Origin of the sequence: Streptomyces sp. NPDC050534, assembly GCF_044457745.1 — a bacterium.
Lineage (GTDB): Bacteria > Actinomycetota > Actinomycetes > Streptomycetales > Streptomycetaceae > Streptomyces.
The window spans coordinates 205,376-318,285 of sequence record NZ_JBITHF010000004.1 but is presented as its reverse complement, the minus strand read 5'-3'; the positions used below and the strand labels follow the sequence as shown (position 1 = coordinate 318,285).

General features: G+C 70.7%; 104 protein-coding genes (1 of these 104 cut by a window edge). 41 read left to right on the top strand and 63 right to left on the bottom strand.

Annotated features, from left to right (window positions below; genetic code table 11):
* Window positions 1–14: 14 nt before the first annotated feature.
* Genes ACIBN2_RS15780 through ACIBN2_RS15770 form a run of 3 tightly spaced genes read left to right on the top strand, consistent with a single transcriptional unit; the run spans window position 15 to window position 3,075 of the window.
* Entirely contained in the window at window positions 15–1,316 is a 1,302-nt protein-coding gene (locus tag ACIBN2_RS15780) for a magnesium transporter MgtE N-terminal domain-containing protein (RefSeq protein ID WP_399134920.1), read from the top strand.
* Window positions 1,306–1,899, top strand: a complete 594-nt coding sequence (locus tag ACIBN2_RS15775) for a DUF1003 domain-containing protein (protein ID WP_399134919.1) — start codon at window positions 1,306–1,308, stop codon at window positions 1,897–1,899. The genes ACIBN2_RS15780 and ACIBN2_RS15775 overlap by 11 nt, the downstream gene beginning before the upstream one ends.
* A 42-nt stretch (window positions 1,900–1,941) precedes the next feature.
* On the top strand, window positions 1,942–3,075 hold the full coding sequence (locus ACIBN2_RS15770) for an Mrp/NBP35 family ATP-binding protein (RefSeq protein ID WP_399134917.1): 1,134 nt from the start codon (window positions 1,942–1,944) through the stop codon (window positions 3,073–3,075).
* Between the two features lie 54 nt (window positions 3,076–3,129).
* Here ACIBN2_RS15770 and ACIBN2_RS15765 read toward each other — a convergent pair whose 3' ends face one another.
* The 5 genes from ACIBN2_RS15765 to sigE form a co-directional block, all read right to left on the bottom strand.
* On the bottom strand, window positions 3,130–3,801 hold the full coding sequence (locus ACIBN2_RS15765; RefSeq protein ID WP_399134916.1) for a hypothetical protein: 672 nt from the start codon (window positions 3,799–3,801) through the stop codon (window positions 3,130–3,132).
* Window positions 3,802–4,071: 270 nt separating this feature from the next.
* A complete protein-coding gene (locus tag ACIBN2_RS15760) occupies window positions 4,072–4,518 on the bottom strand; it encodes a sec-independent translocase (RefSeq protein WP_399134915.1) in 447 nt (148 codons plus the stop codon).
* A gap of 182 nt (window positions 4,519–4,700) precedes the next feature.
* Window positions 4,701–6,476, bottom strand: a complete 1,776-nt coding sequence (locus ACIBN2_RS15755) for a trypsin-like peptidase domain-containing protein (protein WP_399134914.1) — start codon at window positions 6,474–6,476, stop codon at window positions 4,701–4,703.
* 138 nt (window positions 6,477–6,614) lie between these two features.
* Window positions 6,615–7,592, bottom strand: a complete 978-nt coding sequence (locus tag ACIBN2_RS15750) for an anti-sigma factor family protein (protein WP_399134913.1) — start codon at window positions 7,590–7,592, stop codon at window positions 6,615–6,617.
* The gene (gene sigE, locus ACIBN2_RS15745; protein WP_384250616.1) at window positions 7,589–8,290 is read right to left on the bottom strand and encodes an RNA polymerase sigma factor SigE; all 702 of its coding nucleotides are present in this window, start codon (window positions 8,288–8,290) and stop codon (window positions 7,589–7,591) included. Before sigE ends, ACIBN2_RS15750 begins: the two co-directional genes overlap by 4 nt.
* A 301-nt stretch (window positions 8,291–8,591) precedes the next feature.
* Here sigE and ACIBN2_RS15740 point away from each other — a divergent pair, with 301 nt between their 5' ends.
* A complete protein-coding gene (locus ACIBN2_RS15740; RefSeq protein WP_399135260.1) occupies window positions 8,592–9,239 on the top strand; it encodes an O-methyltransferase in 648 nt (215 codons plus the stop codon).
* Between the two features lie 93 nt (window positions 9,240–9,332).
* Here ACIBN2_RS15740 and ACIBN2_RS15735 read toward each other — a convergent pair whose 3' ends face one another.
* Window positions 9,333–9,500 carry a DUF3117 domain-containing protein gene (locus tag ACIBN2_RS15735; protein ID WP_003966491.1) on the bottom strand — a complete coding sequence of 56 codons (168 nt, stop codon included), beginning with the start codon at window positions 9,498–9,500 and terminating at the stop codon, window positions 9,333–9,335.
* Between the two features lie 373 nt (window positions 9,501–9,873).
* On the opposite strand from ACIBN2_RS15735, the gene ACIBN2_RS15730 reads away from it, so the two are divergent.
* The gene (locus ACIBN2_RS15730) at window positions 9,874–10,677 is read left to right on the top strand and encodes an enoyl-CoA hydratase/isomerase family protein (RefSeq protein ID WP_399134912.1); all 804 of its coding nucleotides are present in this window, start codon (window positions 9,874–9,876) and stop codon (window positions 10,675–10,677) included.
* 15 nt (window positions 10,678–10,692) lie between these two features.
* On the opposite strand, the gene ACIBN2_RS15725 is transcribed toward ACIBN2_RS15730, so the two are convergent.
* Window positions 10,693–11,274: a DNA-3-methyladenine glycosylase I gene (locus ACIBN2_RS15725; RefSeq protein ID WP_399134911.1), complete on the bottom strand. Its 582-nt coding sequence runs from the start codon at window positions 11,272–11,274 to the stop codon at window positions 10,693–10,695.
* Window positions 11,271–11,627: a DivIVA domain-containing protein gene (locus tag ACIBN2_RS15720; protein WP_399135259.1), complete on the bottom strand. Its 357-nt coding sequence runs from the start codon at window positions 11,625–11,627 to the stop codon at window positions 11,271–11,273. Before ACIBN2_RS15720 ends, ACIBN2_RS15725 begins: the two co-directional genes overlap by 4 nt.
* Window positions 11,628–11,769: 142 nt before the next feature.
* On the opposite strand from ACIBN2_RS15720, the gene folP reads away from it, so the two are divergent.
* Window positions 11,770–12,630, top strand: a complete 861-nt coding sequence (gene folP, locus ACIBN2_RS15715; RefSeq protein ID WP_399134910.1) for a dihydropteroate synthase — start codon at window positions 11,770–11,772, stop codon at window positions 12,628–12,630.
* Window positions 12,631–12,637: 7 nt separating this feature from the next.
* Here folP and ACIBN2_RS15710 read toward each other — a convergent pair whose 3' ends face one another.
* Complete coding sequence (locus ACIBN2_RS15710) at window positions 12,638–13,396, bottom strand: TIGR00730 family Rossman fold protein (RefSeq protein WP_399134909.1); 759 nt, start codon at window positions 13,394–13,396, stop codon at window positions 12,638–12,640.
* Window positions 13,397–13,510: 114 nt separating this feature from the next.
* Window positions 13,511–14,590, bottom strand: a complete 1,080-nt coding sequence (gene dapE / locus ACIBN2_RS15705; RefSeq protein ID WP_399134907.1) for a succinyl-diaminopimelate desuccinylase — start codon at window positions 14,588–14,590, stop codon at window positions 13,511–13,513.
* An 85-nt stretch (window positions 14,591–14,675) separates the two neighbouring features.
* Between dapE and ACIBN2_RS15700 the strand changes: the two genes are divergently transcribed.
* A complete protein-coding gene (locus ACIBN2_RS15700; RefSeq protein WP_399134906.1) occupies window positions 14,676–15,641 on the top strand; it encodes a heavy metal transporter in 966 nt (321 codons plus the stop codon).
* Between the two features lie 279 nt (window positions 15,642–15,920).
* Entirely contained in the window at window positions 15,921–16,385 is a 465-nt protein-coding gene (locus ACIBN2_RS15695; protein WP_399134905.1) for an ATP-binding protein, read from the top strand.
* 82 nt (window positions 16,386–16,467) lie between these two features.
* On the opposite strand, the gene ACIBN2_RS15690 is transcribed toward ACIBN2_RS15695, so the two are convergent.
* Together ACIBN2_RS15690 and fdxA are read right to left on the bottom strand one after the other, a co-directional pair.
* Window positions 16,468–17,559, bottom strand: a complete 1,092-nt coding sequence (locus ACIBN2_RS15690; RefSeq protein ID WP_399134903.1) for a bifunctional succinyldiaminopimelate transaminase/glutamate-prephenate aminotransferase — start codon at window positions 17,557–17,559, stop codon at window positions 16,468–16,470.
* Between the two features lie 122 nt (window positions 17,560–17,681).
* The gene (gene fdxA, locus ACIBN2_RS15685; RefSeq protein ID WP_003973842.1) at window positions 17,682–18,002 is read right to left on the bottom strand and encodes a ferredoxin; all 321 of its coding nucleotides are present in this window, start codon (window positions 18,000–18,002) and stop codon (window positions 17,682–17,684) included.
* A 140-nt stretch (window positions 18,003–18,142) separates the two neighbouring features.
* On the opposite strand from fdxA, the gene ACIBN2_RS15680 reads away from it, so the two are divergent.
* Together ACIBN2_RS15680 and ACIBN2_RS15675 are read left to right on the top strand one after the other, a co-directional pair.
* Complete coding sequence (locus tag ACIBN2_RS15680; protein ID WP_399135257.1) at window positions 18,143–19,153, top strand: GNAT family N-acetyltransferase; 1,011 nt, start codon at window positions 18,143–18,145, stop codon at window positions 19,151–19,153.
* Window positions 19,154–19,182: 29 nt separating this feature from the next.
* Complete coding sequence (locus tag ACIBN2_RS15675; protein WP_399134902.1) at window positions 19,183–20,034, top strand: transglutaminase-like domain-containing protein; 852 nt, start codon at window positions 19,183–19,185, stop codon at window positions 20,032–20,034.
* A gap of 105 nt (window positions 20,035–20,139) precedes the next feature.
* Here the strand turns inward: ACIBN2_RS15675 and ACIBN2_RS15670 are convergent, their stop codons facing one another.
* The 8 genes from ACIBN2_RS15670 to ACIBN2_RS15635 form a co-directional block, all read right to left on the bottom strand.
* Window positions 20,140–20,754 (bottom strand): response regulator transcription factor, encoded by a 615-nt coding sequence (locus tag ACIBN2_RS15670; protein ID WP_399134901.1) that lies wholly within the window; start codon window positions 20,752–20,754, stop codon window positions 20,140–20,142.
* A complete protein-coding gene (locus tag ACIBN2_RS15665; protein ID WP_399135256.1) occupies window positions 20,751–21,941 on the bottom strand; it encodes a sensor histidine kinase in 1,191 nt (396 codons plus the stop codon). Before ACIBN2_RS15665 ends, ACIBN2_RS15670 begins: the two co-directional genes overlap by 4 nt.
* Window positions 21,942–21,946: 5 nt before the next feature.
* Window positions 21,947–22,678 (bottom strand): ABC transporter permease, encoded by a 732-nt coding sequence (locus ACIBN2_RS15660; RefSeq protein ID WP_399134900.1) that lies wholly within the window; start codon window positions 22,676–22,678, stop codon window positions 21,947–21,949.
* A complete protein-coding gene (locus tag ACIBN2_RS15655) occupies window positions 22,675–23,601 on the bottom strand; it encodes an ABC transporter ATP-binding protein (protein WP_399134899.1) in 927 nt (308 codons plus the stop codon). The genes ACIBN2_RS15660 and ACIBN2_RS15655 overlap by 4 nt, the downstream gene beginning before the upstream one ends.
* A gap of 135 nt (window positions 23,602–23,736) precedes the next feature.
* A complete protein-coding gene (locus ACIBN2_RS15650; RefSeq protein ID WP_399134898.1) occupies window positions 23,737–25,905 on the bottom strand; it encodes a hypothetical protein in 2,169 nt (722 codons plus the stop codon).
* Window positions 25,906–26,059: 154 nt separating this feature from the next.
* Window positions 26,060–26,470 (bottom strand): DUF6113 family protein, encoded by a 411-nt coding sequence (locus ACIBN2_RS15645; RefSeq protein ID WP_399134897.1) that lies wholly within the window; start codon window positions 26,468–26,470, stop codon window positions 26,060–26,062.
* Window positions 26,467–27,342, bottom strand: coding sequence for an N-acetyl-1-D-myo-inositol-2-amino-2-deoxy-alpha-D-glucopyranoside deacetylase (gene mshB, locus ACIBN2_RS15640; protein ID WP_399134896.1), 876 nt, complete (start codon window positions 27,340–27,342; stop codon window positions 26,467–26,469). Before mshB ends, ACIBN2_RS15645 begins: the two co-directional genes overlap by 4 nt.
* Window positions 27,343–27,405: 63 nt before the next feature.
* Window positions 27,406–27,600 (bottom strand): hypothetical protein, encoded by a 195-nt coding sequence (locus ACIBN2_RS15635; RefSeq protein WP_384250654.1) that lies wholly within the window; start codon window positions 27,598–27,600, stop codon window positions 27,406–27,408.
* Window positions 27,601–27,776: 176 nt separating this feature from the next.
* On the opposite strand from ACIBN2_RS15635, the gene ACIBN2_RS15630 reads away from it, so the two are divergent.
* A complete protein-coding gene (locus ACIBN2_RS15630) occupies window positions 27,777–29,936 on the top strand; it encodes a prolyl oligopeptidase family serine peptidase (protein ID WP_399134895.1) in 2,160 nt (719 codons plus the stop codon).
* A 121-nt stretch (window positions 29,937–30,057) separates the two neighbouring features.
* On the opposite strand, the gene ACIBN2_RS15625 is transcribed toward ACIBN2_RS15630, so the two are convergent.
* Genes ACIBN2_RS15625 through ACIBN2_RS15605 form a run of 5 tightly spaced genes read right to left on the bottom strand, consistent with a single transcriptional unit; the run spans window position 30,058 to window position 35,647 of the window.
* Complete coding sequence (locus tag ACIBN2_RS15625) at window positions 30,058–31,128, bottom strand: ABC transporter ATP-binding protein (RefSeq protein WP_399134894.1); 1,071 nt, start codon at window positions 31,126–31,128, stop codon at window positions 30,058–30,060.
* Entirely contained in the window at window positions 31,121–32,104 is a 984-nt protein-coding gene (locus ACIBN2_RS15620) for an ABC transporter ATP-binding protein (protein WP_399135254.1), read from the bottom strand. The genes ACIBN2_RS15625 and ACIBN2_RS15620 overlap by 8 nt, the downstream gene beginning before the upstream one ends.
* 5 nt (window positions 32,105–32,109) lie before the next feature.
* Window positions 32,110–33,087: an ABC transporter permease gene (locus tag ACIBN2_RS15615; RefSeq protein WP_399134893.1), complete on the bottom strand. Its 978-nt coding sequence runs from the start codon at window positions 33,085–33,087 to the stop codon at window positions 32,110–32,112.
* Complete coding sequence (locus tag ACIBN2_RS15610) at window positions 33,080–34,003, bottom strand: ABC transporter permease (protein ID WP_399134892.1); 924 nt, start codon at window positions 34,001–34,003, stop codon at window positions 33,080–33,082. The genes ACIBN2_RS15615 and ACIBN2_RS15610 overlap by 8 nt, the downstream gene beginning before the upstream one ends.
* A 6-nt stretch (window positions 34,004–34,009) precedes the next feature.
* Entirely contained in the window at window positions 34,010–35,647 is a 1,638-nt protein-coding gene (locus ACIBN2_RS15605; RefSeq protein ID WP_399134891.1) for an ABC transporter substrate-binding protein, read from the bottom strand.
* Between the two features lie 472 nt (window positions 35,648–36,119).
* On the opposite strand from ACIBN2_RS15605, the gene ACIBN2_RS15600 reads away from it, so the two are divergent.
* The 5 genes from ACIBN2_RS15600 (at window position 36,120) to ACIBN2_RS15580 (ending at window position 42,221) form a co-directional block, all read left to right on the top strand.
* Window positions 36,120–37,148, top strand: coding sequence for an ABC transporter permease (locus tag ACIBN2_RS15600; protein ID WP_399134889.1), 1,029 nt, complete (start codon window positions 36,120–36,122; stop codon window positions 37,146–37,148).
* 78 nt (window positions 37,149–37,226) lie between these two features.
* A complete protein-coding gene (locus ACIBN2_RS15595; protein ID WP_399134888.1) occupies window positions 37,227–38,987 on the top strand; it encodes an ABC transporter substrate-binding protein in 1,761 nt (586 codons plus the stop codon).
* Between the two features lie 96 nt (window positions 38,988–39,083).
* On the top strand, window positions 39,084–40,064 hold the full coding sequence (locus ACIBN2_RS15590) for an ABC transporter permease (protein ID WP_399134887.1): 981 nt from the start codon (window positions 39,084–39,086) through the stop codon (window positions 40,062–40,064).
* Window positions 40,065–40,113: 49 nt separating this feature from the next.
* Entirely contained in the window at window positions 40,114–41,151 is a 1,038-nt protein-coding gene (locus tag ACIBN2_RS15585) for an ABC transporter ATP-binding protein (protein ID WP_399134886.1), read from the top strand.
* Between the two features lie 26 nt (window positions 41,152–41,177).
* Window positions 41,178–42,221: an ABC transporter ATP-binding protein gene (locus ACIBN2_RS15580; RefSeq protein WP_399134885.1), complete on the top strand. Its 1,044-nt coding sequence runs from the start codon at window positions 41,178–41,180 to the stop codon at window positions 42,219–42,221.
* Between the two features lie 139 nt (window positions 42,222–42,360).
* Here ACIBN2_RS15580 and ACIBN2_RS15575 read toward each other — a convergent pair whose 3' ends face one another.
* From ACIBN2_RS15575 to ACIBN2_RS15560, 4 genes are all read right to left on the bottom strand, one after another.
* Window positions 42,361–43,635: an MFS transporter gene (locus tag ACIBN2_RS15575; RefSeq protein ID WP_399134884.1), complete on the bottom strand. Its 1,275-nt coding sequence runs from the start codon at window positions 43,633–43,635 to the stop codon at window positions 42,361–42,363.
* 44 nt (window positions 43,636–43,679) lie between these two features.
* Complete coding sequence (locus ACIBN2_RS15570; protein WP_399134883.1) at window positions 43,680–44,021, bottom strand: hypothetical protein; 342 nt, start codon at window positions 44,019–44,021, stop codon at window positions 43,680–43,682.
* A 46-nt stretch (window positions 44,022–44,067) separates the two neighbouring features.
* A complete protein-coding gene (locus tag ACIBN2_RS15565) occupies window positions 44,068–44,550 on the bottom strand; it encodes a hypothetical protein (RefSeq protein WP_399134882.1) in 483 nt (160 codons plus the stop codon).
* 113 nt (window positions 44,551–44,663) lie between these two features.
* A complete protein-coding gene (locus tag ACIBN2_RS15560; RefSeq protein ID WP_399134881.1) occupies window positions 44,664–45,077 on the bottom strand; it encodes an ATP-binding protein in 414 nt (137 codons plus the stop codon).
* A 178-nt stretch (window positions 45,078–45,255) separates the two neighbouring features.
* Between ACIBN2_RS15560 and ACIBN2_RS15555 the strand changes: the two genes are divergently transcribed.
* Window positions 45,256–46,107 (top strand): helix-turn-helix domain-containing protein, encoded by an 852-nt coding sequence (locus ACIBN2_RS15555; RefSeq protein WP_399134880.1) that lies wholly within the window; start codon window positions 45,256–45,258, stop codon window positions 46,105–46,107.
* An 8-nt stretch (window positions 46,108–46,115) separates the two neighbouring features.
* Complete coding sequence (locus ACIBN2_RS15550) at window positions 46,116–46,316, top strand: DUF397 domain-containing protein (RefSeq protein WP_399134878.1); 201 nt, start codon at window positions 46,116–46,118, stop codon at window positions 46,314–46,316.
* On the opposite strand, the gene ACIBN2_RS15545 is transcribed toward ACIBN2_RS15550, so the two are convergent.
* The 7 genes from ACIBN2_RS15545 to ACIBN2_RS15515 form a co-directional block, all read right to left on the bottom strand.
* Window positions 46,313–47,431: an ABC transporter ATP-binding protein gene (locus ACIBN2_RS15545; RefSeq protein ID WP_399134877.1), complete on the bottom strand. Its 1,119-nt coding sequence runs from the start codon at window positions 47,429–47,431 to the stop codon at window positions 46,313–46,315. The genes ACIBN2_RS15550 and ACIBN2_RS15545 overlap by 4 nt on opposite strands.
* An 11-nt stretch (window positions 47,432–47,442) precedes the next feature.
* Window positions 47,443–48,504, bottom strand: coding sequence for an ABC transporter ATP-binding protein (locus ACIBN2_RS15540; RefSeq protein WP_399134876.1), 1,062 nt, complete (start codon window positions 48,502–48,504; stop codon window positions 47,443–47,445).
* 21 nt (window positions 48,505–48,525) lie between these two features.
* Window positions 48,526–49,506, bottom strand: a complete 981-nt coding sequence (locus tag ACIBN2_RS15535) for an ABC transporter permease (protein WP_399134874.1) — start codon at window positions 49,504–49,506, stop codon at window positions 48,526–48,528.
* A 95-nt stretch (window positions 49,507–49,601) separates the two neighbouring features.
* Window positions 49,602–51,410 carry an ABC transporter substrate-binding protein gene (locus tag ACIBN2_RS15530; RefSeq protein ID WP_399134873.1) on the bottom strand — a complete coding sequence of 603 codons (1,809 nt, stop codon included), beginning with the start codon at window positions 51,408–51,410 and terminating at the stop codon, window positions 49,602–49,604.
* 82 nt (window positions 51,411–51,492) lie between these two features.
* A complete protein-coding gene (locus ACIBN2_RS15525) occupies window positions 51,493–52,530 on the bottom strand; it encodes an ABC transporter permease (RefSeq protein WP_399134872.1) in 1,038 nt (345 codons plus the stop codon).
* 540 nt (window positions 52,531–53,070) lie between these two features.
* Complete coding sequence (typA, locus tag ACIBN2_RS15520) at window positions 53,071–54,978, bottom strand: translational GTPase TypA (protein WP_399134871.1); 1,908 nt, start codon at window positions 54,976–54,978, stop codon at window positions 53,071–53,073.
* Window positions 54,979–55,115: 137 nt separating this feature from the next.
* Complete coding sequence (locus ACIBN2_RS15515) at window positions 55,116–57,248, bottom strand: ABC transporter family substrate-binding protein (protein WP_399134870.1); 2,133 nt, start codon at window positions 57,246–57,248, stop codon at window positions 55,116–55,118.
* A 336-nt stretch (window positions 57,249–57,584) separates the two neighbouring features.
* On the opposite strand from ACIBN2_RS15515, the gene ACIBN2_RS15510 reads away from it, so the two are divergent.
* The 4 genes from ACIBN2_RS15510 to ACIBN2_RS15495 are packed head-to-tail and all read left to right on the top strand — an operon-like array spanning window position 57,585 to window position 61,454.
* Window positions 57,585–57,875: a hypothetical protein gene (locus ACIBN2_RS15510; protein ID WP_399134869.1), complete on the top strand. Its 291-nt coding sequence runs from the start codon at window positions 57,585–57,587 to the stop codon at window positions 57,873–57,875.
* 30 nt (window positions 57,876–57,905) lie between these two features.
* The gene (locus tag ACIBN2_RS15505) at window positions 57,906–58,727 is read left to right on the top strand and encodes a hypothetical protein (RefSeq protein WP_399134868.1); all 822 of its coding nucleotides are present in this window, start codon (window positions 57,906–57,908) and stop codon (window positions 58,725–58,727) included.
* 16 nt (window positions 58,728–58,743) lie between these two features.
* Window positions 58,744–60,687, top strand: a complete 1,944-nt coding sequence (locus tag ACIBN2_RS15500) for a fumarate reductase/succinate dehydrogenase flavoprotein subunit (RefSeq protein ID WP_399134867.1) — start codon at window positions 58,744–58,746, stop codon at window positions 60,685–60,687.
* Window positions 60,684–61,454 (top strand): succinate dehydrogenase/fumarate reductase iron-sulfur subunit, encoded by a 771-nt coding sequence (locus ACIBN2_RS15495; RefSeq protein WP_399134865.1) that lies wholly within the window; start codon window positions 60,684–60,686, stop codon window positions 61,452–61,454. Before ACIBN2_RS15500 ends, ACIBN2_RS15495 begins: the two co-directional genes overlap by 4 nt.
* Before the next feature lie 48 nt (window positions 61,455–61,502).
* Here ACIBN2_RS15495 and ACIBN2_RS15490 read toward each other — a convergent pair whose 3' ends face one another.
* Window positions 61,503–62,615, bottom strand: coding sequence for a hypothetical protein (locus ACIBN2_RS15490; RefSeq protein WP_399134864.1), 1,113 nt, complete (start codon window positions 62,613–62,615; stop codon window positions 61,503–61,505).
* Between the two features lie 116 nt (window positions 62,616–62,731).
* On the opposite strand from ACIBN2_RS15490, the gene ACIBN2_RS15485 reads away from it, so the two are divergent.
* Window positions 62,732–64,333, top strand: coding sequence for a hypothetical protein (locus ACIBN2_RS15485; protein ID WP_399134863.1), 1,602 nt, complete (start codon window positions 62,732–62,734; stop codon window positions 64,331–64,333).
* Here ACIBN2_RS15485 and ACIBN2_RS15480 read toward each other — a convergent pair.
* From ACIBN2_RS15480 to ACIBN2_RS15445, 8 genes are all read right to left on the bottom strand, one after another.
* The gene (locus ACIBN2_RS15480; protein WP_399134862.1) at window positions 64,330–67,035 is read right to left on the bottom strand and encodes a SpoIIE family protein phosphatase; all 2,706 of its coding nucleotides are present in this window, start codon (window positions 67,033–67,035) and stop codon (window positions 64,330–64,332) included. The genes ACIBN2_RS15485 and ACIBN2_RS15480 overlap by 4 nt on opposite strands.
* 308 nt (window positions 67,036–67,343) lie before the next feature.
* Complete coding sequence (locus ACIBN2_RS15475; protein WP_399134861.1) at window positions 67,344–67,772, bottom strand: ATP-binding protein; 429 nt, start codon at window positions 67,770–67,772, stop codon at window positions 67,344–67,346.
* A 98-nt stretch (window positions 67,773–67,870) separates the two neighbouring features.
* On the bottom strand, window positions 67,871–68,281 hold the full coding sequence (locus ACIBN2_RS15470; RefSeq protein WP_399134860.1) for a (deoxy)nucleoside triphosphate pyrophosphohydrolase: 411 nt from the start codon (window positions 68,279–68,281) through the stop codon (window positions 67,871–67,873).
* Between the two features lie 54 nt (window positions 68,282–68,335).
* Complete coding sequence (locus ACIBN2_RS15465) at window positions 68,336–68,527, bottom strand: SPOR domain-containing protein (protein WP_393866040.1); 192 nt, start codon at window positions 68,525–68,527, stop codon at window positions 68,336–68,338.
* Between the two features lie 353 nt (window positions 68,528–68,880).
* A complete protein-coding gene (locus ACIBN2_RS15460) occupies window positions 68,881–69,633 on the bottom strand; it encodes a GntR family transcriptional regulator (protein WP_399134858.1) in 753 nt (250 codons plus the stop codon).
* A 147-nt stretch (window positions 69,634–69,780) separates the two neighbouring features.
* Complete coding sequence (locus ACIBN2_RS15455) at window positions 69,781–71,013, bottom strand: DUF4190 domain-containing protein (RefSeq protein WP_399134857.1); 1,233 nt, start codon at window positions 71,011–71,013, stop codon at window positions 69,781–69,783.
* A gap of 117 nt (window positions 71,014–71,130) precedes the next feature.
* Window positions 71,131–73,323: a DEAD/DEAH box helicase gene (locus ACIBN2_RS15450; protein ID WP_399134856.1), complete on the bottom strand. Its 2,193-nt coding sequence runs from the start codon at window positions 73,321–73,323 to the stop codon at window positions 71,131–71,133.
* A 307-nt stretch (window positions 73,324–73,630) separates the two neighbouring features.
* Complete coding sequence (locus ACIBN2_RS15445; protein WP_399134855.1) at window positions 73,631–74,461, bottom strand: oxidoreductase; 831 nt, start codon at window positions 74,459–74,461, stop codon at window positions 73,631–73,633.
* Between the two features lie 130 nt (window positions 74,462–74,591).
* Between ACIBN2_RS15445 and ACIBN2_RS15440 the strand changes: the two genes are divergently transcribed.
* Window positions 74,592–75,503: a LysR family transcriptional regulator gene (locus ACIBN2_RS15440; protein WP_399135252.1), complete on the top strand. Its 912-nt coding sequence runs from the start codon at window positions 74,592–74,594 to the stop codon at window positions 75,501–75,503.
* Here ACIBN2_RS15440 and ychF read toward each other — a convergent pair.
* A complete protein-coding gene (gene ychF, locus ACIBN2_RS15435) occupies window positions 75,493–76,581 on the bottom strand; it encodes a redox-regulated ATPase YchF (RefSeq protein ID WP_399134854.1) in 1,089 nt (362 codons plus the stop codon). The two genes, ACIBN2_RS15440 and ychF, sit on opposite strands and share 11 nt — an antisense overlap.
* A gap of 200 nt (window positions 76,582–76,781) precedes the next feature.
* Between ychF and ACIBN2_RS15430 the strand changes: the two genes are divergently transcribed.
* Window positions 76,782–77,402 (top strand): DUF6542 domain-containing protein, encoded by a 621-nt coding sequence (locus ACIBN2_RS15430; protein WP_399134853.1) that lies wholly within the window; start codon window positions 76,782–76,784, stop codon window positions 77,400–77,402.
* Window positions 77,403–77,432: 30 nt separating this feature from the next.
* Here ACIBN2_RS15430 and ppgK read toward each other — a convergent pair whose 3' ends face one another.
* Together ppgK and ACIBN2_RS15420 are read right to left on the bottom strand one after the other, a co-directional pair.
* Window positions 77,433–78,176: a polyphosphate--glucose phosphotransferase gene (gene ppgK / locus ACIBN2_RS15425; protein ID WP_399134852.1), complete on the bottom strand. Its 744-nt coding sequence runs from the start codon at window positions 78,174–78,176 to the stop codon at window positions 77,433–77,435.
* Between the two features lie 29 nt (window positions 78,177–78,205).
* Window positions 78,206–79,207, bottom strand: coding sequence for a 4-hydroxy-3-methylbut-2-enyl diphosphate reductase (locus ACIBN2_RS15420; protein ID WP_399134851.1), 1,002 nt, complete (start codon window positions 79,205–79,207; stop codon window positions 78,206–78,208).
* Between the two features lie 114 nt (window positions 79,208–79,321).
* Here ACIBN2_RS15420 and ACIBN2_RS15415 point away from each other — a divergent pair, with 114 nt between their 5' ends.
* The 4 genes from ACIBN2_RS15415 to ACIBN2_RS15400 all read left to right on the top strand — a co-directional run bounded on the left by ACIBN2_RS15415 (window position 79,322) and on the right by ACIBN2_RS15400 (window position 83,001).
* Complete coding sequence (locus ACIBN2_RS15415; RefSeq protein WP_399134850.1) at window positions 79,322–80,734, top strand: APC family permease; 1,413 nt, start codon at window positions 79,322–79,324, stop codon at window positions 80,732–80,734.
* Between the two features lie 75 nt (window positions 80,735–80,809).
* Complete coding sequence (gene xseA, locus ACIBN2_RS15410) at window positions 80,810–82,018, top strand: exodeoxyribonuclease VII large subunit (RefSeq protein ID WP_399134849.1); 1,209 nt, start codon at window positions 80,810–80,812, stop codon at window positions 82,016–82,018.
* Window positions 82,019–82,027: 9 nt separating this feature from the next.
* Window positions 82,028–82,261: an exodeoxyribonuclease VII small subunit gene (locus tag ACIBN2_RS15405; RefSeq protein WP_399134848.1), complete on the top strand. Its 234-nt coding sequence runs from the start codon at window positions 82,028–82,030 to the stop codon at window positions 82,259–82,261.
* A gap of 149 nt (window positions 82,262–82,410) precedes the next feature.
* Window positions 82,411–83,001 carry a malonic semialdehyde reductase gene (locus ACIBN2_RS15400; protein ID WP_399134847.1) on the top strand — a complete coding sequence of 197 codons (591 nt, stop codon included), beginning with the start codon at window positions 82,411–82,413 and terminating at the stop codon, window positions 82,999–83,001.
* Between the two features lie 64 nt (window positions 83,002–83,065).
* Here ACIBN2_RS15400 and ACIBN2_RS15395 read toward each other — a convergent pair whose 3' ends face one another.
* Window positions 83,066–83,593 carry a DUF4245 domain-containing protein gene (locus tag ACIBN2_RS15395; RefSeq protein WP_399134846.1) on the bottom strand — a complete coding sequence of 176 codons (528 nt, stop codon included), beginning with the start codon at window positions 83,591–83,593 and terminating at the stop codon, window positions 83,066–83,068.
* 127 nt (window positions 83,594–83,720) lie between these two features.
* Here ACIBN2_RS15395 and glpX point away from each other — a divergent pair, with 127 nt between their 5' ends.
* Window positions 83,721–84,755, top strand: a complete 1,035-nt coding sequence (gene glpX / locus ACIBN2_RS15390) for a class II fructose-bisphosphatase (protein ID WP_399134845.1) — start codon at window positions 83,721–83,723, stop codon at window positions 84,753–84,755.
* Between the two features lie 93 nt (window positions 84,756–84,848).
* On the opposite strand, the gene ACIBN2_RS15385 is transcribed toward glpX, so the two are convergent.
* Window positions 84,849–85,223 (bottom strand): WhiB family transcriptional regulator, encoded by a 375-nt coding sequence (locus tag ACIBN2_RS15385; protein ID WP_399134844.1) that lies wholly within the window; start codon window positions 85,221–85,223, stop codon window positions 84,849–84,851.
* Between the two features lie 174 nt (window positions 85,224–85,397).
* Window positions 85,398–86,105 carry a DUF1707 domain-containing protein gene (locus ACIBN2_RS15380; RefSeq protein WP_399134843.1) on the bottom strand — a complete coding sequence of 236 codons (708 nt, stop codon included), beginning with the start codon at window positions 86,103–86,105 and terminating at the stop codon, window positions 85,398–85,400.
* A gap of 155 nt (window positions 86,106–86,260) precedes the next feature.
* On the opposite strand from ACIBN2_RS15380, the gene ACIBN2_RS15375 reads away from it, so the two are divergent.
* The 4 genes from ACIBN2_RS15375 to ACIBN2_RS15360 all read left to right on the top strand — a co-directional run bounded on the left by ACIBN2_RS15375 (window position 86,261) and on the right by ACIBN2_RS15360 (window position 92,594).
* Window positions 86,261–87,928 carry a fumarate hydratase gene (locus ACIBN2_RS15375; protein WP_399134842.1) on the top strand — a complete coding sequence of 556 codons (1,668 nt, stop codon included), beginning with the start codon at window positions 86,261–86,263 and terminating at the stop codon, window positions 87,926–87,928.
* 78 nt (window positions 87,929–88,006) lie between these two features.
* Window positions 88,007–89,392: a class II fumarate hydratase gene (locus tag ACIBN2_RS15370; RefSeq protein WP_399134841.1), complete on the top strand. Its 1,386-nt coding sequence runs from the start codon at window positions 88,007–88,009 to the stop codon at window positions 89,390–89,392.
* A 72-nt stretch (window positions 89,393–89,464) separates the two neighbouring features.
* Window positions 89,465–90,160 carry a DUF402 domain-containing protein gene (locus tag ACIBN2_RS15365; RefSeq protein ID WP_399134839.1) on the top strand — a complete coding sequence of 232 codons (696 nt, stop codon included), beginning with the start codon at window positions 89,465–89,467 and terminating at the stop codon, window positions 90,158–90,160.
* Window positions 90,161–90,482: 322 nt separating this feature from the next.
* Window positions 90,483–92,594 carry a SpoIIE family protein phosphatase gene (locus ACIBN2_RS15360; protein WP_399134838.1) on the top strand — a complete coding sequence of 704 codons (2,112 nt, stop codon included), beginning with the start codon at window positions 90,483–90,485 and terminating at the stop codon, window positions 92,592–92,594.
* Window positions 92,595–92,683: 89 nt separating this feature from the next.
* Here ACIBN2_RS15360 and ACIBN2_RS15355 read toward each other — a convergent pair whose 3' ends face one another.
* Window positions 92,684–95,056 (bottom strand): transglycosylase domain-containing protein, encoded by a 2,373-nt coding sequence (locus ACIBN2_RS15355; protein WP_399134837.1) that lies wholly within the window; start codon window positions 95,054–95,056, stop codon window positions 92,684–92,686.
* 255 nt (window positions 95,057–95,311) lie between these two features.
* On the opposite strand from ACIBN2_RS15355, the gene ACIBN2_RS15350 reads away from it, so the two are divergent.
* From ACIBN2_RS15350 to ACIBN2_RS15330, 5 genes are all read left to right on the top strand, one after another.
* Window positions 95,312–96,229, top strand: a complete 918-nt coding sequence (locus tag ACIBN2_RS15350) for an SPFH domain-containing protein (RefSeq protein ID WP_399134836.1) — start codon at window positions 95,312–95,314, stop codon at window positions 96,227–96,229.
* Window positions 96,229–96,468, top strand: a complete 240-nt coding sequence (locus ACIBN2_RS15345; protein ID WP_399134835.1) for a hypothetical protein — start codon at window positions 96,229–96,231, stop codon at window positions 96,466–96,468. Before ACIBN2_RS15350 ends, ACIBN2_RS15345 begins: the two co-directional genes overlap by 1 nt.
* Before the next feature lie 116 nt (window positions 96,469–96,584).
* Window positions 96,585–97,109: a PadR family transcriptional regulator gene (locus tag ACIBN2_RS15340; RefSeq protein WP_399134834.1), complete on the top strand. Its 525-nt coding sequence runs from the start codon at window positions 96,585–96,587 to the stop codon at window positions 97,107–97,109.
* Window positions 97,106–97,795, top strand: coding sequence for an ABC transporter ATP-binding protein (locus tag ACIBN2_RS15335; RefSeq protein WP_399134833.1), 690 nt, complete (start codon window positions 97,106–97,108; stop codon window positions 97,793–97,795). Before ACIBN2_RS15340 ends, ACIBN2_RS15335 begins: the two co-directional genes overlap by 4 nt.
* Complete coding sequence (locus tag ACIBN2_RS15330) at window positions 97,792–100,125, top strand: FtsX-like permease family protein (RefSeq protein ID WP_399134832.1); 2,334 nt, start codon at window positions 97,792–97,794, stop codon at window positions 100,123–100,125. Before ACIBN2_RS15335 ends, ACIBN2_RS15330 begins: the two co-directional genes overlap by 4 nt.
* A gap of 51 nt (window positions 100,126–100,176) precedes the next feature.
* On the opposite strand, the gene ACIBN2_RS15325 is transcribed toward ACIBN2_RS15330, so the two are convergent.
* The 7 genes from ACIBN2_RS15325 to ACIBN2_RS15295 all read right to left on the bottom strand — a co-directional run bounded on the left by ACIBN2_RS15325 (window position 100,177) and on the right by ACIBN2_RS15295 (window position 107,144).
* Window positions 100,177–100,605, bottom strand: a complete 429-nt coding sequence (locus tag ACIBN2_RS15325; protein ID WP_399134831.1) for a hypothetical protein — start codon at window positions 100,603–100,605, stop codon at window positions 100,177–100,179.
* 4 nt (window positions 100,606–100,609) lie between these two features.
* Window positions 100,610–100,996 (bottom strand): roadblock/LC7 domain-containing protein, encoded by a 387-nt coding sequence (locus ACIBN2_RS15320; protein WP_384250816.1) that lies wholly within the window; start codon window positions 100,994–100,996, stop codon window positions 100,610–100,612.
* A gap of 54 nt (window positions 100,997–101,050) precedes the next feature.
* Complete coding sequence (locus ACIBN2_RS15315) at window positions 101,051–101,875, bottom strand: MarR family transcriptional regulator (RefSeq protein ID WP_399134830.1); 825 nt, start codon at window positions 101,873–101,875, stop codon at window positions 101,051–101,053.
* Window positions 101,876–102,053: 178 nt separating this feature from the next.
* Window positions 102,054–103,433, bottom strand: a complete 1,380-nt coding sequence (locus ACIBN2_RS15310) for an AI-2E family transporter (RefSeq protein ID WP_399134829.1) — start codon at window positions 103,431–103,433, stop codon at window positions 102,054–102,056.
* 141 nt (window positions 103,434–103,574) lie between these two features.
* On the bottom strand, window positions 103,575–104,267 hold the full coding sequence (locus ACIBN2_RS15305) for a transglycosylase SLT domain-containing protein (RefSeq protein ID WP_399134828.1): 693 nt from the start codon (window positions 104,265–104,267) through the stop codon (window positions 103,575–103,577).
* A gap of 430 nt (window positions 104,268–104,697) precedes the next feature.
* Window positions 104,698–106,023: a PhoH family protein gene (locus ACIBN2_RS15300; protein ID WP_399134827.1), complete on the bottom strand. Its 1,326-nt coding sequence runs from the start codon at window positions 106,021–106,023 to the stop codon at window positions 104,698–104,700.
* 347 nt (window positions 106,024–106,370) lie between these two features.
* The gene (locus tag ACIBN2_RS15295; protein ID WP_399134826.1) at window positions 106,371–107,144 is read right to left on the bottom strand and encodes an isoprenyl transferase; all 774 of its coding nucleotides are present in this window, start codon (window positions 107,142–107,144) and stop codon (window positions 106,371–106,373) included.
* Between the two features lie 734 nt (window positions 107,145–107,878).
* Between ACIBN2_RS15295 and ACIBN2_RS15290 the strand changes: the two genes are divergently transcribed.
* Window positions 107,879–109,042 (top strand): winged helix DNA-binding domain-containing protein, encoded by a 1,164-nt coding sequence (locus ACIBN2_RS15290; RefSeq protein ID WP_399134825.1) that lies wholly within the window; start codon window positions 107,879–107,881, stop codon window positions 109,040–109,042.
* A gap of 22 nt (window positions 109,043–109,064) precedes the next feature.
* Here ACIBN2_RS15290 and ACIBN2_RS15285 read toward each other — a convergent pair whose 3' ends face one another.
* The 4 genes from ACIBN2_RS15285 to ACIBN2_RS15270 all read right to left on the bottom strand — a co-directional run bounded on the left by ACIBN2_RS15285 (window position 109,065) and on the right by ACIBN2_RS15270 (window position 112,470).
* Entirely contained in the window at window positions 109,065–109,856 is a 792-nt protein-coding gene (locus ACIBN2_RS15285) for a methyltransferase domain-containing protein (protein ID WP_399134824.1), read from the bottom strand.
* 172 nt (window positions 109,857–110,028) lie between these two features.
* Window positions 110,029–110,904, bottom strand: a complete 876-nt coding sequence (locus ACIBN2_RS15280; protein WP_399134823.1) for an LLM class flavin-dependent oxidoreductase — start codon at window positions 110,902–110,904, stop codon at window positions 110,029–110,031.
* A gap of 42 nt (window positions 110,905–110,946) precedes the next feature.
* Entirely contained in the window at window positions 110,947–111,528 is a 582-nt protein-coding gene (locus tag ACIBN2_RS15275) for a dihydrofolate reductase family protein (RefSeq protein ID WP_399134821.1), read from the bottom strand.
* A gap of 189 nt (window positions 111,529–111,717) precedes the next feature.
* Window positions 111,718–112,470: a prepilin peptidase gene (locus ACIBN2_RS15270; RefSeq protein ID WP_399134820.1), complete on the bottom strand. Its 753-nt coding sequence runs from the start codon at window positions 112,468–112,470 to the stop codon at window positions 111,718–111,720.
* A gap of 144 nt (window positions 112,471–112,614) precedes the next feature.
* Here ACIBN2_RS15270 and ACIBN2_RS15265 point away from each other — a divergent pair, with 144 nt between their 5' ends.
* Window positions 112,615–112,910 carry the 5' portion of a DUF192 domain-containing protein gene (locus ACIBN2_RS15265; protein WP_399134819.1) on the top strand. The gene runs 76 nt beyond the window's last position, so 296 of the gene's 372 nt are visible here — the first part of the coding sequence; the start codon lies at window positions 112,615–112,617; the stop codon falls past the right edge of the window.

Below are 112,910 nucleotides of genomic sequence, written 5' to 3'. Positions count from 1 at the left end.
AAGGAGCGCAGCCCATGGCAGCGGGCGCCCCCAGGATCTTCGTCTCGCACCTCGCCGGTGTCGCCGTCTTCGACCCCAACGGCGACCAGGTGGGCCGCGTCCGCGATGTCGTCGTCATGCTGCGCGTCGGCCGGCGGCCTCCGCGCGTGCTCGGGCTGGTCGTCGAACTGCCCACCCGGCGCCGCATCTTCCTGCAGATGACCAGGGTGACCAGCATCGAGTCCGGCCAGGTCATCGCCACCGGCGTGCTCAACGTCCGGCGCTTCGAGCAACGGCCCACCGAACGCCTCGCCTTCGGCGAGCTCCTGGACCGCAGGGTCACGCTCGTCGAGACCGGCGAGGAGGTCACCGTCCTCGACCTGTCCGTGCATCATCTGCCGGCCCGGCGGGACTGGGAGGTCGACCGCGTCTTCGTCCGCAAGGGCAGGAAGAGCAGCGCCTTCCGGCGGGCCAAGGGCGAGGCGCTGACGGTGGAGTGGTCCGCCGTCACCGGCTTCTCCCTGGAGGAGCACGGACAGGGCGCCGAGAGCCTGCTCGCCACCTTCGAGCAGCTGCGCCCCGCGGACCTCGCCAACGTGCTGCACCACCTGTCCCCCAAGCGCCGCGCCGAGGTGGCCGCCGCGCTCGACGACGACCGTCTGGCCGACGTGCTCGAGGAGCTCCCCGAGGACGACCAGATCGAGATCCTCGGCAAGCTGAAGGAGGAGCGCGCCGCCGACGTCCTGGAGGCCATGGACCCGGACGACGCGGCCGACCTGCTCGCCGAGCTCCCCGAGGAGGACAAGGAGCGGCTGCTGAGCCTGATGCAGCCCTCCGACGCGGCGGACATGCGGCGCCTGATGGCCTACGAGGAGCACACGGCGGGCGGCCTCATGACGACCGAGCCGATCGTGCTGCGGCCGGACTCCACGGTCGCCGACGCGCTCGCCCGCGTCCGCAACCGCGACCTCTCCCCCGCCCTCGCCGCCCAGGTCTATGTCTGCCGGCCGCCCGACGAGACGCCGACCGGCAAGTACCTCGGCACGGTGCACTTCCAGCGCCTGCTGCGCGACCCGCCGTACACACTGGTCAGCTCGATCATCGACGACGATCTGCAGACCCTCGACCCCGATTCCACGCTGCCCGTGGTCGCCGGGTTCTTCGCCGCGTACGACATGGTGGCGGCGCCCGTGGTCGACGAGTCCGGGGCGCTGCTGGGCGCGGTGACCGTGGACGACGTACTGGACCACATGCTGCCCGACGACTGGCGGGAGACGGAGTTCCATCTGGACGAGGACCAGGACGAGGACGAGGGGGTGGGCGCTCATGACGCCTGAGCGGGAGAGCACGCGCGAGCGCACACCGGCCGGGGCGACGGCCGCGACCCGGCCGCGTGTCCGTCTGGACCAGCCGCGCGCGCCGCGGCGCCGGCTGATCCCCGAGTGGGACCCGGAGGCCTTCGGGCGGCTGTCGGAGCGCATCGCGCGCTTCCTCGGCACGGGACGCTTCATCGTCTGGATGACGGTCGTCATCATCCTGTGGGTGGTGTGGAACGTGTTCGCGCCGCACGCCCTGCGTTTCGACAACTACCCGTTCATCTTCCTGACCTTGATGCTGTCCCTCCAGGCCTCCTACGCGGCCCCGCTGATCCTGCTCGCGCAGAACCGGCAGGACGACCGCGACCGGGTCAACCTCGAACAGGACCGCAAGCAGAACGAGCGCTCCATCGCGGACACCGAGTACCTGACCCGCGAGATCGCCGCCCTGCGCATCGGCCTGGGCGAGGTCGCCACCCGCGACTGGATCCGCTCCGAGCTCCAGGACATGGTCAAGGAGCTGGAGGTGCGGCAGAACGGCCACCGCGAGCACGCCGTATTCCCGGCAGAACGGTCGCGCGGACGTGACGTAGGCGACCGGTGACAGGCATCCCGGGGCCCTTGTGCGGCGCCGTACCATCGTCCTATGGCTAGCGAAGACGCGGTGCGCGAGGCACTGGCGACGGTGAACGACCCCGAGATCAACCGACCCATCACCGAGCTCGGGATGGTGAAGTCGGTGGACATCGCCGCGGACGGGACGGTCGCGGTCACCGTGTACCTGACGGTCTCCGGCTGCCCGATGCGCGAGACGATCACGCAGCGCGTGACGGAGGCGGTCTCCCGGGTCGAAGGCGTCACCCGCGTCGACGTCTCGCTCGACGTCATGAGCGACGAGCAGCGCAAGGAGCTGGCGAACGCCCTGCGCGGCGGCACCGCCGAGCGCGAGGTCCCCTTCGCCAAGCCCGGCTCCCTCACCCGTGTCTACGCGGTCGCGTCCGGCAAGGGCGGCGTCGGCAAGTCCTCGGTGACGGTGAACCTGGCGGCGGCGATGGCGGCCGACGGGCTGAAGGTCGGTGTCGTCGACGCCGACATCTACGGCCACAGCGTGCCGCGCATGCTCGGCGCGGACGGCCGCCCCACCCAGGTCGAGAACATGATCATGCCGCCTTCGGCCAACGGCGTGAAGGTCATCTCGATCGGCATGTTCACCCCGGGCAACGCCCCGGTGGTCTGGCGCGGCCCGATGCTGCACCGCGCGCTCCAGCAGTTCCTGGCGGACGTCTACTGGGGCGATCTGGACATCCTGCTGCTCGACCTCCCGCCCGGCACCGGCGACATCGCCATCTCCGTCGCCCAGCTGGTCCCGAACGCGGAGATCCTGATCGTCACCACGCCCCAGCAGGCGGCGGCCGAGGTCGCCGAGCGCGCGGGCTCCATCGCCGTGCAGACCCACCAGAAGATCGTGGGCGTCGTCGAGAACATGTCCGGCCTGCCCTGCCCGCACTGCGGCGAGATGGTCGACGTCTTCGGCACCGGCGGCGGCCAGACGGTGGCGGACGGCCTGACCCGTACGACGGGTGCGACGGTCCCCGTCCTCGGCGCCATCCCGATCGACGTCCGCCTCCGCGAGGGCGGCGACGAGGGCCGGCCCGTGGTCCTGAGCGACCCGGACTCCCCGGCGGCCGCGGCCCTGCGCGCCATCGCGGGCAAGCTGGGCGGGCGCCAGCGGGGCCTGTCGGGCATGTCCCTGGGGATCACGCCGAAGAACAAGTTCTGAGCCCGCACGGAGCACTGAAGCGAAGGGGCGCCGCATCCGCGCGGCGCCCCTTCGTCATGCGTACGTCTTGATGTCCTTGACCACGGCGAAGGCGAGGCCGTACGCGCTCATGCCTCTTCCGTACGCCCCCAGGTGCACCCCTTGCGGCGTGGATCCGGCGAGGACCCAGCCGAACTCGGACTCCCGGTAGTGGAACGGCGTGGGAACGCCGTCCACGGGCAGGGAGAGCGTCGACCACTCGGGGCCCGACAGGTCGTCGGCCAGCGCCCACGCGGTCTCCGTCTGCTGCTCCAGCCAGTCGTCCCGCAGGGAGTGGTCCATCTGACCGGGCCAGGTGAAGGACAGCAGCCCCACACCGGCCAGCCAGGCAGCCGAGGAGACCGACGTGGCCTCCAGCAGCCCCGTGCCGTCGGCACTGCGCCGTACGGGGCTCGCCGCGACCGTCACCACGACCGCGAACTTCTCCCGCGGCTCGTCGGCCGAGCCGACCGCGAACTCGTTCTTCACGGAGGGCTCGTCGCCGTGCCCGATCGAACCGTGCTCGACGGCACCGTCGGCCGCCGTCCCGACCTGCATCAGCCAGCGCGGACCCGTGAAGGCCTCATCGAGGCCGTACCACGGGAAGGGCGCCAGCAGGTAGCCGTCGACCGTGCGCCGGGCCGTGGGGAGCTGTTGTCCGCCCTCCGCGGCCGGCGCCTGCGCGACTGCCTGACTCGTCGTCTCCATGTGCCCGGACGCCTCCTCGTTCTCGTCGAACCGGAGCGGCCCGCCCCCCTTCGGGCGTACTCGTCCGGTCCGCACAACAACTCGGCAGCATAGCCACCCCACTGAGCACAGCAGGGAAATCGCCCGGCGCGTGGGTCGCACCGAGGGGTGGGATCCGGCCGTGCGCAGGTGCCGCGGAGTATGAAACGCATCACGTACGGCGCAGGTGGGCACGCGCGTGAACAGCACCGGAGCGCGGCCCGGCGCCGCTCGGCGGCGCGGGCCTGCGGCTCAGGTGGCGTCCGCGTCGAAAGGCGGGCGGTCGTCCTCTTCGGGCTTCTTCGTCATGTCGACGCGGGCGCCGGAGGAGGAGCCGGCGGACGAGGAGCCGGACGAGGAGGACGGCGCGTCGGTCTCACGGCTGTGCACCGCGTCCGTGACCTCGGCCATCTCCTTCTTGAGGTCGAAGCCGTTGCGGATCTCCTTGAGCCCCAGCTCGTCGCTGTCCATCTGCTTGCGGATGAACGTCTTGGGGTTGAGGTCCTCGAACTCGAAGTCCTTGAACTCCGGGCCGAGCTCCGAACGGATGTCGTGCTTGGCGCTCTCCGAGAACTCCCGGATCTTGCGGATCGTCCGCATCACGTCCTGGATGACCTTCGGGAGCTTGTCCGGACCGAAGACGAGCACAGCAAGGACAACGAGCGTCACCAGCTCGAGCGGTCCTATGTCATTGAACACCTGAAGCTCCTTGCGAGTCCCTCGGTCCTCGGCCCTCGGTGGTCTGTGCGGGTCTTCCGTGGTCCGGGCCGGATCCACGGTACCCGGCGATCCCGTACGACCGGTACTGTCCCGGGCGTTCCGAGTGGGGTCGCGTGGGGGTTTTGGGGGTTGTTTGCCTTGTGGGGGCCCGGGTGCGGCCCTCAGCTGCCCACGGAGGACCCGAGGACCAGCGAGATCTTCCTCTCCTTGCCGTCGCGGCGGACGGTCAGCTCCAGACGGTCGCCGGGGCGGTGGGCGCGGGTCTTGACGATCAGTTCCTCCCCGGAGTGCACGCGCTGGCCGTCCACCGCGGTGATGACGTCCCCCGCCTTGATGCCGGCCTTGTCGCCGGGGCCGCCCCGCGTGACGGCGGGACCGCCGCTCCCGGCCTTCGTCCCGACGCGGGCGCCGTCGCCGGTGTAGTCCATGTCGAGGGTGACGCCGATGACCGGGTGGGTCGCCTTGCCGGTGTTGATCAGTTCCTCGGCGACGCGCTTGGCCTGGTTGACCGGTATGGCGAAGCCGAGCCCGATGGAACCGGCCTGCCCGCTGCCCGAGTCCGAGCCGTCGTCGGCGGACCGGATGGCGGAGTTGATGCCGATGACCCGGGCCCGGGTGTCGAGCAGGGGGCCGCCGGAGTTGCCGGGGTTGATCGGCGCGTCGGTCTGCAGGGCGTCGACGTACGAGACGTCACTTCCGCCGGTGCTGTCGCCGCCCGCCGTGATGGGGCGTTCCTTGGCGCTGATGATGCCCGAGGTGACCGTGCCCTCCAGGTCGAAGGGGGCGCCGATGGCGACGACGGGGTCGCCGACCTGAACGTTGTCGGAGTTGCCGAGCGGCATGGGCTTCAGCCCGCGCACATTGCTGACCTTGACGACGGCGAGGTCGTAGCCGCTGTCCCGGCCGACGACGGTGGCCCTCGCCGTGTCCCCGCTGTTGAAGGTCACCGATATCTGGCCGGCGGATCCGGCGGCCGGTTCCACGACGTGGTTGTTGGTGAGGATGTGGCCCTGCGCGTCGAGCACGAAGCCCGTCCCGGTGCCGGACTCCTGGACGCCGGACACATGCAGGGTGACCACGCTGGGCAGGGCCCGCGCGGCGATCCCGGCGACGCTGTCCGGAGCCCGCCCCGCGGGCTCCTTGCCCGCCTGCGGCAGCTCGACGGCCCCCACACCGCCGTTGCGCTCGAGATAGGAACCGATGACACCGCCGACGCCGCCGGACACGAGCGCGAGGGCCACGGCGCCGGTGACGAGGGCCCGCCGGACCCGCCTGCGCCGCCTGTCCTTGCCCTCCACGGCCGCGCCGGTCTGCTGGAGGGGAGTGGACGACCAGGGGTCGTAGTTGTGCCAGGGGGTGGAGGGGTGGGCGGGAGCGGGAGCAGCCGGAGCGGGAGCCTCGGGGGCGGGCAGGGTGTGGGGCTGCGGCGCCGGTATCGCGGTGTCCTGCGCGGGTGGGGCCGCCGCCGGGTGCTGTACCGGCGGAGCGGGCGCCCAGGGGCCGGGCTCGCCGTACGGCGGGGTGCTGTAGGGGTCCGGGTCGTGCAGGGGCCTGGGGCGCTCGGCGGCGGGCGTCGCCGCGGGGGCGGGCGTCGCCGCGGGGGCGGGCGTCGCCGCGGGGGCGTCCAGCTCGAAGTCGCCCTCGCCGGCGGGCGCGCCGCCTGCCTCGTCCTCGGGGCGCCGCAGCTCGAAGTCACCGTCGGGCACGTCGGGCACGGACGCGGTTTCGCCGTCGGACACGGTTTCGCCGTCGGCGCCCGCCGGTCGCGCCAGCTCGAAGTCGCCGTCGGGCATGGGCACACGGCCGCTGCCGGCCTCCTGCGGCCCGCTCAGCTCGTAGTCACCGCCGTCGGACGGGACCCCCTCCGCCTCCCCCACAGAGCCCTCCCGGCGCGGCAGGCTCCACCACTTCGGCTTCGTGGGCTTCCCCTCGTTCATGCTCTCCCCACAGCTGGCCACAGCACGGCACGGCTCGTCGGCCATGGCCTCAGTTGTCGACTCCGCGCGCGGCTTGCTGCCGCGGACACGGTCCACCCTGGATTCAACCAGGTTCGCAGGCCGTGCCGCAGAGACCGGTCAGCGTGAGGTGCGGGGGGAGGAAGAAGCGGAAGTCGAGTCGGGGACGGGTGCGGCGAGCAGGCCGGGAGAGGAGACCTCGGGGGTCTTGGACCACGAGGTCAGGGTGAACGGCGGGGTCGCCTCGAGCGGCCGTATCAGCGGGGACATCACGGCGGCGCCGGCCATCACGGGAGTGGTCAGCGTGTGCACCGTCTGCTGCCGGGCCTGTACCGCGCCGGTCTGGTTCTCCGCGCCGGGCAGCAGCGGAGCCGAGACCGCGGTCGGGGCCGCCGGGACGTCGTTCAGCGACTGGCGGCCCTGTGCGAGCAGCGGGGCGGTGCCACGGCGCCGCTGGTTCTCGGGGGCCGTCGCGGCGCCCGTCCCCTGCGTACGCGCCGGAGTGACGTTGCTGCCCGCGCCCGTGCCACGGGCGTCCGCGGTGTCGGTGGGCGTGCCCGTCGTGACGCCGCCCAGCGCGATCGCGGCGAGCGAGACGGCGCCCGCGGCGACGAACGCGAACCGCATCCCGCGCGAGGCGGAGCGCTCGGACTCGTGCCGGCTGACGTCGTGGATACGGAAGCCGCGGTCCGCGGAGGGCGGCAGTATCGGGGCGTGTGGGGAGGAGGCGGGGACGTAGCCGAACTCGAAGCGCTCACCCCGCTTCAGGCCGAAGACCCCGGTGACGCCAGGCCGTCCGGGGATTCCTCCCCCGCCGAACGGCGAGCCACCGCCGTCCGGGTCACCTCCCCCGGGAAGCCCCTGAAGCCGGGCCAGGAAGCTCTCGGAGGGCGGCGGCGGAGCCGCCTCGGCGAAGACGTTCTTCAGCTGTCGCTGCGCGTCCGCCTCCGCCTTGCACCGGGCACAGGTGGCCAGGTGGGCGAGGACCCGCTCACGCGTCTCATGACCGAGCTCTCCGTCCACCAGGGCGGAGAGTCGGTCTCCCAGGTGCTGTTCGGCCAGCCGCCTCTCGGCGGGGCTCGGTCGTGATTCGCTCACGCGGTCGCGCCCCCTCCTCCCAGGGCGGGCACACGGGCGAAGGAGCGCCGCTCCTTCGTCCGGGCCTGGGGCGCACGATGCGCGAGGGCCTTGCGCAGCTGCGAACGGCCGCGGTGGATACGGGAGCGGACCGTGCCGAGCTTGACGCCGAGGGTCGCGGCGATCTCCTCGTAGGACAGTCCTTCGATGTCGCACAGCACGACGGCGGCCCGGAACTCGGGCGCGAGGGTGTCGAGGGCCTGCTGGACGTCCGCGTCGAAGTGCGCGTCGTTGAAGACCTGCTGCGGCGACGGCTCCCGGCTGGGCAGCCGCTCCGCGGCGTCCTCGCCCAGCGCGTCGAAGCGGATGCGCTGCTTGCGGCGGACCATGTCGAGGAAGAGGTTGGTGGTGATGCGGTGCAGCCAGCCCTCGAAGGTGCCCGGCGTGTACGTCGACAGGGAGCGGAAGACACGGACGAAGACCTCCTGCGTGAGGTCCTCGGCGTCGTGCTGGTTACCGGTCAGGCGGTAGGCCAGCCGGTAGACGCGACCGCTGTGGGTGCTGACGATCTCCTCCCAGGTGGGCGGAGTCCACGCCTGCCCGTCCGCGTCGGTGGAGAAAGTCGCGGTCTGGGCCTGGTCAGCGGCGTGGCTGTGGTCAGCAGCGGTGTCGTTCACGGATTTCGGCCTGCCTGCTGATCCGAGGAAGCGCCGCAGCACCCCCGTCCGGTCCCCAGGCGCAGCCGCACCTCCCCTGTCGGCTCTGGTGGTGTCCAGTGGAGCCCCTACCATAGCCACCTCGCCCGTTAGCTCCGGATAAGCGGTTTTACGAGAATTTGATCTGGGTCGCCGCCCCTCGGACCCCTGCGTCTGCAGTTGCTCCGGGGCCTGCCCCTCATCGTGATCCAACTGTGTCCCCCCGGCGTAGTCCGTACCCCTATTAACGCCCGGTCCCATCTGCGGGTTCCCGGGCCCAACGGATACAGTCACGCCGAGGCAACCACGGGGACAGGAGAGGGTCATTACCGGCAACCGGCAGACGAGCTGGGCGTTCTCCGACGCCTACGTCGCCGAGGACGAGGTGCTGCTCTGGGCCCGCGACCGGGCCCGCGATGCGGGGCTTCGCTCGGTGGCGCCCGGCACGGGCTTCGCGCTGCGGTTGCTTGCGGCCTCCGTCGACGCCAAAGCGGTCGCCGAGATCGGCACCGGTACGGGCGTGTCCGGCATCCATCTGCTGCACGGCATGCGCCCGGACGGGGTACTGACCACGGTGGATCCCGAGCCCGAGCACCAGCAGTTCGCCCGCCAGGCCTTCCGGGCCTCCGGTTTCGCCAGCAACCGCGCCCGTTTCATCCCGGGCCGCGCCCTGGACGTCCTGCCCCGGCTCGCGGACGCCGGCTACGACCTCGTCTTCTGCGACGGCGACCGGCAGGAGGTCATGGAGTACCTCGCTGAATCGTTGCGCCTGCTGCGCCCGGGCGGCCTCGTCGTCTTCGAGGGGGTCTTCGCGAACGGCCGCACGGTGGGTTCGGGACCGCAGCCGTCGGAGGTGCTGCGGCTGCGGGAGCTGCTGCGCGCGGTGCGTGAGAGCCAGGAGCTGCTGCCGTCCCTGCTGCCGGTGGGCGACGGGCTGCTGTGCGCGGTCAAACGGCCTGTACAGGACCAGTAAGGCGCTCTGTGAACGAGCTCCGAACCCGGGAAAACAGCAGCCCCGGCACCACTTGGGTGCCGGGGCGACTGAAGGGGTATGGTCGCTTCCGCGTCAGCCGACGACCTTCTTGAGGGCGTCGCCGAGCGCGTCGGCCTCGTCAGGGGTCAGCTCGACGACGAGCCGACCGCCGCCTTCGAGCGGAACGCGCATGACGATGCCCCGCCCCTCCTTGGTCACCTCGAGCGGGCCATCGCCCGTTCGCGGCTTCATGGCCGCCATGCTCGTTCCCCTTCCTGAAACCAGCTCATCGTCAAAGCCGACGGCCCGGGAGGGCACGCGCGGGCCACAGCGTGGGACTGGGACACGCGACAACGGCATCGAACACATTGCTTCCAAGCCATTATCCCGCATCTCAGGACCCGATGACCAACATCAGTCGGCATCGCTTGGGCAACGCGCGCGAGCAAAACCACTCAATTCGGCGATGTGACTGCGATACTGCGCCACCGCATCGACTTCCGCCGACCGGAAATCGTCGATAATTCTTTGACGCAGGTCACACGTCCGCTCCGGTGTCTCTCCGCCATGCTGTCCTACGGACAGGGGCGTACCGGCCGGTACGCCTGAACCGCGACAGCGGAGGGGACACACCATGGCCGACACCGTGCTCTACGAGGTGAGCGACGGGCTCGCGACGATCACGCTCAACCGCCCCGAGGCGATGAACGCGCTGAACATCGCGACCAAGGTCGCCCTGCGGGAGGCGGTCAGCTCCGCGGCCGGGGACGACGCGGTGCGCGCGGTGCTGCTGACCGCCGCCGGTGACCGCGCGTTCTGCGTCGGCCAGGACCTCAAGGAGCACATCGGGCTGCTGATGCAGGACCGGGAGACGGGCTCCGGGCAGACGATGAGCACGGTGAAGGAGCACTACAACCCGATCGTGCGGGCGATCGCCGGGATGCCGAAGCCGGTGGTGGCCGGGGTGAACGGGGTCGCGGCGGGGGCGGGGTTCGGCTTCGCACTGGCCGCGGACTACCGGGTCGTGGCCGACACCGCCGCCTTCAACACGTCGTTCGCCGGGGTGGCGCTGACGGCCGACTCGGGGATCTCGTGGACGCTGCCGCGGGTGGTGGGCCCCGGCCGCGCCGCCGACCTGCTGCTCTTCCCGCGCGGCATCAAGGCCCAGGAGGCGTACGAACTCGGCGTGGCGAACCGTCTGGTGCCGGCCGCCGAGCTGCGGGCCGAGGCGGAGAAGGTGGCGCGGGCGCTCGCCGAGGGGCCGACGGTCGCCTACGGGGCGATCAAGGAGGCGGTCGCGTACGGGCTGTCCCACTCGCTGTCCGAGACGCTGGACAAGGAGGACGAGCTCCAGACCCGGGCGGGGTCGTCGGAGGACCACGCGATCGCCGTGCAGGCCTTCGTCAACAAGGAGAAGCCCAAGTACCTGGGCCGCTGACCCGCGCCGAAGCACTCAGGGCCGGCGTGCCACGCAGCTTTCCAGGTGGTCGTCGACCAGGCCGCACGCCTGCATCAGCGCGTACGCCGTCGTCGGGCCGACGAAGCGCAGGCCCCTCTTCTTCAGGGTCTTGGACAGCGCCGTCGACTCCGGTGTGACCGCGGGGACGTCGGCGAGTGTCTTCGGGGCCGGGCGGCCGGGCGCGGGCGCGTGGGACCAGATCAGCTCGTCCAGTTCGCCCGGCGCCCAGTCGGCGAGCGCGCGTGCGTTGGCGAGGGTCGCGTCGATCTTGGCGCGGTTGCGGATGATGCCCGCGTCCACGAGCAGGCGCTCGCGGTCCCCGTCCGTGAAGGCGGCGACCTTCTCGATCCTGAAGTCGGCGAAGGCCGCGCGGAATCCCGGGCGGCGGCGCAGGATGGTGATCCAGGACAGGCCGGACTGGAAGGCCTCCAGGCTCAGGCGTTCGTAGAGGGCGTCGTCGCCGTGGACCGGGCGGCCCCACTCCTCGTCGTGGTACGCCACGTAGTCCTCGGTGGACAGGGCCCACGGGCAGCGCAGGGCGCCGTCCGGCCCGGCGGTGGCGGTGCCGTCGCTCACTGCTGCTCCTCCTGGCCGTGGACCGGCTTGTCCATGGAGACGTGGTGGGCGGCGGCCCGGGCGCCCGCCAGCGCGGACTCCAGGTCGGAGATGCGGGCGTCGCGCTCGGCGAGCTCGGCGCCGAGGCGGTTGAGGGCGTCGTCGACGTCCGACATGCGGTAGCCGCGGGCGGCGAGCGGGAAGCGCAGGGCGTCGACGTCGGCGCGGCCGACCGGGCGGTCCGGCGGCAGCGGGTCCTGGAGCCGCTCGGGGGCCACCTCGGGCAGCGGGCCCCGGCCTTCGCCGCCGCCCACCACGGCGAGGGTCACCGCGGCGACCACGACGGCGAGAGCGACGACCAGGAACAAGAACATAACCATCGCTGTGGTCCCCACGCTCGGTGCTCGGAAGGCAGAAAGTGTCAGGGTCCGATCGTGCCATGCGAGTCTGACAGTTAGGGTCGCAGGCGGCCGAAAGGCAGGAACACCCAGGACGTACTAGGAGAGGTCACAGGGGATGCTCAGGCTGGGCAGGCGCGAGTTCGGGCCCCACGAGCCGGTGATCATGGCGATCGTGAACCGGACCCCGGACTCCTTCTACGACCAGGGGGCGACCTTCCGGGACGAGCCCGCCCTCGCGCGCGTGGAGCAGGCGGTGGCCGAGGGCGCCGCCATCATCGACATCGGCGGGGTCAAGGCCGGCCCGGGCGAGGAGGTGACCGCCGAGGAGGAGGCGCGGCGGACGGTGGGCTTCGTCGCGGAGGTCCGGCGGCGCTTCCCCGACGTCGTCATCAGCGTGGACACCTGGCGGGCCGAGGTCGGCGAGGCCGTGTGCGCGGCCGGGGCCGATCTGCTGAACGACGCGTGGGGCGGTGTCGACCCCGCTCTCGCCGAGGTCGCCGCGCGCCACGGCGCCGGGCTGGTGTGCACGCACGCGGGCGGTGCCGAGCCGCGGACCCGGCCGCACCGGGTGACGTACGACGACGTCATGGCGGACATCCTGGAGGTGACGCTCGCTCTGGCCGAGCGGGCCGTGGCACTGGGCGTGCCCCGGGAGTCCGTGCTGATCGATCCCGGGCACGACTTCGGGAAGAACACGCGGCACAGCCTGGAGGCGACCCGGCGCCTCGGCGAGATGGTCGCGACGGGGTGGCCGGTGCTGGTGTCCCTGTCCAACAAGGACTTCGTTGGCGAGACCCTGGACAAGCCCGTCAAGGAGCGGGTGGTGGGGACGCTCGCGACCACCGCCGTCTCGGCGTGGCTCGGGGCGCAGGTGTACCGCGTGCACGAGGTCGCCGAGACCCGGCAGGTGCTCGACATGGTGGCGACGATCGCGGGCCACCGGCCCCCGGCGGTCGCCCGCCGGGGACTCGCTTAGGCCGCCGCTACCGGGCGGCTTCCTTGGACACCAGGGCGACCGCCTCGTCCACGTCGTCCGTGACGTGGAACAGCAGCAGGTCCTTCTCCGCGGCCTTGCCCTGGGCGATCAGCGTGTTCTTGAGCCAGTCGACGAGTCCGCCCCAGTACTCGCTGCCGAACAGGACGATCGGGAAGCGGGTGACCTTCTGGGTCTGGACGAGGGTCAGCGCCTCGAAGAGTTCGTCCAGGGTGCCGAGGCCGCCGGGGAGGACCACGAAGCCCTGCGCGTACTTGACGAACATCATCTTGCGGACGAAGAAGTAGCGGAAGTTCAGGCCGATGTCGACGTAGGGGTTCAGGCCCTGCTCGAAGGGCAGCTCGATGCCCAGGCCGACCGAGATGCCCTTCGCCTCCACGGCGCCCTTGTTGGCCGCCTCCATGGCTCCGGGGCCGCCGCCCGTGATCACCGCCCAGCCCGCCTCCACCAGGCCGCGTCCGAGGCGTACGCCCGCCTCGTACTCCGGCGAGTCCGCCATGGTGCGCGCCGAGCCGAAGACGCTGATCGCGGGCGGGAGTTCGGCCAGCGTGCCGAAGCCCTCGATGAACTCCGACTGGATGCGCAGGACGCGCCAGGGGTCGGTGTGCACCCAGTCCGACGGACCGCCGGCGTCGAGCAGCCGCTGGTCCGTGGTGCTCGCCGTGACCTGTCCGCGCCTGCGGAGGACCGGACCCAGGCGCTGCTCGTCCGGCGGCACCTTCTTGCCCTCTGGGTTCCCGGTGGCCATGTGCGCTCCCTCCGCTTGCGGGGTGTTTCCACCTCAGCGTAGATCTACGCGGGTTACGGACGGGGGACGCGGGCGTGTCCGGGGTGCAGCGGCCTCGGCGGGACGGTCACCGCGTCAGGCGGTCAGCCACGCCCGCAGGCGCTCCTCACCGGCCAGGATTTTCGCCGTTTCGACCCTTTCGTCCCGCTTGTGCGCCAAGTGCGGGTTTCCGGGGCCGTAGTTGACCGCGGGGATGCCGAGGGAGGAGAAGCGCGACACGTCCGTCCAGCCGTACTTGGGCTGCGGGGTTCCGCCCACGGCCTCGATGAAGGCCGCCGCGGCCGGGTGGCTCAGGCCCGGCAGGGCGGCGCCGCTGTGGTCGTCCACCACGAACTCCTGCACGCCGCAGTCCGCGAAGACCTCGCGGACGTGGGCGATCGCCTCCTCCTCCGTGCGGTCGGGCGCGTAGCGGAAGTTGACCGTCACCACGCACTCGTCGGGGATCACGTTGCCCGCCACGCCGCCCGAGATGCCCACCGCGTTCAGGCCTTCCCGGTACTCCAGGCCGTCGATCACCGGGTAGCGGGGTTCGTACGAGGCGAGGCGGGCCAGGATGGGCGCGGCCGCGTGGATCGCGTTGGAACCCATCCAGCTGCGCGCCGAGTGCGCCCGCTCCCCCCGCGTCCGCAGCAGGACCCTGAGGGTGCCCTGGCAGCCGCCCTCGACCTCGCCGTCCGACGGCTCCAGCAGCACCGCGAAGTCGCCCTGGAGCCAGTCGGGGCGGGCCTCGGCGACGTGCTTGAGGCCGTTGAGCTCCGCCGCCACCTCTTCATTGTCGTAGAAGACGAAGGTCAGGTCCCGGTTGGGGGCCGGCACCGTCGCCGCGATGCGCAGCTGGACCGCCACTCCCGACTTCATGTCGCACGTGCCGCAGCCCCACAGGACGCCGTCCGCGTCCAGCCGCGAGGGGACGTTGCCGGCGATCGGCACCGTGTCGATGTGCCCGGCCAGGACGACCCGCTCCGGCCGGCCCAGGTCCGTGCGCGCGACGACGTTGTTGCCGTACCGCTCGACCGTCAGATGGGGAAGGGCGCGCAGGGCGGCCTCGATCGCGTCGGCGAGAGGCTTCTCCGTGCCGCTCTCGGAGGGGAGGTCGACGAGCCGCGCGGTGAGCTCGGCGGCGTCCAGGGTGAGGTCAAGTGCGGTGTCGGCCATGCCGTCGACCCTAACCCGCCACCACGCGGCCCCACTGCCCCCATCGGGCGCATGGGCCACGGCGGCCTCCGCTACCTTGGACGGCGTGCCAGAGCCGTCTCCCTCTCTCAAACGCCGAGGCCGCCTCTTCCGATTCGGAGCGGCCCTCGTGGTTCTCCTCGCGCTCGCGGGCTACCTCGCGGTGCAGTACGTCACCGGAGGCAGAGGCGCGCCGGGCTGCCGGGTCGTGTCGGGCGGGGACGACAAGGCGTCGTACGACTTCACGCCGGAGCAGGCGGTGAACGCGGCGACCATCGCCGCCGTGGGCACCGGACGCCGCATGCCCGAGCGGGCGGTGACCATCGCGCTCGCCACCGCGCTCCAGGAGTCGGGCCTGCGCAACATCGAGCACGGCGACCGCGATTCGCTCGGCCTGTTCCAGCAGCGGCCCTCGCAGGGCTGGGGCACCGAGCAGCAGATCCTGGACCCGACGTACGCGGCGGGCGTCTTCTACGAGCACCTGGCCAAGGTGCACGACTACAAGAAGCTGCCGCTCACGGTGGCCGCGCAGCGCGTCCAGCGCAGCGGCTTCCCGGAGGCGTACGCCAAGCACGAGCCGGACGCCGCGCTGCTCTCCGCGGCCCTCACCGGCAACTCGGCCGCCACGCTGACCTGCGACGGCCGTCCGGCCGCGACGCAGGCGAGCGGCCCGGACGGCGTGCGGGCCGCGCTGGTACGGGACTTCGGGCGGGACGTGCTCCAGCCGGCCGGGGTGGAGGTGGGATCCACCTCCACCCCGGTGCCCACCTCGACCCCGGGCGCGCGGACCGTGACGCTCCCCGTCGACGCCGACGGGAGCCCCGCCAAGGGCCGCGACGTCCGGCGGCGCGGCTGGCAGCTCGCCCACTGGGCCGTGGCCAACTCCTCGGCGCTGCACATCGAACGGGTCCAGTACGGCGGGCGGGAGTGGACCGCCGGGAACACCGACAGCCGGTGGCTCCCGGTCGCCGCCGAGGGCGCCCGGGGCGCGCAGCGGACCGCCGGCGCGGTACGCATCGTCACTGCTCAGTAGTACGAGCCTTCATCCGCACGGGTTAGGTGCGGCATACGCGGGCCCGGAAGTGGGCAGGTTTTCGCGCCCTCACCCCAGCTTCCGTAAAAGCCCTTGAAAACAAAGGGGCGTAAGGATTCCGCAGACTTTCGGACCGTGCGCATTTTGCCCGTTTTTATCCGCAGCCGATAATGCGACGCATTGCCAACTCTTTACGTTTGGGCGCCGCAACCTTCGAGCCCTTCGAGCGGTAACTACTGCGTCCGAGCCCGGACGATCAACCTCCATCGAAGGAGCACCATGTCCCTCCCCCTGACCCGTCGGATCGCCCGTGCCGCGCTGCTCGTCGCAGCGGGAGCGGCTGCCGGGGTCGGCGCGGCCGGCGCGGCGAGCGCGGCAAGCGCGGCCCCCCAGCTGCCCGCCACCCCGAACGTCGGTGGCCTGACCGCGCTGGACGGGGCAAACGTCGGCAACACCGTCGACGGCGCGGCGCAGAACGTCACCGGGATCGCGGGCGCCGCGGGCGCCAACGCGGTCAAGAAGGCGGTGCCGAACGCGGGCAAGACCGGTGGCAGCGTGGCCAAGAAGGCCGCCCCGGCCGCGCAGAAGGCCGCGGGCAGCGCTGCGGGCTCCGTCGGCGAGATCGTCGGTGTCACCACGCAGTCCGCGACCAAGGGCGGCGGCCTGCCGACCGACTCGCTGACCAAGGGCGGCCTGCCGGCCCCCGCCACCCTGCCGGTGAAGGGCCTGCCGATCGGCGGCTGAGCACTCCGTACGGCGAAGGGGCCCGGGATCTCTCCCGGGCCCCTTCGGCGTTCCTACGGCCGCCGCTGGACCGCGTCGGCGGTCACAGGCGCTCCGCGGCCGCCCGTACCCGCTCGTCCGTCGCCGTCAGCGCCACCCGGACGAACCGCTCGCCCGCCGGGCCGTAGAAGTCGCCCGGCGCGACCAGGATGCCGAGTCCGGCCAGGTGGGCCACGGTGTCCCAGCAGGACTCGTCCCGCGTCGCCCACAGGTAGAGGCTGGCCTCGCTGTGCTCGATGCGGAAGCCGTGCTTCTCCAGCGCCGCGCGCAGGGCCGTGCGGCGGGCCGCGTACCGCTCCCGCTGCTCGCGGACATGGCCGTCGTCGCCCAGGGCCGCCACCACGGCCGCCTGCGTGGGCGCCGGCGTCATCATGCCGCCGTGCTTGCGGATCTCCAGCAGGGGGCCGAGGACGGCCGGGTCACCGGCCAGGAAGGCCGCGCGGTAGCCCGCCAGGTTGGAGCGCTTGGAGAGGGAGTGGACGGCCACGATGCCCTCGTGGGAGCCGCCGCTGACGTCCGGGTGCAGCACCGAGACGGGATCGGCCTCCCAGCCGAGCTCCAGGTAGCACTCGTCGGAGAAGACCAGGACGCCGTGCTCGCGGGCCCAGGCGACGATCCGGGTCAGCTCCTCCTTGGGCAGGACCCTGCCGGTGGGGTTGGAGGGCGAGTTGAGCCAGAGGAGCTTCAGCCCCTCGGGGTTCAGCTCGGTGGGGTCGTCGTAGGCCTCGTACTCCGCGCGGGCCAGGCGGGCGCCGACCTCGTACGTCGGGTACGCCAGCCGCGGGTACGCGACCCGGTCGCCGGGGCCGAGGCCCAGCTGCGTGGGGAGCCAGGCGACCAGTTCCTTGGAGCCGACGACGGGCAGGACGTGCCGGTGGGTGACGCCGCGGGCGCCGAGCCTGCGCTCGACCCAGCCGGTGATCGCGTCGCGCAGCGCCGGGGTGCCCCAGACCGTCGGGTAGCCCGGGGAGTCCGCCGCGTCGATCAGCGCCTTCTGGACCAGTTCGGGGACCGGGTCGACCGGGGTGCCGACGGAGAGGTCGACGATGCCGTCCGGGTGCGCGGCGGCCGTCTTCTTGTACGGCTCCAGCTTGTCCCAGGGGAAGGTGGGCAGGCGGTCTGAGACTGCGGACACGGTTTCTGGCTCACTTTCTGGTACGGCAAAGGCCCTCGCACGGCAAACGCCTCGGCCCCGTACGGCGATCATGGCGATCCGGCCGTACGGGACCGAGGCGGCGCGTCGGTTACGGGCCGCTCTTACTGGTTCTGCGGCGGCAGCGCGGCGACGAAGGGGTGGTCGCGCTCGATCAGTCCCAGCTTGCTGGCGCCGCCGGGCGAGCCGAGCTCGTCGAAGAACTCGACGTTCGCCTTGTAGTAGTCCTTCCACTCCTCCGGAGTGTCGTCCTCGTAGAAGATCGCCTCGACCGGGCAGACCGGCTCACAGGCACCGCAGTCGACGCATTCGTCCGGGTGGATGTACAAGGACCGCTGGCCCTCGTAGATGCAGTCGACCGGGCACTCCTCGATGCACGCCTTGTCCTTGACGTCGACACAAGGCTGCGCGATGACGTAGGTCACGCTGTCGTTCCTCCTCGATTGGGCGCTGGCGGGCCTCCGTAGGCTCCGCCGCCTGGCGCGCGGGAGCGCGGCGTCGTCGATGCCCGCCCCTAGTATCTCCGTTCTTGGGCATGATCCGAACAGGAGGGGTGAACCGACCTGTGGAAATCTCGGCCAAAGGACGTCTCGAGGTCCGAATCACCGCTGCTGACGTGGGGAAACGGGTCTCCGTCCGGTGCTTGATCGAATCATCGGTCCCGGAGGAGAAGTTCACCGACACGGTGGGTGTTCTCACATCATGGAACGACGGTGTGCTGCTGATCACACGGAAGAACGGTGAAAGCGTCCGCATCGCGGAATCCGCGCTGGTCGCGGGGAAGGTGGTCCCCTCGGCCCCGGCGCGGCGCCGCGGCCCCGCGGCCTCCTACGAGGAGCTCGCCCGGGTCGCCTCGCGCGCGTGGCGGCCGGTGGAGAGCGAACGGCTCGGCGAGTGGGAGCTGCGGGCCGCGTCCGGGTTCACCCGGCGTGCCAATTCGGTGCTGCCGCTGGGCGACCCGGGCCTGCCGCTGGACGAGGCGCTGAGCGCCGTACGGCGCTGGTACGGCGAGCGCGGGCTGCCCGCCTATGTCCAGACCGCGACCGGCGCCGAGGGCACGCAGGAGGTTCTGTGCGCGGAGCTGGAGCGGCGCGGATGGGTGCGCGAGGTGAGCGCGGAGGTGTGGACCGGGGCGCTCGCGCCGGTCGCCGACCGGGCCGAGGGCGCGGGCGTCGTGCTGTCCCGGGAGGCCGACGAGGCGTGGCTCGCGCGCTATCAGCGCAAGGGTGTGAGCGAGGTGGCGCTGAGGGTGCTCGGAGGAGGGCCCTCGGTGTGGTTCGCGACCGTCCCCGGTGACGGCGCCCCCGCCGCGATCGGGCGGTGCGTGGTGGACGGGCGGTGGGCGTCCTTCGCCGCCGTCGAGGTGGATCCGGCGATGCGGCGGCGCGGGCTGGCCACCACCGTCATGTCGGCGCTGGCCCGGCGCGCGCTGGACGAGGGTGCCTCGGCCGCCTGGCTCCAGGTCGAGCAGGACAACGCGGGAGCGCGGGCGCTGTACGCCGGGATGGGCTTCGCCGCGCACCACGCGTACCACCACTACCGGGAACCGGCGGCTCCCGGCAGCGGCCAGTCGTAGCGATCGCCGTGAGAGGGCACGAGCCTGCTATGCGTCCCCCCTACCCCCCTTCGCCCGAGCGGTCCGCCGAGCTGCGGCGGCGGTTCGCCGAGGAGGCGCGGTCCGAGCGGCCGGATCTGTCGTTGCTCTGTCTGCTGGTGGGCGCCGAGGCGGACGGGACGCTGGACGAGGCGGGCATCGACGCCGCGCAGATGGAGCTGGACCGGCTGGCGGGGCAGCTGCCGTTCCGGCCCGGCGGCCCGATGTCCTGGGCGACGGCGCTGCACCATCTGCTGGGCGCGCGGGAGGGCTTCCGCGGCGCCCCCGCCGACTATCAGCGCCTGGAGTCCTCGCTGCTGCACGAGGTGCTGCGGCGGCGCCGCGGGCTGCCGATCCTGCTGTCGGTGGTGTGGGTGGAGGTCGCGCGGCGGGCGGGGGCGCCGGTGTACGGGGTCGCCCTGCCGGGGCACTTCGTCGTCGGGTTCGGCCCCGAGGACGCGCAGGTGCTCGTCGATCCCTTCGACGGGGGGCGGGTGCTCGGCGGGGGCGACGCGGAGGTGCTGGTGGCCGGGGCGACGGGGGCTCCGCTGGACCGGTCGATGCTGGCGCCCGCGGCGCCGCTGGAGGTGGTGTCGCGCATCCTGAACAACGTCCGCGCGTGGGCCGCCGCCCGGCCCGAGCGGTCGGACGTGGCGCTGTGGGCGGTGGAGCTGTCGCTGCTGCTGCCCTCGCATCCGGCGCGGCTGCGGTACGAGCGGGCCCATCTGCTCGTGCAGCGGGGGGACTTCGTCGATGGGGCCGTGGAGTTGGAGGAGTACGCGGAGTTGATCAGTGCCGTGGATGAGGGGGCGGCGGAGCGGGTGCGGGGGCAGGCTCGGGCGGCTCGGGCCAGGCTCAACTGAGGGCGCCTCTTCGCCGTAGGAGGCTCTGTGATTGCGCGGCTCCACGTGCGTCGTGGTTGGTCGCGCACTTCCCCGCGTCCCTGAGGGTGCGGCGGTGAATGGCGTTCAGAGCCAGCCCTTTTCTCTCGCGATCCGTACCGCCTCCGCCCGATTTCGTACGGCCAGTTTCTGGATCGCCGTCGAGAGGTAGTTGCGGACCGTGCCCTGGGAGAGGTGCAGGGCTGCCGCCAGTTCGGCGTTGGTGGAGCCGTCGGCCGCCGCGCGGAGGATCTCGCGTTCGCGGTCGGTGAGGGGGTTGGCGCCCTCGGCGAGTGCCGCGGCGGCGAGGGTGGGGTCGATGACCCGCTCTCCCGCCAGCACCTTGCGTACCGCTTCGGCGAGTTGGGCGGCCGGGGCGTCCTTGACCAGGAAGGCGTCGGCGCCCGCCTCCATGGCGCTGCGGAGGTAGCCGGGGCGGCCGAAGGTGGTGAGGACGACCAGCTTCACCGCGGGCAGCGCCTTGTGCACCTGGGCCGCCGCCTCGATGCCGGTGCAGCCCGGCATCTCGATGTCGAGCAGGGCCACGTCCACGTCGTGCTCGCGCACGGCCGCCAGCACCGCGTCGCCGCGCGCCACTTGGGCCACGACCTCGATGTCGTCCTCGAGCCCGAGGAGGGCGGCCAGGGCCTCGCGGACCATCGACTGGTCCTCGGCGAGGAGGACCTTGATCGTAGGGCTCATGCACCGGATCCTACGGCCGGCGGGAAGCCCGCGGGCGCGCGGGCGACCAGCCGGAAACCGCGCTTGGTGCCGGCCGCCTCCAGGGTGCCGCCCGCCTTCTCCAGCCGTTCGGTCAGACCCGTGAGGCCGTTGCCCGGGCTCCTGCCGGAACCGCCGGAGCCGTCGTCCTCGACGGAGAGTTCGAGCATGTGCCCGTCCAGGGTCTGCCGCTTGAGCACCTCCACGGTGCAGCGCCCGGCGCCGCTGTGCCGTACGACGTTGGTGATCGCCTCGCGCAGCGCCCAGGCCAGGGCCGACTCGCTCTCCTCGGGGACGCCGGAGAGGTCCGGTTCGTCGGGTACGTCGGCGATGATGCCGGCCGCCGTGAGGGCGACCTGCGCGCCCGCGAGCTCGGCGGACAGGCGCGGGCGGCGGTAGCCGGTGACGGCCTCGCGGACGTCCACCAGGGCCTGGCGGCTGACCTGTTCGATGTCGGCGACCTGCTGGGCCGCCTTGTCGGGGTGGTCGGGGAGCATCCGGCCCGCGAGCTCGCTCTTCAGCGTGATCAGCGACAGCGAGTGGCCGAGCAGGTCGTGCAGGTCGCGGGCGAGGCGCAACCGCTCCTCGTTGGCGGCCAGTTGGGCGACGGTGGCGCGGGCCTTGCGCAACTCGACGGTCGTGCGCACCAGTTGCTTGACGCCGGTCATGGCGAAGCCCAGGAGGACGACCACCAGGACCAGGCTCCAGTCGAACTTGCTCTCGGTCAGGCCCACCGAGACCATCGCGAGGGAGTTCAGCCCGATCGCCCAGTACGCCGCCCGGATCGGGAGCGTGGCGCCGCAGGCGACGGAGACGTAGACGAACAGGCCGATCCACTGGTAGCCGAGGCTGAGGCTCAGGACGACGGCGAGCGTGCCGAGGAACACCACCAGGGCGACGACGCTGCGGCCGGAGAACGGCCGGCCCATGTTCCGGAACACCAGCGTCAGGTAGACGCCGGTGAAGGACACCAGGGCCAGCCACCCGGCCGCCGTCACGGCCGCCGGGTGCCCGCCCGAGGTCAGGTCCTGAACCGGGGCCCCGAGGAAGATCAGCCAGGGCAGGATCCAGACCAGCTTGCGCATGGCCTCGCCCCGGTCCCGGGGCGGCTGGCCCACCCGGATCGCGTTCTCGGCCCGGCATTCCTCGGGCAGCTCGTCTTCCGTCATCGCGCTCACGCCTTCAGCGTGTCCTTCCGGTACAGCCACGCCGCGCCGCCCGCGAAGAGCAGGAAGAAGACGACGAGGATGGCGACGTCCTTGGTGTGCGGGGCCCGGCTCTGCTCGATGGCCTGTCCGAGGGCAGCGTACGCGTGCGTGGGCAGCCACTTCGCGATGTCCTGGAGCCACTGCGGGAAGGTGGTGGAGGGGAACCACAGGCCACCGAGGATCGACAGGCCGAAGTAGGTGATCATCGTGATCGGGCGGACGGCGTCCCCGGAGGCGATGTAGCCGATGGCGACGCCGAGGGCGGCGAAGACCAGGCTGCCGGCCCAGATCGCGCCGGTGAGGGCGAGCCACTGCCAGGCGTCCAGGCGTACGTCCTTGACGGCGGCGGCGACCAGGAAGACGACCACGATGGAGGGCAGGCTGACCACGGCGGCGCTGGCGGTCTTGGCGAGGACGTAGCCGCGCCCGGGCAGCGTGGTCAGGCGCAGCTGCCGTACCCAGCCGTTCTCCCGCTCCTTGGCGATGCGCTCGCTGTTGCCCATGAGGACGGCGGTCAGGGCGCCGAAGGAGGCCATGGAGACCATGACGTACTTCGCGACGCTCAGGCCGGTGCCCTGGACGTTGCCCGACTGGTTGGCGACGAGCAGGAAGATCACCGACGGGTAGATCACCGAGAAGAACAGGAACTTGCGGTTGCGCAGGGCCCGGGTGAGCTCCAGCTTGATCAGGCTGTTCATGACTGCTTGGACTCCTCGGCGGTGGTGATGGCGACGAAGGCCTGCTCCAGACCGAGGCCGGCGACTTCGAGGTTGCGGGGGTAGACGCCGAGGCCGTAGAGCGCGTGCACGGTCGCGTCGGCGTCGGTGGACTGGATCCGGACGGTCTGCCCGGAGATGTCGACGGAGGTGAGGAACGGGAGGCTCCGCAGCGGGGCTTCGTCGATCGTCCCCTCCAGGTCGAAGGCCACCCTCCGCGCGCCGGCCTTCGCCTTGATCTCGGCGGCGGTGCCGTCGGCGAGGAGCCGTCCCCGGTGCAGGACGAGCACCCGGTCGGCGATCGCGTCGGCCTCCTCGAGGTAGTGGGTCGCGAACAGCACGGTGCGGCCCTGGTCGGCCTGCTCGCGCATGGTGGCCCAGAAGGCCTGGCGGGCGGAGACGTCCATCCCGGTGGTGGGCTCGTCCAGGACGATCAGGTCGCTGTCGCCGGCGGTGGCGAGGGCGAAGCGGACGCGCTGGGCCTGGCCGCCGGAGAGCTTGTTGACCTTGCGGTCGGCGATCTTGGCGATTCCGGCGCGGGCGAGGACGTCGGCCGCCTTGTACGGCTTCGGGTGCAGGTCGCAGGCGAGCTTCACCAGCTCGGCGACCGTGACCTCGTCCATCAGCCCGCCGCTCTGCAGCATGGCGCCCACGCGCCCCGCCACGATGGCCTCGCGGGGGCTGGTGCCGAAGACGCGGACCGCGCCGCTGTCGGCGTTCTTCAGCCCGAGCAGCAGATCGAGCGTGGTCGACTTGCCGGCCCCGTTGGGCCCCAGCAGCGCCACGGTCTCCCCCGGGTGCAGCGCGAGCGTCAGCCCGTCCACGGCCCGGACACTTCCGTACGCCTTGCTCACCTGCTCGAACCCGACCACGGGCGCGGCGGTCGCTGTCACTGTCGTCGTCATGTGATCCATCGTGTCCGGACGGACCTTGATCACGGCAGTGTCGGCGGTCCTGACTGCCGGATGACAGATGTCATACGCCGCCCACGGCGAAGGGGGCACCCGGCGTGTGCCGGGTGCCCCCTCTCGGAGCCGGTGTCAGCTCGGGTTCGTCTGGATGATCCCGACCCGGTTCGTCGTGCGCAGCAGGGCCTGGCGCAGGGCGCCGTAGACGTCCTCGGGGGTGACGGCCGTCTTCTTGCCGGTGCCCCGGGTGATCAGGACTCCGTCGAACTGGCCGCCGTAGAGCTGCTTGAGCGCGGTGAGGTCCGGCTTGTCGACGAGCTTGCCGTTGACGGCCTGGACCCTGAGGAACTTCCACAGGGACTTCTGCGGGCTCATCAGCAGCGAGACACCCGTGTCCGTCTTGACCGTGACGAGCCCCGACATCGCGGGCTCCGCGAACGCCTTCATCTCCCGGTCGACCTCGGCCTTGGACACCGTCGGCTGCTGCGTGGTCGTCGCGACCTGCACGGGCGCGGCCGAGCCGGTCTCCACCTGGGTGCGGTAGGCCGTCTTCACGGCCTCGGTGGACTGGGTGACGGCGATGCCCTTGCCCGGCTTGCCGTATATCGGGACGGCCTTGCCGGACTTGAACTGGATCGAGCCCTCGACCATCGAGCCGGAGCCGCCCGACGTGGTGGTCAGCGCGGCGGCCAGCTTCTCCTCGTCGACGGGCATGACCGGGTCGACGACACGGTGGTTGCCGAAGAGGGAGCCGATGACGGAGATCGGGTTGTAGTCGCTTTCCGCGGCAGCGGCAACCGTGGCCTGCTCGTCCAGCTGGAGCCCGGCCTGGTCGGGCTTGAGCGAGACCGTCTTGCCGCCGACCGACAGCTTCAGCGGCTTGTTCACATTGCCGCCGAACGCCTCGTCGAGCTTCTTGACGGCGTCGTCACGCGTGCCGCCGCCGATGTCCACGCCGAGCACGGTGGTGCCCTTCGGCACGTCGGAGTGGTTCATCAGCAGCCCGGCACCGTAGGCCAGACCGGCGACGACGACCACACCGGTGCCGACCAGCACCAGCTTGTTGCGCCCCTTCTTCTTTTTCTTGGGGGCGGAGGCGGACGGCACGTTCTGCGCCACCGGCTCCGGGAGCCTCGGGGGCGTGTGCGGCAGCGGGGCCTCGCCCGGGGCGCCGTGGCCGAACGGTGAGTTGGAGCCCGGCGGTACGACCGGAATGCCGCTTTTGACGGTCTGTCCCGAGACGTTGTCGGGCGCCGGGTACCCCTGCACACCCGGTTCGGGGGCCGGCTTCTGCGGGGTGAGGATCGCGGTGTCGTCGCTGAGGCCGCCACCGGGGCCGAGACCGGCGCCGTGCGGGCCGCCCATGCCGCCGGGGGGCGGGGCCAGGTGGGCGTCGCCGGTGACCGGCCCACCGGTCGGGCCCGCGGGTCCCTGACCGCCGTCCGGGCCGCCGTGGCCGTTCGGGCCGTTGAAGCCGCTCGCGCCGCCCGGAGCGCCGTAGGGGTCCTGCCCGTTCGGCCCGCCCTGGGCGCCGCGGTCGCCGTCCGCGAAGTACGGCAGGTCGTCACGGCGCGGCTCGCCGCCGCCGGGACGCGCGCCGAGCGGTCCCGCGGCCAGCGCCTCGGTGACGTCGAAGGAACCGGTGCCGCCGCCGTGCCCGGGGGCCACCGGCCCGCCGGTCGCTCCGGGGAGGCCGGCGCCGTTCGTCCCGCCGGGGCGAGAGGCGCCCGGCACGCTCATGGAGCCGACGACGCCGCCGGGACGGCCGGTGCCCGGACGCGGAGCGCCGGGAGCGGCACCGGCGCCGGGAGCCCCGGCACCCGGGCCCGGCGCACCCGGTGCGGCGGGCGCACCCGAACCACCCGGCAGACCCGCCCCGTTGGTCCCGCCGCCGCCCTGACCGCCCTTGGGCGCGCCGGACTTGCGCGGCGCGAACCAGTCGCTGGTCTTCTCCTCGGCGGGCGGTCCGGGCTCGGCCGGAGCCTCGACGGTACCCATGGGCTGGGTCGCCTGCGGCGGCGCCGGAGCCTCGGTCTCCCCGGTCTCCCCGGGGGACCCGGCGTCCGTGACGGGCGTACGCACGACGACCGGCGGAATGGGCCGCGACCCGGGGATGTTGATCCGGATCCGGGTCGTCAGCGTGGTCTCGGTCTTACGCTCCTCCGGCTGCGCGGCCGCTCGGCCCGCGTCCGTACCGGCGTCGGAAGCCATGGGCGTCCCGTACGGCGGCGTACCCGACGGGTATGCGGCTCCGCCGCGCCCGTTGGGCCCGGAGGACGGAGTGTCAGTTTCACGACTCAAGGCAGGTTCTCCCGGTTGGCTCCACCGCCCGACACAACCTCACGGGCGGCTCGGCGGCGCGCACCACCATACTGGCCACTTCTGGCGTGTATCCCATGACCGCCGGGGAAACCCACACGGGACTCGCACGCGCGGTTGATGGCGAACTGGTACGTCACTTCCCAAGTCGGACGTCACGGCCCCCTGGTTGCCACCCCTGACCAAGGGTGGCGCAGATCACAGCCACGGCCATGCCACCGAGCAGGAAGAGGTACGAGCCGCCTCCCGCGCCGAAGAGGAAGTCACCCTCGGGCCTGCTGGCGGTGAGCAGGATGACGGCGATCAGCCAGCCGGCGGCGGGCGCGATCGCCCCGCCCCGGCCGCGGGCGGCCAGTCCGCCGCCGAGGCAGGCCCCCGCCTCGCCGGCGAGGGCGAGCAGCAGCCCGCCCGGGAACCATGCGCCCTGCATGAGCGAACCGGCGACGCCGACGACGAGGCCGAGCACGAAGAGGCCCACGTACAGCAGGATCCGCCCGGCGGAGGGCGGCTGCAGAGGCTGGGTGAGCAGCGAACCGCGCTCGTTCATGACGCCTCCCCCGCGCCGGCACCGGCCGCGAGCCCGGCGAACAGGTCGCTCTCCCGCGCCGCACCGGCCTCGCCGCGCACCAACTCGTAGTACTCGGTGGTGAACAGGGGCTGGGCCAGCTCGTTGGAGAGGGCGAAGTAGCCCTCCGCGACCTCGATCTGCGTGGCGTGCGCCCGCATCGCGGCGGCCTTGGCGGCGGCGTGCGCGCCGCCGTCGATCTCCGCGGTGACGCGGTCGTCGGGCACGACACCCGGTACGTCGTCGATGACGGCGGCCTTGGAGAAGGGCAGAGCGGGCAGTTCGTCCGCGAGCCGGGCGAATGCCTCTTCCGCGGCGGACTCGGGCACCCGGTTCCAGTACACCTTGGGGATGTCCCAGCCCGCCTGGGCGGCCAGTTCGGCGGCGCGCATGGCGACGCGGTGGGCCTGGATGTGATCGGGGTGGCCGTAGCCGCCGTTGTCGTCGTAGGTGACGAGGACCTGGGGACGCACCTCGAGGATCACCTCGACGAGGTGCCCGGCCGCCTCGTCGACGTCCGCCTGCCAGAAGCAGTGCGGGTCGTCGTTGTCGGCCAGGCCCATCATCCCGGAGTCGCCGTAGCGCCCCGCGCCGCCGAGCAGACGGAAGTCCTCGACGCCGAGCGCGCCCATGGCCTCGGTGAGCTCGCGCAGCCGGTACTCGCCCAGTGCCGGGCCGGTGAGATGCCGCAGCTCCGGCGAGATGACCTCGCCGCGCTCGCCGAGGGTGCAGGTGACCAGGGTGACGCGAGAACCCCCGGCCGCGTAGGCGGCCATGGTCGCGCCGTTGTTGATCGACTCGTCGTCCGGGTGCGCGTGCACCAGCAGCAGACGCCGGGAGGGCTGTTCCGTCATGGGCCCACCCTACGAGGCCATGGGCCCCGGCCCCCGCTCACCCGCCCGCTCGCGGACCGCCCGTCAGAACTTGATGCTGCCGATCATCCCGGCGATGTTCGTCGTCAGCTCGTTGATGGTGGGAGCGATGGTCGAGGACGCGAGGTAGAACCCGAGCAGCATGCAGACGATGGCATGCCCCGCCTTCAGTCCTGACTTCTTGATCAGGAGGAAGACGACGATCGCCAGCAGCACCACCGCCGAAATCGAGAGTGCCACGGCGGTTCACCTCCAAAGGTCCCAGCAGTGGGGGATCGGACTTGGGGGGGCAGATAAATCCACGCAACAACCAGCAGGTTCATACCCACCATGCGCCAGTGATCATAACTATCCGGGCGCGCGCATCGATCGGCGCACGGCCGCACAAGGGGGCGCATGGCCAATATGGTCGGAGCATGACGACGAGGTCCGATTCCTTCCCCCGCCGGCACGCACGCACCCAGCGCTTCACGCTCGGTGCGCCGCGTGCTTTCACCGTGGCGCCCGACGGCGCGCGAGTCGTGTTCCTGCGCTCCACCTCCGGTACCGACAGGGCGAGTTCCCTGTGGGTCCTCGACCCGGCGCAGGGCCAGGAGCGCGTGGCGGCCGACCCGCGCGCCCTGCTGGGCGGCGCCGACGAGGACCTGCCGCCCGAGGAGCGGGCGCGCCGCGAACGCAGCCGTGAGGGCGGCGCCGGGATCGTCGGCTACGCCACCGACGCGGCCGTGGAGTTGGCGTCTTTCGCCTTGTCAGGGCGGCTTTTCGCGGCCGAGCTGCGGGCCGGTACGGCACGTGAACTCCCCGCCGCGGGGCCGGTGATCGACCCGCGCCCCTCTCCCGACGGCCGGCACGTCGCCTACGTCGCGCACCGTGCGCTACGGGTCGTGAGCACCGAGGGCAAGGACGAGCGGGCACTCGCGGAGCCGGAGTCGGCCGACGTCACCTACGGGCTGGCCGAGTTCATCGCGGCCGAGGAGATGGGCCGCTCCCGGGGCTTCTGGTGGTCACCGGACTCGGAGCGCCTGCTCGTCGCGCGCGTGGACGACACGCCCGTACGGCGCTGGTGGATCTCCGACCCGGCACGGCCCGAGCGTGATCCACAGCACGTGCCCTACCCGGCGGCGGGCACCGCCAACGCGGACGTACGGCTCTTCGTGATCGGCCTCGACGGGGAGCGCACCGAGGTCGTCTGGGACCGGGCGCGCTATCCGTATCTGGCGCATGTGCACTGGTCGGACGCGGGTGCGCCACTGCTGCTCGTACAGGCGCGCGACCAGCGCAGTCAGCTGTTCCTGGCCGTGTCCCCGGAGACGGGCGAGACCCGGCTGGTGCACGCGGACGAAGATCGAGTTTGGCTTGATCTTTTCCCCGGGGTGCCCTGCTGGAGCCCGTCGGGAAACCTCGTGCGGATCGCCGACGAGGGCGGCGCACGGGTCCTCGCGGTGGGTGAACGCCCGCTGACCGGACCGCAGTTGCACGTTCGTGCCGTGCTGGACGTGGGGCCGCACGACGTGCTGGTCTCCGCGTCGGCGGGCGCCGAGGCGGACGCCCCCGAGATCGGCGAGGTGCACGTCTATCGCGTCAACGAGCTCGGCCTGGAGCGCGTCTCGCAGGAGCCCGGTGTGCACGCGGCCGTACGCGCCGGAGGCGTGACCGTGCTGGTGTCCGCCTCGGTCGACCGGCCGGGCAGCCGGGTGCGGGTGCTGCGCGACGGCGGCCGAAGGGAGATGGGGGTCTCCCCGGCCGAAGGCCGGGGTAAGACGGCGACCGTCACCTCGTACGCCGAAGATCCCGGTATGTCCCCGCGCGTGACCTTCACCGAAGGGGGCGCACGGCGCATCCCGTGCGCCGTGTTGCTCCCCCGTGACCACGACGGCCGGACCCCGCTGCCCGTCCTCATGGATCCCTACGGCGGTCCGCACGGCCAGCGGGTGGTCGCCGCGCACAATCCGCACCTGACGTCCCAGTGGTTCGCCGACCAGGGCTTCGCGGTCGTGGTCGCCGACGGCCGGGGCACCCCGGGCCGCTCACCGGCCTGGGAGAAGGCGGTCCGCGACGACCTCGCGGCGGTCGTCCTGGAGGACCAGGTGGACGCGCTGCGGGCCCTCGCCGGCGACTTCCCCCTCGATCTGGACCGGGTCGCCATCCGGGGCTGGTCCTTCGGCGGCTATCTGGCAGCGCTCGGGGCGCTGCGCCGCCCGGACGTCTTCCACGCGGCCGTGGTGGGGGCACCCGTCACCGATCTGCGCCTGTACGACACCCACTACCAGGAGCGCTACCTCGGCCACCCGGACGAGCAGCCGGAGGTCTACCGACGCAACTCGCTGATCGACGACGCCGGTCTGGTGGACGCCGCCGAGCCGCACCGCCCGATGATGGTCATCCACGGCTTCGCCGACGACAACGTGGTGGTCGCCCACTCCCTGCGGCTGTCCTCGGCCCTGCTCGCGGCCGGCCGCCCGCACGAGGTGCTGCCGCTGTCCGGCGTCACGCACATGACCCCGCAGGAGTCGGTCGCCGAGAATCTGCTGCTGCTGCAACTGGACTTCCTGCGGCGGTCGTTGGGCCTGTCCTAGCAAGGCAGCGGGCCGGGGCGACATGGCGCGCCCCGGCCCGCTTACGGCACCCGCACGGCCGTACGCTCCACAGACTGACGCGTCCGTATATCGGAGGCGGGTCGGCCAAGTTGCCTGCGTGTTACTCCTCTTCCTCCTCCTGCTCCTGCTCTTCCTGCTCAGGCTCCTCGGGCGGCACGACCTGCTTCTCCTCCGCGAAGTGGCAGGCCGAGTCGTGGGCGGTAGGACCGGTCTCGTACCGGAACACGGCGGGTACCGCGAGCTCCGGCACCTCCAGCGCGCACCGCTCCTGCGCCTTCCAGCAGCGGGTGCGGAAGCGGCAGCCGGAGGGGACGTTCGTGGGTGACGGCACGTCGCCCGCCAGGATGATCCGCTCCCGGTGTTCGCGCGCCACCGGGTCGGGCACGGGGACGGCGGACAGCAGCGCCTGGGTGTACGGGTGCGTCGGGTGGTCGTAGATCTCGCTGTCCCGGCCGGTCTCCACGATCCGGCCCAGGTACATCACCCCGACCCGGTCCGAGATGTGCCGGACGATCGACAGGTCGTGCGCGATGAAGACGTAGCTCAGCTCGAACTCGCTCTGCAGCCGGTCGAGGAGGTTGATCACCTGGGCCTGGACGGAGACGTCGAGCGCGGAGACCGGCTCGTCGGCGACGATGATCTCCGGGCGCAGGGCCAACCCGCGTGCGATGCCGATGCGTTGGCGCTGACCGCCGGAGAACTGGTGCGGATAGCGGTTGATGTACTCGGGGTTGAGGCCCACGACGTCCAGCAGCTCCTGGACCTTGGCCCGCCGGTCGCCCTTGGGGGCCACCTCGGGGTGGATCTCGTACGGCTCTCCGACGATGTCGCCGACCGTCATACGGGGGTTGAGCGAGGTGTACGGGTCCTGGAAGACCATCTGGATGTTGCGCCGTACGGAGCGCAGCGCCTTGCCGGAGAGCCGGGCGATGTCCTCGCCCTTGTAATGGATCTGACCGGCCGTCGGCTTCTCCAGGTTGACCAGCATCTTGGCGACCGTCGACTTGCCGCAGCCGGACTCGCCGACGATGCCGAGGGTCTCGCCGCGGCCGAGTTCGAAGTCCACGCCGTCGACGGCCTTCACGGACCCGACCTGCTTCTTGAAAAGAATCCCCTGGGTGAGCGGATAGTGCTTGACCAGCCCGCTGACCTGAAGAATGGGCTCAGCCATTCAGGCACTCCCTCCAGAAGTGGCAGGCACTGCGCCGGGCCGAATCCTGACCGTCCACCTCGTACAGGGGCGGTACGTCGGTACGGCACACGTCCTGGGCCATCGGGCAGCGGGGGTTGAAGGCGCAGCCGGGCGGGATGTTCATGAGGTTGGGCGGCAGGCCCTTGATGGCGTAGAGCTCCTCGCCCTTCTGGTCCAGGCGCGGGATCGACTCCAGCAGGCCCCTGGTGTACGGGTGCGCGGGGGCCTTGTAGATGTCGTGCACGGGGGCCGACTCGACGATCCGGCCCGCGTACATCACGGCGATCTTGTCGGCGACGTCGGCGACCACGCCGAGGTCGTGGGTGATGAGGATGAGCCCCATGTTGTACTCGCGCTGCAACTCGGCGAGCAGGTCCATGACCTGGGCCTGGACGGTCACGTCGAGGGCGGTGGTGGGCTCGTCGGCGATGATGAGGGCGGGCTCCAGGGCGAGGGCCATCGCGATCATGATGCGCTGGCGCATGCCGCCGCTGAACTGGTGCGGGTAGTCCTTGACGCGTTCCCTGGCCGCCGGGATGCGCACCCGCTCCATCAGCTCCACGGCCCTGTTCCGCGCGTCCTTCTTCGACATCCCCCGGTGCACGACGAACATCTCGCCGAGCTGGTCGCCCACGGAGAGCACGGGGTTGAGGGAGGACAGCGCGTCCTGGAAGATCATGGCCATCTCGGCCCCGCGGACCTTCCGCCGCTCGTCCTCCTTGAGCTTCAGCAGGTCCCTGCCCTGGAAGAGGATCTCGCCGCCGGTGATCTTCCCGGGCGGGACGTCGAGGATGCCCATGACCGCCTGTGCGGAGACGGACTTCCCCGACCCGGACTCCCCGAGCACCGCGAGCGTCTCCCCCGCGTCCACGCTGTAGCCCACCCCGTTGACGGCCTTGGCCACTCCGTCCCGGGTTTGGAACTCCACCTGCAGATCCCGCACTTCGAGCAGCAACGCCATCACCTCAGCTTCGGATCGAGAGCGTCCCGCACCGCGTCGCCCAGCATGATGAAGGCGAGGACCGTGACGGCGAGGGCGCCGGCCGGCCACAGGAGCATGTGGGGGGCGTTGCGGATGTAGGGGGAGGCGGCGGAGATGTCGATGCCCCAGCTGACCGTGGGGGGTTTGAGGCCGACGCCGAGGTAGGACAGGGTCGCCTCCAGGGCGATGTAGGTGCCGAGCGCGATGGTCGCCACCACGATCACCGGGGCCACGGCGTTGGGCGTGATGTGCCGTAGCAGGATGCGGGAGTTGGAGGCGCCGAGGGCGCGGGCGGCCTGGACGTAGTCGTTCTGTTTGGCGGTGATGACCGAGCCGCGGGCGATGCGGTAGACCTGCGTCCACCCGAGCAGCACGATGAACCCGACGACCGGCCAGATGGTGTTGCTGGTCACCACGGAGAGCAGGACGAGACCGCCGAGCACGACCGGGATCGCGAAGAAGATGTCGGTGATCCGGGACGTCAGCGAGTCCCAGCCCCCGCCGAAGAACCCGGCCAGCCCGCCCAGGATCGAGCCGAGGAGTGCGACGCCGAGCGTGGCCAGGACGCCGACGCTGATGGAGACGCGGGTCCCGTACACCGTGCGCGTGTAGACGTCGCAGCCCTGGCCGTCGTAGCCGAAGGGATGGCCGGGCTGCGAGCCCTCCTGGGCCTTGGCGAGGTCGCATTTGAGGGGGTTGCCGGAGGTGATCAGCGACGGCCAGATGGAGATGACGACCAGGAAGAGGATCACCAGCCCCGAGAGGATGAAGACGGGATTGCGGCGCAGGTCCCGCCAGGCGTCGGACCACAGGGAGCGCGGCTTGCCCGCGGGGCCCGTGCCCTCCGGTCCCCCGGGCGTCCGCTCCAGCGTCTCCGCCTCGGTCACCGCGAGGTCCATCGCGCCGCCCGTGCCCGCGGAGGAGATGACGCCCTCGGACTCGTACTGCTCAGGCATAGCGGATCCTCGGGTCGAGTACGGCGTACAGCAGGTCGACGAGCAGGTTGGCCACCAGGAAGACGAGGACGAGGACGGTCACGAAACCCACGACGGTCTGCGTGTTCTGCCGCAGGATGCCCTGGTAGAGCTGGTAGCCGACGCCGTGGATGTTGAAGATCCGCTCGGTGACGATCGCGCCGCCCATCAGCGCACCGATGTCCGTGCCGATGAAGGTCACCACGGGGATCAGGGAGTTGCGCAGCAGGTGCCGGACGATCACCCGCCGCCGCGGCAGCCCCTTGGCGATGGCCGTGCGGACGTAGTCGGAGCGCCGGTTCTCCGCGATGGAGGTCCGCGTCAGCCGGGTCACGTAGGCGAGCGAGACGGAGGCCAGGACCAGGCCCGGCACGATCAGCTCGCCGAAGTTCGCGTCCGGGGAGACCGACGGTTTGATCCAGCCCCACTCGACGCCGAGCAGGAGCTGCAGGAGCAGGCCGGTGACGAAGGTGGGGACGGAGATGACGACGAGGGTGAGCAGCAGCACCGAGGTGTCGACGGGGCGCCCGCGCTTGAGCCCCGTGATCACCCCCAGCGTGATGCCGATGACGATCTCGAAGAGGATCGCCACGATGGTGAGCCGGATGGTCACGGGGAACGCCGTCGCCATCAGCTCGGTGACCTTCTGCCCGTTGAACGCGGTGCCGAAGTCTCCGGTGAAGACGTTCCCCATGTACATCAGGTATTGCTGCCATACGGGCTTGTCCAGCCCGAACTCCTTCTTCAGCTGGGCGGCCGTGGCCGGGTCGCACTGCCGCTCGCCGCACAGGCCCGCGATGGGGTCGCCCATCACGTTGACCATCAGGAAGATCAGCATCGTGGCCCCGATGAACACCGGGATCATCTGGATCAGACGCCGGACCACGTACCTGCCCATGGCGGCTCAGCCGACCTTGATCTCGTTGTAGACCGGGACGCTGAAGGGGTTCAGGGCGACGTTGGAGAGCCGGTCGGACCAGCCGGCGCTGCCGTTCTGGTACCAGAGCGGGATGGCGGCCATGTTGTCCCGTACAACCTTCTCGGCGTTCTGGAACAGCGAGATCGCCTTGGCGGTGTCGGTCTCGCCGTTGGCCTGGTTCACGAGGTTGTCGAAGTCCTTGTTGGACCAGTGGCCGTCGTTGGAGGAGGCGTTGGTGTAGTAGAGCGGCTGCAGGAAGTTCTGGATCAGGGGGTAGTCCATCTGCCACCCCGCCCGGAACGGACCCGACATCTTCTTCTGGGTGATCTGGTTGCGGAAGTCGGCGAAGGTGCCGACCGGGTTGCCGACGCAGGCCTTGTCGTTGCCGAGCGCGTTGTTGATGGAGTTGCAGACGGCGTCGACCCACTCCTTGTGCGAGCCGGTGTCCGCGTTGTAGCTGATCTTGACCTGGCCGCCCGGCAGCCCGCCGCCCTCCTGGACCAGCTTCTTGGCCTCGGAGGGGTTGTAGTCGCACCCGTCCCCGCACAGCCCGTCCTGGAACCCGCCCTTCGTGCCGAGCACCGGCGAGGTCCAGTCGGTGGCCGGCGTGCGGGTCTTCTGGAAGATCGTGTCGGTGATCTGCTGGCGGTTGATCGCCATGGACAGGCCCTTGCGGACCTTCTGCGAGCCGCTCGTGTTCCAGTTCTTGTCGTAGAACGGGAAGGCGAGCGTCTGGATGATGCCGGCCGGGGTGTTCAGATACCGGCCGCCGAGGTCGCTCTTGACGTTCTTCAGCTGGGCGGCGGGCACGTCGTCGACCAGGTCGAGGTTGCCGGCGATGAGGTCGGTGTAGGCGGTGTTGTTGTCGGTGTAGACCTTGAGGTCCACGCCCCCGTTCTGCGCCTTGTCCGTGCCGGGGTAGGCGTCCCACTTCCTGAGGGACATCTTCGAGCCCTTGGTGTACGACTGCACCGTGTACGGCCCGTTGCCGATCGGCTTCGCGATCCAGGAGGCGTGGTCGCTGAAGAAAGCCTGCGGCAGCGGCGCGAAGGCCACGTACCCGAGGGTGTCCGGGAACGTCGAGAACTTCTGGGTGAGCTTGACCGTGAAGGTGAGGTTGCCGGTGACCTTCAGCCCGGAGAGCGTGTCGGCGGTCTGCGTGCCGGTTTCGGGGTGGACCTTGTCGTAGCCCTCGATGTAGCCGAAGAAGTACGCGTTCTTCTGGTTGTTCTTCAGGCTGGCGCCGTAGTTCCAGGCGTCCACGAAGGACTTGGCGGTCACGGCTTCGCCGTTGCTGAACTTCCAGCCGCTCTTGACGGTGATGGTGAAGTTCTTCGAGTCCGTGGTGTCGATCTTCTCGGCGAGCATGTCCTTGGCCGCGCCGGTCTTGGGGTCGTACCGCTTGAGCCCGCGGAAGATCATGTCGAGGACCTTGCCGCCCTGCACCTCGTTGGTGTTGGACGGCTCCAGCGGGTTCTGCGGGTCTCCCCAGGAGGAACTGAGCACAGCACCGCCGCCACCACTGCCGCCGCCGTTGTCGCTGCCGCCGCCCCCGCAGGCCGTCGCGGCGAGTGCGACCGCCGCCGCGCCCGCGGCCCATTTGGCGTGCGTGGCTCCACGCATCGTGTGCCTCCTCATGACTGCCAGTCCGTTACCGGCAATATCAACTCAAAAGGAATACACCGCACACGCACGGACCCATCAGTGGATCTTCGGCGGCCCACACCATCCGGATGGGCGCGCGCGGACCCCGTTCCGGCGATGGATCTCCCCTGAATCGCGCAATGGATCTTCGTGATCCGATGCCGAACCGTTGGATTGTTACGAGGAGATGTACGGATTTCGATACGGAGGCATCCGCATATCGAACTCCTTGCCCGTTTCGCGTAGTTGGCCCGTTTCTGGACACGGATCGATTACAAGGCACTACACGCGTAGCTACAGATCGGTCAAGGGCAGGCAAAGAAAGCAAAGCTAAGCCCAAGTCGAGTGAGAATTTATTGACCTTGAACGAATTGCGTTGAAAAAGTCCGGCGTAGCCCGTAGGGGAGCGCCCTGCGGAGTCACTCAGACCTCCTCCTGGGCCAGGAGCACCATGACCCCCCCAACTCCATCGGCGGCCGCACCGCTCGAGGTGACCGACGCAAGCGTCGAGACGTCACCTTCGCCCTCCACCCCTAAGGGCAGCGAGAGCCGTTCACCCGGGCGTCTGGCCTGGACTCGCTTCAAGCGCGACCGGACGGGTGTTATATCCGCCTACATCGTGATCTTCTTCATAGTGATCGCGGTGGCCGCGCCACTGATAGCCAAGCTCTACGGCAAAGACCCGTACACGACGTACGCCAGCCAGAACCCGAACCTGCTGAACGCGTTCTCCTACCCGGCCGGCCCCAACGGCGGCATGAGCTCGGACTTCTGGTTCGGCATCGAGCCCCAGCTCGGGCGGGACGTCTTCACGTTCCTGCTGTACGCCATCCGCAACTCGCTGGGCATCGCCGCTGCCGCCGCCGTGCTCACCACGGTCCTCGGCGTCCTCATCGGCGTCACGGCGGGCTATCTGGGGGGCAAGGTCGACTACTTCGTCGGCCGGGTCATCGACATCCTGCTGTCGTTCCCCTCGACGCTGTTCTTCATCGCCTTCATGCCGGTCGTCTTCGGCTTCTTCGTCGCCCCCGACGACAACATCCCCACCTCGCTGCGAGCCTTCGCGCTGATCATCGTCCTGTCCTTCTTCGGCTGGTCGTCGATCGCCCGCCTGCTGCGCGGCCAGGTACTCGGCCTGCGTGAACGGGAGTTCATCGAGGCAGCGAAGATCACGGGCGCGTCCCCGATGCGCATCGTGTTCAAGGAGCTGCTGCCCAACCTGTGGACGCCGATCATCATCCAGTTCACACTGCTCCTCCCCCTCTACGTGACCTCGGAGGCCGGTCTCTCCTTCCTCGGCGTCGGCATGATCGACCCGACCCCGGACTGGGGCGTCATGATCGCTCGCGGCGCCCAGTTCTACACCGAGGACTTCACCTTCATGCTCTTCCCGGGCCTGTCGATGGTGATCTTCGTCCTCGCCTTCAACCTGCTCGGTGACTCGGTGCGCGACGCGCTCGACCCGAAGTCCAGGCGGTAACCCCAAGCTCCCCGTCCCGGCCGGTCCGCCGCCCGGCCGGTCCCGTTCGTCACGACTCACACAAGAGGCAGGCCCAGCATGTCCTTTTCCCGCAGAAACTTCCTGATAGCCACCGGTGTGGCCGCGGCCGGCACCACCGTGCTGAGCGCCTGCGGCGGCAGCGGGGGCGGCAGCTCGTCGAACGACAAGGTGCCCTCGGTCTCCGGTGCCAAGACCATGAACATCCCGGTCGGCACCAAGGCCGACTCCACCGGCCCCGCGCCGGAGGTCCCGGGTGCGGTCAAGGGCGGCACGATCTACTCGCTCGACCAGTTCGACATGGACCACCTGGACCCGGCCCAGATCTACGTCTCGACCGAGGGCGCCATCACCCGTCCGATCCTGCGCGGCCTCACCGGCTACAAGATCGACGACAAGGGCGGCTGCACGCTGGTCGGCGACGTCGCCACCGACGCCGGCACCATGAAGGACGGCGGCAAGACCTGGTCGTTCACGATCAAGGACGGCGTCAAGTGGGAGGACGGCGCCGACCTCTCCATGGACGACGTCCGCCACACCTTCGAGCGCCTCTTCGCCTCCTTCGTCACCGAGGGTCCCCGCTACGTCCAGCAGTGGCTGGTCGGCGGCGACAAGTACAAGGGCCCCTACAGCGGCAAGAGCCTCGACTCCATCGAGATCGACGGCAAGACCATCACGTTCCACCTCACCGAGGCGCGTGCCGACTTCAACTACACGCTCGGCATGCCGGGTTACGGCCTGGTGCCGAAGAAGCACGACACCAAGGAGCAGTACGACAAGCGTCCGTACGCCCTCGGTCCCTACAAGATCGGCGACCGCAAGATCGGCAAGTCGCTGACCTACGTGCGCAACGAGCACTGGGACCCGAAGACGGACGCGATGCGCAACGCCTACCCGGACAAGTACCTCTTCCAGTTCGGCTACGAGACCGTCGCCTCCACCGACCGCTACATCGCGGACAAGGGCAACGACCAGTACACGATGTCGATCTTCAACGAGGTCGCTCCGGAGCGCACCCAGCAGGTGCTCACCAACGCCACGCTGAAGAAGCGCGTCCTCACCCAGGTCGACACGGTCACCTACTACTGGCCGATCAACATGACCCGGATCAAGGACGTCAAGGTCCGTCAGGCCATCAACTGGGCCTGGCCGCACCAGCAGCTGCAGACCATCCGCGGCGGCAAGGCCACCAGCGAACTGGCCTCCACCATCCTCAGCCCCGTCACCCCCGGCTACGAGCACTTCGACCTCTACGGCGTGGAGACGAAGCCCGGTGGCGACCCGGCGAAGGCCAAGGCCCTGCTGAAGGAGGCCGGCAAGGTCGGCCAGAAGCTGGTCATCGCCTACCAGCAGTCGGACAACGCGGTGAAGCAGGCCGTCGCGATCAAGAACGCGCTGGAGGCGGCGGGCTTCAAGGTCGTCAACAAGCAGGTCGACAAGACGACCTTCTACACCCAGATCGGCAAGATCGACAACGGCTACGACCTGTTCGCCGCCGGCTGGAGCCCGGACTGGCCGAACGGCTACTCGGTCTTCTTCCCCTGCTGGAGCGGCAAGAACATCGGCGACGGCCGCAGCAACTACGCCCAGCTGAACGACCCGACCGTGAACAAGGCGATCGACCAGGCCTCCACGATCGCGGACACCAAGGCCGCCAACAAGGCCTGGGGCGCCATCGACAAGCAGATCATGGAGCTCGCGGCGGTCGTCCCGGACTACCACTCCATCCGTAACTGGATGTACGGATCCAAGGTCGGCAACGTGGTGTACGACGCCGGCAACACCTGCGTCGCGCTCTGCAAGCTGTACGTCAAGAAGTAAGCCGACCGGGGGCGGCCGTTGCGACGGCCGCCCCCGCGGTGGCCCACCCCCCTCCTCTCCCCGGCGACGGCGCCCCGTCCGGAAAGTCACGCCCTCATGCCCCGCTTCCTTGTCCGCCGAGTTCTCGGCGCGCTGGTCATCCTCCTGATCATCAGCGCCGTCACCTTCTGGCTCTTCTACGCCGTTCCGCGTGACCCGGCCACGATGTCCTGCGGCAAGAACTGCACGCCCGACATGCTGGCGCAGATCCGGCACAACCTGGGCATCGACCACCCGATCCCGGTCCAGTACTGGGAATGGCTCAAGGGCGTCTTCGTCGGACGCGACTACGCAGGCTTCGGCCACTGCAACGCCCCGTGCCTGGGCTACTCGTTCGCCAACCGCCAGCCGGTGCTCGGCACCATCCTGGACCGGCTGCCGCTGACGCTCTCGCTCGCCTTCGGCTCCGCCGTCGTCTTCCTGGTCTTCGGCATCGGCACCGGCATGATGGCCGCCGTCAAGCAGGGCAAGTGGCAGGACAAGGTGGCCAGTTCGGCCTCGCTGGTCGCCTCCTCGATGCAGATCTACTTCGTCGGCTACCTCGCGATGTACCTTCTCGTCGCCAAGCTCGACATCCTGGACAACCCCTCCTACACGCCTCTGACGGACGACCCCGTCGGCTGGGCCTCCGGCCTGATGCTGCCCTGGCTGGTGCTGTCCCTGATCTGGACCGCGAACTACACCCGTATGACGCGCTCCCAGCTGGTCGAGACGCTCAGCGAGGACTACGTCCGCACGGCCCGGGCCAAGGGCCTGTCCCGCCGCAACGTCTTCTTCCGGTTCGCCTGGCGCGGCGCCATGGGCCCGATCGTCACCATCTTCGGCATCGACCTCGCCACCCTCATCGGTGGCGCGATCATCACCGAGTCCGTCTTCAGCCTCCAGGGTGTCGGCCGGCTGGCGCTCTCGTCCGTGGACAAGAGCGACCTGCCCATGCTGCTCGGCGTCACCGTGCTGTCGGCCGGCGCGATCGTGTTCTTCAACATCATCGTCGACGCCGTCTACGCCCTCATCGACCCGCGGATCCGGCTCGCCTGACCTCCGCCGCCCTGCCCCCGACCCCCCGCATCACCCCTGGAGCGTCCCAGTGACGAGCACCGACCAGCAGATCTTCCTCTCCGTCAGGGACCTGAAGGTCCACTTCTCCACCGAGGACGGCATCGTCAAGGCCGTCGACGGCCTCTCCTTCGACCTGGCCAAGGGCAAGACGCTCGGCATCGTGGGCGAGTCGGGTTCCGGCAAGTCCGTCACCAACCTGTCGATCCTCGGCCTGCACGACCCCGCCCGTACGACGATCGACGGCGAGATCCTGCTCGACGGCAAGGACCTGCTCACGGCCACCGAGCGCGAGCTCGAGCGGCTGCGCGGCAACAAGATGTCGATGATCTTCCAGGACGCGCTGGCCTCGCTGTCGCCGTACCACACCATCGGCACCCAGATCGGCGAGACGTACCGCAAGCACACCGGCGCCTCCAAGAAGGAGGCCCGGGCGCGGGCGATCGAGATGCTGCGGCGGGTCGGGATCCCCCAGCCGGACGTCCGGGTTGACGACTACCCGCACCAGTTCTCCGGCGGTATGCGCCAGCGCGCGATGATCGCCATGGCGCTGGTCTGCGACCCCGAGCTGCTGATCGCCGACGAGCCGACGACCGCTCTCGACGTGACCGTCCAGGCCCAGATCATGGACCTGCTCAAGGACCTCCAGCAGGAGTTCGGCACCGCGATCATCTTCATCACCCACGACCTCGGCGTCATCGCCGACATCGCGGACGACGTACTGGTCATGTACGGCGGCCGGTGCGTGGAGCGCGGTACCAAGCAGGAGGTGCTGCGCAGGCCGCAGCACCCGTACACGCTGGGCCTGATGACCTCGATGCCGAGCCTCGAGGGCTCGGTCGACGTGCCGCTGAACCCGATCCCGGGCTCGCCGCCGTCGCTGCTCAACCCCCCGTCCGGCTGCCGCTTCCACCCGCGCTGCACCTTCACCGAGAAGGTCGCGGACGGTCTGTGCTCCACCGAGCGGCCGCTGCTCGACGTGGTCGACGGCCGGGGTTCGGCCTGCCACCTCTCGCTCGAGCAGCGCGAGGAGTTCTTCGCCGAATTCGCCGCGTCGCGGCACAACTGACGGACACGAGACGGGATTTCACGATCATGAGCAACGCCACCCCCCTCCTGGACGTCTCCGGGCTGACCAAACACTTCCCGATCAGGGGCGGCTTCCCGTTCCCGCGCACGGTCGGCGCAGTGCAGGCCGTCGACGGCCTGGACTTCCAGGTGGCCGCGGGCGAGAGCCTCGGCCTGGTCGGCGAGTCCGGCTGCGGCAAGTCGACGACCGGCCGGCTGATCACGCGGCTGCTGGAGCCGACCGCGGGCAAGATCTCCTACCGCGGGCAGGAGATCACCCACGCGAGCCGCAAGCAGCTGGCGCCGATCCGCTCCGAGATCCAGATGATCTTCCAGGACCCGTACGCGTCGCTGAACCCGCGCCAGACGGTCGGCAAGATCATCGCCGGCCCGATGGAGATCAACGGCGTCAACCCCGCCGGTGGCCGCGAGAAGCGTGTGCGTGAGCTGCTGGAGATCGTGGGCCTCAACCCCGAGCACTACAACCGCTTCCCGCACGAGTTCTCCGGCGGCCAGCGCCAGCGCATCGGCGTGGCACGGGCGTTGGCCCTGGAGCCGAAGCTCATCGTGGCCGACGAGCCCGTCTCCGCCCTGGACGTCTCCATCCAGGCGCAGGTCGTCAACCTGCTCCAGAAGGTGCAGCAGGAGCTGGGCATCGCCTTCGTCTTCATCGCCCACGACCTCGCCGTCGTACGCCACTTCTCGCACCGCGTGGCGGTCATGTACCTCGGCAAGATCGTCGAGATCGCGGACCGCGACGACCTGTACGGCAACCCGCGCCACCCCTACACGCGGGCCCTGCTGTCCGCCGTCCCCGAGGCCACGGCGGACGACACGCCGGCCCGCGAGCGCATCCGGCTCGTCGGCGACGTCCCCTCCCCCATCAGCCCGCCCTCCGGCTGCCGCTTCCGCACCCGCTGCTGGAAGGCGACGGACAAGTGCGCGAGCGAGGCTCCGCCGCTGGTCCAGGTCGAGGGCAACAAGCCCGGCCACCTGACCGCGTGCCACTACCCCGAGACGGCGGAGACCGTAGCCGCCGTTCTCTCCAAGGACCCCGAGGCGGCGGTCTGACACACCCCTTTCGTCAGCCGCCCTCTTTCGGAACGGACCTTCAAAAGGCCCATTGACCCGAGCCCCGAACGTCCGCTTCCCGGGGACGAAGGCCCACGCCGCGCTCGCGCCGCGTGGGCCTTTCTCCGCCCTGACGCTGTCAGGTACCCGTCTGGTGCTCGGGGGCGGCCGACGGCGCCTCTACGGCCCTGGAAGGTGCCCTCTGCGTGCCGAGCGTGCGTACCTGGGGCGAGAGCAGGGCCGCGCTGGTGGCCAGGACGATCAGGGCGGCGCAGCCCGCGAGGGCCCGGCCCGTGCCCACGGCCTGGGCGACCGGCCCCGCCACGAGCAGGCCGAGCGGAGCCAGGGTGAGGGAGCCGAACCAGTCGTAGGAACTGACGCGGGACAGGGCGTGCTCGGGGACCTGGCGCTGGATGGTGGTGGCCCACAGGACGCCGAAGACGTCGCTGGTGATGCCGGCGCAGAACATGGCCGCCGCGATCAGCCATACGGGCGCCCGGGCGCAGAGCAGCGCGACGGGCACGGCGGCGGGGAACGTGCACAACACGGCCACCAGCATGGGCCGTTGCACCCGCACGCGGGCGGCGAGTCCCGCGCCGGCGATGGTGCCCAGGGCCTGCGCGCCCACGATGACGGACCAGGCCCGCGCCCCGCCCAGATGCTGCTGGGCCGTCAGCGGGCCCAGCACCCCGACGTTGGCGTTGAGCGCGGCGACCACGATCGCGTACTGGACGACCACGACCCACAGCCACTGCCGGGAGGAGAACTCCTGCCAGCCCTCGCGCAGATCGGCCCATCCGGACGCCTTCTTCCGCGGTGCCGCGGTCACACCGAGGCGGGACGTCAGCGCGGCGCTGACCACGAAGGAGGCGGCGTTGATCGCGAGGGCCCAGCCGGCGCCGACGAACGCCACCGTGACGCCGGAGAGGGTGAGGCCCAGCAGCAGGGAGCTGTTGGTGCCCATCCGCAGCAGGCCGTTGGCGCGCTGCAGCCGGTCGGCCGGCACGATCAGGGGCGGCAGGCCGTCCATCGCGGGCGCGAACAGGGCCGTCGCCGAGCCTGCCACGGCCGCGAGCACGCACAGTGCCACCAGGGGCGCGTGGCCGGTCAGCACCATGGCGGCCAGGCCGCCGTACGCCCCGGCCCCCAGGACGTCGGCCAGGGCCATCAGCCTCGACCGTGACATCCGGTCCGCGACGACGCCGCCGGCGAGGATGAACACCAGCTGCGGCAGGGCCTGGCAGGCCACCACCAGCGACAGCCGGCCCCCGTCGCCCCCCGGAAGCGCCAGTACCGCGAACGCGAGCGCCACCCGCGCGAATCCGTTGCCCAGGACGGAGATGACACGGGCGCCGGCGAGCATCACGAACAGCCCGTCGCGCCACAAGGGCGCCCCGCTCGAAGAAGCTGTCACGGCCAAGCACCCTACGTCCGCGAGGTGGTGCGTGGGCGGACGGGTCAGCTGAGTCGCCGTCCCATCTTTGCCGACTGCCGGTTGTGTCCCTTCGTGTCCCACCATTCCTCGAGATGGGCGTGGACGAGGTGCACGAGCTGCAGCAGCCGGTCGGGCGGGGGCGCGGGCGAAGTGAGCACATCCACAAAGGACTTGTCGTCCCAGGGGAGGGCGACGACCCAGCGTTCGTCCGGGTGGTCCGGGCGGCGCACGGTCAGCCGGTACGTCAGCGTCGCGGTGCGGTCCGGACGGTGCTCGACCGTCATTCCGGCGACGTCGAACCGGAGTCCGTCAGCGGTGACGTACGAGCGGCTCAGGGCCTGCTCGGCCGGCGTCTGTTCCTCCACAGGGGTCAACCACCCTTTCACCTCGGCCCGCACCCGGGCACCGTGTTCAGCAGCGGGCGGCGCCGGCGACGGCCGGCTGGTCCACCTTGTAGGCGGTCAGGAGGTCGTTGTGCCCGCCCGGGGTACCGATGATGGTGCGGAACTTCTCGATGCGCGGGCACTGATTGGCGTAGGTGGAGTAACCGCCGCGGCCGTTGGGGTCCCCGGTTCCGATGGCGGCGCTGATCTTCCGGTCCATCGTGCTGTTCCAGCCGTGCCGCGCCTTGATGTGCTTCCAGCCCCAGGTGCTGGTGCCGCAGCGCAGGGTGATGAAGGTGGGCGGGCCGACGGGCACCTGGCGGTAGTACTTCTTCAGGACGTAGGTACGGCTGTGGCTCCTGCACTTGGCGTCATAGCTGGTGGCCCGTGGTGTGACGGTCTGCCCGGACGCGGGCGCCGCGGCGGACGCGGAACCGGCTGCCGGGATCAGCAGAGCCGATATGACGGCAGCACCGGACAGCGCTGCCTTGACGGCAGTGTGGTGAAGCACTTGTTCCCCCTCTGTTCTCCCCGTGGTCAGCGGGGAGGTGATGCACGAAGCGCCTCTTTGGTGGCGCGGGTTCACCGTTACATCGTCGAACACACGCGTCAATCGAATACCGGTTACGCGGCGGCCAGTTCGCACCACACGTACTTCCCCCGGTTTCCGTGCCTGGACAGCGGCTGCCACCCCCACGCGTCGGCGCACGCCCGGATCAGCGCCAGCCCTCGCCCTGCCTCCGCCTCCGCGAGCCGCTCCAACGCCTGCGGCGGCTCGGGGGGTTCGGGGTCGGCGTCCCAGGCCCCGATCCGCAGCACCCCGGCGGCCCACCGGACCCGTAGCGCGGCGGGCCCCTTGGTATGGCGTACGGCATTGCAGACCAACTCCGTCGCGAGCAGCTCAGCGACGTCCACGAGCCCGATGAGTCCGTGCATCGTGAGGATCAGCCGAAGGGTCCGGCGACAGACGGTGACGGCGCGGGGATCGTGCGGGATGTAGAGGGAGTACTCCCAGGGTTCGGATTCGATTTCGAGCATGCGTCAACTCCGTTTGGTTCGTGGGGGTTTCGGAGAGCCTCGACAGCGCGGGATGCTTTCACGGCGTGTTCGGCACATCACTGACAGTAGACCTGCATTTCCAGGTCTAGCAATCCGGTCGCGTAACCTGACCCCGAACGAGTCGCGCCCGCAGGCGCGTTGAACCGAGGAGAAGTGGATGGCCGGGTTGAGGCGCGATCCAACGGCGCGCCAGATGCGCCTGGGGATCGAACTGCGCAGACTTCGTGCCGCGGCCGGCCTGACGGGCCGGGAGGCAGCGGTACTGCTCGGAGTCAGCTCCACGCAGATCAACCAGGTCGAATCCGCCCTCACCGGCGTGAGTGAGAAGCGGCTGCGCCGACTGGCCGCCAACTACGCGTGTTCGGACGGAGAGTTGCTCGACGCTCTGGTGGCGATGGCAACAGACCGGACTCGCGGCTGGTGGGAGGAGTACCGCGGCCTGCTCCCCACGTCGTTCCTGGACCTGTCCGAGCTGGAGCACCACGCCGCCTACCGGTGGGACGTGGACTTCCTGCACGTTCCCGGCCTCCTTCAGACCGAGGACTACGCCCGGACACTGTTCTCGCGCCGCGTTCCGGAACTCCCGGCAGACGAACTGGAGCTGCGCGTCCGGCACCGGATGCAACGGCGCGCCATCGTCGAGAAGGAGGCGACCCCGTACAAGGCCGTGGTCCACGAGGCGGCACTGCGCATCAAGGTCGGCGGCCGCGCCACCTCACGGGCTCAACTCGTCCGCATCCTGGAGCTCTCCGAGGCGGACCACATCACCGTGCGCGTGATCCCCTTCGCACTGGAGGAGTTCGCCGACATCACAGCTGCCATGGTGTACGCGGGCGGCACCGTCCCGAGATTGGACACCGTCGTACGCGACGGCCCTCACGGTTCGCTCTTCATCGACTCCGAGGCTCAACTCGGTGTCTTCCGAACACTCTTCCGTAGAGTGGAGACGGTGTCACTCGAACCCGAGCGGTCGCGTGACCTCATCCACAGGCTGACGAAAGAGCTGTGAGGCACCCGATGGTCACCCCCGACAACTGGCAGAAGTCCTCGTACTCCGGAAGCGGCGACGGCAACGCCTGCGTGGAGATCGCGCCCCACCACACCCACATAGCCATCCGCGACTCCAAGAACCCGGCCGGCAGCATCCTCACCGTCCGGGTCGGCGCCTTCGCTCCCTTCATCAACGCCCTCAAAACCCCGCACCGCCCGGAGGGCTAATCGTCCTCCTCGAGCGCCACCAGCGCCGGGTCCAGAACGATGTCCTCTTCCCGCGCCTCGATCGTCGGCTCCTCCGGGAAGTGGCAGGCCGTCAGGTGCCCGTCGTGGTTGCCGGACAGCCGGACCAGCGGCGGCTCCTCGGTCGCGCACTTGTCCTGCGCCTTCCAGCAACGGGTGCGGAAGCGGCAGCCGGAGGGCGGGGAGATGGGCGACGGGACATCGCCGGCCAGGCGGATGCGCTCGCGCTGGGCCTCCTCCTGGTCCGCGGAGAGGCTCACCTCGGGAACGGCCGAGAGCAGGGCATGGGTGTAGGGGTGGCGGGGCCGGGTGTAGATGGACGTGCGGTCGCCGACCTCGATGATCTTTCCGAGGTACATCACGGCCACGCGGTGCGAGAAGTGGCGTACGACGGCGAGGTCGTGGGCGATGAAGAGGAACGCGATGCCCAGCTCCTGCTGGACCTCCTGGAGCAGGTTGACGACCTGCGCCTGGATGGAGACGTCCAGGGCGGAGACGGGCTCGTCGGCCACGATGAGCTTCGGCTCCAGGGCCAACGCCCTTGCCACGCCGATACGCTGGCGCTGACCGCCGGAGAACTCGTGCGGGAAGCGGTTGTAGTGCTCGGGGTTGAGGCCCACGATCTCCAGCAGCTCACGCACACGCTTCTCGCGGCCGCCCGCCGGGTTGACGCCGTTGATCTCCATCGGGCCGGCGATGATCTTGCCGACCGTCTGGCGCGGGTTCAGCGACGAATACGGGTCCTGGAAGATCATCTGGATCTCGGAGCGGATCGGCGCCAGCTGCTTGCGGCTCGCGTGGGTGATCTCCTGCCCGCGGTAGGAGATCTTGCCCGCGGTCGGCTCCAGCAGCCGCGTGATCAGCCGGCCGGTCGTCGACTTGCCGCAGCCGGACTCACCGACCAGGCCGAAGCTCTCGCCTACGTGCACGGCCAGGTCGATGCCGTCGACCGCCTGCACGGCACCGATGGTGCGCCGGATCGGGAAGCCGCCCTTGACCGGGAAGTGCTTGGTGAGCCCGCTGACTTCGAGCAGCGGCTCCCCTTCCGGCCCGCCGGCCGTCTCCCGCGGAGCTGGGAGGACGAGGTCCTCTGTCATGCCGTCTCCTCCTAGCCCAGACGGGGCCTGATCTCTTCGACGAAGATGGTGTGCTTCTGCTCCGCCGTCAGGTGGCACGCGGAGTCGCGGTCCGGGCCCAGCAGCGGACGTTCGGTGACACAACGGTTCCCGCCGACGCGGTCCTGGAATGTGCAGCGCGGGTGGAACCGGCAGCCGGACGGCGGGTTCAGCAGGGAGGGCGGGGCGCCGGGGATCGGCGCGAGCGGGGCGGCGAGATCCGAGTCCAGCCGGGGCATGGAGTTCAACAGACCCCAGGTGTACGGGTGTTGCGGGGCACGCAGCACCTCTCTGGTCGTGCCGCGCTCCACCGCGCCGCCCGCGTACATCACCATGATGTCGTCGGCCATGTCGGCGATGACCCCGAGGTCGTGCGTGATGAAGATGATCGCCGAGCCGAACTCCTGCTGGAGGCTCTTGAGCAGATCGAGGATCTGGGCCTGGACCGTCACGTCCAGCGCGGTCGTCGGCTCGTCGGCGATCAGCAGGTCCGGGTCGCAGACCAGCGCCATGGCGATCATCGCGCGCTGGCGCATACCGCCGGAGAACTGGTGCGGGTAGTCCTTCGCCCGCTCCTTGGGGTTGGGGATGCCCACCTTGCCGAGCATCTCCACGGCCCGCTCCCAGGCGGCCTTCTTCGAGGCCCCGGTGTGCTTCATGAAGGGCTCGGCGATCTGCCGGCCCACCGTGTAGTACGGCGACAGGGCGGTGAGCGGGTCCTGGAAGATCATGGCGACCTTGTTGCCGCGCAGCTTCTCCAGCTCCGACTCCCGCGCCGTCGTCAACTCCCGTCCCTCCAGGAGGATCTCGCCCTCGACGGTGGTGAACATCGGGTTGTGCAGCCCGAGGACGGTCAGGTTGGTGACGGACTTGCCGGAGCCGGACTCGCCCACGATGCCGAGCGTCCTGCCGCGTTCCAGGTCGAAGGAGAGGCCGTCGACGGCCTTCACCACGCCGTCCTCGGTCTTGAAGCTGACATGCAGGTCCCGCACCGAGAGGAAGGCTCCCGCGTCGGCCGGTACGGGAGCCCCTGCTTCCTTGGTCACAGTGGTCACGACAGTCTCCTCCTACCCGGCCTAGGCGAGCCGCACGCGCGGATCGATCCAGGCGTACGCGGCGTCGACGACGATGTTGCAGAGCAGGATCATGGTGGCCGAGAACAGCATCACGCCGAGCAGCAGCGGCAGATCGCTGAACTGCACCGCCTCCACCGCGAGCCGCCCGAGACCCGGAAGGCCGAAGGTGTACTCGGTGATGATGGCGCCGCCGAGCAGCGAGCCCAGGTCGATGCCGAAGATGGTGATGATGGGGATCAGGGAGCCGCGCCAGGCGTAGCGGAAGAAGACGTAGCGCCGCGACATGCCCTTGGCGCGTGCGGTGCGCACATGCTCTTCCTGGAGCTGCTCGATCATCGACGAGCGTGCCATACGGGTGTACTGCGAGGCGAAGATCGTGGACAGCACCACCCACGGCACGATCAGCCCCGTGAACCAGGCGACCGGATCGTCCGAGAAGGGGTTGTAGACGGGCTTGTCGAAGACGTGGGTCTGGTAGACGAGGACGGCCAGGAGGAGCGGGCCGAGGAAGTAGATCTGCATCGAGCTGATGACCATCGCCCCGGCCGTGAACGTCTTGTCGACCAGCGTGCCGCGCTTCCAGGCGGCGATCAGGCCGGTGCCGAGACCGAGGATCAGGAAGCAGATGGCGCCGCCCAGCGTGAGCGAGAGGGTGGTGGGCAGCCGGTCCATCAGCGTGTTCCAGACCTCCTCGTTGGTGTGGTACGAGTACCCGAAGCAGGGTGCGGGGCAGGGCCCTTGGGCGAATCCGTCGCTCCCCGCCACGAGGTTGTGCAGGAAGATCCAGTACTGCTCGGGGATCGACTTGTCGAGGCCGAGCACATGGTGGATGTTCTCGATGTTGGCAGGTGTGCATCCCTTGCCGCACATCAGGAGCGCCGGGTCGCGGGGCATGCCGAAGAACAGCAGGAACGCGACGATACTCAGCAGGAAGAGGATGACGAGGGCGCCGAGCGACCGGCGGACGAGGAAGCGCAGCATGGCAGTGGCAGCTCTCAGGCGTCAGCGGACCGGGGGGTGCCCGGCGCGCGCCGCACGAGGCGGGTGAGCGCGCCGGACACCGGGTCGGGCGGGGGTTACTTGACGTAGACGCGACGCGGGTCGATGCCGGCGATGATGTCGTCGTAGGCGAGGCCACCGATCTTGGAACCGGCGATCTGGACCTGCTTGAAGTAACCGGTCGGGACGATGTTGATGATGTCCTTCACGATGTACTTGTCGAGCTTCTCCCACTCGGCCGCGGCCTTGACCGGGTCGGTGATCTTGTTGATGCGGTCGATCTCGCTGTTCACCTTCGGGTCGTTGAGCTGCGAGTAGTTCGACGCGCCGTCGGCGATCTGCCGGCCGTCGAAGCTCGGCGGGATCACGGTCGAGGCGGAGGGCCAGTCGGCTCCCCAGTTCGAGTTGAAGATGTCGTAGTTGTTCTTGATCTTGCTGACCTGGTCGTAGTACGACTCGGCGGGGATCTCCTGGCGCTGGACGTCGAAGCCGGCCTTCTTCAGGCCCGCCGCCATGGCGGTCGAATAGGCCTGGCCCTCCTGGGAGTTGATGTAGCCGAAGGTCAGCTTCATGCCGACCTTGCCGGCCTCCTTGAGGAGTGCCTTCGCCTTGACCGGGTCGCCTGCGGGCTTCGCCTTCTTGCCCCACGGGTCGAAGTTCGGGTCGTAGCCGCTGACGGTCGGGCTGATGATGCCGCCCGGGATGTCCATCGCGTCGGAGCCGCCGTAGGCCCGCTGGAACGGCGAGACGGGCAGGGCGTAGGCGATGGCCTCGCGGACCTTCTTGTCCTTCATCGCCGGGTGGCTCAGGTTGATGTTCATCTGGCCCACGAACGGCTGGTAGCCCTTGACCGTACGGGACTTCATCTTCGGGTCGCTGAGCACCTTGGACAGGTTGCCCGCGTCGACCGAGTTCTGGAAGCTGACCGAGGTCTGGTCAGCGCTGCCGTCCGCGAGCAGCGCCTTGGTGGAGTCCTCGAACTGCTGGTTGAACGTGATGTTGAACTGGTCGACGTACTGGTGCCGCAGCGGGTCCGTCTTCGGGTCCCAGTTGGTGTTCTTGACGAGCACCATCGACTTGCCGGACTTGAACGACTGGATCTTGTACGGGCCGCTCGTCACCGGCTTCTTGTCGTAACGCTCCTTGGTGTCGCCCTTCTGGGAGACCATCGCGTAGCCCACCATGCCGAGCGCGTACGGCAGGTCGGGGTGCGCCGTCTTGAAGTGGAAGATGATGGTCTTGTCGTCCGGCGTCTCCAGCACGCTGCTCGGCAGGTGCTTGCCCTTGTACGGGCCGTCCGGCAGCAGCTTGCGGTAGTCGGCGCCCGGCGTGTTCGCCAGCCACTGCTGAAGATAGGACGGGCCGGTGTTGATGAAGGGCGCGAAGAGGCGCTCGACGGACTGACGGACGTCCTTGGACGTGATCGGCGACCCGTCCTCCCACTTGACGCCGTCCTTCAGCGTGTACTTCCAGGTCTTGCCGCCGTCGGTGGTGGTACCGGCGTCGGTGGCGAGGTCACCGACGACCTCGTGTTGCTTGCCGTCGTTGCTGGTGGCTTTGAAGCCGGTCAGCCCTCTGTGGTAGAGCTGCGCGAGCTGGCTCTCGTTCGAGACGTAGATCTGGCCCGGGTCCAGGTGGGCGATGCTGTCGCGCTGCGGCACGGTGATGGTGCCGCCGGTCTTGGCGCCCGGCACCGCGGCCGCCGGCCCCTGCGAGTCGGCGGCGTCACCGAACTTGATGGACGCCTGCTGGCGCTGCGCGTTCTCCTTGTCCGCCTTCTTGTTGTCACCCGAGTCGCTGCCGCCCTTGCTGCAACCGGTCAGCACGAGTGCGCCGGTCGCAAGCACTGAGAGTGCGGCGTATGCGTGGCGTCCGCCCTTACTCATCACTCAGTTTCCACCCATCTGTGTGTCACCAGTGCGAAGGAAGTGCCATCCGGTATCCGGGCGAGGACGCCCAATCCGTAGGTCAGCGCGCCGTCTTGGGGTCGAAGGCGTCCCTGACCGAGTCCCCGAGCAGGTTGAAGGCCACGATGAAGATGATCATCGAGATGCCGGGGAAGAACATGTAGGTGATGTCGTTCTGCATCACGAGTTCGGTCGAGGCCTTGGAGAACATCTGGCCCCAGTCGGGCGTCGGTTCGACGATGCCCACGCCGAGGAAGGACAGACCGGCCTCGGCCGTCACGAAGTTGGGCAGCATGTAGGTGCTCTGGACGAGGATCGGGGTGACCACGTTCGGCAGGATCTCCCTGCGGATGATGCGCCAGGGCGGTGCTCCGCTCACCCGGGCCGCCTCGATGAACTCCCGCTCGCGCAGGGCGAGTGTGGTGCCGCGCAGGATGCGTCCGAGGCTCATCCAGCCCAGGAACCACTGCACCATGATCAGCGCGACCACCCGGACGTAGACCGGTGTCTCGTCGGTCGGGCTGACGAACAGCGACACCACGACCGGCATGCTGGCGATGAAGAACAGCTGCGCCGGGAAGGCGAGCAGGAAGTCGATGACCCGGCTGATGAAGAAGTCGGCCCTGCCGCCGAGATAACCGGCCGTCACACCGAGGAGGATGCCGGTGAGGACGGTGGCGACCGTGACGGCGAGGGAGATCATCAGCGAGGTGCGGATGCCGTAGAGGAGCTTGGTGAAGACGTCGTAGCCGTTGCCGGGCTCGAGGCCGAACCAGAACTCGCTGCTGATACCGCCGTTGGGCTGCACCGGCACACCGGCGCTGTCGAAGAGCTCGGGGCGCTCGTCCGCGTACACGGTGTAGGGGTTCTTGCCGTAGAGCTTCGCGATCAGTGGGGCCGCCGCCGCGATCAGGAAGAAGAAGGCCACAACAGCGGCCGAAATCACGCCTGTTCGGTCGCGCTTGAAGCGGATCCACATCAACTGGCCGGGAGAGCGGCCCTGAAGTTCCTTGGCCTCGAGTACCGCAGGGGGCTGCGTTGCTCCGTCTACCACGACCGACGTGCCGCCGCCGCCCTCGACGTCGATAGGACTTGTCACAGTTCGCCCATTTCACAGGTGTGGGTGTGAGAGGTTCCTGTTACCGCGAGGACGCGCGAACCCCCAGGGGAACGCGCGTAGTTCCAGGACCTGATCACACAGCCGGAAGCGACGAACCGAACCACCTGACCCTTGTGACACCGCACATGGGGCTCCTCCTCATGACTCCACGTGTCCACCAACAGGCGGGGGTACGTTTCTGCCCTCCGACACCCCTGACGGAAGGTCAGGCACCCCCGGGTGCTCGCGAGTCGGGCGCTGCCCCACAGCGCCAGACCCATTGACCCGAGCTACGCGGCTAACTATCTGCCATGAGCAAGGGGCCGACCACCGTCTGTAAATCTCAATTCAGTCACAGCTGGCGCGTACATCTTCCAAAACTCGGACAAACTGTTCGGTGGGAGAAGGCCACGAAACGGGCGTGTTACATGGCTATCGGGCGTACCGGTCCGCATACCGGACGGCGTAGGCCCGAAAACCGGTTGCAAAAAGCCCGGCCGCCCCCACACTTGGGGCGACCGGGCTTCAACCCGTCTGAAATCAGCCGTGCTTGGCGCGGCTCGCGGCGCGGGCGCGCTCACGGGCGTCCAGGTTCACCTTGCGGATACGGACCGCCTCCGGAGTCACCTCGACGCACTCGTCGTCGCGGCAGAACTCCAGCGACTGCTCCAGCGACAGCTTGCGCGGCGGCACGATCGACTCCGACACGTCGGCCGTCGAGGACCGCATGTTGGTGAGCTTCTTCTCCTTGGTGATGTTGACGTCCATGTCGTCGGCGCGGGAGTTCTCGCCGACGATCATGCCCTCGTACACCTCGGTGCCCGGATCCACGAAGAGCACGCCGCGCTCCTGCAGGTTCGTCATCGCGAACGCGGTGACGGCACCGGAGCGGTCGGCCACCAGGGAGCCGTTGTTGCGGGTCGTCAGCGTGCCGAACCAGGGCTCGTGGCCCTCGTGGATGGAGTGGCCGATGCCGGTGCCGCGGGTCTGCGTCAGGAACTCGGTACGGAAGCCGATGAGACCGCGCGAGGGCACCACGAACTCCATGCGGACCCAGCCCGAGCCGTGGTTGGACATGTTGTCCATCCGGCCCTTGCGGACACCCATGAGCTGGGTGACGGCGCCCATGTGCTCCTCGGGCACGTCGATCGTCATGCGCTCGACGGGCTCGTAGACCTTGCCCTCGACGTCCTTGGTGACGACCTGGGGCTTGCCGACGGTGAGCTCGTAGCCCTCCCGGCGCATGGTCTCGACCAGGATGGCGAGCGCCAGCTCACCACGGCCCTGGACCTCCCAGGCGTCCGGACGCTCGGTCTCCAGCACCCGCAGCGAGACGTTGCCGACCAGCTCGCGGTCGAGCCGGTCCTTCACCTGGCGTGCGGTGACCTTGCGGTCCTTGACCGCGGCCTTGGCGTCGGCGCCCTTGCCGGTGCCGCCGCGGCCCACCATCGGCGAGGTGTTGGTGCCGATGGTCATGGAGATGGCCGGCTCGTCCACCGTGATCAGCGGCAGCGGGATCGGGTTCTCCGGGTCGGCGAGGGTCTCACCGATCATGATGTCCGGGATACCGGCGACGGCGCAGATGTCGCCCGGGCCCGCCTTCTCGGCGGGCTTGCGGGTGAGCGCCTCGGTCATCATCAGCTCGGAGATGCGGACGTTGGCGACGCTGCCGTCGCGCTTGATCCAGGCCACGGTCTGGCCCTTGCGCAGCTCGCCCTGCTCGACGCGGAGCAGCGCGATACGGCCGAGGAAGTTGTCCGCGTCGAGGTTGGTGACGTGGGCCTGGAGCGGCGCTTCCTCGTCGTAGGTCGGGGCCGGGATGTGCTCCAGGATCGTGGAGAAGAACGGCTCCAGGCTGGTGGAGTCGGCCGGCACGGTGCCGTTCTCCGGCTTGGTCAGCGAGGCGATGCCGTCACGGCCGCAGGCGTAGACGATCGGGAACTCGATCTGCTCCTCGTCCGCGTCCAGGTCGAGGAAGAGGTCGTAGGTCTCGTTGACGACCTCGTCGATACGGGAGTCCGGGCGGTCCGTCTTGTTGATGCACAGGATGACGGGCAGGCGCTGCTGGAGCGCCTTGCGCAGCACGAAACGGGTCTGCGGCAGCGGGCCCTCGGAGGCGTCCACCAGCAGCACGACGCCGTCGACCATCGACAGACCGCGCTCGACCTCACCGCCGAAGTCGGCGTGGCCGGGAGTGTCGATGATGTTGATGGTGATGACGTCCCCCCCGTCCTTCGGGTGGTACTTCACCGCCGTGTTCTTGGCGAGGATCGTGATGCCCTTCTCACGCTCCAGGTCGTTCGAGTCCATCATGCGGTCGTCGACGCCCTCGAGCTGGTGGGCGGCGAAGGCACCGGCCTGCTTGAGCATGCCGTCGACGATGGTGGTCTTGCCGTGGTCGACGTGGGCGACGATGGCGACATTGCGGATGTCGTGGCGCGTGGCCATGAAGGCGTACTCCTGGAGTGTGAGGAAGGCCGTTCGCGTACGTCCGTGTGACGCGGGCCCTGCCGGGCTGGACACGCCACGGCCTTACCCCATGGTACGTGGCCCCGGCCGAGGTGGCTTTCGCAGGGCCGCGGGGCTCAGTGGCCGGACGGGGCCGGCGCGGGCCTGGCCCCCTTCTTGAGGAAGCCCATGTCCTCGTAGACGGGCGTCTGGAACCCGAACGAGCCCGCGTTCACCAGGCCCTTCTTCGCGGCCGTGAGCTGGGGGCGCTGGTAGAGCGGGATGGAGGCGGCGCCGGCCCAGATGCGGGAGTCGGCCTTGCGGAGCAGGGAGCGGCTCTCGCTGCCGTCCAGCGTGCCCGCGGCCTGGTCGAAGAGCTGGTCGACCTGGTCGGTGCCGATGCGGGTGTAGTTCTGCTCGACGTCGAGGGAGCCGTCGGCGGCCGGGACCGGCTTGGCGTAGACCGGCCGTGCGTCGGTCGCGGGGAAGGCGGAGGACGGCCAGGAGTACAGGGCGAGGTCGAACTGGCCGGACGCGATGTGGTCCTTGAAGTAGCTGTCGTCGGAGACCTTCGTGATCTGCGTGGTGATGCCGACCCTCTGGAGCATGCGGCCGATCCGGTCGGCGACGGTGCTCAGGACCTCCGAGCCGGTTCCCGAGGGGAGCACGAAGCGCAGGGTGAGCGGCTTGCCGTTCTTGGCCAGCGGGCCGGCCGCGACGCCCGCCGGGGCGGCGGTGCCCTTGGGGGCGTAGGCGCCGGGGGCACCGCCCTGCTGTCCGGCGTACTGCCTGCCGTCGGCGAGGTGCTTGCCGCCCTCCTCGCTCCCCTTCCCGTTCTCCTGCTTCCTCGCGTGGTCCCTGGGGTCCTTGTCGTCCCCGCCGCGGCTGTCCCCGTTCTTGTCGTCCTTGTCGTCCTCGCCGACGATGTACGTGCCGTCGTCGCCCTCGGACTCGTCGTCGGACTTCTTGCCCGCGGCGCCGGCGGCCTTGTCGGCCTTCTTCTTCTCCTCCGCGACCGGTCCGCCGCGCACCCAGCCGGCGTCCGCGAGCAGCGCCTGCGCCTTCGCGGTGTCCTCGCCGCCGAGCGCGCCGCTGTTGTCGGCGTAGACGGCCTGCCCGGACAGGGCGAGGTGGCTGCCGACGGGCACCGCGGGCAGCCCGAGCGGCTTGAGCACGGTCTCGGCGAGCGACACACGGTCCAGGGAGCGGGCCACGGCCCGGCGGACGCGCTCGTCCGCGAGGGGGCCCTCGGAGCCGTTGAGGGCGAGCTGGGTGTAGGCGGGTTCCAGCGACTTGCGGACGGCGAAGCCCTGCAGGGCCTTGGCGGGGGTGCGCCGGGAACCGGGGCCCATGAGCGGGGTGCCGGTGCCGTTGGCGCGGCCGGCCAGGGTGAAGCGGCCGGCGTCGGACGGGTCGATCTCGGCCAGGTCGAGCTTCCCGTCGGCCAGCGCGTCGGCCCGCTTGTCGAGCGGCACGGCCTTCAGGTCGATCTCGTCGAGCTTGGCGGGCCGGCCCCACCAGCGCGGGTTGCGGACCAGGGTGACCTGCTCGTTCTTGGTGTCGACCTGCTTGAGGGAGAAGGGTCCGGCGGTGACCTTGAGCTTGCGGCGCGCGCCGTCGTTGAAGGCGTCCGGCGTCCCCATGACGTCCTTGGGGTACAGCGGCGTGAAGAGCGACTGCCAGTCGGCGTACGGCTTCGCGAAGGTGACCTTGACCTCGAGGTCGTTGGCGCCGCGCTCGATCTTCTCGATGCGGTCGTAGCCGGCGTTGCGGGCGGTCCAGTACGCGCTGTCCTTGCCGGACAGGGCGCGCCACTGGGCGGCGAAGTCGGCGGCGCCGATCTCCCGGCCGTCGCTCCACACGGCCTGCTGGTTGAGCTTGTAGACCACGACCTGCTTGGGCTCGGTCTTGACGACCTTGGCGGACTCCAGATAGTCGGCGTCGCGAACCGGCCGCCCCTTGCGGTCCAGCCGGTACATCGACGGCAGGACGGCCTGCGCGATCCGGCCGGTAGCGGCGTCGGCGTCCGACTGGAAGGTGTTCAGCGTCTCCGGCACGTCGTCCACGGCCCAGCGCAGCGTGCCGCCGTCGGCGATCACGGCGCGGGCGGCGGGCGCGACGTCCGGACCCGCGAGCGGCTTGCCCGCCGGGTCCTCGGCGCTGCAACCGGTGAGCGCGGACACGGCGAGCGCGCCCGCGGCGAGGAAGGCGGCCGATCGCAGCGCTGCGCTGGGACGGACGGGCTTGGGTCCGACGCCGTCGTGGGACATCTCTTCCTACCTCCGGGGAGCCGCTCCCGCGGGTGACACGGGTGGGGGTCTGATCACATTTGGCGGTATTTTGGAGTTGATCAGATCTACAGACCCACTGAAGAGGAAAGGGTTCGCCTCCCGGCGGCGACACGGCGGCGGGCGCGGGGAAGCTCACTCGTGCGGCGCAACGTGCGCCGGGGGCGCATACAGAGCGCATGCGGGCGTGCACATGGAGGCGTGCAATCCGCCAATCGCTGCACATCCCTTCCCACCGGCAGGTGTGACGCGCAACACTCGCAGGCGCGCGAACGTTGCCACCTGGGGCCGGACGGCCCATGGAAGTGAGGTCACGTCATGTCCGTGCAAGACGACCTGACGACAATGCAGCGCTGCCTGGACGACCTGTCCCGGTCCGTGGGCCGCCTGGAGAAGCAGCTGGGCAGTGGCGGGCTGGACATGCGCCGCGTCCGCGCCGACGCCGATCACCTGCGGGAGAGCGTCGCGCTCCTGCGCGCGGTGGCGTCGACTCCGGCCGCACCACGCAAGCCCGAGCTCGTCACCATCCCCGACACCCCGTACGACGACTCACTGTGGGTCGACACGGACGACGAGGGACTGGGTGCGCGCCACGGAGACCACCACTGAGCGCCCCCCGACACCGACCGGAGTCATGAGTTGGCCACTGGTACGGAACCACATCTGAACAGCGGCGGCGTACGGACCGGTACGCGCGCCGCAATCGACGCCCCGCATCTGCGCACCGACCGCTGGTGGCTGGCCCCCGCCGCCACCGCGGCCGGTCTGCTGGCCTTCATCGTGTACTCGACATGGCGGGCCTTCGCGAACGCGGACTACTACTCGGCGCCGTATGTCTCCCCGTTCTACTCGCCCTGTCTGGCGCAGAACTGCCAGCACATGCCCTCGGGGCCCAACGCCGATCTCTTCGGCAGCTGGTGGGCCATCTCCCCGGCGATCATCATCCTGATCTTCCCGCTGGGCTTCCGCCTGACCTGCTACTACTACCGCAAGGCCTACTACCGGGGCTTCTGGGCGTCCCCGCCGGCCTGCGCGGTGGCCGAGCCGCACAAGAAGTACACCGGCGAGACGCGCTTCCCGCTGATCCTGCAGAACATCCACCGGTACTTCTTCTACGCGGCGATTCTGGTCGCCCTCGTGCTGACGTACGACACGGTGCTGTCCTTCCGCGACACGGACGAGAACTGGGGCCACATGGGCCTCGGCACCGTCGTGTTCCTGATCAACATCACGCTGATCTGGGCGTACACGATCTCCTGCCACTCCTGCCGGCACATCGTGGGCGGCAAGCTCAAGCACTTCTCCAAACATCCCGTGCGCTACAAGGCCTGGCAGTTCGTCGGGAGACTGAATGCCCGTCACATGCTCCTCGCCTGGGCGTCGTTGGTGAGCGTGGCGGTCGCCGACTTCTACGTCTATCTCCTCGCCTCGGGCGCTTTCGACGATCCGCGATTCTTCTAGTGAGTGGGGCCTTTTGATGTCCGTGGTCGACCGCCAGGAGTGGGACGTGGTCGTGGTCGGTGCCGGGGGCGCCGGACTGCGTGCCGCTATCGAGGCGCGCGAACGAGGAGCACGTACGGCAGTCATCTGCAAATCCCTGTTCGGCAAGGCTCATACGGTGATGGCCGAGGGCGGCATCGCCGCGGCCATGGCCAACGTCAACGAGCACGACAGCTGGCAGGTCCACTTCCGCGACACCATGCGCGGCGGCAAGTTCCTCAACCAGTGGCGGATGGCCGAGCTGCACGCCCAGGAGGCGCCGCAGCGGGTGTGGGAACTGGAGACCTGGGGCGCGCTCTTCGACCGCACGAAGGACGGCCGGATCTCCCAGCGCAACTTCGGCGGCCACGAGTACCCGCGCCTGGCGCACGTCGGCGACCGCACCGGCCTGGAGCTGATCCGCACGCTCCAGCAGAAGATCGTCTCGCTCCAGCAGGAGGACAAGAAGGAGACCGGTGACTACGAGTCGCGCCTGAAGGTCTTCCAGGAGTGCACGGTCACCCGGATCCTCAAGGACGGCTCGCGCGTCTCGGGTGTCTTCGCCTACGAGCGGGAGAGCGGCCGCTTCATGGTGCTGGAGGCCCCCTCCGTCGTGATCGCGACCGGGGGCATCGGCAAGTCCTTCAAGGTGACCTCGAACTCGTGGGAGTACACGGGCGACGGGCACTCGCTCGCGCTGCTCGCCGGAGCGCCGCTGCTGAACATGGAGTTCGTGCAGTTCCACCCGACCGGCATGGTCTGGCCGCCGTCGGTGAAGGGCATCCTCGTCACGGAGTCCGTCCGCGGCGACGGCGGGGTGCTGCGCAACTCCGAGGACAAGCGGTTCATGTTCGACTACATCCCCGACGTCTTCAAGGAGAAGTACGCGGAGTCGGAGGAGGAGGCGGACCGCTGGTACGAGGACCCGGACAACAACCGGCGTCCTCCCGAGCTGCTCCCCCGTGACGAGGTCGCCCGGGCGATCAACTCCGAGGTGAAGGCGGGCCGCGGCTCCCCGCACGGCGGGGTGTTCCTCGACGTGTCGACGCGTATGCCCGCCGAGATCATCAAGCGCCGGCTGCCGTCCATGTACCACCAGTTCAAGGAGCTGGCGGACGTGGACATCACGGCGGAGGCGATGGAGGTCGGCCCGACCTGCCACTACGTGATGGGCGGCATCGCGGTCGACTCCGACTCGGCGGCGGCGCGCGGGGTGCCGGGCCTGTTCGCCGCGGGCGAGGTCGCGGGCGGCATGCACGGCTCGAACCGGCTGGGCGGCAACTCCCTTTCCGACCTGCTGGTGTTCGGGCGCCGGGCGGGCTGGCACGCGGCCGAGTACGCGACAGGCCTGGCGGGCGGGCGCCCGCCGGTGGACGAGGTCCAGGTCGACGCGGCGGCGGCGGAGGCACTGCGCCCCTTCTCCGCCGAGGGCCCCGCTCCCGGCGAGGACGACGGCCGCCCGCCGGAGAACCCGTACACCCTGCACCAGGAGCTCCAGCAGACCATGAACGACCTCGTCGGCATCATCCGCCGCGAGGGCGAGATGGAGCAGGCACTGGAAAAGCTGGCGGATCTTCGGGTACGGGCCCGCCGGGCCGGCGTCGAGGGGCACCGCCAGTTCAACCCCGGCTGGCATCTCGCGCTGGACCTGCGGAACATGCTGCTGGTCAGCGAGTGCGTGGCGCGGGCCGCGCTGGAGCGCACCGAGTCGCGCGGCGGCCACACCCGCGAGGACCACCCGACGATGGAACGCACGTGGCGCAACATCAACCTGCTGTGCCAACTGACCGACCCCACGGGCGGCTTGGCGGCCACGGACCCCGTCCGCGGTCAGATCACCCTCACCCGCGAGACCACCGACCCCATCCGCTCCGACCTGCTCGCTCTCTTCGACAAGGAGGAGCTGGTCAAGTACCTCGCCGAAGAGGAGCTGTACGAGTGAGCAGCTACGAGGCCCGCTTCAAGGTGTGGCGGGGTGATCCGAAGGGCGGCGGCCTGGAGGACTTCAAGGTCGAAGTCAACGACGGCGAGGTGGTGCTGGACATCATCCACCGCCTCCAGGCCACCCAGACCCCCGACCTCGCCGTGCGCTGGAACTGCAAGGCGGGCAAGTGCGGTTCGTGCTCGGCGGAGATCAACGGGCGGCCGCGGCTGATGTGCATGACGCGCATGTCGGTGTTCACGCAGGAGGAGACCATCACGGTCACCCCGCTGCGCGCCTTCCCGGTCGTCCGCGACCTCGTCACCGACGTCGGCTTCAACTACCAGAAGGCGCGCGAGGTCCCGGCCTTCGTGCCGCCGGCCGAACTCGCCCCCGGTGAGTACCGGATGATGCAGGAGGACGTGGACCGCTCGCAGGAGTTCCGCAAGTGCATCGAGTGCTTCCTGTGCCAGGACACCTGCCATGTCGTCCGCGATCACGAGGAGAACAAACCGGCCTTCGCCGGCCCGCGCTTCCTCATGCGCGTCGCCGAACTCGACATGCACCCCCTGGACGCCGCCTCCGACGCCGGCCTGGACCGCAAGAAGGCCGCGCAGGACGAACACGGCCTCGGCTACTGCAACATCACCAAGTGCTGCACGGAGGTCTGCCCCGAGGGCATCAAGATCACGGACAACGCCCTGATCCCCCTGAAGGAACGGGCGGTCGACCGCAAGTACGACCCGCTGGTATGGCTGGGGTCGAAGATCAGGAGGCGGACTTCGTAGCGGGATCCGCGGGGGCTGTAGCGGGATCCGCGGGGGCTGGGGCTCTCCTCAGCCCACCCATCCCTCCCGGTAGGCCGTCCAGTCCCCTTCCGTGGCCGCGAAGTCGACGTACAGGGCCACGCCGAAGTTCGCGCGGCCGGCGTCCGTGCGGGAGAGGCCGAGGCGGACGCCGTGGACGGCGGCCGGGACCGTCTCGGCGTGCGCCCAGTGGCCGAAGCGGTTCTCGTGGTAGAAGGGCAGGCCCATGAGGAGGTCCGTCGACCTCGGGGTGACCTCCAGGGCGAGCGAGGTCTGCTGGGCGACGTAGCCGCCGTACAGGCTCTGCAGCGGCTGCATGGTGTCGTACGACATCACGGCGATCTGGTCGACGCGGCGCGCCACCCGCCCGAAGTACGCCTGCGACCACCACTTGGGGTGGCCGGTGAGCGTGCCCCAGATCGAGTGGAAGGCGGGGAGCGGGTCGATCTGGTGGGCCGCGACGGACAGCGGGACGCCGGCGGCCGCGGTGACCTTGTGCAGGGCGTCGAGAAGGGCCAGGTAGTCGCGGTCGCCGGAGTGCAGGGGTTCGAGGTCGAAGTGGGCGCCGTCGAAGCCGGTGGCGAGGATCTGGCGGGTGGAGGCGACCACGGCGGCCCTCGTCGCGGACCGCTCCAGGCGCAGGCCGTCGGGTCCCTCGCTCGCGAGCACGTCGCCCAGCCAGGCCTGGACGCGGATGCCGGGGGCCGCGCGGTGGACGGCGGCGATGAACCAACGCGCCTTGGGGTACGCCGACTTGGGCAGGGTGCCGTCGTGTTCCAGAGGGCCGGCGTGCACGTACAGGTCGCGGATGCCGGTGTCCTTCAGACGGTGCGCGAGGGCCGTGACGTCCGCGTCGGTCCTGCGGCCGTCGACCCAGGCGTGGCCGAGCCAGATCGCGTCACGGTTCCTGGTGTGCGTACCGGCCGCCGGGTCTCCGTTGTAGTTCAGACGCAGGGCCAGCTCGGCGGCGAGGACCGGGAGGAGGAGCACGAGGACCAGGGCGAGTGCGGTGCGTCTGAGTCTGCGGCGCCGCTTCGCCTTGCGTGCGGCCGCGGGATCGCGGGGCCCGGTGTCCGTCCTCGTCTCGGCGGCCGTCTCCTCCTCCGTGACCGGCTGTCCCGCCGTCTCCGCCGTCGGCTCCATCTCCGTTCCCCCTCCGCCGTCCGCGTGCCCGCTCATCCGTCCCCCCGAGTCACCCCTGTCCCACCCCGGACGTATCCCGGTCGCGCGCCCGCATTCCTGCTCATACGCTCCGAAATGTGACGTCACCCTTGATCCGGGGCCGGCCTCGGCAGGCCGCCTCCCAGATATCCGTGCGGGTCGCGCACGCCCTGGTGGGTGGCATCGCCGGGGTCGTGTGGCTGGTGTTGCCGTGGATGACGATCAACCACGACGTGCCGGTTCCGGCCACCCGCGCGGCCCCGTCCGCCCCGAGCGCCGCCGCGGCGCAGCGGGACGAGACGTCGGCCACCGATCTGGTGCTGCCGCTGGTGGCGGTGGCCGTGGTGGGCGCGCTCGCGGGATACGCGTACGTGCGCCACGCCCGGCGTACCCGGACCCGGGCCCTGACCCGCACGTCGCCGGTCGGCGCCGTCGCTCCCGCCGGTGCTGCCGCGGGGCCGCTCTCCGAGGACGACGAACGCGCGCGGGCGGCACTGGTCGAGGCGGACGACTGCGTCCGCACCAGCCGGGAGGAGCTCGGCTTCGCCGAGGCGCAGTGCGGGGCCGACGCCGTGGAACCCTTCGCCCTGGCCGTGCGGGACGCCGGAGCCGAGCTGGCGGCGGCCTTCCGGATACGGCAGCAGTACGACGAGGGGGTCCCGGAGGACGAGACGTCCCGGCGGCACGCGCTCGCGGGGATCGTCGGGCGGTGCCACGAGGCGGGGCGGCGGCTGGACGCGGAGGCCCCCGCCTTCGACCTGCTGCGGGCGCCCGCGCGGGGCGGCCCGGACACGGCGCTGGAGCCGGCCGAGACCCGGTTCCGTGAACTCACCGGGCGCACCGCGGCCGCGGAGACGACGCTGGCCGACGCCACCGGAAGGTACGGCCCTGCCGCGACCGCCGCCGTCACCGGTCACGTCGAACAGGCCAAGGACCGCCTGGTGTTCGCCACGGTCAGGTTCAACCAGGCCCGCCAGCGGGGCGACTTGGGGGACGGCGAGGGCGCGGCGATCCATCTGCGCGCCGCCGAGGGCGCGACCGCCCAGGCCGCCGTGCTCGTGACCTGCGTCGAACGGCTCGCCGCGGATCTGACGGCGGCTGCGGAGCTGGTGCCGGCCGCGCTGACCGGCGCGGAGGCGGAACTCGCTGCCGCCAGGACGTCGGACTCGGCCCTCCCCTCCGGCGAGTTGCACGCCCTCGGCGCGCACGCCGACCTCGTCCTGGCCGCCGTACGGAACGAGGTGACCGCCGGGCCGTACGACCCTCTCGACGCCCTGCGGAAGATCACGGAGGCGCTCGCGCCCGTGGCGACCGGGCGGGCCGGCGCGCTGCCGGCCGGGGCACTGCTCGCCGCGCGCAGCGCCGTCGCCCTCGCGGACGGCTTCGTCGCGGCGCACCGGGGCGCCCTGGGCAGCGTGGCCCGCACCCGGCTGGCCGAGGCACAACGGCTGCTCACCACGGATCCGCCCGACCCGCAGGCCGCCGCCACCCTGGCCCGCCAGGCCCTCGCGCTGGCCGAGCGGGACGTCCGGCTCTACGGCAACCCGATCGCCGGCGCGGCCGAGCATGCGAGCGGCGCCGCCGGAGCCGTCGTCGGCGGGATCCTGTTGGGGGGTGGCCCCGACGGCGGCCCGCCCGCGAGCTTCGGCGGGCCGCGCACCCGCGCCCGCCGGGTGACACCCCCTGGCACGCACTCCTAGAACAGGCTCAGCAGGGCCTCCGCCGGATCCGCCAGCCCCGTCTCCCCGTCCGGCAGCGGGAGTTCGAACCAGACGGTCTTGCCGCGGGGGGTGCGGCGGGAGCCCCAGGCCGCGCTGAGGAGGCCGACGAGCTGGAGGCCGCGGCCGCCCTCGTCCGTGTCCCGGGCGCGGCGGCGGCGGGGCTGGACGAGGCCGGAGTCCCAGACCTCGCAGACCAGGGTGCGGTCGAGGAGGAGGCGGAGTCTGATCTCGCCCTCGCCGTAGCGCAGGGCGTTGGTGACCAGCTCGCTGACCAGCAACTCCGTGGTGTCGACCAGGGGTTCGAGGTCCCACGACAGCAGCTGGCCGCGGGCGTACTCGCGGGCCCTGCCCACGCTGCGCGGCTCGCGCGGCAGCGTCCAGTCGCCGACCGAATCGGTGGGCAGCCCCTGGACCCGGGCCATCAGCAGCGCGATGTCGTCCTCGCCGTGGTGGGTGTCGAGGGTGTTGAGGACGTGGTCGCAGACGTCCTCGAGGGGGCGGGTCGGGTCCGTGAGCGCCCCCACGAAGGCCTGGAGACCCTCGTCCAGGGGGTGATCGCGGCTTTCGACCAGTCCATCCGTGTAGAGCGCGAGCAGGGCGCCTTCGGGTAGTTCGACCTCGACCTCCTCGAAGGGCTCGCCTCCGACGCCGAGCGGCATCCCGGGCGGCACGTCCAGCATCAGCGCGTCCTCGCCGGGTTCGACCAGCACGGGCGGCAGATGCCCGGCGTTGGCGAAGGTGCAGCGGCGGGTGACGGAGTCGTAGACCGCGTAGACACAGGTCGCGAGGTACACCTCGGAGAGGTCCGCCTCGCGGGGGCGGCGGGCCGACCGGGTCGCCTGCTGGACGCCCCCCGGGGCGCCGAGACCGCGGGCGATCTCGTCCAGCGCGCTCAGCACCTCCGCCGGTTCGAGGTCGAGCAGGGCGAGCGTCCGCACCGCGGAACGGAGTTCACCCATCGCCACCGCGGCCCGCAGCCCGCGGCCCATCACGTCCCCGACCACCAGCGCCGTACGGTGCCCGGGCAGTTCGATCACGTCGAACCAGTCGCCGCCGACCTCGCTCGGGCGGTCCGCGGAGGAGGCGCCGGGCAGATAGCGGCAGGCGATGTCGAGGCCGGAGGCCACCGGGTCGCCCGGCGGGAGGAGCGACCGCTGCAGGATCAGCGCCCGTTCGTGCTCGCGCCGGTACAGCCGCGCGTTGTCGATGCACACGGCCGCCCGCGCCGCGAGCTCCACCGCCAGATCCCGGTCCCGGTCCCCGAACGGCTCGCTGCCCTTGGTCCGGGCGAACTGCGCCAGTCCTACGACGGTGTCGTGGGCGACCATCGGCACGGCCAGGGTGGACTGGACGAGACCGCCCTCCTCGGCCGGCACGAGCTGGGTCCGGGCGGTGCGCAAGGCGTCCGCACAAGGGGAGTTGAAGGGGTAGTGATGGACGGCGCCCACGGCGACGGGCGCGCCCCCGCCCACGAAGGGCGCGTCGGAGACCGCGCTGGCGAACGCGACCCGGCGCAGCTCCGCGCTGCCGTCGGCGAGCCCGGGCGGCGTCTCGTCGCCCGCGAGCAGCCCCTGGTAGAGGTCGACCGTCGCGAGGTCGCAGAAGCCCGGGACGACGACGTCGAGGAGTTCGCGGGCCGTGGTCTCCAGGTCGAGGGAGTTGCCGATGCGGGCGCCGGCCTCGTTCAGAAGGGCGAGATTGCGCCGCGCGGCGGCGGCCTCACGGGCGGCCGCCCGACGGGAGGTGATGTCGGTTCCGAGCCACGCGATGCCGATGGGGCGGCCGGAGCCGCTGTGCACGCGGTAAAGGTTGATGGACCAGTGACGGCGTTCGTTCGAGCCCGGCACGAAGCCCGTGACGTGCATGTCCGTGATGGAGTCGCCGGTCTCCAGGACCCGGCGCAGGGTCGCAGAGACCCGCTCGGCCTCCGGGCTGCGCAGATAGTCGTGGACACCGCGGCCGCGATGGTCGTCGGGCGTGCCGCCGAAGGTGCTGGCGAACTGCTGGTTGGCGCGGCGGATGCGCAGATCGGGGTCGATCAGCAGGAAGCCGAACGGAGATTGGCCGAATATCGACTGCGAGGCGGCGAGGTCGGTCTCGATGCGGCGCAGGGTGCGGACGTCGACCACGATGCAGACGGCGGCCCTCTCCCCGTCCTCGGTCCGCGTCGGCATGACATAGACCTCGGCGAGGGCCTCCTGGCCGCCGCCCTCCTCGGCCGTCTCGGGCGTACGGAACGGCACGACGCCGGTCCACTCCCGGCCGTCGAGGATCTCCGCCATCTTGCGCTGGCCCTGTTCGCGCAGGTCGGGGTCGATGAACGCCTCGATGGGGTCCATGCCGACCGCGCGCCCGGCGGGGATCCCGAAGAGCTGCTCGGCGCGCAGGCTCCACTGGTCGACGAGCCCGTCGGGGCCGATGGAGAAGGACGCGACCTTGATGTAGTCGTACATGGAGCCGGGCGGGCTGCTCTGCCAGATGGCGTCACCGGCGGGCACGTCGTCACCGAGGCCGGTGTCCCGGCTCCCCGTGCGGGGCACCGAGAGCTCCCCGCGGGCGGGCACGCCCGCGCCACCCGTCGTACCGCCCGGCGCGCCGGCCGCGGTCTCACCCGCGGCCTCCGCCCTCGCGCCGTCCGACGGGTCCTCGGACTCCGTGGCCTTCGCTGGTATCTCGCTCACGCGAACCGTCCCCTCCAGCTCACCGCGTCCGGCATCGGTCACCGGGGGCGGCTGCCCGCAGTATCCAGCACTACGGCGCCGCACAACACGGTGTTCACGATCACAGCACGGTCCCGACGGTTTTCGGTCCCGGCTGCGACAACACTTCCAGTCTTCTAACCAGCCAACACCTCGTCGAATCACTCTCGTCGCACCCTGCCACTGGCCTGAACCATCGACCGGACAGGCCAACGGCCCGCGTACAGCCCCCGCGGACGGATCCCGGCCGTTCGTACAGCGCCCGGGCGGAACCCGTTCCCGGGCTCCTCTCAGCCCGGCACGGCGAGCTCGAACCACACCGTCTTGCCCGCCTCACCGGGCCGGGTACCCCAGCGGCGCGAGGCGAGGGCGACCAGTTGAAGTCCGCGTCCGCTTTCGTCCTCGGGCCGGGCGACGCGTTCGCGCGGCGGGTCGGGGAGCGGGTCGGAGACCTCCACGAGCAGCACGTCCTCCAGGTCCGCGGGGCGTACGAGGCGCACGCCGATGGGTCCGGTGGCGTGCCGCAGGGAGTTGGTCACCAGCTCGCTGACGAGCAGGGCGGCGAGATCGCCGAGGACGTCGAGCTCCCAGACGTGCAGCTGGGCGCGGACCGCGGCGCGGGCCTTGCCGACCGCACCCGGTTCCGCGGGGAAGCTCCACTCGGCGCAGCCGCCTTCGGTGTCGATCACGCCGATCACTTCCCAGCCAAGCCCGCCCATGTCCGGTTTCGTGGGGTTAATGGCCACATACCCGATATCCGGCGGTCAGTATCGTCCAGCGCGGCGCACTGTGGCACGAACGGCGTAGGAAGGGGCGCTCAGCGGGTGCCGGCGTCGAGCTTCGCACTCGACTCGCGCACCGCGGCCACGTCCTGGTCCAGCCAGTCCACGTCCCAGATCTCGTCCGGGGCGAGCCAGCGCAGTTCGTCGTGGTCCTGGAGAGGCCGGGGACCGGCGGAGCCGGGCTGCAGCCGGGCCGTCCACACCTGAAGGACGTACGGAGACCTCAGGGGCCACTCCCCCGGGATCCGCTCGACGGTCTCGGAGTCGACGCCGAGTTCCTCGCGCAACTCGCGTACCAGGGCCGCCTCGGGAGTCTCACCGGGCTCCACCTTGCCGCCGGGCAGCTCCCAGCGGCCGGCCAGCTCGGCGGGCGCGCTCCGGCGCGCGGCGAGCAGGCGGCCGTCGTCGAAGAGGGCGGCCCCCACGACCACGATCCGTTCCGTCATGCGCGGGAGCCTACGGGACCACGGAGCCCGTGCGCGGCGCCGTGGCCGGGCCGGTCAGTTGCGGGAGGCGTCGCCGTTCTGACCGACGCGCTCGACCCAGTACAGCTGCTTGTGTTCGCGGCCGTCGAGGCTGTCCGCGATCTTCTGGGCCTCGGCCCTGGTCGCGTACCTGCCCACGCGGTAGCGATTGCCGTTGTCGTCCTGCCGTATGACGAGCCAGGGAAGAGTGATCGTGCCGTCGTTCATCACGCCCCACCGCCCCTTCCCGTCCCGGCTCGACCGCATCCCGCCCGCGGTTCGTGCCGTGCCCCACCCGATAAGGAAACCGCAATCCGCATATGCCTGAGCCTACGCCTAACCTTTACGCAGCGAATACGACTTCTTACAAGGAGGTACGCAACCGGCCAGGCCACGGGGGGCGCACGACGGTGAGTGCGCCGCGCGGAGACGACGACGCATCCGGTCAGGGGCATGTCGGACATGGGCGGGAGCGACCTGCGAGAACGGCCAGATTCCACCGGCGGACGGGCGCACTCCGAGGGCGCCCGGCGGGAGGCACGGCGCGGGGGCGCCCGGGCTCGCTGCCGAAAGGGTGTGCGCTACTTCACTGGGAGGTGGTACGCGACGCGGTAGCGGTCGGCGGGGACGACGACGTCCGCGGTCTCGACGGGACGGCCCGAGGCGAAGAACGTCCGCTGGACGACCAGGACGACATGACCGGGGACGCCGCCCAGGGCGTGGAGCTCCTCGGCGAGGCCGGGACGGGCGCCGACCTCCTCGGTGACGTTGTCCACGATCACGTCGATCGCCGCCATGCGCTCGACGACGCCCATGCCGCCGAGCGGGCCCTCCTCGGGGAGCATGACGGGGGTGCGGCCGGTGACCGCGAGGGGCTCCCAGGAGGTGGAGAGCATCATCGCCTCGCCGGCCTCCCGGAAGACGTACCGCGTGCACATCACGCGGTCGCCGGGCTTGATGGAGAGCCGCTCGGCGACCGACGCGCCCGCCTCGGTCTGGGCGCTGCTCGACTCCCAGGTGCCGCGCCCGTCGCCGTCGGCCTGCTCCTGGCGGAAGGGCGTGGCCCCGCCGGCCGGGCGGTACCCGGAGCGGGCGACGCTGCGGGGCACGGGGCGCTCGCGGACGTACGTGCCCGAACCGGAGCGGCCCTCGACCAGGCCCTCCGCCATCAGTACCTTGCGCGCCTCCAGCGCGACGGTGTCCGAGACGCCGTACTCCTGGCGGATCCTGGCCTGGGACGGGAGACGGGTGTGCGGCGGCAGCGAGCCATTGACGATCTTCTGGCGGAGATCACCCGCGACGCGCAGGTACGCCGGCTGCTCACCGAATGTCACTGGCCGCTCCCATCAGGTTGTACAGACAGCAACAGCGTGGCAACCGTGGGTTCGGCGGTGCAAGCGAAGGCCAGAGAATCACTCGATGTAGTGACATGTGTGTGCGGAGGGCTTTACGCAGGCACTTTCTCCCCACTATGGCGGCGATCACACATCGAGTCCCGAACCGTCGCCTCCGTCGTCCCGCCCGCCGCTCCCCTCGCCCGCCACGGGCGGGGTCGTGGCCAGGCCCAGAGCCTTGCGTGCGGTGACGGAGGTGTCGGGGTCCGCGAGCACCATGGCGCGGTCGTAGTGCGCGTAGAAGCTGTCCGCGTCGGCCGCCTTCGCGGCCAGGGCCCACTCCTTTCGGCCCGCCGCCACCTTCGCGGCGACTTCGGCGACCGGCTTCCCGGCGCCGGCCGGCCACGCGTGGGCGCGCAGCAGCCGGGTCTCCCTGGCGAGCGCGGCCGACATCTGCCCGGCCCACTCGCGGCTGCCCTGGAGGTCGTCGTCGGGGCTGTCCACGGGCTGCCGGTCCAGGGCGGCGTTCTCCACGTCGACGGCCTTGAGATAGGCAACCTGGTCGTCGCTCAGGCTCCGCTCGTCGTTGCGCAGCGAACCCGTGAGGCCGGCCGTCTCGTCCGTGTTGCCGAACAGGCAGGTCACCTCGCGGTCGCCGAATCCCCAGCTGTCCCGGGTCGGCGTCATGTAGTACACGTCGACGTAGTCCGGGACCGCCCAGGCGTCCATGGCGTAGCCGTAGCGCAGTCCGTAGCACCGGGCGTCGGCGATGTCCGTGACCTTGCCGTCGCCGGGGTAGGCGGAGCCGCCCGTCATGCGGAAGACGGCGAACACCTCGCCGTCGTGCTGCTTCTCGCAGAGCACCTTGTCGACGTCGTAGGCCGTGCCCTCAAGGGATCTGCTCGGGGCGTCGAAGCAGTCGCCCTCGGTGAGGGAGTAGGCGCTGCCGTGGTCGCCCGCGGCGTTCTTGACGCCGGACCAGGTGGAGAAGTGGACGCCGCCGGCGAGCGCCAGAGCCCACAGCGCGAGCCCGACGGTGGAGAGGACCGAACCCGCGACGGCCATGCCCTTGCCCTGGCCGCCCCTCTTCCTGATCTGGGCGAGCGCGATGACGCCGAGCACCAGCCCGACGGCCGGGACGAAGCAGAGGATGCCGAGGACCAGGGAGGCGATGGCGACGCCGTTGACCGGGGCGCGGCCGGCTGAACGGGCTGCAGCCCTGGCCCCAGGGCTGGTACGGATACGGTCCGGGAGTGCCGTGGGGGCCCTGCGGATACGGCGGGAACGGGCCCTGCGGGTACGGCCCTTGGGGCTCCTCGGGCTGGTGGGGTCCAGGCGGCGGGGGTATGGACACGGGCACCGTGCTCCTGCTTCGGACACTGACGTACTGAACCGGCGTACGACTGGGCGCATGGTAAGCGTGCGGTGAGCGGGCGCGGAACGGTGATCGCGAAAGCCGTGGTCCGCGGTGAACGGCCTGGCCACACGGCGGGCCGGTCAGGAATCCGCAGCCGTGTCCCCGGCACCCGCCAGCCTGCGCTGCTCCTCCTCCACGATGCGCCGCGCGATGCCGCCGTCCGAGACGTCGATCGCGTCCGGGGTGGCGTCCGCGATGTCGCTGCGGCGGGCGTAGGCGTCGAAGAGGCGGTCCTTGTTCTCCAGGATGCGCAGCAGGCGTTCGTCGACGCTGTCGGTGGCGAGGAGGCGGTGCACCTGGACCGGGCGGACCTGGCCCATGCGATGGGCGCGGGCCACGGCCTGGTGTTCCAGGGTGGGTTTGACCTGCGGTTCGCACAGGATGACCACGGACGCGGCCTGGAGGTTGAGGCCGACGCCGCCGGCCTCGATCTGCGACAGCAGCACGGCGTGCCCTTCGGCGGCCGTGAAGTCGTCGACCAGCCGCTGGCGCCGGGCCGCCGTGACGGAGCCGGATATCGGCCCGAAGACCTCGTCGCCCAGGGCGAGCCGAACCGTGGTGAGGACGTCGCGGAAGTACGAGAAGACGACCACCTTCAGGCCGTTCTCCGCGGCCTCCTCGACCAGTTCGCGCAGCCGCTGCAGCTTGGCGGACTTCTCCGGGTCGGCGTAGGCGGCCCGGCGCATCGCCATGAAGTTCCCCTCGGCGACCGCCGTGCGGTAGGCGTCCTGGTCCGCGGCGCCGAGCTCCTCCCACTCGTCGACCTGGAGCAGCGCGGGCAGTTCGGTGAGCACGTCCTGCTGGTTGCGGCGCAGATAGGCGGGCGCGACCGATCTGCGGAAGGCGTGCGGGCCCGCGACGGCGTCGCTGTCGCGGATCTCGGGGACCAGCTCCGGCCGCAGGTGGCGGATCAGGGCGCGGAACTCCTCGACCCGGTTCTCCATCGGGGTGCCGGTGAGGAACAGGACGCGGTCGCAGGACTCGGTCCAGCTCGCGATCGAGCGGGCTCGGCGGGTGACGGGGTTCTTCACGTAGTGCGCCTCGTCGACGACGAGCATGCCCGGCACGGTGCCGTCCGGCGCGGGGAGCGTGTGCAGCAGGTCGAACGTGGTGAGGGCGACGCCACCGCGCTCGCGCCAGTCGGCGTACGCCTCCTGCCGGTCGGGGCCGTGCACCGGCACCGCGCGCAGGACGCTGCGGGAGCGGATCTCCCGCGTCCAGTTGATCAGCACGCCGGCCGGACACACGACCAGGAAGTGGGTGTGCCCGTCGGCCGCGAGGTGGGCGAGCGCGGCGATGGCCTGGACGGTCTTGCCGAGCCCCATCTCGTCACCGAGGACGACCCGGCGCTGGGCGAGCGCGAAGCGGGCGCCGAAGGACTGGTAGCCGCGCAGCGAGACCCGGCGGTGGGTGTCGTCGAGCGGCTGGGCGTGCACCCGCTCGGCCACCTCGGAGGGCAGGAAGCCCTCGGCGGCCGCCTCGTCCGTACGGTGCTCGGAGACCTCGGCGAGCTGGCTGTAGTACTCGGCGGAGCGCAGCTCGAAGTCGACCCATGCCTCGATGTCGGAGGCCGGATGGCGCAGCAGGTCGGTGGCGGCCTGCGTCAGCTGGAGCCGGGTGCCCCTGTCCTGCGCCTCGGAGATCAGCGCGCGCAGCTCCGCCGTCGCCGCGAGGGCGGCCTCCTTGCGGTGCCGCCCGGTGAGCGCGAGCCGCAGCCGGCCGGTGGCCGGCCGGGCGGCGGGCAGCAACTCGCCCAGTTTCCGGTCGAGTTGCTCCGCGGTGTCCACGGCACGGCGCAGTTCGGGCCCGGCCTCGACCAGCCGGTGCAGCGCGACGACCAGAGCGGTGGCGCGGGGTTCGGGCCGGTCGACGTCGATCCGTACGGTGACCGTCTCCTCCACCGCCCGGGCGATCTGCCGTGCCGCGGCCAGCGCCTGGTCGGCGGTCTGTGCGCCGACGCCGGGGATCTGCCGGAGCTCGTAACGGCTCGCCTCGTACACCGCGCGCACCGAGGAGAGCCCGGCCGCCTCGACGGCCGCGAGGCGCAGCCGGCCCTCGGTGGCGTCCTTGAGCCGGCCGATCGGGATGGACTCCAGTTCCTTGACGACGAGTTCGTCCCGGAGCGGGGCCAGGGCGGAGCGGACGGCCTCGAGGGCGCGGGCGTGATCGGCGAGCACGGTGCGGGCGGCGTCGTACAGCCGCGTGCCCTGCGTGCACAGCTCCCGGGCCCGCCGCCCCACGGGCGGCTCCCGCACCTCCCCCGCCTGCGCCATGCCACCCCTCCCGCTCCGTCCGTCCCGGTACGCACATCTTGGCACCGGGGTACGACAACGGGACCGGTGGCGGACGGCCCGTTCGGTCGCCGAAGGCGGGTGGTGTCTCGGTCGCCGAAGGCGGGTGGCATCTCGGTCGCCGACGGCGGGTGGCATCTCGGTCGCCGACGGCGGGTGGCGTCTCGGTCGCCGACGGCGGGTGGCGTCTCGGTCGCCGAAGGCGGGTGGCGTCTCGGTCGCCGACGGCGGGTGGCATCTCGGTCGCCGACGGCGGGCGGCGTCTCAGTACACGACGGCGGGTGGCGTCTCAGTCGCCGATGGCCGTGGCGCGCGTGCGCTTCTCCCAGGCGGCGATCTCCGTGCGCACCCGGTCGAGCTTGCCGAGGACCGCCTCGACGCCGTCCTCGCCGAGCGGCAGGTGCAACGGCGTCTCCTCGGCGTCCAGGGCGGCGAGGACCAGGGCCGCGGCCTTGGCGGGGTCGCCGCCCTGGGTGCCGTCGCCACCGGCGACGACGGCGCGGGTCCGGCTCACACCGCCGTACACACCGCTGTCCGCGCTCACCCCCGCACGGCTGTTGTCGAACAGGGCCGTCCGGAAGGAGCCCGGCTCCACGATCAGCACCTTGATGCCGAAGTCCCGCACCTCGTCGGCGAGCCCCTCCGACAGGCCCTCCAGCGCGAACTTGGTTCCGCTGTACGCCGAGAACCCCGCGAAGGACATCTGCCCTCCCATGCTGCTCATCTGCACGATCGCGCCCGAGCGCCGCTCGCGCATGTGCGGCAGCACCGCGCGCGTGAGGGCCGCGGGCCCGAAGACATGCACGTCGAACAGGTCGCGCAGCTCGGCGTCGGTGGTCTCCTCGAAGGCGCCGACATGCGTACGGCCCGCGTTGTTGACCAGGACGTCGATCCGCCCGTGCCGCGCGATCACGTCCCGCACGGCCGGCTCTGCGGCAGCGACGTCGGCGACGTCCAGCCGCAGCGCCTCCACCTGGTCGGGATGGGCGGCCACGAGGTCGTCCAGCCCCTCGGGCCGCCGGGCGGCGCCCACCACGACATCGCCGGCGGCGACGGCCGCCTCCGCGATGGCCCGCCCGAATCCGCTGCTCGCACCGGTGATCAGCCACACCTTGTTCATGACACCCAGCCTCCGTAGGAGCGCTCGGAGCAGCTTTCCGCGTCTTTCCGCGTCTGTCCTCGTCGCTCGTGAACCAGGCTGCTCCCGTGGACCGCCGCCCGTCCAAGACCTACGGTGACAACCGATGGTTATGACGACGGACGTCCATGTGCGGGACCTGCGGTACTTCGTCACGGTCGCCGAGGAACTGCACTTCACGCGCGCGGCCGAGCGGCTGTACGTCTCGCAGCCCGCGCTGAGCAAGCAGATCCGGGCGCTGGAGCGGCAGTTGGGCGTCGAGCTGCTGCGCCGCGACCGGCACGGCGTGGCGCTCACCGCGGCCGGGACCACGCTGCTGCCGCACGCCCGGAAGGTGCTGGACGCCTGGGCGCGGGGTGCGTCGGCGATGGAGGAGGCGCGAACCGCGCTGCGCAGCACGCTGGTGGTGGGCATGAGCACCAGCCCCGGCCGCGGCGGGCTGCTGCCCGCGATCCGCTCCCGCTTCACGGCCGCGCACCCCGAGGCCGCGGTCCGGCTGCGCCAGGTGAGCTGGGAGGACCCGACCGCGGGCCTGGCGGACGGCGACGCGGACGTGGCCTTCGTCTGGCTGCCCCTGCCGGACCAGGACCGCTACGCCTGGACGGTGGTCGCCGAGGAACCCCGCCACGTGGCCCTCCCGGAGTCCCACCCGCTCGCCGGCCGCCCCCGGATCGACTTCACGGACCTCGCCGACGAGCCCTTCCTCGCCCTGCCCGCGGCAACCGGTCCGCTGCGGGACCACTGGCTCGCCCTGGAGGAGCGCGCCGGCCGCCCGCCGCGTATCGGCGCGGAGGTCGCGAGCACGGAGGAGACGTACGAGGCCCTGGTCGCGGGCCTCGGCGTGTGCCTGGTGGCCGCGGGCAACGTCCCGCTGATCACCCTGGGCGGCGTGGTGACACGACCGGTCCACGGAATCGCACCCGGCCGCTACGTCCTGGCCTGGCGGAAGGACGACCGCAGGCCACTGGTGCGGGCCTACACCCAGGCGTGCCGAAAGGTGGCGGAGGGGGAACTCAGACGTTGAACCTGAACTCCACGACGTCGCCGTCCTGCATGACGTAGTCCTTGCCCTCCATCCGCGCCTTGCCCTTCGCGCGGGCCTCGGCGACCGAGCCGGTCTCCACCAGGTCGCCGAAGGAGATGACCTCCGCCTTGATGAAGCCCTTCTGGAAGTCGGTGTGGATGACGCCGGCGGCCTCGGGGGCGGTGGCGCCCTTCTTGATGGTCCAGGCGCGGGATTCCTTGGGGCCGGCCGTCAGATACGTCTGCAGGCCGAGGGTGCGGAAGCCCACGTGCGCGAGGGTGGCGAGGCCCGGCTCGTCCTGGCCGACGGACTGGAGCAGTTCGAGCGCCTCGTCCTCGTCGAGCTCGGCGAGGTCGGCCTCCAGCTTGGCGTTCAGGAAGATGGCCTCGGCGGGGGCGACCAGGGCGCGCTGCTCGTTCTTGAACTCCTCGTCGACCAGCTCGTCCTCGTCGACGTTGAAGACGTAGAGGAAGGGCTTGGTGGTGAGCAGGTGCAGGTCGTGCAGGAGCTCCTCGTTGCCGGAGCCCTGGACGATGCCCGCCGAGAACAGCGTGTCGCCCTTCTCCAGGATCTCCTTGGCCTCCTCGACCGCCTTGACCTTGGGCGCGATGTCCTTCTTGATCCGCGACTCCTTCTGGAGCCGGGGCAGGACCTTCTCGACGGTCTGGAGGTCGGCGAGGATCAGCTCGGTGTTGATCGTCTCGATGTCGTCCTTCGGCGAGACCTTGCCGTCGACGTGCACGACGTTCTCGTCCTTGAAGGCGCGGATGACCTGGCAGATCGCGTCGGACTCACGGATGTTCGCGAGGAACTTGTTGCCCAGGCCCTCGCCCTCGGAGGCGCCGCGCACGATGCCCGCGATGTCGACGAAGTCGACGGTCGCCGGGAGGACCCGCTGCGAGGCGAAGATTTCGGCCAATTTGGCCAGCCGGGCGTCGGGGACGCCGACCACGCCCACATTGGGCTCGATCGTGGCGAACGGGTAGTTGGCCGCGAGCACGTCGTTCTTGGTCAGGGCGTTGAAAAGGGTCGACTTGCCGACATTCGGCAGACCGACGATTCCGATCGTGAGCGACACGTTGCGACTTCCCGTACGTGAGAGACATCAAGGGGACTGGGGCTGCGGGCCCGGTCCTTCTTCGTTGCGGGGGCGGGCCGATCCACCAGTCTACGGCGTACCGTCACCCGCCCCGGCGCCCCGTCGAACGCATGGCCAAGCTCTTCCCATCGGCGTGTCTGAAGGGCGATTCGGCACATAAGCCGACCTAAGTTGGTCCGGTGGAGCAACACAGGACGCCACCCCCGCGCAACGGAACGCAACGCGGCAGGCCCCCGCTGCCCCCACAGGCGAAGCGCGGCGGCAGCGGCGGTGCGGGCGGCGGCACCGGCGACGGTGTGCGGCCCGCCGCGCAGCGCTCCCCGACCGCCCGTCCCGCGGACCGCCCGGCGGGTGTGCGAAGGCCCGTTCCGCCGCTGGCCGAGGCCGTGCGGCGGGTGCGGCGGATGCCCAATCCGCGGTTGACCGGACTCGGCGGCGGCCTGTTCTGCGGGGCGCTGATGTTCGTGCTCGGCTGCCTCGACCGGCTGCTGCTCGGGGCGTCGCCGACGGTGTACGGCGTGCTGTTCCTGCCCGTCTGCCTGCTGACCGCGCTCTGGGTGCGCAAGGGCGACCTGGCGTCCCCGCCCGTCGTCGTGCCGATCGCCTTCGCGGTGGGCCTGCTGCCCGTGGCGGACGGCGACGGAGGGCTGTCCGGCCGGCTGATGGGACTGGTGACGGCGCTGGCGACGCAGGCCCTGTGGCTGTACGCGGGGACGTTCGTCTCGGGCGCGGTCGCGACCGTGCGGAAGGTCAGCCTGATGCGCAGGCGGGCCGACCGGCGCCGCCCGCCCGCGCACTGAGGGCGGGGCCAAGGGGTTGTCAGACGCCCTCTAGCTCTCCCCCGCCCGCATCGCCGCCCCCACGATGCCCGCGTTGTTCTGGAGCTGGGCCGGGACGATCTCGGCCTTGATGCCCTCGATGAAGGGCAGGAACTTGTGGGACTTACGGCTGACGCCGCCGCCGACGACGATCAGTTCGGGCGAGAAGAGCATCTCGACGTGGGCGAGGTACTTCTGCACGCGGTGCGCCCAGTGCTCCCACGTCAGCTCGCCGTCGTCCTTGGCCTTGCTGGAGGCGCGCTTCTCCGCGTCGTGGCCGCCGAGCTCGAGGTGGCCCAGCTCGGTGTTGGGGACGAGCTTGCCGTCGATGAACACGGCGCTGCCGATGCCGGTGCCGAAGGTCAGCAGGATGACCGTGCCGGCGCGGTCCTTGCCCGCGCCGAAGTGCATCTCGGCGACGCCCGCCGCGTCCGCGTCGTTGACGACCGTCACCGGCAGGCCGCCGAGACGCTCGCTGAACAACGCGCGCGCGTCGGTGTCCACCCAGCCCTTGTCGACGTTCGCCGCCGTACGGACGGTGGCGCCGCCCGTGACCACGCCGGGGAAGGTGAGGCCGACCGGGCCCTGCCAGCCGAAGTGCCCGACGACCTCCCGCACCCCGTCCGCCACGCTGTCGGGAGTCGACGGATGCGGGGTGAGCACCTTGAAGCGCTCCTCCGCCAGGTCGCCCTTGTCCAGGTCCACCGGGGCGCCCTTGATCCCGGACCCACCGATGTCCACACCGAAGATCTGCATGGCCCTACGTTACGACGGACGACTGACCGTCACTCTCGCGAGGACCCCGTCCGCTCCGCGATCAGCGACGCCGCCTCCTCGCGCAGGTCGCGGCGGAGCTCCTTGGGCAGCGAGAAGGTGATGGACTCCTCGGCCGCCTTGACGATCTCCACGTCCTCGAAGCCGCGCCCGGACAGCCACTCCAGGACCTGCTCGACCAGGACCTCCGGGACGGAGGCGCCGGAGGTGACGCCGACCGTGGAGACACCCTCCAGCCATGCCTCGTCGATCTCGTCGGCGAAGTCCACCAGGTACGCCTCGCGCGCGCCGGCGAGCTTGGCGACCTCGACCAGGCGCTTGGAGTTGGAGGAGTTGCGGGAGCCGACGACGATCACCAGCTCGGCCTCGGCGCCCATCTGCTTCACGGCGAGCTGGCGGTTCTGCGTGGCGTAGCAGATGTCGTCGCTGGGCGGGGAGATCAGCTGCGGGAACTTCTCCTTGAGCGCGTCGACGGTCTCCATGGTCTCGTCGACGGAGAGCGTGGTCTGGGAGAGCCAGACGACCTTGGAGGGGTCGCGGACCTCGACCTTGGCGACGTCCTCGGGGCCGTCGACCAGCGTGATGTGGTCGGGGGCCTCGCCGGAGGTGCCGATGACCTCCTCGTGGCCCTCGTGCCCGATCAGGAGGATGTCGTAGTCGTCATTGGCGAAGCGGACGGCTTCCTTGTGGACCTTGGTGACCAGCGGGCAGGTCGCGTCGATGGTGGCGAGCCTGCCGCGCTCGGCCTCCTCGTGGACGACGGGGGCGACGCCGTGCGCGGAGAACATCACGATGTTCCCCTCCGGGACCTCCTCGGTCCGCTCGACGAAGATCGCGCCCTTCTTCTCCAGGGTCTGCACGACGTACTTGTTGTGGACGATCTCGTGCCGTACGTACACCGGAGCCCCGTACTGCTCCAGGGCTTTCTCGACGGCGATCACGGCGCGGTCCACACCCGCGCAGTAGCCCCGGGGGGCGGCGAGCAGGACACGGCGGCCAGGCGAAGCAGTCATACGTCCATCGTAGGGCCACGTTCGGCGGGTCAAAGATCGCGTCCTTGGGGAGACTGGCCGTGGAGTGGGAGGGGTGGGGCACGAGACGGCGGACGAGGCACTGGCGGAGGCGGCATGTCCGGGACCGGCACGGCGGCACGGACCATCGGCGAGGGGCATGAACTGCGGCGCAGCCTCGGCCTGCGGGATCTGGTCGTCTACGGCCTGCTTTTCATCGCCCCCATGGCGCCCGTCGGCGTGTTCGGCACCCTGGACGCGAAGTCGCACGGGGCCGTCGCGCTCGTCTACGTCGTCGCCACGGTCGCGATGGCGTTCACCGCGTTCAGCTACGCGCAGATGGTGCGCGTGGTCCCCCAGGCGGGGTCCGTGTTCGCCTACGCGCGCGCGGCGCTCGGCAGGGAGGCGGGCTTCGTCGCCGGCTGGATGGCGATGCTGGACTATCTGCTGATCCCGGCGGTCGCCTATCTCTTCTCCGGGATCGCGATGAACTCCCTGGTGCCGGAGGTGTCGCGCTGGGTGTGGACGGCGCTCGCCGTCGCCGTCACGACGGCGCTGAACCTGTGGGGCGTGCGCGCCGCGGCCCGGGCCGGCTTCCTGGTGCTGGCCATGGAGGTCGTGGTCCTGCTGGTGTTCATCGTGTCGGCGCTGGTGGTGCTGGGGCAGCACGGCGCGGCGCGGGGCTGGTGGTCACCGTTGTCCGGGGACGGCACTCAGGGGTCGTTCGCGCTGTCCGCGGTGATCGGCGCGGTCTCCGTGGCGGTGCTCTCGTACCTGGGCTTCGACGCGATCGCCACCTTCGCCGAGGAAGTCACCGGTGGCTCGCAGAAGGTCGCGCGGGCCCTGCTGTTCTGCCTCGCGCTCGCGGGTGTGCTGTTCATCGCGCAGACGTACCTGGTGGCGCTGCTGGAGCCGACGACGTCGGCGCAGCTGGCCGCCGATCCCGGGAAGCAGGGGTCCGCGTTCTACGACGCCGTGGACGCCTCGGTCGGTACGTGGCTGCACGACCTGGTGGCGGTGAGCAAGGCGATCGGGGCGGCGTTCGCGGCGCTGGCCGGGCAGGCGGCGGCCGGGCGGCTGCTGTTCGCCATGGGGCGGGACCGGAGGCTGCCGCGGGCGCTGGCCCGGACCGACTCCGGGCTCCCGCGGGTGGCGCTGCTGTGCGCGGCGGTGATCACGCTCGTCGCGGCGGTGTGGGCGGCCCGGCGGGACGACGGGATGGACCGCCTGGTGTCGGTGGTCGACATCGGCGCGCTGACGGCGTTCACGCTGCTGCACGCGAGCGTGGTGGGCTGGTTCGCGGTGCGGCGGGCCGGGGGCCCGGTGAGCTGGTGGCGGCATGTGGCGATCCCGGTGCTCGGTGCGGCGATCACGGTCGCGGTGATCGTGGAGGCGTCGGGGGCGGCGCAGGCGGTGGGCGCCGGGTGGCTGGCGACCGGACTCGTCGTGCTGGTGGTGCAGCGCGGGCGCCGGCCCACCGCGCCCACCTCGCCCACCTCGCCCACCTCGCCCACCGAACGGACCGACTGACACCAGCCGGCGTTGCCGGGACGGACCGGTCGACGCCGTCCCTGCGTTGTCGGTCAGGGCCGTTACTCTCGCGGCATGGCTCTCAATACGTCCGCGGAAGCCCCCCTGCCCGTCGGTGAGGTCTCGCGGCTCATCGGAGGGTGGATCGACCGGCTGGGGGCCGTCTGGGTCGAGGGGCAGATCACCCAGCTGTCGCGGCGGCCCGGTGCCGGGGTCGTCTTCCTGACGCTGCGGGACCCCTCGCACGACATCTCCATCAGCGTCACCTGCTACCGGCAGGTGTTCGACGCCGTCGCCGACGTCGTCAGCGAGGGCGCGCGGGTCGTCGTCCACGCGAAGCCGGAGTGGTACGCCCCCCGGGGGCAGCTCTCCCTGCGGGCCACCGAGATAAAGCCCGTCGGGATCGGTGAACTCCTCGCCCGGCTGGAGCAGTTGAAGAAGTCCCTGGCCGCCGAGGGGCTGTTCGCCCCCGAGCGGAAGAAGGCCCTGCCCTTCCTGCCCCAGCTCATCGGGCTGGTCTGCGGCCGCGCCTCGGCCGCCGAGCGGGACGTCCTGGAGAACGCCCGGCACCGCTGGCCCGCCGTCCGCTTCGAGGTGCGCAACGTCGCCGTGCAGGGCGTGCACGCCGTCCCGCAGGTCGTGCAGGCGGTGAAGGAGCTCGACGAGCTCGGCGAGGTGGACGTGATCGTCGTCGCGCGCGGCGGCGGCAGCGTGGAGGATCTGCTGCCCTTCTCCGACGAGCAGCTGGTGCGCGCCGTCGCCGGGTGCCGCACGCCGGTCGTCTCGGCGATCGGCCACGAGCCCGACAACCCACTCCTGGACTACGTCGCCGACCTGCGTGCCTCCACCCCGACCGACGCCGCCAAGAAGGTCGTACCGGACGTGGGCGAGGAGTACGAGCGCGTGCGGCTGCTGCGGGACCGGGCCCGGCGGTGCGTGGAGGCGCTTGTCGAGCGCGAGGAGCGCGGGCTCGCCCACGCGCTGGCCCGGCCCTCGATGGAGGACCCGCACCGGATGGTCGACGAGCGGGCCGATCACGTCGCCGCGCTGACCGACCGCTCGCGGCGCACGCTGAGGCATCTCCTGGACCGCGCCGACTCCGAGCTGACGCACACGCACGCGCGCGTGGTGGCCCTCTCCCCCGCCGCCACCCTGAAGCGTGGGTACGCCGTGCTGCAGAAGGAGGACGGCCACGTGGTCCGCGACCCCGCCGAGGTGACGGCGGAGGAGACGCTGCGGGCGCGGGTCTCCGAGGGTGAGTTCTCCGTACGAGTCGACGCATAGGGTGGGTGGATGACCAGCAAGGTGGCGCAAGAGGCGCTCGGCTACGAGCAGGCGCGGGACGAGCTGATCGAGGTCGTACGGCGGCTCGAGGCCGGCGGCACGACGCTCGAGGAGTCCCTCGCGCTCTGGGAGCGGGGCGAGGAACTGGCCAAGGTGTGCCGGCGCTGGCTGGACGGCGCGCGGGCCCGGCTCGACGCGGCGCTGGCCGAGGAGCAAGAGGACGGGGAGTCGGGCGGCGAGTAGCCGTCCCGGCGGTGGTCTGCTGTGAAGCGGATCACTACGCCCTGTTTTTTGTTGAACCTTGAACTTCATTGCCGTACGGTCATGCCTGTCAGCTTAACCGGACCGCGGTCCGGTTGGGAACCGGACGCCGTTACCAAGGAAGTTCAGCCATGTCTCTCGTTCTTGACTCCGCCGCCCAGGACCTGCTGTTCCGTGAGGCCCGCACCGCGAACACCTTCACCGACGAGCCGGTGACCGACGCGCAGCTGCAGGCGATCTACGACCTGGTCAAGTACGGCCCGACCTCCATGAACCAGTCCCCGCTGCGGGTCACGCTGGTCCGCTCCGCGGAGGCCCGCGAGCGCCTGGTGCAGCACATGGCCGAGGGCAACCAGAAGAAGACCGCCACCGCCCCGCTGGTCGCGATCCTCTCCGCGGACAACGAGTTCCACGAGGAGCTGCCGGCCCTCTTCCCGCACTTCCCGCAGGCCAAGGACGCCTTCTTCGGCGACCGCGCGGTCCGCGAGGGCAGCGCCGCCCTGAACGCCACGCTGCAGGCCGCCTACTTCATCATCGGCGTCCGGGCCGCCGGTCTCGCCGCCGGCCCGATGACCGGTCTCGACTTCGAGGGCGTCCGCAAGGAGTTCCTCGACGACGACCACACCCCGCTGATGGTGGTCAACATCGGCAAGCCGGGCGAGGACGCCTGGTTCCCGCGCTCCCCGCGCCTGGAGTTCGACGAGGTCGTCACCACGGTCTGAGCCGCCCCGCGCATGACGGAGGCCCCCGGCGTCACCGCCGGGGGCCTCCGTCATGCGCCGGTGGCTACGACTTCGCCAGCTTCAGCGCCCCGGCCATCTGCGTCAGCTGCTCGAAGGAGCCGGTGCCCGCGACCACCGTCGTCGAGCCCTTGCCCGGAAGCACGAGGGCGTCGTAGCGGCCGCCGGTGTAGTGCGTCCAGGTCCGGCCGTCGATCTTCTGGGTGGCCTTCGTCGCGTGGGCGCCCTGGCTAGCCTCGTCGATGAACTCCGCGGGCTTCTGAGTCGACTGCTCGATCTGCACGTACTGGCCGTCGGGGGTGCGGAAGCCGAGATGCCAGGAGTCGAAGTCGGCCCCCTGGAAGCGGACGGAGGTCGCCTTCCACGTCTTGGGCAGCCCCTCGGGGGCGGCGACCGGGTAGGCCGCGGCGCGCCGCGCCGTGAGCAGCTCGACGCGGTAGTCGACCGGTTTGGTGTCCGGTGCCGAGTCGTCGTGCGGGATGAAGACGTAGATGACTGCCGCCGCGATCCCGATGATGCCCAGGGAGAGAATCATGTCCCGGACCGTCTTCTGCCTGCCGTTCGAACCTGCCACGCCCCCTATCGTCGCAGGTGCCCGGTCCGCTCATCCGTGGGGTCCCCTGCTCATTTTGTCGGACTGACGATAGAGTCGAGGATCGAACCCTCATCCGGCCGTCGTCGTATCAGAAAGGTGCGCCTCGATGACCGAGCATCATCACTTGCCGTCCGAACTCGAAGTACCGCGCGAAGCCCCCGACCGTAACCTCGCCCTGGAGCTCGTCCGGGTGACCGAAGCAGCCGCGATGGCCGCGGGCCGCTGGGTCGGGCGGGGCGACAAGAACGGCGCCGACGGTGCCGCGGTCCGCGCCATGCGGAGCCTTGTCTCCACCGTGTCGATGAACGGCGTGGTGGTGATCGGCGAGGGCGAGAAGGACGAGGCCCCGATGCTCTTCAACGGGGAGCAGGTCGGTGACGGGACCGGGCCCGAGTGCGACATCGCCGTCGACCCGATCGACGGCACCACGCTGACGGCCAAGGGCATGCCGAACGCCATCGCCGTGCTGGCCGCCGCCGACCGCGGCTCGATGTTCGACCCGTCCGCCGTGTTCTACATGGACAAGCTGGTCACCGGGCCCGAGGCGGCCGACTTCGTCGACATCAACGCCCCGGTGTCGGTGAACATCCGCCGGGTCGCCAAGGCCAAGCGCTCGACGCCCGAGGACGTCACCGTCGTCATCCTCGACCGCCCCCGGCACGAGGGGATCATCAAGGAGATCCGGGAGGCCGGAGCGCGGATCAAGCTGATCTCCGACGGTGACGTGGCCGGTTCGATCTACGCGCTGCGCGAGGGCACCGGCGTCGACATGCTGCTCGGTATCGGCGGCACGCCCGAGGGGATCATCTCGGCCTGCGCGGTGAAGTGCCTGGGCGGGACGATCCAGGGCAAGCTGTGGCCGAAGGACGACGAGGAGCGGGTGCGGGCCCTCGACGCGGGCCACGACCTGGACCGGGTGCTGATGACCGACGACCTCGTCTCCGGCGAGAACGTCTTCTTCGTCGCGACGGGAATCACCGACGGCGAGCTGCTGCGCGGTGTGCGGTACCGCTCGGAGACCGCGACGACCGACTCGATCGTGATGCGGTCGAAGTCGGGGACGGTGCGCCGAATCGACTCCGAGCACCGGCTGAGCAAGCTGCGGGCCTACAGCGCGATTGATTTCGACCGCGCCAAATAGGCCGGAAACCGTTCACCGAACCGGTTCGGCGAGCAACGAGAATCGGGCGCCCCCTGGTGCGGAAGGGGGCGCCCTTTCTGTTGCTCGCCGCGGTTATCCGGCCTGCGCTATGCGTGCGGGCCTGGCCGCTTTCTGGAGTTCCATCTCGCGACGGCGGCGACGGGCCAGCACCACGCGGCGCTCGGCCGCCGTGAGGCCGCCCCAGACTCCGTAGGGCTCAGGTTGCAGGAGCGCGTGCTCGCGGCACTCGACCATCACGGGGCAGCGGGCACAGACGCGTTTGGCGGCCTCCTCGCGCGAGAGCCTGGCGGCGGTGGGTTCTTTTGAGGGGGCGAAGAACAGGCCTGCCTCGTCGCGCCGGCACACCGCTTCGGTGTGCCATGGAGCGTCTTGGTCCCTGTCCCGCACTGGCACCCGCTGGGCCGGAACAGCAGCTACCTGCAGGGACGAATGCGGCGGTTGCAGCACGGTCTACTCCTGACGACGGCTTCGCGAGCGAGAGACGATGCAGCAAGGCCTACCCGCTGTGCGCGTGCCTATGCACTGAGTTCCGAACCGCTGGATTTCGGGTACCCGTGAGGGCTGTCGCGGTCCGGCCGCGGGTGGACCAATTCCCTTCCGGCACGGCCGGATTAGCAAACGTCAACGATCCAGATGTTTGCGCAAATTCTTGTCGACCTTGCGCTGAACACGGTCCAGGATGTCGGCGACGAGCCTGCCGCGCTTCGGCCGCGCCTCGACGTTGCCGAGGACGGCCCATCCGTCGACGTAGACGACCGGGGCGTCCGGTTCCGCCGAGTCGAGGGTGTCCACCTCGAAGTTGCCGAGGACACCGCCGCCGGTGCCGCGCAGCGACACGTTCTCCGGGACGCGGATCTCGACGTTGCCGAAGACCGAGACCGTCTTGATCACGACCTGCTGGTACTCGAAGAGCGCCTCGCTGAGGTCGATCTCCACGCTGCCGAAGATCGCGTACGCGTGGATACGGCGTCCGGCACGCCAGCGGCCCTTGCGGACGGCGCTGCTGAACACCGCCACAACGTTGTCGTCCGGGTCGGCCGGGATCGCGCCCGCGGTGGGGCGGTTCGGGGCCGCGGCGAAGGACGGTGCCGCGCGGCGCTGGTGGGCGGCCGGCAGGTCCCGTATGAAGACCTCCAGTTCGCCGACCGTCTTGGCGGCGAGGACGCCCTCCACCCGCTCGGCGTGCTCCTCGGCGGTCAGCCGGCCCTCGGCGAGGGCGTCACGCAGGATGTCGGCGATACGGTCGCGGTCGGCGTCCGAGGCGCGCAGCTCGGCCGGCGCGGGTGCGGGTTCGGCGCGCGGGTGAAGGTCCTGCTTCTGAAGGTCCACGGCAGCAGCGTACCGAAACGCGATAGATCGCGACTAGGCCTGTGGACGAGCAACTGAGCCTCACCTCACAAGCGTCCGGTCCTGGACAGGTCCTACGCTGGTGAGGCCCGCCAATGGCGGCGGGCGACCGTCTGCCGAGTGAGGAATGGGCTGCGATGCCTGAGTTCGCGTACACCGATCTGCTCCCCATGGGAGAGGACACCACCCCCTACCGGCTGGTGACCTCCGAGGGTGTCTCCACCTTCGAGGCCGACGGGCGGACGTTCCTCAAGGTGGAGCCGGAGGCGCTGCGCAAGCTGGCCGAGGAGGCCATCCACGACATCCAGCACTATCTGCGCCCGGCCCACCTGGCGCAGCTGCGCCGCATCATCGACGACCCCGAGGCGTCGGGCAACGACAAGTTCGTGGCCCTGGACCTGCTGAAGAACGCGAACATCGCGGCCGCGGGCGTGCTGCCCATGTGCCAGGACACCGGCACCGCGATCGTCATGGGCAAGCGCGGGCAGAACGTCCTCACCCAGGGCGGCGACGAGGAGGCCCTGAGCCGGGGCATCTACGACGCCTACCACAACCTCAACCTGCGGTACTCGCAGATGGCTCCGCTCACCATGTGGGAGGAGAAGAACACCGGCTCGAACCTGCCGGCCCAGATCGAGCTGTACGCCACCGACGGCGGCGCCTACAAGTTCCTGTTCATGGCGAAGGGCGGCGGCTCCGCCAACAAGTCCTTCCTGTACCAGGAGACGAAGGCCGTCCTGAACGAGTCCTCCATGATGAAGTTCCTGGAGGAGAAGATCCGTTCGCTGGGCACGGCCGCCTGCCCGCCGTACCACCTGGCGATCGTCGTCGGCGGCACGTCCGCCGAGTACGCGCTGAAGACCGCCAAGTACGCCTCCGCGCACTACCTGGACGAGATCCCGGCCGAGGGCTCGGAGCTCGGCCACGGCTTCCGGGACAAGGACCTGGAGCAGAAGGTCTTCGAGCTGACGCAGAAGATCGGCATCGGCGCGCAGTTCGGCGGCAAGTACTTCTGCCACGACGTGCGCGTGGTGCGCCTGCCGCGGCACGGCGCCTCCTGCCCCGTCGCCATCGCCGTGTCCTGCTCGGCCGACCGCCAGGCCGTCGCGAAGATCACCGCCGAGGGCGTCTTCCTGGAGCAGCTGGAGACGGACCCGGCGCGGTTCCTGCCCGAGACCACCGACGAGCACCTCGCCGAGTCGTCGGACGTCGTCAGGATCGACCTCAACCAGCCGATGGACGACATCCTCGCCGAGCTGACGAAGTACCCGGTGAAGACCCGGCTCTCGCTCAGCGGGCCGCTGGTCGTGGCCCGTGACATCGCGCACGCCAAGATCAAGGAGCGACTGGACGCGGGCGAGGAGATGCCGCAGTACCTCAAGGACCACCCGGTCTACTACGCGGGTCCCGCGAAGACCCCCGAGGGCTACGCGTCCGGTTCCTTCGGTCCCACGACGGCCGGCCGAATGGACTCCTACGTCGAGCAGTTCCAGGCCGCGGGCGGCTCCAAGGTCATGCTGGCCAAGGGCAACCGCTCCCAGCAGGTCACCGGCGCGTGCGAGGCGCACGGCGGCTTCTACCTCGGCTCCATCGGCGGGCCCGCCGCCCGCCTCGCCCAGGACTGCATCAAGAAGGTCGAGGTCGTCGAGTACGAGGAGCTCGGCATGGAGGCCGTCTGGAAGATCCAGGTCGAGGACTTCCCGGCGTTCATCGTGGTCGACGACAAGGGCAACGACTTCTTCCAGGACCCGGCGCCGCAGCCCACGTTCACGAGCATTCCGGTGCGGGGGCCCGGGCTCGCGTGAGCCTGCCGGGCCCTGCGCCGATCCCGCGATCGGCGCAGGGTCCGGAACATCCGGGGCCCGTCGACCGCTGTACCGGACATGAGCGAATACCGCATCGAGCACGACTCCATGGGCGAGGTCCGGGTTCCGGCGGACGCCAAGTGGCGGGCCCAGACCCAGCGTGCCGTCGAGAACTTCCCGATCTCCGGGCAGCGCATCGAACGCGCGCACATCGAGGCGCTGGCGCGCATCAAGGGTGCCGCCGCCAAGGTGAACGCGCGGCTGGGGGTGCTCGACAAGGACGTCGCCGAGGCGATCCAGGAGGCGGCCGAGGAGGTCGCCCGCGGGGACTGGGACGGGCAGTTCCCGATCGACGTCTTCCAGACCGGTTCCGGCACCTCGTCCAACATGAACACCAACGAGGTCGTCGCCACGCTCGCGAGCGAGCGGCTCGGCCGGGACGTCCACCCCAACGACCACGTCAACGCCTCGCAGTCGTCCAACGACGTCTTCCCCTCCTCCATCCACATCGCCGCCACCGGCGCCGTCACGCGCGACCTGATCCCGGCCCTTGAGCACCTGGCCGGCGCCCTGGAGCGGAAGTCGGCGGAGTTCGCCGACGTCGTGAAGTCGGGGCGGACGCATCTGATGGACGCCACGCCCGTGACGCTGGGGCAGGAGTTCGGCGGATACGCGGCCCAGGTGCGGTACGGCGTCGAGCGGCTGTACGCCTCGCTCCCCCGCCTCGCCGAACTGCCCCTCGGCGGCACCGCCGTGGGCACCGGCATCAACACCCCGCCCGGGTTCTCAGCCGCCGTCATCGAGGAGGTCGCCCGGGTCACCGGCCTGCCCCTGACCGAGGCCCGCGACCACTTCGAGGCGCAGGGCGCGCGGGACGGCATCGTCGAGACCAGCGGGCAGCTCAGGACGATCGCCGTAGGACTGACCAAGATCGCCAACGATCTGCGGTGGATGTCGTCCGGTCCGCGGACCGGGCTCGCGGAGATCAACCTGCCGGATCTGCAGCCGGGTTCGTCGATCATGCCGGGCAAGGTCAACCCGGTGATCCCCGAGGCCGTGCTCATGGTCGCCGCCCAGGTCGCCGGGAACGACGCGACCGTGGCCACCGCGGGCGCCGCCGGCAACTTCGAGCTCAACGTGATGCTGCCGGTCATCGCCAAGAACGTCCTGGAGTCGGTGCGGCTGCTCGCGAACGTCTCCCGGCTGCTCGCCGACCGGACCGTGGACGGGATCACCGCGAACCGGGAGCGGGCGCGCGAGTACGCCGAGTCGTCGCCGTCCGTGGTCACCCCGCTGAACAAGTACATCGGCTACGAGGAGGCCGCCAAGGTCGCCAAGAAGGCGCTCGCCGAGCGGAAGACCATCCGCCAGGTGGTCCTGGAGAGCGGGTACGTGGACCGCGGCGACCTCACGGAGCAGCAGCTCGACGAGGCGCTGGATGTCCTGCGGATGACGCACCCGTGACGTTCTGCCGCCGCGGCGCGAACCGTGACGCGCGCCGCAGCGTCGTATGCCTGTGGCACCTAATATCTGTTCATGGCAGAGGGCGGAGCGGTGGGAGCGGACCTGGCGGCAGGTGGAGGAACGAGCTTCTGGGCCCCCGGGACACAGATCCTGTGGCGGTACCGGGAGAACGGCGGCGCGCGCTTCCACATCGCCCGCCCCGTCACCGTCGCCCGGGACGACGCCGACCTGCTCGCCGTCTGGCTGGCGCCTGGCACCGAGTGCGTGAAGCCCGTGCTGGCCGACGGCACACCGGTGCACGGCGAGCCGCTCGAGACGCGTTACACCAAGCCCCGCGCCGTCCAGTACGACCGCTGGTTCGGCACCGGCGTGCTGAAGCTGGCCCGGCCCGGCGAACCCTGGTCGGTCTGGCTGTTCTGGGAGCCGGGCTGGCTGTTCAAGAACTGGTACGTCAACCTCGAGACGCCGCTCGCGCGTTGGGACGGCGGGGTCGACTCCGAGGATCACTTCCTCGACATCTCCGTGCACCCGGACCGCAGTTGGCACTGGCGGGACGAGGACGAGTTCGCGCAGGCCCAGTGGGACGGCCTGATGGCCCCCGCGGTCGCCGAGCAGGTGCGGGAGGCGGGGCGCTCCGCTGTGGAGGTGATCCGCGCCTGGGGCCCGCCGTTCAGCGACGGCTGGCAGCACTGGCGCCCGGATCCGTCCTGGGCGGTACCGTCTTTGCCAAAGGACTGGGACCGTACGCCCGCGCACGTGTCCACATGAGACCCTTGATGCGCCCCCGGTCCGCAACCGTAGGATCGTCCTCCGCAAGGGTGCGCAGTAGCAACTCCTGGAGAATGCGCTGGGCTTGACCGATCGTCACCGAGGGGCGGCAGGACGTGAGCGAGGGGTACGAGGGCAACATCCGCGGGGCGCGCCCCGCGAGCCGCAGCCGGTGTGCCCGCGGCACAGGAACAGCCTCTGACCACGCGGGAATTCCGTTCCAGGGACATGTATTCCGGGTATCGGCATTCCTGCGGGACGAACTGCGCACGCCAGGCGCAGCCCCGGACGGACGGATTCGACACGCGTGACGGAGCACCCCATGTCCTTCGAGCGCCCACAGCCGGGCGCCGACCCCGCGGCGGACCCCCGCGGGGCGCTCCTGCACACCCCGGCGCCGGTCTCGCCCGCGGCCGCCTTACCGGCACAGGCCCGGACCGGGGAGACGCCTTCGACGCCGGGCACGGCCACGCCGTGCGGCAAGGGAAAGGAACCGGCCTCGCCTCCCTCCGACACCACCGGCCCCGAACACTCGCAGCCCGCCGCCGAGGACCCGATGGGGACACCTCCCGCGCGAGCGAAGCCGAGCGAGGGGGACCACCGCCCGCGCCCCGAGGCCGTCCCGGACCAGCCAGGCGCCGAGCCGGGCCGCACACAGGACGGCGGTGGTCAGGAACGCCGTACCGGGCAGGGGCTGACGCCCGGGCGTCCCACGCCCATGCGGCGGGACGGCGACCGGCTGCGCTTCGTGGGTGCCGCCACGCGGCGGATCGCCCGCGGCATCGACCTCGACGAGATCGTCATGGGGCTCTGCCGGGCGACCGTGCCGACCTTCTCCGACGCGATCCTCGTCTATCTGCGCGACCCGCTGCCCGTAGGCGACGAGCGGCCCACCGGCCCGCTCCTGCTGCGCCTGAGGCGCACCGACCGGATCCCGGCGGAGCGCGACACCGAGAGCGGTTTCTCGCCGGCGCTCCAGCCCGAGCCGCCGGAGATGACGGGGCTCGACGCGGTCGGCTCCGAGATCTGCGAGGTCCGGCCGGGCAGCGCGCTCGCGGAGGTGCTGCGCGGGGTGCGCCCGGTCTTCACGGACGCGCCCGCCGCCCGCGCCGCGCTGCCCGAACTCCTCGGTGACACGGGCGAGTTCCTGGTGCCCGGCGGGCAGCGCGCGATCCTCGCCCCGCTGCGCGGCCGGCGCCGCGTGATCGGCGCCGCGCTCTTCCTGCGCCGCCCGGAGCGCATCCCCTTCGAGGCCGACGACCTCCTGGTCGCCGCCCAGCTCGCCACCCACAGCGCGCTCGGCATCGACAAGGCGGTGCTCTACGGCCGCGAGGCGTACATCGCCGACGAGCTCCAGCGCACCATGCTCCCGGAGACGCTGCCGCGGCCCACCGGCGTGCGCCTCGCGTCCCGCTACCTGCCCGCCGCCGAGACCGCGCGCGTGGGCGGCGACTGGTACGACGCCATCCCACTGCCGGGCAGCCGTGTGGCCCTCGTCGTCGGCGACGTCATGGGGCACTCCATGACCTCCGCCGCGATCATGGGCCAGCTGCGCACGACGGCGCAGACCCTGGCCGGACTCGACCTGCCCCCGCAGGAGGTCCTGCACCACCTCGACGAGCAGGCGCAGCGCCTCGGCACCGACCGCATGGCGACCTGCCTCTACGCCGTCTACGACCCGGTCTCGCACCGCATCACCATCGCCAACGCGGGCCATCCGCCGCCGGTCCTGCTGCACCTGGGCGGCCGCGCCGAGGTGTTGCGGGTGCCGCCCGGGGCGCCGATCGGCGTGGGCGGAGTCGACTTCGAGGCCGTGGAACTGGACGCGCCCGCCGGAGCGACCCTGCTGCTCTACACCGACGGGCTGGTCGAGTCGCGCCTGCGGGACGTGTGGACCGGCATAGAGCAGCTGCGCGAGAAGCTCGCCGCCACCGCGCAGCTGACCGGCCCCGACCACCCGCCGCCGCTCGAGGCCCTGTGCGACGAGGTGCTCGACATGCTCGGCCCCGGCGACCGGGACGACGACATCGCGCTGCTGGCCGCCCGCTTCGACGGGATCGCGCCCAGCGACGTGGCGTACTGGTTCCTGGAGCCCGAGGACGCCGCTCCCGGCCGGGCCCGCAGGCTCGCCCGGCGCGCGCTGTCCCGCTGGGGCATGGAGGACCTCAGCGATTCCGTGGAGCTGCTCGTCAGCGAGGTCGTGACGAACGCCGTGCGCTACGCGTCCCGTCCGGTCACGCTGCGTCTGCTGCGCACCGACGTGCTGCGCTGCGAGGTCGGCGACGACGTGCCGCAGCTGCCGCGGCTGAGGCAGGCACGGGCCACCGACGAGGGCGGCCGCGGGCTGTACCTGGTGAACAAGCTGGCCCGGCGGTGGGGGGCGACGCGGCTGAGCACCGGGAAGGTGGTCTGGTTCGAGCTGAACCGGATCTAGCAGACGTACGCGCGGAGTCGTACACGCGGAGTCGTACACGCGACAAGGGCGCCCGGCACGATGCCGGGCGCCCTTTCACCGTCTGCCGCCTACTGATTCCCGTTCGGATTCAGCGGATTCGGGACACCGCCGGTCGTCGGCGTCCCGGTCGGGGTCTGGGTCGGCGTCTGGGTGGGCGTCTGCGTCGGGGTCTGCGTCGGCGTCCGGCTCGGCGTCTGCGACGGGGACTGCGACGTCGGGGGCTCGCTCGTCGGCGTCTTGGACGGCGTTCCGCTCGGCGTCAGGGTGGGCGTCGGCGTGTAGGTCGGCTGGACCGCCGCGCCCTGCGTGGTGTCCAGGTCGAACTTCAGGCCCGTGGCGGAGACACCGAAGGTGTACGCCGCCCAGATCTGCGCCGGGAAGCCACCGCCGTTGACGCGGGGGAAGCCGCCGGCCTTGTACATCGAGACCTGCGCGCCGTTCTTCTTCGCCTCGCCGAACAGGCCGACCGAGGTGACCAGGTCGGGCGTGTAGCCGGTGAACCAGGCCGAGCGGTTCTCGTCGGACGTACCGGTCTTGCCGGCGACCTTCCGGCCGTCCCGGTCGGCGTTGTCCCGCACCGACACCTTGGCCGTACCGTCGTCGACCACGCCCGTCAGCACCGAGGTGACCGTGTCGGCGGCCTCGCGGCTGACGACCTGAGCGCCGACCGGCTTCGGCAGGGTGACCTGGTGCCGGCTGTTCTCGACCGACTTGAGGATGGTCGGCGTGACCTTCCTGCCGTGGTTGTCGAGGGTCGCGTAGACCCCGGCCATCTGGAGGGGGCTCGCGCCCATGGTGCCGAGGGTCTGCGCGGGGACCGCCCTGAGGTCGCCGGTGTCCATGCCGAGGGCGCTGCCGACCTTGAGCACCTTGTCCATGCCGACGTCGACGCCCATCTGCGCGAAGACGGAGTTGACGGACTTGTTCATCGCCGTCTGGACGCTGATGTCGCCGTAGTCGGTGTCGTCCTCGTTCTGGGGCGCGAAGCCGACCTTGGTGCCGTGGTCGACGACCGGGCGCCTGCTGGTGCCGTCGTAGATGGTGTTCGCGGCGATCGGCTTCCCGGTCTGCGTCTGGGCGCCCTCGTCCAGGGCCGCGGCGAGGATGACCGGCTTGAAGGTCGAGGCGGGCTGGTAGTCCGTGCGGGTCGCGTTGTTGCGGAAGTGCTTGTAGTAGTCCTGACCGCCGTACATCGCGACGACCGCGCCGTTCTTCGGGTTCACGGAGACGGCGCCGGCCTGGATGTCCGCGTCGACCGAGCGCTTCTTGGGGTCGAGCTTGCTGGTCAGCTGCGACTTGGCGGCCTTCTCCAGCGCGACCTGCTTCTTCTTGTCGATGTTGAGCGTGATGGTCCAGCCGCCGGCCTTGACCAGGTTCTCCGCGTCGTTGATGTTGTCGGCGGTGCCCTGCGCGACCAGCTGCTTGGCGAGCTGGCTGTTGGCCGCGTCCACCAGGTAGCCGGTCTGGCCGCCCATGCCGGGAGCCGCCTTCGGCGCCTTGGGCACCGGGAACTTCATTTCGGCGCGCTTGCCCTTGTCCAGCCAGCCCTCCTCGACCATGTTGTCGAGGACGTAGTTCCAGCGGGCCTGCACCAGCTTCTTGCCGGTGTCCGTGGCGATCGCCCAGTCGTACTGGTTCGGCGCCTGCAGCAGCGCGGCGAGATAGGCGCCCTGCGCGACGTCCAGGTCCTGGGCGTCCACGCGGTAGTAGGCCTGCGCAGCGGCCTGGATGCCGTAGGCGCCGCGGCCGTAGTAGCTGGTGTTGATGTAGCCGGCGAGGATGTAGTCCTTGGACTTGGTGCGGTCCAGCTTCAGCGAGATGACCAGTTCCTTCAGCTTGCGCGAGACGGTCTGGTTCTGCGTCAGGTAGTAGTTCTTGACGTACTGCTGGGTGATGGTCGAACCACCCTGGGCGCCCTTGCCGGAGAGCGTGTTGAGCAGACCGCGGGCCGTGCCCTTCAGATCGACCCCGTTGTCCTTGTAGAACGTCTTGTTCTCGGCGGCGACGAAGGTGCGCTGGACGCCCTTGGGCACCTTGGCCAGGTCCACGATCTCGCGGTTGCGCTGGCCGTCGCGGGTCATCAGCGAGCCGTCTTTGTACTTGTAGACGTTGCTCTGGAGCGTGGCGTCGGCGTTGCCCTTGGGTATCCCGATCATCATGTACAGCGCGACGAACGCGCCCATGCCGAGCAGGCACAGCCCGAAGAAGGTCCCGACGATCTTCTTCCACGTGAACATCCGGCGTATGAAGCTCCGGTCGTCCTTGCCCGCCTTGCCCTTGGGCCGGCCCCGGCCCTGAGCCGCCCGGCGGGCCGCGGCCCGTCCTCCGACGACCGTGACGGACTCCTGGGCCGACGAGGCCATGGTCGCCGTGGACGAGCGCGTGGGCGCCGCGCGGCGGCCACCGCGCTGCCGCGCTCGTCTGTCTTCCGCTCGTCCCATTGGTCCGATCCGCTCCGCTTCGTTCATGTGTGCTCACACGTCACACAGGTTCGCCGCTCAAGTCAGCTCAAGAAGCTAACACCGTGACATGTGACGAAGGTCCGTCGATCCGGCCTTTTGCGGACGTGAGAATCAGCACCCGCCCCACCGGAACCGACGACTGAGGGGGGTGGAGGGTTGCTCTGCGGGGTAAAGTGATATCACTTGGATAGACCAGCGCTTACACCAAGCGCACCACGAGCACGGGGGCCCTTCATGTCCGCACAAGATTCCGCACCAGCCGCCGACGTCCCGGAGATGCCCGCCCCGCGGGTGCGGGAGTTCGCCGCGCACAGCATCGGCGGCGCGCTCGCGCTGCTGCTCGGGCTGCTCGGGGTGCTGGTGGCCATCGCCCTGTTCGCGGCCGGCTCGGTCAACCCGGGCTTCGCCGTCGGCGGCGTCTTCGTCCTCATAGCCGCGGTCATCTCGCTGCGCGGGCTCAACACCGTGGCGCCGGGCGAGGCCCGGGTGGTCCAGCTCTTCGGGCGCTATCGGGGCACGATCCGCCAGGACGGCCTGCGCTGGGTGAACCCCTTCACCTCGCGCACCAAGATCTCGACCCGCGTCCGCAACCACGAGACCGCCGTCCTCAAGGTCAACGACGCCTACGGCAACCCGATCGAGCTCGCCGCGGTCGTGGTCTGGAAGGTGCGGGACACCGCGCAGGCGACGTTCGAGGTGGACAACTACCTCGAGTTCGTGGCCACGCAGACGGAGGCCGCGGTCCGGCACATCGCCATCGAGTACCCCTACGACGCCCACGACGAGGGCGGGCTCTCGCTGCGCGGCAACGCCGAGGAGATCACCGAGAAGCTCGCCGTCGAACTGCACGCGCGCGTGGAGGCGGCCGGCGTGCAGATCATCGAGTCGCGGTTCACGCATCTCGCCTACGCTCCCGAGATCGCCTCGGCGATGCTCCAGCGCCAGCAGGCCGGAGCGGTCGTGGCGGCCCGGCGGCAGATCGTGGACGGAGCGGTGGGCATGGTCGAGGCGGCCCTCGCGCGGATCACCGAGCGGGACATCGTGGAGCTGGACAACGAGCGCAAGGCGGCGATGGTGTCCAACCTGATGGTGGTGCTGTGCGGCGACCGGGCTCCGCAGCCCGTCCTCAACACCGGGACCCTCTACCAGTAATGGCATCGTCCGAGGAGCCCTCGCCCGAGCGCCGGCCGCAGCAGCGCAAGCAGGTGCTGCTGCGGCTGGATCCCTCGGTGTACGAGGCGCTGGCGCGGTGGGCCGGGGACGAGCTCCGGTCCGCCAACGCCCAGATCGAGTTCCTGCTGCGCCGGGCGCTGGCGGAGGCGGGGCGGCTGCCCGGGGAGGCGCGGCCGATCCCGCGCCGGGGGCGGCCGCCCACCGGCCCGAAGCCCTGAGAACCCTGTGACAAAGCTGTGACAATCGGCCCCCACCTGCGGGGCCGCACGCCCCGCCATGATCTACACACTCCGCGTATACATCAGGCGTATACACCGTGTGTAGAGTGCTCCGCATGTCCATCGGTCACACCCTTCTAGGACTCCTGGAGTCCGGGCCACGCCACGGTTACGACCTCAAGCGGGCCTTCGACGAGAAGTTCGGTCACGACCGGCCGCTGCACTACGGCCAGGTCTACTCGACGATGTCCCGCCTGCTGAAGAACGGGCTCGTGGAGGTCGACGGAATCGAGGCGGGCGGCGGTCCCGAGCGCAAGCGGTACGCGATCACCGACGCCGGGATCACCGACGTGGAGCGCTGGCTCGCGACGCCGGAGGCGCCCGAGCCGTACCTGCACTCCACGCTCTACACCAAGGTCGTCCTCGCGCTGCTCACCCACCGCGACGCGTCCGACATCCTCGACATGCAGCGCTCCGAGCACCTGCGGATGATGCGCATCCTGACCGACCGCAAGCGCAAGGGCGACCTGGCCGACCAGCTCATCTGCGACCACGCCCTGTTCCACCTCGAGGCCGACCTGCGCTGGCTTGAACTGACCGCCGCGCGCCTCGACAAGCTCGCGGAGGTGGTGACCAAGTGACTCCGCCTCCCGGCTCCCTGCTCGCGGCCGAGAATCTGCGCAAGACGTACGGGCCGACCACCGCGCTGGACGGCGCCGAGTTCTCCATCCACCCCGGCGAGGTCGTCGCCGTGATGGGGCCCTCCGGGTCCGGCAAGTCGACGCTGCTGCACTGCCTCGCCGGGATCGTGACGCCCGACGCGGGCTCGATCACCTACAACGGCCGTGAGATGGCGACCATGAGCGACGCCGCGCGCAGCGCCCTGCGGCGCTCCGAGTTCGGTTTCGTCTTCCAGTTCGGCCAGCTCGTACCGGAGTTGACCTGCGTCGAGAACGTCGCCCTGCCGCTCCGGCTGAACGGCACGTCCCGCAAGGAGGCCGAGCGGACCGCGCTGACCTGGATGGAGCGGCTGGAGGTCGACGACCTGCGCAAGAAGCGTCCCGGTGAGGTCTCCGGCGGTCAGGGGCAGCGCGTCGCCGTCGCCCGGGCGCTGGTCACCAGCCCGCGGGTGCTGTTCGCGGACGAGCCGACCGGCGCGCTGGACTCGCTCAACGGCGAGCGCGTGATGGACCTGCTCACGGACGCCGCCCGGTCCACCAACGCGGCCGTCGTCCTCGTCACGCACGAGGCCCGGGTGGCCGCGTACTCGGACCGCGAGATCGTCGTACGCGACGGAAAGTCGCGGGACATGGAGCGCGCGGTATGAAGGCGCGGCAGTGGGCCGACGATCTGGCCATGGGCATGCGGTTCGCCTTCGCCGGCGGACGTGAGGGCTGGACCCGGGCCCTGCTGACCGCGGTCGGCGTCGGGCTCGGGGTGGCGCTGCTGCTGCTGACGACCGCCATTCCGAGCGCGCTGTCCGCGCGGGACGAGCGGGGCAGCGCCCGGGACGACTTCACCTACAGCGGGAAGGTGCTGCCGAAGGCCGACGACACGCTGATCGTCGCCTCCACCGACACGACCTTCCACGGCGCGGACGTACGCGGCCGGCTCCTCCAGCAGGAGGGGGCGAAGGCGCCGCTGCCGCCGGGCGTCGCGAAGTTCCCGGCGAACGGCGAGATGGTCGTCTCGCCCGCGCTGAAGAAGCTGCTCGCGTCCGGCTCAGGCAAGCTGCTGCGCGAGCGCATCCCCTACCGCGCGGTGGGCACCATCGCCGACCGGGGACTCGTCGGGCCCGGCGAACTCGCCTACTACGCGGGCGCCTTGGGCCTGGAGCACCATCTGGCCGGCGGCAGCATCGAGCGCATCCACTACTTCGGGCCCTCCCCCGGACACCAGCAGGACGGCCTGGACCCGACCCTGATCCTGCTCGTCACGATCATCTTCGTGGTGCTGCTGCTGCCCGTCGGTGTGTTCATCGCCGCGGCCGTCCGCTTCGGCGGCGAACGCCGCGACCGCCGGCTCGCGGCGCTGCGGCTCGTCGGCGCCGACGGCCGGATGGCCCGCAGGATCGCGGGCGGCGAGGCGCTGGCCGGGGCGCTGCTCGGACTCGTCCTCGGCACCGTCTTCTTCCTCACGGGACGTCAGCTGGCGGCCTCGCTGGAGGTGCGGGACATCAGCGTCTTCCCGAGCGACCTCAACCCGTCGCCGGCCCTGGTCCTGGTCGTGGCCGTCGCGGTGCCCGCCGCGGCCGTCCTCGTCACGCTCTTCGCGCTGCGGGGGGTGGTCATCGAGCCGCTCGGCGTGGTCCGTACGGCGAAGCCGCCGCGCCGCCGGCTGTGGTGGCGGCTGCTGCTGCCGCTGGCCGGGCTCGCGCTGCTGTACCCGATGGTCGGCCAGGGCAACGACAACGGGAACTTCAACCAGTGGATGGTGATCGGCGGCACCGTGCTGCTGCTGGTCGGCGTCACCGCGCTGCTGCCGTGGATCGTCGAGGCCGTGGTGGCCCGGCTGAACTCGGGTCCGGTCTCCTGGCAACTGGCGGTGCGCAGGCTTCAGTTGAGCAGCGGCTCGGCCGCCCGGATGGTCAACGGCATCGCGGTCGCGGTGGCCGGCGCGGTCGCGCTCCAGATGCTGTTCGCCGGGGTCGAGCACGACTACACGAAGTGGACGAAGAACGACCTCGACCGGGCGCAGATGGAGATCTCGGTGCGCGGCGACGTCCCGCTGTCCCAGGTGGACCACAAGCTCGCCGCGACCGAGGGGGTGCGCCGGGTGACGGCGCTCTCGCTCGGCTCGGTCGGGGACGGGCCGAAGAACCCGGACAACGAGCTGGAGGTGGCCGTCGGCAGCTGCGCGCAGCTGGGCGAGGTGGCCCGGCTGACGTCCTGCCGCAACGGCGACATCTTCCGCATCGTCGGCGACCAGTACGGCGGCGACACCAAGAAGCTGATCGCGCCGGGCCGCACCCTGTACTTCGACCCGGCCTACAGCGGATCGAGCAGTCACACGGCGGCCTGGAAGGTGCCCTCCGGGGTGAAGACGGCGGCCCAGCGCCAGGACCCCACGGGTTACGAGCGCGGCGGACTGCTCATCACCTCGGGCGCGCTGCCCGCGGCCGCGACGGCCGGCCTGAGCCAGAAGGTGTACCTCTCGCTGGACCGGTCGGTGGCGGACGCCGACGAGTACGCACGCAACACCGCCGCCCGGCTGGATCCGCTGGCGGACGTGTTCACGCTGACGTCCACCAAGCAGTCGCTGCAGTTCCGGTCCATCCGCACCGGGCTGTTCGTGGGCGCCACCTGTGTCCTGTTGCTGATCGGCGCGAGTCTGCTGGTGTCGCAGCTGGAGCAGTTGCGCGAGCGCAAGAAGCTGCTGTCGTCGCTGGTGGCCTTCGGCACCCGGCGCCGCACGCTGAGCCTGTCGGTGCTGTGGCAGACGGCGATCCCGATCGCGCTGGGCCTGCTGCTCGCCTCGGTGGTCGGGCTGACGCTGGGCGCGGTGCTGCTGAAGATGACCGGCACCACGGTGAGCGTGGACTGGGCGAGCGTGCTGTCGATGACGGGCATCGGCGCGGCGGTCGTCCTCGCCGTGACGCTGCTCAGCCTGCCGCCGCTGCTGCGGCTGATGCGGCCGGACGGGCTGCGCACCGAGTAGTGAGCCCTTCGTCCAGGCCCCTCCCCGGCGCGGGGAGGGGCCTGCCGTCTTTCACAGGCTGTACTCCCGTACCACCCGCCGCACCTGGGCGAACAGCATGCCCACGTTGACCGACTTGCGGCAGACGACGACGGCGACGACGTCCTGCTGCTCGTTCATGCGCACGAACAGGTGCGTGAGGTTCTCACTGTTGACCAGGATCTCCTGGAAGAAGTGGTTGTCGCTCTGGATGCCGCGGCGCTCCTTGAAGACGTCCTCGATCATCACGACCGTGCGCCCCTGGAACAGGTCGAGCGTCGCGCCCGCCAGCAGGTCCAGTACCTCGGGCGGATGGTTGTCGATGGTCTCGTACGACAGCAGCATGCCAGTCGACATGTCCACGACGCCCGAGGCCACGCAGTCGGGCGCGTCGGTGCGGAGTGCTTTGACCAGGCCCATCACCTGGTCCGAGAAACCGGTGGTCATACGCTTCGTCGCCATCCCTTCAAACTCCTTCTGCCGTCTTGTGCCTGAGGATCGAACCGATGCGATCCAGTGCGGGTGCGGTCGCCCGGTGCAGCCGGTCGACGTCCATGCCCTCGTCGCCCAGGACGACCATCAGCGCGGTGTCCCCGACGGCGTAGAAGGCGGCACAGCCGTGGCTGCCGTACGTCACCGTCTGGCGCAGCGCGCCGCGTGAGGTCGCCTGTGCGGTGCGGCGGGCGAGCCCGAGTCCTGCCGCGGCGAGCGCGGCGAGGCCCTCCGGGTCGATAGTGTCGGCGGTGTCGGCCGCGATCAGCAGTCCGTCCGCCGCCGCGACCGCGGTATCGGTGATACCGGTCACCTGCTCCCGCAGGCCGCGCATCTCCAGCGCGAGGGCTTCGTGATCCATGTACTCAACTCCCGTATTTCTTTTCACAGTTCGGTAGGCGTCTGGTCGGTTCGGTCACTTCGGGGATCCGTTTCGGAGGCGGAAGAAGCCGTTCGGTCTGCGACGGGGGAGGGTGACCGGCTCCGGGGGTTCCGGTGGCGGTGGTGCGGGGGCCGGCGGAGTGCGGCCGTGAATGCCCTCCGGCGGCACGCGGACCGCGATGGGCGCGGGTTCCGGCGGGCATCGCAGGAGGCCCTCGGTGAGCATGCGGGAGACCTCGACCGTGACCGTGTAGACGCCGCGGCCGGTGCGGAAGGCCAGGTCGCGGGCCGTGCGGCGGCCATCCGCGTGGGCGAGCAGGTCGCGGCGGAGTTCGCTGAGCGGGGCGGTGGAGTCCGGTACGGGAAGCGGCCGTTCACGGTCGGGGTGCACGGGATGGGGCAGCGCGGACAGGGCGGTCAGCTTGCGGGCCGCGTCCTCCAGCAGCCGCGCGCAGGGCTCTCCCACGGCGACCGGGGCGGGCGGCTCCACGCCGGCGTCCACGCGCTCGCAGCCCTCGACACGGCCCGCGAGGATCGCGAACACCGCGTCCTGGAGCGCCACCACGCACACCACGGCGAGCTGGGCGGCACCGGCGTACCCGCGGGCGACCAGCCCGGCGGCCGGCCAGCGGGCGCCCCCGCCCTCGCGCACCAGCGCGGCCCACTGCTCGCCGTCCACCCGCCCGGAGCGCAGCAGCAGCGCCTCCGGACCCGGCGCCCCGGGCGACTCCGCGGCGACGATGAGTCCGTGCCGCAGGTGCAGCACGCCGCCCGGCGACCCGGACACGCGCAGGGCACCGGTCCACCCCTCGCGCCCGCAGGCAGCGAGAGCCCGTGCCAGCAGGTCGTGGCCCGACATGACACCCCCCTGTCGCGTACCGCTGAGGGGGGAATGTGTATCAGGCCGAACGCATATTCCGGCCGGAGATTTCCGACCTGTCCCCAGGTGACGGAAGTTGCACCCGGAGCCGGTTCAATTGGCTTTGTTCGGCGCGCATTTGATCGAACGACGAACGCATTTCAGGCGCCCGCGGGCGTCAGGAAGCGGCGCTCTCGGCGCTGTCCACGGGGGCCGCTTCCCCGGTCCCGGCGCCGACCCGGACGGCCTTGTCCTCGATCTCCTCGGGTACGTCCTGCGGGGGCTGTTCGTCGCCGCCGGGAATGTGTTCCGCGGAGTACGCCCGCAGATACGCCACGACCGTGTTCGACACCGCCACCAGCGGCACGGCCACCACCGCACCGCCGATCCCGGCCACCATGCCGCCGGCGGCGACCGACAGGACCACCGCGAGCGGATGGACCCGTACCGCGCGCCCGAGGATGAACGGCTGCAGGATGTGGCCCTCGATCTGCTGGACCGCGAGCACCACGGCGAGCGTCATCACGGCCGTGAACACGCCCTGGGTGACCAGTGCGACGACCACGGCGAGCGCGCCGGAGGCCACCGCGCCGACCAGCGGGATGAAGGAGAACAGGAAGATGAAGACGGCCAGCGGCACGGCCATGGGCACGTCGAGGAAGTAGATGCCCAGGCCGATGAAGATGGCGTCGATCAGGGCGACGAGCACCGTGCCGCGCACGTACGCGGTCAGCGTGCGCCAGGCCCGCGGTCCCGCGCCCGCGATGGCGGGACGCGCCGCCGAGGGCACCAGCTTCAGCGTCCACTCCCAGATGCGCCGGCCGTCGTAGAGCAGGAAGAGGGTCGAGAAGAACGTCAGCAGGATGCCGGTCAGCGCCTCGACCACGACCTGTACGCCCTCGAGGCCCGCGGAGGTGATCTGGTCGGTGTTCGCGCCGACCGCGTCCCGCAGGTTCTTGGCGATCTGGTTGATCTGCTTGTCGGTGACGTGGAAGGGGCTCTTCAGCAGCCAGTTGCGCAGATCGTCGATGCCGCTCTGGATCTGGCTGGAGAGGTTGTCGATGTTCTCCATGACCTGCCAGGTCACGAACCACCCGATCAGGCCCATGACGACGAAGCCGAGGATCGCCGTGAGGGCGGTGGCGGGGCCGCGCGGTACGCCGTGCCGCTTCAGGCGGGCCACGGTCGGCTGGAGCAGGGCCGTGATGAGCAGGGCGACGACGAAGGCGAGGACGACGAGTTGCACGGCGCTGATGACCCGCATCAGCACCCAGACCGTGCCGGCGAGCACCAGCAGCCGCCAGCCGGCCTCCGCCGCGACCCGCATGCCCCACGGCACGGCGTTCGCGGGTTCGGGACGGACGGGCCGGGCGGGGCGCGGAGACGGCGCGTCGGCCGTGCGGTCCGGGGCCGGCTTCGTCCCGTTCTTGCGCGCGGAGGACGGCGTGTCGTCGTCGGCCGACTCTCGTTCGACCTCGGCTCGGCGTTCGTCCAACCGCTCACTCACCTCGGTCAGGCCGGCGCCGATCCGGCCGAGCCACCCTGGCACTCGCGACATGATTCGTCCTCTTCCCCCGTCTGTCCCCACCACTCCCCCCTGGAGTCATTGCGTGTCCGACCGTACATGGCGAAAGCCCCTCCCCCTATGACGGGGAGGGGCTGCGCAAGGTTGAGAGACGGGGCCGCCGGCCCCGGCGGCTCAGTACCAGTGGTTGGCCGACCAGAACGACCAGGCCTCACACGGGCTGCCGTACCGGCTGTTCATGTAGTTCAGGCCCCACTTGATCTGGGTGGCCGGATTCGTCTGCCAGTCGGAGCCGACGGACGAGTACTTGGAGGCGGGCAGCGCCTGGAAGAGTCCGTACGCACCGGAGGAGGCGTTGACCGCGTGGTAGTTCCAGCTGGACTCGTGGTCCACGATGTTGCTGAAGCACTGGAACTGTCCGCTCGGCACCATCTGCCGCGCCATCGCCTGGATGTCGGCGACGGAGTACGAGCTCTGGACGGGGAAGTCGGCCGAGGTGGCCTTGCTGCGACTGGCCGCGGCCTTCGCCGCGGCGCGCTCCTTGGCCTCCTTGGCAGCCTTCTCCGCCGCTTCCTTCTTGGCGATGGCGGTGTCGGCGGCAGCCTTGCGGGCCGCCTCCTCGGCGTCCTTCTTGGCGCTGGCGTCGGCCTGGATCGCCTGGGCGTCGGCCTGCTGCGTCAGCGAGGCGGTCTGCACCTGGGCCTGCTGGCCCGTGGGTATGTCCGCCAGGAGCGTCGCATCGGATGCCGTCGCCTCGGCGTCGTTGGGCTGGGCCGTGCTGCCCGAGGCAACTCCGACAACGCTTCCGACGGCGGTGACCGCGGTGGCCGAGGCCACTGCGAATCCCCGGACCGAAATCCGGCTCACTCGGTTTCCTTCCAGCATCGCCCGCTTCGGTGACCCTGGCGGACGCAATCGTGCCCCCTGACTCTGGCCTCCCAACTGCGGGGTCACGGGAGGCGCGGGCCCGGTGGGCAACTCCCGCGAGGGGAGCGCCACGTGGTGCTCGGGCGGCATACGACGACGCTGTGGAGTTGGTGGTGGTGCATCTGTGGTGCCGTACCGCTGGGGGTACAGGTGTGTCGTATGCGGGGCCTGACAGGAGTGAGACTCTGCCGTAACCCGACACCGGGTGGCAATTCTGAGTTGCGTGTGAAAGCTCACATCCCGTTTGGCCCCTGGGATTTCGAGAAACAGCAACACGCGAAGGCGCCGCCCGGCTAGGCTCACAGCCTTTGCTGGACGGCGCCAACTGACGCGTAACCGGCCCTAATTGGGCCGACGTCGGTGAGACCGGCTAGATCTGCCCGTCTTCGAGCATTTCGGTCACAAGGGCCGCGATCTGGGACCTCTCGGACCTCGTCAGCGTGACATGCGCGAAGAGCGGATGCCCCTTCAGCTTCTCCACCACGGCGACGACTCCGTCGTAGCGACCGACGCGCAGATTGTCCCGCTGTGCCACGTCATGGGTGAGAATCACCCGCGAATTGGCCCCGATCCGGGACAGAACGGTCAGCAGGACGTTCCGTTCCAGCGACTGCGCCTCGTCCACGATCACGAAGGCGTCGTGCAGCGAGCGCCCGCGGATGTGGGTGAGCGGAAGGACCTCGAGCATGCCGCGTGCGGTGACCTCCTCGATGACCTCGCGGCTTGTGACCGCGGACAGCGTGTCGAAGACCGCCTGCGCCCAGGGGCTCATCTTCTCGGCCTCGGAGCCGGGCAGATAGCCGAGTTCCTGCCCGCCGACCGCGTACAGCGGCCGGAAGACCATCACCTTCTGGTGCTGGCGCCGCTCCAGGACGGCTTCCAGCCCCGCGCACAGCGCGAGCGCCGACTTGCCGGTGCCGGCCCGGCCGCCCATGGACACGATCCCGACGTCCGGGTCGAGGAGCAGATCCAGCGCGATCCGCTGCTCGGCGCTGCGGCCCTTGATGCCGAAGGCCTCCCGATCGCCGCGCACCAGGCGGACGTTCCCCTCGGGCGTGACCCGGCCGAGGGCCTTGCCGCGCTCCGACTGGATCGTCAGGCCCGTGTGCACGGGGAGGTCGGACACCTCGGGCACATATACGTGCCCTTCCTCGAAGAGGACGTCCACCTGCTCGCCGGGCAGGGTCACCTCGGACATTCCGGTCCAGCCGGAGGAGTCCGTGATGGCCAGTTCCGCGCGGTACTCCTCGGCGAGGAGACCGACGGACGAGGCCTTGATCCTGAGCGGCAGGTCCTTCGAGACGACGGTGACGTCGAATCCCTCGGCCTGCAGATTGCGGGCGACCGCGAGGATGCGGGAGTCGTTGTCCCCCAGGCGGTAGCCGCTCGGCAGCACGCTGGGGTCCGAGTGATTGAGCTCGACACGGACGGTCCCGCCCAGTTCACCGATCGGGATGGGGGCGTCGAGACGGCCGTGCCGCACCCGGAACTCGTCGAGCAGGCGCAGGGCCTGCCGGGCGAAGTAGCCGAGTTCGGGATGGTGCCGCTTCGCCTCCAGCTCCGTGACCACGACGATGGGGAGCACGACCTCGTGCTCGTCGAAGCGGCTCAGGGCGTTCGGGTCGGCCAGCAGGACGCTGGTGTCGAGAACATAGGTGCGCCGGTCTGGCTTGTGGCGCTTTGTGCTGGTCACCACGGAAGGACGTACCCCCTCGGATGAGGTCGGGGAGCGACGGAGTGGAGCTGGACCGGTCGACGGCCGCGATGCACGGGCCGAAAACCGGCCCTCCGCCTTTTCGTCCGTGCTGTGACCGCACGATCGGGCTGGTGCAAAGGGCCTCCCGGGCGGACGGCCCCGTGCCGTCCGCTGAGATCCGACACCCGTGGTTCGGGTGTCGACCTGCTTGGCTTATGCCCTCGAACAAGCGTCACCATGCCGACATGTATGGCGGCGCGCTGGTGAACTCCTTGTTACTTCCGCCCCAAATGGGGTACTCCCGGCCCGCCCGGGACCCACCGATGCCAGCTGTGGCAAGGCTTGTGTCAGCCGCCGTAACGCCGGTGTCGCGCAGCGTAGTCACGCATGGCGCGCAGGAAGTCGACCTTGCGGAAGGCCGGCCAGAAGACCTCGCAGAAGTAGTACTCGGAGTGCGCGGTCTGCCAGAGCATGAATCCGGACAGGCGCTGCTCACCGCTGGTCCGGATCACCAGGTCGGGGTCGGGCTGGGCGCCGGTGTAGAGGTGCCGCCCGATCATGTCGACGTCGACGGCCTCGGCGAGGTCCTCCATCGAGGTGCCCTTGTCCTGGGCGTCGAGGAGCATGGAGCGCACCGCGTCGGCGATCTCCTGCCGGCCGCCGTACCCGATCGCGACGTTGACCATTATCCCGTCGATGTGGGCGGTGGTCTCCTCCGCCTCCTTCAGCGCGGTCTGCATCTGCGAGGGCAGCAGGTCGGGGGTGCCGACGTGGTGCACGCGCCAGCGGCCGTCCGCCGCGAGGGTCTTCACGACGTCCTCGATGATCCCGAGAAGCGGTCCGAGCTCCTCCTGCGGACGGTCGAAGTTGTCCGTCGACAGCAGCCAGAGGGTGACGACCTCGACGTCCGTCTCGGTGCACCAGCCGAGGAACTCCTCGATCTTCTCGGCGCCCGCCCGGTGACCGTGCACGGTGGTGGAACCCGAGGCCTTCGCCCAGCGACGGTTGCCGTCCATGATGACGCCGATGTGCTTGGGCACCTGAGCGTGGTCCAGGTGGCCCTCCACCCGGCGCGCATACAGCCTGACGAGCAGGCCGCGCAGCTTGTCGCGCAGGTTCACGTGTTTGTCAGCCCCTCCGTGCAGATGCGGTCCCCGCGGCTCGCAGCCTACCCCTGCGGGGCTTGGGCGTGGGATTTGGGATTGCCGGGGCGGGGAGTTGGGGCGCGATGCGTTCGTGGGTCGTCTGGTCCGCCGGCGGGTGCGGGTCGCGTGTGGCCGGTCGCGCAGTTCCCCGCGCCCTTTTGGGGCGGTGCAGTCCTCGGCGCCCCTGGTCGGGACACAAAAACGGGCCGGTCCGTGGGGGGGAGACGGACCGGCCCGAGGGGGGGTTTCCACCATAACCCTTCGTAAGGGCCGGTGGGTGCATCGGCGTGCCACAACTACTCTCCGGAATCGAACGGCGACGGGCCGGTGGCCGCCGTGGGGCCGTCTTGTGGCTGGTTCGTGGCCGGATGGCGGCTGATTTCACAGTTCGGTCGGCGGGCGTGGCGCTGTCCCCCAGGTGGGTGAACCGGGCCGCGGATCCGGACTTGACGCAGGAGAAGGCACCGCGCAGCCCCCTCCACCGCGCGGTGCCGCCGCGCAGCTTTGCTCACGCGAATTACCTGCTCTTGAACTTACGTGACAGTTAGGACAGAGGCGAGCCAACCTTGATAACAATGTGAAAACCCCACCAGACCTGTGAATGTGCGGATGCGACCCGCCCTTGATGCCGCAAATGTCCGGCCCGAGGAGTGGAGAGGGCTCGCCGATGGAGGACAGGATCTGACCTCCATCCGGCCTACGGTCGGTCCATGACCCTGACGATCACATGGGAACAGGCGAGCGCACGGCGGCTGGAGCGGCAGTTCCTGGCCACGCCTGCGAGAAGCGGCACCGCGGTCGCCGACGTCGTCGGCACGATGCTCGGCGCGCATGCGCAGGTGCTGTCCGCGGCGGAGGTGTCGGTGGGGGTACGGACCGCGGACCTGACGCGGGCCGGGGTGCGCGCCGCCCTCTGGGGCGGCCCCTCGCCGGCGTCGCTGGTGAAGATGCACGGGCCGCGCGGGACCGTGCATCTGCTGCCCGCGCGGGAACTGCCCCTGTGGTGCTCGGCGCTGCCCGCGGTGCCGTCCGGTGCGGGACCGTTCGCGCCGGACGTGCGGGTCACCGAGGATCAGGCGCGGCAGATCGTGGCGGCGATCGGGGACGCGCTGGAGGGGGCCTGCCTGACCGTCGACGAGCTGAGCGAGGAGGTCGTCGCCCGTACCGGCTCGTGGGCCGGTGACCGCGTGATGCCCGCCTTCCAGGACCTGTGGCCGCGCTGGCGGCAGGTGATGCACCGGGCCGGCCAGTCCGGCGCCCTCTGCTTCGGCCCGAACCGCGGCCGCAAGGTCACCTACACCCGCCCGCCCCACTTCACGCCGCTGCCGCCCGACGAGGCGGTGCGCGAGCTGGCCCTCCGCCATCTGCGGTCCTACGGTCCCGCCGCGCCGCAGCACTTCGCCAAGTGGCTGGCGGCGCCGGGCGGCTGGGCCACCGCGCTGTTCCGGCAGCTGGCCGGGGCCGGGGAGATCGAGGAGGTCGAGTTCGAGGGGGCGAGGGGATGCTGGATCGTGGCCGGTGACACGGAGTTCCCCGAGGGCCGGGTCCGCGGGGTCCGGCTGCTGCCGTACTTCGACGCCTACGCCATCGCCGCCCAGCCCCGGGAGACCCTGTTCCCGGGCCGCGCCCGGCAGCGGGCGCTGGCCGGCGGGCAGGCCGGCAACTACCCGGTGCTGCTGGTGGACGGCGTGGTGGCAGGGGTGTGGCACCAACACCGCCGGGGCGGCCGTACCACCGTCACGGTGGAACCCCTCGGACCCCTCACGGCGCGACAGGAGAGGCAGCTGTCCGAGCAGGTGGAGCGGGTGGGCGAAGTGCTGGAGGCGCGGCCGGAGTTGGTGATCGGCGAGGTGACGTCCGGCGCGCACGCCTAGGGCCCGGGGAGTGTCCGACCCCCTAGCGGTGATGCAGTTTGCGGGCCTCGAAGAGGTGGCGGGTGCTGTGGGCGACGAAGGGGCCCTCGGCCCCGATCCGGTCGTGCAGGGCACGGAGCCGGTCCTCGTACGCCTCGACCGTGAAGTCCGGGACCATCCAGATCACCTTGCGGAGGAAGTGGACGACGGCGGCGATGTCGTAGAACTCGATGCGGAGCCGTTCGGCGCGCAGGGTGACGATCTCCAGGCCGGCGGCCTCGGCGCCGGCGCGTTCGTGGTCGGGGTGGCGGACGGTGCTCTGCTCGGCCGGGAGGGGGCCGAGGAAGTGCTCGACGAGTTCGAACACGCTGCGGGGGCCCACGTGCTGGGCGAAGTACGTGCCGCCCGGCTCCAGGACGCGGGTGATCTCCGGCCAGTTCGGGGTCACCGGGTGGCGGCTGCCGACCAGGTCGAAGGCGCCGTCCGCGAAGGGCAGCGCCGCGTCCTCGGGCGCGGCGACGACCACGGTGCCGCGCGGGCGGAGCAGGGCGGTGGCCTTGGCGACGTTCGGCGGCCAGCCCTCGGTCGCGGCGGTGAGCGCCGGAGCCTTGGCGGCCCGGCCGAGCGCGAAGTCCAGGACCTCTCCCCCGCCCGTCTGGATGTCCAGCGCGGCGGTGGCCTCGGCGAGCCGGCCGGCCAGGGACACGGCGTACCCCCATGAGGGCCGCTGTTCCGTGGCCCGGCCCTCGAACCAGGAGAAGTCCCAGCCTTCGGTGGGCACGGCAGCGCCCTCGGCCACGAGGTCGTCGAAGCTGCGGGGCGGGTGCTGGGGCATGAGGTGACGGGTCCTTTTCAGAGATGGGGGCGGAGTTGGGCGTACGCGGCCCCGGCCGTCGGCACGTGGCTCGAAGGGCAGGCGCAAGGCGGGGGAAGCAGTTCGCCGTCCGGCCGGTCCTCGTCCGGCTGGTCCGCGTATGGCTGGTCCTCGTCCGGCGCGCCCGGCCCGGTCATGGGACGAGCGGCCTGACCTCTTCCGCCACGAACCGCACGAACCCCTCGGGGTCGGGCTCGTCACCCGTCGGCTGAAGGATCACCGTGTCGGCGCCGGCCTCGGCAAGGCGCTGTACTGCCTTGGCGACGGTGCCGGCGTCCCCGGCGACCCCGAGGTCGGGGGCGGGTTCGAGCCCCTCCTCTGCCTGGGCGGCGCGGAGCCGGGCGGCGGCGTCGGGTCCGGTGGTGGCGAGCAGGTAGACGACGACCTCGTGCGGATCGGCGGACCGCCCGGCCGACTCCCGCCCCTCGTCGACGAGTTGACGCGCCCGGCGTACGCCGTCCGCCGTGGTGGCCGCGGTCAGGACGGTGCCGTCCGCCGCCTCGCCGGACAGCCGCAGCGAACGCGGCCCGGTGGCCCCGGCGAAGACGGGCACGGGAGCGGACGGCGGCCAGTCGAGGCCGACGTCGTCGAGGCGGACGTAGCGTCCGCTGGTGGTGAGCCGCTCGCCGCGCAGCAGGGTGCGCAGGGCGAGGAGGTGCTCCCGCAGCAGGGTCAGCGGCGACTCGACACGCGCCCCGACCTGCCCCATCCAGTCCTGCACGCCGTGCCCGACGCCGACGACGGCGCGCCCGGGGAACATCCGGTGCAGGGTGGCTGTCTCCATGGCGGTCACGGCGACGTTCCGCAGCGGCACGGGCAGCAGGCCGACGCCGACCCGCACCCGCTCGGTCCAGGCGAGGGCGGCCGCGGCGGCCGAGATCCCGCCCTCCAGGAAGCAGTCCTCCCACAGCCAGAGCTCTTCGAGCCCGGCCTGGTCGGCGGCACGAGCGACGGCGCGCAGCCGCTCGGGGGGCAGTTGGGGGCGGAACACGGCACCGAGTCCAGTCATGCGTTCCTTCCTACCCGCGCCGAAACCGGCCGGACAACTGCTTTACGAGGCGCCGCCGCCGCCGGCGTTCGGCACGTAGTGCAGGAACTCCACGCCGTTGCCGAAGGAACGGCTCTCGACGAGCCGGAGGGACGCGCCGATGCCGGGCTCCGGGAAGAGCCGCGTGCCGTGGCCGACGAGGGCCGGATGGACGTAGATCCGGTACTCGTCGACGAGCCCGAGCCGCAGGAACTCCGCGGCGACCCCGGCCCCGCCGAGCCCGAGGTCCCCGTGGGACCGCTCCTTGAGCGCCCTGACCTCCTCGGGGACGACGTCCCGCACGACGGTCGCGTTCCAGTCGGCCCACTCCAGGGTCCGCGAGTACACGACCTTCGGGATCTTCCGCCAGATGCCGGCGAACTCGGCGCCGACGGCGGAGATGTCCGGGTCCGCGTCCGCGGTGGGCCAGTAGCCGGCCATCAGCTCATAGGTGCGGCGGCCGCTCAGCAGGGCGCCGTACTGCCCGATGACCTCGTTGAAGTGCTGGTGCGTCTCCTCGTCGACGCAGTGCCAGCCGATGTCGTGGTCGGGGCCCTCGACATAACCGTCGAGGGAGATGTTCATCATCAACACGATCTTCGACATCGGTCACCCAGCCGTCGTCCGTCCGAATCGGTCGTCGCACACCGTATCCGGAGTCGATCACGAGGCGATCCGGGGGCGAACCGGGGTCGATCAGGAGGCGACCGGGGTCGAACCGGAGTCGGTCAGAAGGCGATCGGGGTCGAACCAGGCTCGATCCGAACGCGCGGCCGATGCCCGCGGTCCGGGCGGTCAGCGCACCGCGAACGCCCCCAGCAGCAGCCCCGTGAACGCCCCGCCCGTCATGAACGGCCCCAGCGGGATCGTCGACTTGCGGCCCGCCCGGCGCAGCACGACCAGCCCGAGGCCGTACACGGCGCCGTAGAGCAGCCCCATGAAGGCACCGGTCAGCAGGATCCCCCAGCCGTACCAGCCGAGGGCCGCGCCCAGCGCGAGGGCCAGCTTCACATCGCCGAAGCCCATGCCGGAGGGGTTGACGAGGAAGAGGACGAGATAGGCGCCGCCCAGGGCCAGGCCGCCGAGCAGGGACGTGGGCCAGGAGCCGCTGCCGCCCGGAAGGAGGGCGGCGACGCCGAGCAGGGCTGCGATCGCGGCGGCCAGCGGCAGGGTCAGGACGTCGGGGAGGCGGTGGACCCGGTGGTCGACGAGCGTCAGCAGGACCGCCACGGGCGTGAGCAGGACCCAGACCGCCGTCTCCGGGTGGAGGCCGCCGGCCGCGGCGAGAGCGGCGCAGACGAGTGCGGTCACGGTGGAGACGGTGAGCGTGCTCGGGCCGTACGTCCCGCACGGGCGGGCCCGCTCCACGGTCGCGCAGCTGGCCCGGCCCACCCAGCCGCCGTACGCACCCGTGATCGGGTGACCGGCGGGGCAGTTCGCGCTCCAGGGCTCGCCCGCCTCGACCGAGAAACGGTGCGCCGCGCGGGGCAGCGCGAGGCCGGCCCCCGCTCCCCACAGAGCGGCCACGACGATCAGGAGTACGCCCACGGCGGGACCCTATGGCGGCGGGGGCGGGTTCGGCATGGGTCCGTGGGCCCATGTAGGGCCCAGTGGTGTGCGGATACGTTCGGGTCTCGCAGTTCTCCTGCGCGCAGGCGTGCACAGGTGGCGGAAACGGGAGGGGGCCTCGGCATGGGGCGGCGTTGGCAGGACGGACGGGGCAGGCTGCTGGTGCGGGATGGTGAACTCGGCGCGCAATCGGTGCCGTTGGAGATCGCCACGTCCTACCGGGCCCGTACGAAAGGGCTGTTGGGCCGGGACTCGGTCGACGGAGCGATCCTGCTCTCCCCCGCCAACAGCATCCACACCTTCCGTATGCGCATCCCCATCGACGTCGCCTACCTCGACCGCGACCTCAATGTCATCGCCGTACGAACGATGAAGCCCTGGCGGCTGGGCCTGCCCCGACCCCGATCCCGGCACGTGCT

What these genes read in the sequence shown, in the direction of transcription:
- ACIBN2_RS15545 (WP_399134877.1), bottom strand. Translation starts at nt 47,431, where the DNA reads ATGACAGAGGACCTCGTCCTCCCAGCTCCGCGGGAGACGGCCGGCGGG.
- ACIBN2_RS15325 (WP_399134831.1), bottom strand. Translation starts at nt 100,605, where the DNA reads ATGGCGACGAAGCGTATGACCACCGGTTTCTCGGACCAGGTGATGGGC.
- ACIBN2_RS15730 (WP_399134912.1), top strand. Translation starts at nt 9,874, where the DNA reads ATGGCCGACACCGTGCTCTACGAGGTGAGCGACGGGCTCGCGACGATC.
- ACIBN2_RS15675 (WP_399134902.1), top strand. Translation starts at nt 19,183, where the DNA reads ATGCGTCCCCCCTACCCCCCTTCGCCCGAGCGGTCCGCCGAGCTGCGG.
- ACIBN2_RS15360 (WP_399134838.1), top strand. Translation starts at nt 90,483, where the DNA reads ATGTCCTTCGAGCGCCCACAGCCGGGCGCCGACCCCGCGGCGGACCCC.
- ppgK (WP_399134852.1), bottom strand. Translation starts at nt 78,176, where the DNA reads ATGCAGATCTTCGGTGTGGACATCGGTGGGTCCGGGATCAAGGGCGCC.
- ACIBN2_RS15315 (WP_399134830.1), bottom strand. Translation starts at nt 101,875, where the DNA reads ATGTCGGGCCACGACCTGCTGGCACGGGCTCTCGCTGCCTGCGGGCGC.
- ACIBN2_RS15630 (WP_399134895.1), top strand. Translation starts at nt 27,777, where the DNA reads ATGACGACGAGGTCCGATTCCTTCCCCCGCCGGCACGCACGCACCCAG.
- ACIBN2_RS15450 (WP_399134856.1), bottom strand. Translation starts at nt 73,323, where the DNA reads ATGGCGCAGGCGGGGGAGGTGCGGGAGCCGCCCGTGGGGCGGCGGGCC.
- ACIBN2_RS15660 (WP_399134900.1), bottom strand. Translation starts at nt 22,678, where the DNA reads ATGAACAGCCTGATCAAGCTGGAGCTCACCCGGGCCCTGCGCAACCGC.
- ACIBN2_RS15625 (WP_399134894.1), bottom strand. Translation starts at nt 31,128, where the DNA reads ATGGCTGAGCCCATTCTTCAGGTCAGCGGGCTGGTCAAGCACTATCCG.
- ACIBN2_RS15595 (WP_399134888.1), top strand. Translation starts at nt 37,227, where the DNA reads ATGTCCTTTTCCCGCAGAAACTTCCTGATAGCCACCGGTGTGGCCGCG.
- ACIBN2_RS15555 (WP_399134880.1), top strand. Translation starts at nt 45,256, where the DNA reads ATGGCCGGGTTGAGGCGCGATCCAACGGCGCGCCAGATGCGCCTGGGG.
- ACIBN2_RS15340 (WP_399134834.1), top strand. Translation starts at nt 96,585, where the DNA reads ATGTCCATCGGTCACACCCTTCTAGGACTCCTGGAGTCCGGGCCACGC.
- ACIBN2_RS15515 (WP_399134870.1), bottom strand. Translation starts at nt 57,248, where the DNA reads ATGTCCCACGACGGCGTCGGACCCAAGCCCGTCCGTCCCAGCGCAGCG.
- ACIBN2_RS15670 (WP_399134901.1), bottom strand. Translation starts at nt 20,754, where the DNA reads ATGAGCCCTACGATCAAGGTCCTCCTCGCCGAGGACCAGTCGATGGTC.
- ACIBN2_RS15400 (WP_399134847.1), top strand. Translation starts at nt 82,411, where the DNA reads ATGTCTCTCGTTCTTGACTCCGCCGCCCAGGACCTGCTGTTCCGTGAG.
- glpX (WP_399134845.1), top strand. Translation starts at nt 83,721, where the DNA reads ATGACCGAGCATCATCACTTGCCGTCCGAACTCGAAGTACCGCGCGAA.
- ACIBN2_RS15550 (WP_399134878.1), top strand. Translation starts at nt 46,116, where the DNA reads ATGGTCACCCCCGACAACTGGCAGAAGTCCTCGTACTCCGGAAGCGGC.
- ACIBN2_RS15580 (WP_399134885.1), top strand. Translation starts at nt 41,178, where the DNA reads ATGAGCAACGCCACCCCCCTCCTGGACGTCTCCGGGCTGACCAAACAC.
- ACIBN2_RS15490 (WP_399134864.1), bottom strand. Translation starts at nt 62,615, where the DNA reads ATGGAGCCGACGGCGGAGACGGCGGGACAGCCGGTCACGGAGGAGGAG.
- ACIBN2_RS15370 (WP_399134841.1), top strand. Translation starts at nt 88,007, where the DNA reads ATGAGCGAATACCGCATCGAGCACGACTCCATGGGCGAGGTCCGGGTT.
- ACIBN2_RS15770 (WP_399134917.1), top strand. Translation starts at nt 1,942, where the DNA reads ATGGCTAGCGAAGACGCGGTGCGCGAGGCACTGGCGACGGTGAACGAC.
- ACIBN2_RS15330 (WP_399134832.1), top strand. Translation starts at nt 97,792, where the DNA reads ATGAAGGCGCGGCAGTGGGCCGACGATCTGGCCATGGGCATGCGGTTC.
- ACIBN2_RS15365 (WP_399134839.1), top strand. Translation starts at nt 89,465, where the DNA reads ATGGCAGAGGGCGGAGCGGTGGGAGCGGACCTGGCGGCAGGTGGAGGA.
- ACIBN2_RS15510 (WP_399134869.1), top strand. Translation starts at nt 57,585, where the DNA reads ATGTCCGTGCAAGACGACCTGACGACAATGCAGCGCTGCCTGGACGAC.
- ACIBN2_RS15290 (WP_399134825.1), top strand. Translation starts at nt 107,879, where the DNA reads ATGACCCTGACGATCACATGGGAACAGGCGAGCGCACGGCGGCTGGAG.
- ACIBN2_RS15530 (WP_399134873.1), bottom strand. Translation starts at nt 51,410, where the DNA reads ATGAGTAAGGGCGGACGCCACGCATACGCCGCACTCTCAGTGCTTGCG.
- ACIBN2_RS15280 (WP_399134823.1), bottom strand. Translation starts at nt 110,904, where the DNA reads ATGACTGGACTCGGTGCCGTGTTCCGCCCCCAACTGCCCCCCGAGCGG.
- ACIBN2_RS15275 (WP_399134821.1), bottom strand. Translation starts at nt 111,528, where the DNA reads ATGTCGAAGATCGTGTTGATGATGAACATCTCCCTCGACGGTTATGTC.
- ACIBN2_RS15615 (WP_399134893.1), bottom strand. Translation starts at nt 33,087, where the DNA reads ATGCCTGAGCAGTACGAGTCCGAGGGCGTCATCTCCTCCGCGGGCACG.
- ACIBN2_RS15695 (WP_399134905.1), top strand. Translation starts at nt 15,921, where the DNA reads ATGTCCCTCCCCCTGACCCGTCGGATCGCCCGTGCCGCGCTGCTCGTC.
- ACIBN2_RS15560 (WP_399134881.1), bottom strand. Translation starts at nt 45,077, where the DNA reads ATGCTCGAAATCGAATCCGAACCCTGGGAGTACTCCCTCTACATCCCG.
- ACIBN2_RS15535 (WP_399134874.1), bottom strand. Translation starts at nt 49,506, where the DNA reads ATGCTGCGCTTCCTCGTCCGCCGGTCGCTCGGCGCCCTCGTCATCCTC.
- ACIBN2_RS15500 (WP_399134867.1), top strand. Translation starts at nt 58,744, where the DNA reads ATGTCCGTGGTCGACCGCCAGGAGTGGGACGTGGTCGTGGTCGGTGCC.
- ACIBN2_RS15600 (WP_399134889.1), top strand. Translation starts at nt 36,120, where the DNA reads ATGACCCCCCCAACTCCATCGGCGGCCGCACCGCTCGAGGTGACCGAC.
- ACIBN2_RS15470 (WP_399134860.1), bottom strand. Translation starts at nt 68,281, where the DNA reads ATGACGGAACGGATCGTGGTCGTGGGGGCCGCCCTCTTCGACGACGGC.
- ACIBN2_RS15420 (WP_399134851.1), bottom strand. Translation starts at nt 79,207, where the DNA reads ATGACTGCTTCGCCTGGCCGCCGTGTCCTGCTCGCCGCCCCCCGGGGC.
- ACIBN2_RS15350 (WP_399134836.1), top strand. Translation starts at nt 95,312, where the DNA reads ATGTCCGCACAAGATTCCGCACCAGCCGCCGACGTCCCGGAGATGCCC.
- ACIBN2_RS15320 (WP_384250816.1), bottom strand. Translation starts at nt 100,996, where the DNA reads ATGGATCACGAAGCCCTCGCGCTGGAGATGCGCGGCCTGCGGGAGCAG.
- ACIBN2_RS15355 (WP_399134837.1), bottom strand. Translation starts at nt 95,056, where the DNA reads ATGGGACGAGCGGAAGACAGACGAGCGCGGCAGCGCGGTGGCCGCCGC.
- ACIBN2_RS15465 (WP_393866040.1), bottom strand. Translation starts at nt 68,527, where the DNA reads ATGAACGACGGCACGATCACTCTTCCCTGGCTCGTCATACGGCAGGAC.
- ACIBN2_RS15285 (WP_399134824.1), bottom strand. Translation starts at nt 109,856, where the DNA reads ATGCCCCAGCACCCGCCCCGCAGCTTCGACGACCTCGTGGCCGAGGGC.
- typA (WP_399134871.1), bottom strand. Translation starts at nt 54,978, where the DNA reads ATGGCCACGCGCCACGACATCCGCAATGTCGCCATCGTCGCCCACGTC.
- ACIBN2_RS15655 (WP_399134899.1), bottom strand. Translation starts at nt 23,601, where the DNA reads ATGACGACGACAGTGACAGCGACCGCCGCGCCCGTGGTCGGGTTCGAG.
- ACIBN2_RS15475 (WP_399134861.1), bottom strand. Translation starts at nt 67,772, where the DNA reads ATGGGCGGGCTTGGCTGGGAAGTGATCGGCGTGATCGACACCGAAGGC.
- ACIBN2_RS15610 (WP_399134892.1), bottom strand. Translation starts at nt 34,003, where the DNA reads ATGGGCAGGTACGTGGTCCGGCGTCTGATCCAGATGATCCCGGTGTTC.
- ACIBN2_RS15645 (WP_399134897.1), bottom strand. Translation starts at nt 26,470, where the DNA reads ATGAACGAGCGCGGTTCGCTGCTCACCCAGCCTCTGCAGCCGCCCTCC.
- ACIBN2_RS15405 (WP_399134848.1), top strand. Translation starts at nt 82,028, where the DNA reads ATGACCAGCAAGGTGGCGCAAGAGGCGCTCGGCTACGAGCAGGCGCGG.
- ACIBN2_RS15755 (WP_399134914.1), bottom strand. Translation starts at nt 6,476, where the DNA reads ATGAACGAGGGGAAGCCCACGAAGCCGAAGTGGTGGAGCCTGCCGCGC.
- ACIBN2_RS15590 (WP_399134887.1), top strand. Translation starts at nt 39,084, where the DNA reads ATGCCCCGCTTCCTTGTCCGCCGAGTTCTCGGCGCGCTGGTCATCCTC.
- ACIBN2_RS15765 (WP_399134916.1), bottom strand. Translation starts at nt 3,801, where the DNA reads ATGGAGACGACGAGTCAGGCAGTCGCGCAGGCGCCGGCCGCGGAGGGC.
- ACIBN2_RS15735 (WP_003966491.1), bottom strand. Translation starts at nt 9,500, where the DNA reads ATGGCGGCCATGAAGCCGCGAACGGGCGATGGCCCGCTCGAGGTGACC.
- folP (WP_399134910.1), top strand. Translation starts at nt 11,770, where the DNA reads ATGCTCAGGCTGGGCAGGCGCGAGTTCGGGCCCCACGAGCCGGTGATC.
- ACIBN2_RS15605 (WP_399134891.1), bottom strand. Translation starts at nt 35,647, where the DNA reads ATGCGTGGAGCCACGCACGCCAAATGGGCCGCGGGCGCGGCGGCGGTC.
- ACIBN2_RS15415 (WP_399134850.1), top strand. Translation starts at nt 79,322, where the DNA reads ATGTCCGGGACCGGCACGGCGGCACGGACCATCGGCGAGGGGCATGAA.
- ACIBN2_RS15720 (WP_399135259.1), bottom strand. Translation starts at nt 11,627, where the DNA reads ATGTTCTTGTTCCTGGTCGTCGCTCTCGCCGTCGTGGTCGCCGCGGTG.
- xseA (WP_399134849.1), top strand. Translation starts at nt 80,810, where the DNA reads ATGGCTCTCAATACGTCCGCGGAAGCCCCCCTGCCCGTCGGTGAGGTC.
- ACIBN2_RS15375 (WP_399134842.1), top strand. Translation starts at nt 86,261, where the DNA reads ATGCCTGAGTTCGCGTACACCGATCTGCTCCCCATGGGAGAGGACACC.
- ACIBN2_RS15440 (WP_399135252.1), top strand. Translation starts at nt 74,592, where the DNA reads ATGACGACGGACGTCCATGTGCGGGACCTGCGGTACTTCGTCACGGTC.
- ACIBN2_RS15310 (WP_399134829.1), bottom strand. Translation starts at nt 103,433, where the DNA reads ATGTCGCGAGTGCCAGGGTGGCTCGGCCGGATCGGCGCCGGCCTGACC.
- ACIBN2_RS15665 (WP_399135256.1), bottom strand. Translation starts at nt 21,941, where the DNA reads ATGACGGAAGACGAGCTGCCCGAGGAATGCCGGGCCGAGAACGCGATC.
- ACIBN2_RS15710 (WP_399134909.1), bottom strand. Translation starts at nt 13,396, where the DNA reads ATGGCCACCGGGAACCCAGAGGGCAAGAAGGTGCCGCCGGACGAGCAG.
- ACIBN2_RS15780 (WP_399134920.1), top strand. Translation starts at nt 15, where the DNA reads ATGGCAGCGGGCGCCCCCAGGATCTTCGTCTCGCACCTCGCCGGTGTC.
- ACIBN2_RS15345 (WP_399134835.1), top strand. Translation starts at nt 96,229, where the DNA reads ATGGCATCGTCCGAGGAGCCCTCGCCCGAGCGCCGGCCGCAGCAGCGC.
- ACIBN2_RS15445 (WP_399134855.1), bottom strand. Translation starts at nt 74,461, where the DNA reads ATGAACAAGGTGTGGCTGATCACCGGTGCGAGCAGCGGATTCGGGCGG.
- ACIBN2_RS15775 (WP_399134919.1), top strand. Translation starts at nt 1,306, where the DNA reads ATGACGCCTGAGCGGGAGAGCACGCGCGAGCGCACACCGGCCGGGGCG.
- dapE (WP_399134907.1), bottom strand. Translation starts at nt 14,590, where the DNA reads ATGGCCGACACCGCACTTGACCTCACCCTGGACGCCGCCGAGCTCACC.
- mshB (WP_399134896.1), bottom strand. Translation starts at nt 27,342, where the DNA reads ATGACGGAACAGCCCTCCCGGCGTCTGCTGCTGGTGCACGCGCACCCG.